The sequence below is a fragment of the Natronococcus sp. A-GB7 genome (assembly GCF_029688865.1).
Classification (GTDB): Archaea; Halobacteriota; Halobacteria; order Halobacteriales; family Natrialbaceae; genus Natronococcus.
The window spans coordinates 1-111,267 of sequence record NZ_JARUKV010000011.1 but is presented as its reverse complement, the minus strand read 5'-3'; the positions used below and the strand labels follow the sequence as shown (position 1 = coordinate 111,267).

Sequence of the window (111,267 nt, the reverse complement as noted above, 5' to 3'; positions counted from 1 at the left end):
ACGTCCTCGAGCTCCCCCCGAAGCACGGCGCTCACCGGCGTTCCCGACCAGACCGCGGTGCCGGTGGCCTCGTACCCCCACTGGACGCTGCCGGTCTCCGGGCGGTGCTGACCGCGACCGTTGCCCGCACACTCCATCGTGTGGGCAACCGCGACCGTCGGGAACTCCTCGCGGATCTCGGCGACCGAGTACGCGTCCTCGAGATACCCCGTCAGCGAGACCGCCCACTCGCCATCCCTGTCGGCCTCCGGCATGTCGTTGCGGTGACAGACGAAGTGCTCCTCGATCGGCGTCAGCCAGTTCGCGTACGTCCTCCTGTCGGCTGCCCCGACCACGGTGTACTTGTCGGCGTCGTCTCTGGCTTCTTCGGTACCGCCCTTTCGCTCGAGGATCGCCTCGATCTCGTCGTGACGGCTCGCTCGGCGCTCTTCGGTGCCCATGGGAACCGTGCAACACGGACCGAAAAAACGCTTCTCCATGACTCGATCCCGATTCTCGGCGGAATCCCCCGATCTCCTGTTCCACACGTACTGATCCGTCCTCCCGATCCGTACGTGCCGACCGCCTGCCCGCACCGTGTGCGCACTGATCCGTCTGCCGGATTCCGGGCCGATTGCTGGCTCCCAGCCGCCTTTCTGTGGGACGTCCCTCGACGGAGGTGATGACGACAAATCCACTCGACGACCAGGTCGCACTCGTGACCGGCGCATCGTCCGGAATCGGCGCGGCAACGGCCCGCGAACTCGCCGATTCGGGCGCGTCGGTCGCGCTCGCCGCCCGCCGCGAGGACCGCCTCGAGTCTCTCGCCGACGAGATCGAAACGAAGGGCGGCGAGGCGCTCGTCGTCCCGACCGACGTCACCGAGGAGACCCAGGTCCGGGAGATGATCGAGACCACCGTCTCGGAGCTGGGCGGACTCGACGTGCTCGTCAACAACGCCGGGGTCATGCTGCTCGAGCCGGTCGCGACGGCGGATCCCGACGACTGGCAGCGGATGCTCGATCTGAACGTCCAGGCGGTGATGGTCGCCTCTCAGGCCGCCCTCGACGTTATGCGGGAGTCGGGGGAGGGCGACATCGTCAACCTCTCGTCGGTCGCGGGCCGGAAGGCCTACGCCGGCTCGAGCGGGTACAACGCCTCGAAGTTCGGCGTGACGGCCTTCTCGGAGTCGCTTCGCGAGGAGGTCGCCGATTCGGATATCCGAGTGACGAGCATCGAGCCCGGCTTCGTCGACACCGAACTCCCCGAACACATCCCCGACGACGACCAGCGAGAGATGGTCGACGAGATGCTCGAGGGGATAACGCCGCTCGAGCCCGCGGACGTCGCCCGGTCGATCCGTTTCGCGGTGAGCCAGCCGACACACGTCGACATCAACGAGCTGTTGATCCGGCCGACCCGCCAGGAGCTGTAGCCCGGTCCGGCGACGGGACTATGTGTCCGCCCGCCTAACCGAACGACGATGTCGGACCGTCGTCGGCTCGAGCGGTTCCTCCGGACGAAACTCCGGGAGGCGGGCGAGCAGTACGAGGAGCTACGGGAGTCGACGGACGGCCAGCTCGGGGAGGCCCGAGAGGCCTACCAGTCGGCCAGAAACGCCCGCGGGCTACCGACCGACGAGCGGGACCGTGCGAAGATCGTCTGTCGACGCTACGCCGAGCGACGGGCCGCGTTGCTCGACGAGGAGTACCGTCCGGCCTGCTACGAGGCCGGCCACCCCGACTGCGAGGGCTGCGTCGAGGACGTTCGCGAGGGGCGGATCGAGACCTGGCAGTAGGAACGTCAGTTCTCGCTCGAGGCGTCCCCCTCGGCCGTTTTCCCGTTCCCGTTCTCGGGGAGAAACGCCCAGACGAGGACCGCGACGACGAGGATGGCGCCGACGACCGCGGTCTCGAGGACGGTCAGCTCGACGTTTATCCAGGACAGTACCGTCCGTAGCTCGACGAGCAGCGGTGCGAGCAGCGCCAGGACGACTAGCAGTCCGGCCTTCGAGATCCGCACTACCGGTTCACCCCCAGCCAGGCGACCGACTCGAGTGCGCCCGTAACGTGGGACTCGAGGGCGAACGCGAGGAGGTGAACGGTCTCGAGGCTAACCGGGAACGGGTTGATATCGGGACCGAACAGTCCGCCGCGGTCGATGATCGAGAGCAGCGGGAAGGTGTAAGCGAAGACCACGAGCACGACCGCGATCGCGGTCCACAGCTTGAGGTTGTCGAGCACGAGGGGGGCGTCCTCGGGACCCGAGAGCGTTCCGGCGTACTCGTTTGCCGGCAGGTCGTCGCTGCGGCCGTTGAGGGCCGTGCCCACGACGTTCGCGAAGAACAGGACGAGCGAGAGCGTCAGCAGGATTCCGCCCAGCGCGATCTGGGCCTGGAGCTCGCCCATGGTTCCGACCGCGGCCTCGAACTCGAACCCATCGTACTGGGGTTCGGCCGTTCGGCGAGGGACGCCCAGCAGGCCGGCGCGGTGCATCGCGTTGGACATGAACGTCATGCCGACGAACCAGAGCACGACCTGACCGAGCGCGACGGAGCGACTCCACAGCGCTTTCCCGGTTATCTGGGGAAGGAACCAGTAGGTGACCGCCATGAACGTCAGCGCGACGGCCGTACCCACGGTGAGGTGGAAGTGACCGACGACCCAGAACGTGTTGTGGACGAGGTAGTTGATGTTCATCCCGGCGTTGATCATGCCCGAGAAACCGGCGGCGGCGAACATCAGGCCGGCAAGCGCCATCCCGGTGAAGACGGGGTCGCGCCACGGTAGCGCCTTCAGCCAGCCGAAGTAGCCCTCACCGCCGCGCTGGCGAGCACCGTGTTCCATACTGGCAACGACCGTAAAGGCGGTCAGCAGGCTCGGCAACAGCAGGAACATCGTGTTCGTCATCGCGATGAACTTGAAGCCCTCCGCGATACCGGGATCGAGGTACTGGTGGTGGATCCCCGTCGGCACCGAGAGGATTAGGAAGAGAACGAACACGACGCGGGCCAGCGGATCGCTGAACAGCTTCCCGCCGGAGACCTTCGGTAGCATAATGTACCACATCATGTACGCCGGCATCAGCCAGAAGTAGACGACCGGGTGGCCGAAGAACCAGAACAGCGTTCTGGTCAGCAGCGGGTTGACGCTCTCGACCAGTCCGAGCGACCACGGCAGCAGGAACACCAGGATCGCCGCGGCGACGCCCAGCGTCGCGATGTACCACATCAACATCGTCGTCAGCACCATGAACGTCGGCAGCGGGATCCGCTCGTCGGGGTTTTCGGCCTTCCAGGCCCACCACGAGCGGAACCAGTCGACGCCGGCGAGCCAGGTCCCGACGACGAACAGAACGAGTCCGAGGTAGAACATCGGGTGTGCCTGCAGCGGTGCGTAGAACGTGAACAGCACCGACGCGCTGATGTCGGTTGCGTCAGTGAAGCCAGCCAGGATCGCAACGCCGCTCAGCGTGATGCCGATCGCCATCAGTCCGTACCAACCCCAGGTAAACCGGAGGTCCTCGACGCCCCGGTCGAGACTGGTCGTTATCGCCCACGTGAACACGCCGACGAGGAAGAAGATCGTAAACGAGATCACGAGGAAGACGCCGTGAGCGGTGAGGACGGTGTAGTAGTCCGCCGAATCGATAAACCGGTAGTAGCCGGTCCGGTGGAGCGTCTGGATGACCCCGAACACGCCCCCCAGTGCGAGCGCGAGGAACGAGCTGTAAAACGCCGTGCGGACCACCTTCGCCTCCGCCGGGAAGTCGTCGATGTACGCGTTACTCATCGTCGTCGTCCTCCTCGAGTTCGTCGACCACGGTTAGCGTCCCGCTGTCCTCGTAGTCGTCGACGGTGACCGTCCAGTCGTGATCGCCCTCGCCGAGATCCGCAGTGTCGACGGTGAACGTCGTCGTCTCGGTCTCGCCGCCGTCGATCGTGACGTTCTCCGCGAGCGCCTCGTCGCCGATCTCGAGCGTGACGGTCGTCTCGAGTGCCTCGAGCATCCCGTTCTCGACGTCGACCTCGATCGTCGCCTCGTCGCCGGTTTCGACCTCGTCGTCGGCCTCGACGGAGAGTTCGGTCATGTCGAACTCCTCGTCAGGGACGACGTGGAGTTCTCCCTCCATGGTGTGGTGGCCGGAGCCGCAGTACTCGTTACAGACGACGCCGTACTCGCCGGCCTCGTCGAACTCGACGGTCATCACCGCCACCTCGCCGGGAATGACCATCGTGTTGATGTTCGTTCCGGCGACGCTGTAGCTGTGGATCACGTCCCGGCTCGTCACGTAGAACGTCACTTCGCTTCCGGCCGGCACCTCGACCGGATCGGGCTGGAACATGAACGTCTGAGCGACGACGTAGGCCTCGTACTCGTTCTCGCCGACCTGCTCGACGCGCGGGTCGGCGAACCGCTCGTCCTCGTCGAGTTCGCTCGGTTCGATGGTCTCCTCGCTGTCGTCGACCATCGCGATACCGAGGCCGACGGAGCCGTAGGTGATCGTCACGATAAACCCGACGATCAGGACCAGCGCCCCGATCAGCCACACCTTCTCGTAGGTGTGGACGTTCACGCGATCCCCACCACCGTCAGAAAGCTGCCGACGACGGTCGGCTCGTTCCCGAGAAACTCGACGAAGTACATGAACACCCATAGCAACGCGATGATGAGAAAGTACACCGTGATCAGCGCCAGCGTTCCGACGGGATCGTACTCGTCGTGGCCGATCTCCCGCCGTTGTTCTGACTCATCCGTCATCGCACACATACGCCCGGATAAGAAGGGGGCTTTCATAATAAACTGACCCGATTCTCACCCCGTAGGAACGGGGGTTATTATTAAGGGTAGCTCGCCCCGAGTTCGTGTATGGATCTCGAGGCGCTCTCCCCGCGGGCTGCGCTCGTCGTCGGCTTGCTCGCGCTCCTGCCGGTCACCTGGTACGGCCTCGGCAGTTCGCTCTCGGCTGGCGTCGTCTCCGCGATCAACGTCGTAATCATCATCGCCTGTCTCTACGTCGCGTTCACGCCGGTTCCGGGCGGCCACGGTCACGACTCGAGCGAGACGTCGTAGTCCGCACCCGGCTTCAGTCGATCGCCGCGTCGGACCCGTGTTTCCGCGACTCGAGCGGTGTCACTCCCCGTCCGTACCCCACGCGATACTGCCTCCCGCGCCTATGACCTCCTCACACGCCCGCTCCGATGCGGTCGGAGCCGATTCCGTTCGCGATCCCGTCGCCAGTTCCACCGGGAGCGACGCGTGTACGCTCTGTGAGCTACCGACGCCGGCCGATCCCGTTACCGACGCCGACGTCGAGGGTGCCTTCTGCTGTCGAGGCTGTCTCGACGTCCACCGAACGCTCGAGACGGTCGACGACGTCGACGAGACGGCCGTCCGCGACCGCCTCGAGAGCGAGTCGCCGTCGCTCGACGATCTCGAGGGCGAGGACGCCTTCCTCGCGGTCGACGGGATGCACTGTGGGACCTGCGAGGCGTTTCTCGAGGCGCGGGCGACCGACACCGAGGGAGTCCACGGGGCGGAGGCGAGCTACGCCACGGACACGCTGCGACTCGTCTACGATCCCGATTCGCTCGAGGCCGAGCGCCTGCCCGACGTCGTCTCGGGCTACGGCTACGAGGCCCGGGAACGAGGCGATGGACGGGACGAGGAGCCTCGCGACGCCGCGCTCGTGAAGTTCCTGATCGGCGGCGGGATGTTCGGGATGATGGTGATGATCTGGTACGCCGTCTTCCTCTACCCCACCTATTTCGGCTACGAGGCCCTCGCCGACTTCGGGAGCTACGACGGCTACTACGTCGCCGTCAACATCTGGCTCATGACGACGTTCGTCCTCTTCTACACGGGTCTGCCGATCCTTCGGGGAGCGTACGTCAGCCTCAGGGCGGGAATGCCGAACATGGATCTGCTCGTCTCGCTCGCCGCCCTCGGCGCCTACGCCTACAGCACCCTCGCGATGGGACTCGGTCGGACCGACCTCTACTTCGACGTCTCGGTCGCGGTCGTCCTCGCGGTCACCGCCGGCAGCTACTACGAGGGGCGCATCAAGCGCCGCGCGGCCGGCCTGCTCTCGGAGCTCACCGAAGCCCAGGTCGACGAAGCCCGCCGCGCCGACACCGGCGACACCGTGCCGATCTCCGCCGTCGATCCGGGCGATCGCTTGCTCGTTCGACCGGGCGAGCGCGTCCCGCTCGACGGCACCGTCCGCGAGGGCCGGGCCGCCGTCGACGAGTCGCTGGTCACGGGCGAGTCCCTCCCCGTCGAGAAGGCCGTTGGCGACCCCGTCCGCGGGGGAACCGTCGTCACCGACGCGCCGCTGGTCTTCGCGGTCGGCGACGAGGCCGAGAGCACCCACGACCGCCTCGTCTCGATGCTGTGGTCGATCCAGAGCTCGAGGCCCGGGGTGCAACGCCTCGCCGACAAGCTCGCGACGATCTTCGTCCCGCTGGTCCTCGCGCTCGCGGCCGTCGCGACCGTCGCGTCGCTCGCGACCGGCTCCGCCCTCTCGACGGCGTTTCTCGTCGGTCTGACGGTCGTGATCGTTTCCTGTCCCTGCGCACTCGGGCTCGCGACGCCGCTGGCGATCGCCTCCGGCGTCCAGCGCGCGGCCCGGCGCGGGATCGTCGTCGCCGCGGAGACGATCTTCGAGGCGGCGCCCGAGATCGACGTCGTCGTCCTCGACAAGACGGGAACGCTGACCGAGGGCTCGATGTCGGTCGACGCCGTTCACACGGTCGACGGGATCGACGCCGACGACCTCGTTCGGCGAGCCGCGGCCGTCGAAGCGCTGTCGGAGCACCCGATCGGTGCCGCCGTCGTCGACGCCGTCGAGAACGACGAGAGAATCGGGGTCGAGGCCGCCGACGCCGACGGCTTCGAGCGCCACCCTCGAGGCGTGAGCGCTCGCGTCGACGGCGACTGCGTCGTCGCCGGCCACCTCGACTGCTGTCGAGAGCTCGGACAGTCGATCCCGTCGGAACTCGAGTCCCGGATCGACTCGATCCGCGAGAGCGGCGCCGTCCCGGTCGTCGTCGCCTGGAACGGCCGAGCCCGCGGCGTGATCGCCGTCGGCGACACCCCGCGAGCGGAGTGGCAGGAGGCGGTGGCGACCCTCGCTGACGGGCGGGAGGTCGTCGTTCTCACGGGCGACGAGGGAGCCGCGGCGGACCGGTTCCGGGACGTCGATGGCGTCGACGAGGTCTTCGCGGGCGTCCCGCCCGAGGCGAAAGCCGAGACCGTTCGACGGCTGCGCTCGAGGGGATCGGTCGCGATGGTCGGTGATGGCAGCAACGACGCGCCGGCGCTCGCCGCCGCCGACGTCGGCATCGCGCTGGGCAGCGGCACCGAACTCGCGACGGACGCTGCCGACGCCGTCGTCGTCGACGACGACCTCGGACTGGTCGCGGAGACGTTCGACGTCGCGGCCGCCACCAACCGGCGTATCCGGCAGAACCTCGGCTGGGCGTTCGTCTACAACGCCGTCGCGATCCCCCTGGCGATCGCCGGCCTACTCAATCCGCTGTTCGCGGCCGTCGCGATGGCGACGAGCAGCCTGCTCGTCGTGCTGAACTCGGCTCGCTCGCTCTGAGGACTCACTCCTCGCCGTTCCCGGTTCCGCCCTCGCGAGTCACGACCCGATCGACGGTCGACCGTTCGCCGTCGTCGTCGTAGACGTACGTCGCTCCCTCCTCCTCGTCGGCCGTCTGTCGGTGGCTGCCGTCGCAGAACGGAAACTCCGCCGAGAGCCCGCACTGACAGACCGCGACGTCGCCCTTCTCGTCGTCGATGTCGGATGGATCGAGCTTTCGGGGCCCGTTCGCCTCGAGTTCGACAAGTCGTGTCATCGGTGTCGATGCGGCCTCGAGCGACGAAAGCGTTCGGTCCTCTTCTGCGAAACCGTTAGCCGGGGAGACGTTCATCGCTTCCCTGCAGTCTCCTGCGGTGGCTATACCAGCGCAGACGCCATCGTACGTGACGTATGTGTGCAACGTTCACCGCGGAGGACGAAGGTAAGGACGTCGTCAACGCCAACGGCGACCAGATCGGAATCGTCAGCGAGGTCGATGTGGGAACCGCTTACGTGAACCCGGATCCAGGCATGACGGACACGCTCAAGTCCCAGCTGGGCTGGGGTGACGCAGACGAGGACACGTATCCGATCGACGACAACAACGTGAAGGCGATCACCGATCGAGAGATCCGCCTGAAACGAACCTAGGTCCGAACGGTCACCGGAACCGATCGATCGACGAACGAACCGTTTCGGATGTCAGCCGCGCTCCCCGTCGGTAGGGACCCCGCTGCTTGCGCGTGCCACCTCCGCTCACTTCTTCCAGACGGCCTACTGTTCGAGTATGCCACTGCGGGTACCGACGGAAGACGATTTTGCGGAGCTAGGGGAGGACCTGTTTCTCGATCTCACCGACGAGGAACTCGAGTTCTTCGTCGAGATGGCCGAGCGGAAGATGGGATCCTACGAGACGGTGATGTCGTACGATCCGAAGCCGCGGCTGGGCGGCGACGAGAACCGAACGCGCAATGCGGGCCGACGCGTAACCAGCGAGGAGGACCCGCACAACGCCTGGGTGACCCAGTGTTTCGTCGGCGGCGACGACGGCGGCGACCTCGAGGGCTGGGAGATCGGTATCAAGGACAACGTCTCCGTCGCGGGCGTCGAGATGACCTGTGGCTCCTCTGTCGTCGAGGGGTACGTTCCCAACCGGGACGCGACCGTTACGACGCGCCTGCTCGAGGCGGGCGCTGATATCGTCGGGAAGACGAACATGGACGATATGGCGATGACCTCGACGGGTCACAGCGCCTTTGGTCCCGTTCTGAACCCTCACGACGACGACTACCTCGCGGGGGGCTCGAGCGGCGGCAGCGCGGTCGCCGTCGCGAGAAACCAGGTCGACGTCGCGATCGGCTCCGATCAGGGCGGCAGCGTTCGTGTCCCCGCGGCCTTCTGTGGTATCGTCGGCCACAAGCCCACGTACGGGCTCGTCCCCTACACCGGCTGTATCGGGATCGAGCACGCGATCGACCATCCGGGACCGATGGGTCCCGACGTCGAGAGCGTCGCGCGAACCCTCACGACGATCGCGGGGAGCAACGAACGCGATCTCCGGAACCACAGCACCGTCCCCGTCGAGCAGTACGCGGAGAAACTGGACGGCGACGTCTCCGACCTCTCGATCGGCGTGCTCGAGGAGGGGTTCGATCGCGAGGGGGCCAACGAGAAGATCCTCGACGCCACGAGGGACGCGATCGACCAGCTCGAGGCGGAGGGCGCGACCGTCGAGGAGGTCTCGATACCGATGCATCTCGACGCCAAAGACATCCACGACGTCTGTACTTCGGAGGGGCTGCTCGACGCCATCTCCGGGGAGGGACTGGGCCACGGCTGGAAGGCGTGGTACAACCGTTCCTGGATCGAATCCTTCGGCAAGTATCGTCGAGCCCAGAGCGACGACTTCCCGCCACGGCTCAAGCTGCTGTTGCTGATGGGATCGTACACCAACACCGAGTACCACTCACGGTACTACGCCCGCGCGATGAACCTCGTCGTCGACCTCACCGAACGGTACGACGCGGCCCTCGAGGAGTACGACCTCCTGGCGATGCCGACGGCGGTAACGAAACCCCCCGAACACCAACCCGAGCGAGACCAGCACCAGCGCCTGCGGGAGGACGACATCGTCCACAACGCGACGCCGTTCAACCGCACCGGCCACCCCGGTGTCAGCGTCCCCGCCGGCGAGGTCGACGGGCTTCCGGTCGGCCTGATGCTCGTCTCCTCTCGGTTCGACGACGCCACGGCGCTGAACGCGGCTTACGCCCTCGAGCAGGCGTAACCCTTCTATCGAAGTTGTAACAGTTATCCGACTGTACGTTCAAGCCTTCGTCACGATGAGACCCACGATGGAGGAACTCGATCTGGAGCACGAACTGGTTCAGCTACTCGCCCGTGAAGCGGTCCGCGCCGCGATGGAGACGCCGCTGCAGGAGCCGATCCTCGAGGCCGTCGAGGGCTCGATCGACGAGTCGTCGGCGACGACAGACGGAGCGACCGAGGGCAGCGAGAACGAGTTCGCGGTCGATGAGGGCGGTGAGGACGAGCGTACAGTTGACGAGGGCAGCGAGGCCGAAGCGGGGATCGAAGCCGAGACCGAGGCCGACAGCAAGAGCGCGTTCGCGAAGGCTGCGCAGGGATTGCTCACGTTTCTCGTGATGTTCGCCGTGCTCTACGTCGTCTTCAGACGGCTGGCCGGCGACGACTGAAATCGACCCGTCTCGGGATCGTCTCAGTAGTTCCTGCCTTTTGGCTCGACCGGTCCTCGCGGAGGACTTGCCGAAACGGTCCCGCATCCGATTCTCTCCAGTGCCAGGACCTGACGCTTCTCTCCGCTGTTCGGTCACACTATCGAAAAAAGAGTCGCCCCGTCGTTTCCGAGAGCAACGGTTCGCTACACGGCGAACGTCAGGACGAAGGCGCCGACGATCACGAGTCCGATCCACAGCCCGAAGACGATCGCCGCGTGCTTTCCGGTGAGTGCCTCGCCGTCGAGGAGTTCGTTCGTCTCCATCGGTCGAGGATGAGGGGACCGTCGGTAGTGAACTGCTTTCCGATTCTCGATTCTCGGGAACCGCCGATACCGATACGAACGACGATCGGCGCGTCGTTCATACCGATGGTCGACGCCTTCTCGAGAGAGCGGATCGTTCGGCCGCGTGACTACCGGACGACCGTCACCGGAACCTGTGCGCGTCTCACGACCTGTTCGGCAACGCTTCCGAGCAGGACACGCGAGACGCCCGATCGGCCGTGGCTACCGAGTACGATCCCATCGACGTCGTTCTCCTCGGCGAACTCGACGATCCCTCGAGGCGGCGATCCGACGACGGTTTCGGTCTCGACCGACCGGCCCCGTTCGTCGGCGAGTTCTTGAGCCATCTCGAACAGCGCCTCGGCTTTCTCCTCCTCGAGTTCGACGGCCCGCGGAAAGTTGTAGGGAGCATCGCTTCGGTACGCGGAGACGGACGGGTTGACCACGTGCAATGCCGTGACGTCGGCCTCCGGAAACGTCTCGAAGGTGTGCTCGAGTGCTGCCCGTGCCGGATCGGAGTCGTCGAGTGGAACGAGAATCCTCATACGACATGCTTCGACTGGACAGCGGATATAGGGAGCCGTCGGTTCCCGAACGCTGGGAGGAAGAACAACGGATCAGCGAAGAGAGGGCCCGCGACCACCGCGCCGCCCGCTGCGTGTTCGGCGACGAGTGACCGACGGCCCCGGGCTGGCGAATAGCCTCGCGTGGGTCTGCCTCGACGTACGGTACCAGCTGCGATCGCACGCCGGACCCCGTGACACGTGGCGTCCCCAACACTCGTCGTACGAACTGTTCGACACCGCTGGCAGCCGGGTGAACGAGAGCGACGACGAGCTCGTCGAGCCAAGTCGTTCCATCCCGAACTATCCACGCCGGACGGGCAGTCCCAACCGTTTTTGTGGCACCTTGCGTACTAGTACCATGGGTCCAGATATTAGGGAGGATCGGACGACGGACTCGCCGATCGACGACATCGCGTATCTCGCGCGGTCGGAACACCGCACTCCGGCACTCGTTGCGCTGACGGACCGCCCCCGAACTCGCTCCGAACTCTGCGAGGAGGCCGGCGTTTCCTCCTCTACGATGCGGCGAACGTTGAACGAGTTCGAAGCTCGGCGCTGGATCCGCAAAGACGGCCACCAGTACGTGGCAACCCCGCCGGGAGAGGCGATCGCATCCGTAATGGAAGACGCGATCGACCGAGTCGAAACCGAACGGGAGTTGCGCGACGTCTGGCACTGGCTTCCGGACGTAGTCGGCGAACTCCCGACCGAGACGTGGTCAGAACTGACCGTAACGGTTGCCGACCCCGAACTCCCGTACCGTCCGGTAAATCGCTTCGAGTCGCTCCTCGAGAGGACGACCACGCTGCGTTTCGTTCGCCCCGAGGTCGCGCTGATGGACCCCTGCCTCGACCTCCTCTCCGAACGGGTCGATAGCGGTGTGGACGTAACGCTGATCGATCGCCCGAACTGTCATCTGTACTTCCTTACGACGTACCCGGAGCGCAGCTCCGAACTGATGCAACGAACCAACTTCACGGTACTACAGCACGACGAACTACCGCCGTACGGAACCGGTCTGCTCGACGATCGCGTCGTCATCAGTTGTTACGAGCAGGATAGCGGGATGGCTCAGGCGGTGATCGATACCGACGTTCCGGCAGTCCGCAGCTGGGCGCAGTCGGTGTACGAACGCTATCGCTCCGACGCCCGGCCGATCGAGCCTCGCCAGCTCGTCGACTGATTCTCTTCGGCGCGATACGTATTCTGCGCTTGCCGTCGAGCGTGGACCGAGACCCGGTCAGTGGGAGCCTCGATCGGATTGCAGTCGGTGCATCGATTGCAGTGGGTGAACAAACGGTAGGGACTGCAGAACTGTCACAAAATAGCTACACCGTCCTCGGCTTCGTACTGTCTCTGGCCGGGAGACCAACACCATGACCGACGACCAGCAAATCACGTACAGCATAGCCCTCGAGACGATCATCAACACACCCGCGGAGGCGACGGGCGACGACCGACGGTGAGCAACGATGAGCAACTCACTCGACACGAAGAAACTCGAACGCGAGGTTAAATCGATGTACCAGGAGGTTGCGGTGTCCGCTGACGCCGAGTTCCACTTCGAGACGGGACGGGACCTCGCCGAGCGCCTCGGCTACGATCCGGACACCCTCACCTACGTCCCCGACGAGGCGATCGACTCGTTTGCGGGTGTCGGCTACTACTTCGATCTGGCGGCTCTCGAACCGCGCGAGAGGGTCCTCGATCTCGGTAGCGGTTCGGGAATGGACTCTTTCTACGCCGCGATGAACGTCACCGAAACGGGGGCCGTCACGGGCGTCGACATGACCCCCCAACAGGTCGAGAAGGCGACCAGTCTCGCCGCGGACAACGGCTTCCACAACGTCACCTTCCGCGAGGGATACATCGAGGAGCTCCCGTTCGAGGACGGGTCGTTCGACGCGGTGATCTCGAACGGCGTGATCAACCTCTCCGCGGAGAAAGATCGGGTCTTCGAGGAAGCGAACCGCGTACTCAAACCGGACGGACGGTTGGCCCTGTCCGACATCATCAGCGAACGGCAGCTACCCGAGAGCATCAAGACCGATGCGGATCTCTGGGCGGCGTGTATCGGCGGCGCCGAACAGACCGACGATTACACGGGAACGATCGAAGCTGCCGGCTTCGAGCTACTGGAACTCCGAGAGAACACGCAGTACGAGTTCATCTCGGAGCAGGCGGCGAACGCTTGTGGGAAGTACGGCGTCAAGAGCATCTCGCTCAGCGCCCGCAAACAGTGAGGAGGGGGGCAGTACCGAGCGACCACCTCCCCTCGTAGGTCGACGATCCGATCGTCGGCTGCTCGGAACACGGAGCCACTGGCTGGGGAGTTCTTCGACGAGGGTTCCAAAGGAAACGAGGGACGGCAACCACGGCGATAAGCACGATTGAGTCCGGCCCCGATTCCGAACGTGAACCGTTCCTCGAGAGTGCTGACAGAGTGATTCAATCTGCGGTCCTCTCGGACCCGCTCGAGCCGTTTCCGTCCGTATCGGATCCGAATATCTAATGGGGTGGCAAGTTCCCTAGAACGGGACCGGACGAGAACTCCAGAGCAGACACTCGGTCGGACAGCTATCGACAAAACAGTGAAAAATTCGTCACGACCGATACCGGCGAGAACGGTGGCACGACCTACCGACGCTCACCGGAGTCACTCGTTGTCGAGCAGGCGGCAGACATCCGAGAGCACGTCTCGACGGAGAAGTTGATCGCCCGCGTCTCGGAAATGCAAGAGCGCATTAGCGACTTCCAGGCCCAATACGGCGTCGAATCACCAGAGGAGTTGCTCGTCGAACGAACAAACCAAACCCTGTCCGAGGCGGCCACAACCCACGACGATCTCAACCCTGATACGATCCGAGAGTGGCAGACGACGCGTCGGAACCTCGCGTTCGCCAACGCTGCGCTCTCGATCGCCGACGCTGAACGGTTCGTTGGCGAGGAGTCACGACCGAATGGAAGCGCACTCGCCCAGTAACAGATGAGAAGGCACGATGCGACGGAGGAAGGACACTCTCTTAGAGGTCCGATTGACCGGTCAGCTCTTCTCGCTATTCGAGAGATGTTCAACGCAGATGAGCCGCTAGCCACCGCGGAGTTAGACGACTATCTGGATCCGAAGAGGCTTGAAGTCACGTACACTGATGCTCCTTGCGGAGCCGACACGGCGCGCATCGACGTCTAGTGGACGATACAAGACGACTACAAGTTCCATTATACAGATTCGCGCGGTGTGAATCTACGGTGGCGCAAACACCTACACAATAACGATTACCTCACCGTCCGTGGGCTCGAACATTACCACCCGCCGCCAAATGCGTCCCCCAATCCGAGCGAGGTCGAGGATTCCTGTATTACCCAATCACCGGAGAAACTGGTCACGCGGGCAGTCCTCAAGCTATGGCGAGTCGCCTACCACGTCGAATCGGTCTCTCCTTTGAACGCAGGGAGCAATCCGCCCTAACAATCCCCGGTACTCTCGGCGGCTCATAACTACTGTTCCAACTCAGATGTGAAGTTGCGAATTTTAACCAGATTCCCGAGGACTGTTACAGTAGTTGGTAATTTTATCTCTTCGTTCAGAACAATATGAAACTGGATCACTCGGCTAGGAAGCTACGTATGCACACATAACACCGAAGCTCATCTCAGATCGAGATAACGTTGACGAAACTGTGCTAAATACAAAGCGCATCTCTTGCACTGAATCAGTCAAAATCCGAGTGTCAGGATTGGTTACTACAGAGTGTTCACGTCTCTGTTCTGGAGCGTAAACGAGAACGTTTTCATCACGGCTGTGAAGCCGCTATAACCCTGGAAGATACTATCGATAGACTTCCATAACGTACGATTCGAAAGGAAAGATGATCCCATCATCGTCGGTATATCCTTTGAGTTCGTCCTTGACGTCTTGGATGAGTTCGTCCCGAACCGCCTGCGATGCGTTCCCGATTGGCTCGGCAAGCGGCGAGGTTGCCGCCTGTCGGCTAATGAATGTCTCGACCGAAGGAAAGCGTACCGAGCCGATGTCGATCGTGACGGACACGTCATCGAATCCCGCATCTTGTGCGATCCGCTGTAGGTCGTCTCCATCCCATAAGGGGAATGGTCCGTGCATCATTGCCCCCCACTCGCCACCGATGTGGCGCGATAACGCTTCAGCCAGAGCTTCCCAACCGGGCTGATATTTCAGCGGTCGTCCGACATTCAGCAATACATGACCGTCCGACGCAACGACGCGACGCATCTCCCTAAGTGCAGGTATGGGATCATCGAAGAACGGGAGACCCTGTTGGCAGAGGACGATGTCGAATCGCTCCTCGGCGAACGGAAGATCAGTCGCGTCCGCCTCCTGCCACTCGATTGTAAGTCCCTCTTCCGCTGCGGCCTTCGTCGCCACTGCTAACATGCCCTCATCATTATCGACCCCTACCACGGACCCTGTCTTGCCGACGAGAGGCGACGAGAGCCGCGCGACGATACCGGTCCCAGACGCAATATCGAGTACGTGGTCACCTTCTTCGATAGTGGCTCGGTCAATGAGTCGCTCTGCCCACGGTGTGAAAATCACCGGGACGAAGTACTGCTCGTACGCTTCGGGAGAACCTTGTTCGAACTCCCAGTCAATTGATTGATTTGTTCGTTCACTCATGGTCGGTTGATCTCCATATAGTCGCAAGAACGATCGCTGTCTTGCATCGTTCCCAGCCAGTCAACAGTAGGGATGCTTTTTCTGTCTGTGTGATATGCTACTACGCACGTGACATCCTCACAGTGGTGATCTGTCATCGTGACGCGTGGTCCACGAGATTCCTGACGGAACCCTTCAAGTGTCCCTTCGGCTGCTCCCGCAGCGAGCCACTCGGAAACGTACGGTTCGACGGTGTCGGTCCGCTCGGCCAACTCCTCGGGCGAGAGTGGTCCGCCGTCGGTTGACGCCTCGTAGAGGCCGAGCCTGTCGCCGATGACGACCAGTGGCGCATAAAAGGCCGCCCCGAGCTCGTTGACGGCCTTGCCGATGAGTTCGTCTAATTGCTCTTCGTCAATTGGTTCGTCCGCCGGTGTTGCTTTAGACATTCATCAGCTACCCCTTATCTATCTGTGTGAACCAGTCACATGGAGTTATCCGATGAACAATCTTCAGGGTGTGAAAGCGACCCAACGGTTGATGCACCAGTCGGTGAGAAATACGCCTGATCTACCATCCGTCACATTCACCGTGAATCTGGTGGAACAGACAACGATATGTTGCTGAATGCATCCTCTGTATAGCGGTCGGCCAGAATTCTGCTGTATAGTACCCTTTCACCACCACGAAGAGCAGGTCAGTGAGTACGTCGTTGTCAGGAGATGTTTGCCCGTTCAAACTGGCGTACGCCGACAAGAACCGGCAGGAGGAGCCAGAGACCTAATATCACGACTGCAATCTCGGGTTGGACGTACCACGAGAGTGTATCCGGTGCCGGGAGGTCCATCGTTTCGAGGAGTCCGTCCGGAAACACGCCGACCGTCGCCACGAGATACGCACGCGTCGGGTTCGTGAGCATTCCGACGAACTGGATCGGGTCCTCGCCGATTCCGAGCCCGAGTACGGTGTTGAGGACGTACTCGATACCGGCCAGCCCCGAGATGTCGTCGTTCAGCGTGACGAGATTCGTCATGAGATAGAATCCGAGCGCACCGGCCATCGCCCGCGACCGAGACGCTGTCACCGCGGAAATCCCGACCGCAACCGCCACGTAGGCGAGCGCGTACATCGTCGTGAGAGCGGCAATCTGTACGAACACCGCTGTGTGCAGCGAGTCGAACCACGCTACCGCGAGCACCGCGGCGACCGCGAACCCCAGGACGAGCGACGCAGCGACGATTCCCGCCCGCGAAACGTACTTTCCGAGTACCACGTCACGCCGACTCACCGGTGTCGACAGGAGATGCTTGATACTCCCGGACTCGCGCTCACCCGCGATCGAAAGATAGGCGGCGACGAGGGCGATCGCCGGAACGAACACGGCCCCGACGAACACCATGTTCCACAGCGCCACGAGGAGGTCTGGTGGGCCGTCGGCACTGCCGAGTCGTACGTACAGGAAAAACAGCGCGATTAACAGCGTGTAGTGGATTCCGACGAGCCAGACGATCTTCGCTCGTCGGGCATCGAGGAAATCCTTGGCGACGACCGCTCGAACGCTCATCGTCCCACCCCGATCCGTGCCGCGGTGAGTTCGTCGTCGGTCGCCGGTAGCTCTTCCCGTTCGGACGACGTGTACGTCTCGAACAACCGCTCGAGCGATGTCCCCGTCGACGTGATGTCCAGAACCCGGGTGCGCTCGTCCAGCTCGGACACGACGTCGATTTTCCTTGTCGAATCCGTGAGAGATGCCGTGATCGTCGTCTCGTCGACCGTGACCTCCTCGACACCCCCGATGGCGTCCAGCGCGAGATCGTCGGGTACGCGGGCGACGTCGACGCTAATCGTGCCGCCGAGATCCAGGTTCGATCGGAGCTCGTCGGGGGTTCCGGTGGCAACGAGGTGCCCGTCGTTCAAAATGCCGATCCGATCGCACACGGCTTCGACCTCGCCGAGGATGTGGCTCGAAAAGAACACCGTCCGTCCGTCGTCCGCCTCCGCGCGAACGATCTCCCGAAACTCCCGCATTCCGGTCGGATCCAGTCCCGCCGACGGTTCGTCGAGAATCAACAGCTCGGGGTCACCGATCAGCGCCATGGCGAGCGCGAGCCGCCGTCGCATCCCCTTCGAGTAGCCACCGACCGCTCGATCCGCCTCGTCGCGCGTGAGACCGACGCGGCCGAGCAGCGCGTCGGCGTCCACGGTAGCGCCGTTCGCTCGTCCGATCCACTCCACGTGTTCGCGACCCGTCAGGCGCGCGTAGAGGCTCGCTCCCTCGGGAAGTACGCCGGTCTGTCGGCGAATCCGCTCGGCGTCGATCGCGGGATCGTTTCCGAGAACGGTCACATCCCCTTCGGTCGGCCGAACGAAGTCGAGCAACATATCGATCACCGTCGATTTCCCGGCCCCGTTGGGTCCGAGGAAACCGAACACTTCGCCCGCTTCGACTCGCAAGTCGAGCCCATCGACGGCGATGACGTCCTCGTCGAAGCGTTTGGTGAGATTTCTCGTCCGGATTGCAGTCATCAGTGATCTCACCTCGAGACGAGCGCTCCCGATCGTTCTCCGACCGTCTCGGGTCGGTTCCACTCGGGGAACGATCCATTGACCGTTCTCAGTCGGTCGAATATCCACCGGACACTCCACACTGTAGCGACGACGAGTCCGATTCCGACCGCCATCGCAATCGGATACGATGTCGCCAGTACTCCCGCAGCGAGTAATCCAACGAAGATCACCGCGCCGACGGGGGTTCGCTGTTCCGGATGTGCCGGATGGGAACTGCGCGTGTCTCGGATTCGGTCGGGGTCTATCGGTCCTCCGTGCATGGTATCGAACCTCCGTTGTGGGATCAGTGGGGTCGATCCTCGATCGAACACACGGGACACGGTCCGAGGTCGATTGTTCCGGATATACTGGGCGGGTTTATGTTCGTCCATTGGACGCCCGTTCAGCCGGAGCGTGAGTCCGTACGTTGCGCAATCTCACACTGCATCACGATCCTGCTTCGGTTCGAAGCCGCCCGTACCGATAGCGAAGCGACGAACAGCGTGAGCCGAATCTCTCCTCCCAGAATACTGGGCACAACGCTTTATTGGGCGCTCGGTGGACTATCGACTAGGGCCATGCGAGAAGCTAACATAGCCATCAGCGATGGGGAGTTCGGCGCGATGGGGCTCGAGGAACTCATCGCCCTCGGTCGCGAGGCGGGGGTCCGAGACTTCGAGGAACTGGCCTGTCACGGGACCGGAGCGATCGTCCAGGTAACGGTCGAATCGCGGTACGACGAAGAGCGACTGTCGGCACTCGAGTGTGTCGATCAGTGGGAACGCGTCGCGGAAATCGACGACGGGTACCTGTACGTGATCGCGTTTACCGCGCCGGAGCTTCCGGGGAGTCTCGCCGAAGAGGCCGAGGACCTGATCGGCACGTGCGACCCCGAACTGGATGACAGGGGTGCAACGATGTCGCTCGTCGGCTCCCAGGAGACGATCTCCGAAACGATCGGCGAATACGAAGCAGTCGGGATCTCGCCCGATCTCCGGAAACTCGGTTCCTACGACGGTCGAGACAAACCGATAGATTCCCTGACCGACCGACAGCAGGAGGTGATGCAAACCGCGTTCGACATGGGCTACTACGAAGTGCCGCGGGAGGTGTCGACCGAGGACGTCGCTGCCGAACTGGATCTCGATCCATCGACCGTCGCCGAACACCTCCAGCGCGCCGAGCGAAACGCACTGGCTCAGCTCCTCGAGTGATCGAGCGTCTGAACCCGGTCGATGGAACCGGTAGGAGCCACGCTCACAGGGTTGTCTCGTCACCGGACGAGTTCGGCAGCCAGATCCGTCGCGCCTTCGAGGGGCATCGCGACGGTTGCAGCCGTAACGTTGCTCGCCCACTCCTCGTAGACAGCACGGGTCGGAAACGCGTTGACGTACGGACAAATCGCAGCGTAGCCGCGTTCGAGTGACGGATCCTCGCCGTCGGCCGGCGACGCGACGGCGTCGTCGATCCCGAACGAGAACACCGCCTCGCTGGGCCGTACCGTCAGCTCCTCCGTTCCGACGGCACGCGCCTCGATGACTGTCCCCTCCGGACTTTTCGTCCGAATGTCGACCGGCCGATCCGCCAGGGCGGCCAGTATCACCGCGTCGTAGAAACACGCGAACTGATACCGCTCGTCGCCGACCGTCCCCCGGTGGACGGTCTCCTCGTCGGTCAGACAGAGGTCGTCGACGGTAATCGAACCGCCACCCGTTCGATTTCGAACCTCGCTCGCCCACTCGCCCAGCGTCTCGACCGATTCCACGCCGAGAAACCGACCCAGCGCCGACCGTAACTCCGGGGGGAGTTCCGCCTCGAGCACGGACGGGCCCGCAATCCATTGGTTCGAGGATCGTCCGGATTCGACGCTCGAGTTCTCGATACCGCCGCAGCAGGGACACGGATCGTCCGTCATGGAGACGAGTACGATCGTGTCGTCGATCGGTTTGACTCCCAACGCACGGGGTCCGTTCAAGTCGAGTTTAGCGGAACGGATCACCCCGAACGCATCATTCCGATTCCGGAATCGACGCCGTCGTGAGTCGATACTCCAGCTCAACTGCGTTGCGCTCCTCGTCGAAGTACGGTTCGATCGTCTCGATCAACTGCTCCCGAAGTCCGGGGAACTCGTCGTCACCCACCGCATCGAGTACCTCGGTGAACATACCGGAGTTCGTGGCCGTCCGGTGCCAGAAGTGTTCCGGCGACAGCGCCGGATACCGTACGGTGTCGGTTTCGAATTCGAGCTCTCGAACGGCCGAACCGAGTCGCTCTCGGACGGTCCCAGGATCCCCCCACAGGAACGGTGGTTCCGAAAAGTTCGGGAGGTCTTCCGGCGACAGCGCTGTCACGATCACACCAGCCATCGACGGATACAGGCTGGTGGGCGTCCACGACGTGAACCCGATTCGACCGCCGGGACGCGTCACCCGGAGCAGTTCCCGGGCTGCGGCGTCAGGTGGATCGCCGTACATGTGGCCGAGATTGGACAGCGTGACGTCGAACGCGTTCTCCGCGAACGGGAGATCGGTCGCGGTTCCCTCCCGCCAGGAAACTCCCTCCACGGCAGCCGTCTCCGCGTTCGCTCGAGCGCGTTCTAACAGTTCGGGCGTGATATCCAGCCCCGTTACGCGCCCGCTGCGTCGAGCCGCGGTGATGGCGACGTTCCCCGTTCCGCAGCCGACGTCGAGGACGTCGTCGCCGGCGGAAACGGCAGTGTGTTCGACGAGGCGGCTCCCCATCGAGAGGTAGTTGGGGGCGATAGTCGCGTACGACCCGGTTTCCCACACCCGTTTCGTCCACCGTTCGGACGGCGTCTCGCGTTCGATACGTTGTCGATCGATCGTTTCGCCGACGCTCGTCTCCCCGCTCGAGTCGCTGTTCGGCTCGTCGGTATCGGATTCGGTCATCCTGTGTGCCTCCGATTAGCGGTAACGGGCTCCGCTCTCGAGGTGCTTGCTCCCATCTGATCGGGGAGGTTTAACTCGATGCTGTTGTCCGGCTTCCCGGAGGCGAGAGAACCGTGAGATCGCTTCCAACGAGAACAGTTCTTTTGCCTAGCTGGTAGAGTTCACACTCGACACCGCAACCAGAGTCTGTAGCGTTGTCACTCAGCGAGCCCGTAGCAGAAACCTACGAGTCGAGAGTACCAACGAAGTGAGAAGAGCCTAGGCCGGGATTTGAACCCGGGCTCTCGTCCTTACCAAGGACGCGCTTTACCGCTAAGCTACCCAGGCGCGTAATTCGTGGTTCGCCCGTGGCGGATTTATCCCTTTCGAAACCCGTCCTGCGAGAGCCGACCGCGAACTGCTCTCCCACTCGAGCGCGAGCCCACGACTCTATGTCACGGACAGCAGCCGCTCGCCGACGCTGTCGCTCGAGACCATCACGACGACGCGAGAATCGGCGAGAGCCTAGGCCGGAATTTGAATCCGGGGTCTCGTCCTTACCAAGGACGCGCTTTACCGCTAAGCTACCCAGGCGCACTCGTTGGTTGCGTCGAGTCCACTTTAGGGGTTTCGATTCGCCACCGGGCGTGGGTGGCCGTGTCGCGGTCAGGTGTCGGTCACGGAGGTCGCCCGGTCGGTCGTCGACTCCTCGAGAGAGTGCTCGGAGACGTGGCTCTCGGAGCCGACCGTCGACCGTTCGGCGGGGGGAAACGACGTCCCCGCGGCTGCGGCGATCTCGTCGGCGCGCTCGAGCAGCGACGGCGACGGGCTCTCGTCGACGGCTGCGGCGCCGGCCAGAACGGCCAGCTCGAGGACGTCCCGCTCGAGGGTTGCGTCGCGGGCCGTCGCAGCCTCGGTGTCGTCGCGCTCGTCGAGCCGGTGGGTCTGTTCGCGACCGAACGCCTGGACGGTACGAACCGCCTTGTCCGCGGCGTCGGTCCGGGCCAGCAGGTAGAAGCCGCGGGCGACGAGGATGTCGGCCGCGAGGATCTCCATGTCGCCGTTGACGTCGGTGGCGCCGTCGGTGTCGGCCCAGGGCTCCTCGTGGGCCAGCGATCGCGTGAGCCGGAGCCCCTCGTAAATGAGCTGTACGCCGGCGGCGTGGGTGACGATCCCGTCGTCCGGATCGTCCCCGTCCACGGTCGTTTCGGTCGGTGCGACGGCTCCGGCGCTTTCGAGCGTGAGCGCGCCGGGAAGCATCGACGCGCTCTCGAGCGTGGATTCGATAAGCTCGTAGAGCGCCGGTGGTTCGACGTCCGTGACGGCCTCGACGGCCACACGCCGACAGCTGTCCGCCTGTTCCATCATAGGGCCGTTACGAGGGAGGAGGCAAAGACCTTTGGAAACGCCGAGTCGACGTCTCTCATGATCGACGTCGACAGCGAGGGAGCGATCCGGACCGTCACGATCGACAGGCCGGAGCGACGGAACGCGCTGACCGAAGCGGGACTCGAGGCTCTCGAGGGTGCGATCGTCGATGCCGACGAACCCGTGGTCGCCCTCCGTGGCGCCGGTCCTGCGTTCTGTGCCGGTGCCGATCTCTCGGTCGTCGCCGAACTCGAGCGGGACGATGCCGAGGCGTTCGCCCGGCTGGGCCAGCAGGTCGCCCGGAGTATCGAAGACAGCGACGCGATCGTCGTCGCCGAAATCGACGGCCCTGCTCGCGGCGGCGGGCTCGAGCTCGCGCTCGCCTGCGACGTGCGGGTCGGGACGCCCGATTCGACCTACGGCGAGCCCGGCGCCACCTTCGGCCTGTTCGGCGCTTGGGGCGGGACGGTCCGGCTCCCGCGGATCGTCGGCGAGGGTGACGCCCTCGAGTTCGCCTGCACGGGTCGGGTCGTCGGTGCCGAGGAGGCACTGCGGATGGGGCTGCTCTCTCGAGTGGAGGCCGAGCCGCGGACGGTCGCCGAGGAACTCGCCGCGAACGAGACGGACGCGCTCGCCGTTTTGAAGCGACGGATCCGTGACGACGAGGACCGAGACAGCCAGGAGCGACGGGAGGCTGAAGCGTTCGGCGAACTCGTAGACGCACACGCCGGCTCGCTCGAGGGACTGCTCGAGTGAGGCGGACGGCGGCTCGTCCGAGTTCCGTCGGCCGAATCGCTTTTTCCGTCCGGCGTGGAGGCTACCGGTAGATGCCCGGACCCGCCTTCCTGACCGGCGAGCGCGTCGCGCTGCGGACGATCGAGGAGGAGGACCTCGAGTTCCTCCAGACGCAGATCAACGATCCCGCGATCTGGCGACCGATCGGCAACTCGATGCCGCTCAACGCCGAACAGGAACGGGAGTTCTTCGAGGAGGCCGTCTGTTCGGACGACGCGATCCACCTCCTGATCACCGTCGACTCGACCCCGGTGGGAACGATCGGGCTCGACGCGATCGACTGGCGAGCCGGCAGCGGCGAGGTCGGTTACTGGATCGCCCCCGACTACCACAGGCGCGGGTACGGAACCGAAGCCACAGAGCTGGTACTCGAGCACGGGTTCGACCAGCTCGGCCTCCACCGGTTGTCGGCCCGCGCGTTCTCGTTCAACGACGGCTCGAAGCGGCTCCTCGAGTCCGTCGGCTTCACCGAGGAGGGGGTCCACCGCGACGCGGCGTTCGTCGACGGCGAATACTGCGACGTCCACTGGTACGGACTCGTAGAGGAGGAGTGGCGCTCGTCCTGACTACTCGAGGGGGTCGGGCGACGGCGGCACCCGACGCTTGTGCATGCTCTGTTCGTACATCCGCCGAACCTTCTCGACGGTTTCGACCTCGACGCCGAGCTCTCGAGCGGCCACGTCGGCCGACAGCGGGCCGTCGATGTGGGTAACCAGGATCGAGTCGAGCGTCTCGTAGTCCATCCCCATCTCGTCTTCGTCGGTCTGGTCCTCCCAGAGCTCGGCGGTGGCGGGCTTGGCCGCGAGGTCCTCCGGCACGCCGACGTGGCGGGCGAGCTGGCGGACCTGTGCCTTGTAGAGGTTCCCGATCGGGTGACAGTCGACGGCGCCGTCGCCGTACTTGGTGAAGTAGCCGACGGCACCCTCGCTTCGGTTCCCCGTCCCGAGCACGAGCCGGCTCTCGTGGTTCGCGACGAGATAGTTGAGAACCCCCCGGACCCGCGCTCGAGCGTTGCCGACCGCCATCCGGTCGCCCTCGGCTTCGGGATAGGCCTCGAGCAGCGAGTCGACGATCGGTTCGATCTCGATCACGTCGTAGCTAATTTCGAGATCACGGGCGACGCGCTCGGCGTCGCTCATGTTGTCGTCGCCGCTGACCCGTGCGGGAAGCACGAGCCCGTGGACGTTCTCCGGGCCGAGCGCGTCGACCGCGAGGTGCGCGACGAGCGTGCTGTCGATGCCGCCCGAAAGGCCGAGAACCGCCCCCTCGGCGCCCGCCGCGTCGACCTGTTCGCGAACGAAGTTCGTGATGTGGTCGCGTCGTCGATCTAGCTCCGCGTCCGAAAAGTGAAGCTCGAGCATCGACGGACGGTACGGGGTGACTACCCTAATACTCTACCCCAAACCGGATGACGTGGACGATCGGTCAGTTTCGGTCGCGGACTCGTAGCAGAACGCTATGTTGAAGTGCGACCGACGATTACGGGCAACCGCTGCGAGCGACCGAGCGTCGGTGGTCTAGTGGTAGGACATGAGCTTCCCAAGCTCATAGCCCGGGTTCAATTCCCGGCCGACGCACTTCTCGAGTCAGTCACCGGCGAGTTCCCGACTCACCGTCGCGAACAGCACCGCATCACACGAGTAACACGTGAACACATCGGGCTCGATCGTTCGACTCGAGTCGCCCTCGTGGACCGTCACCGTATCCGGCTCGACCTCGAGTTCCAGCTCTTCGCCGCAGTGTGGACAGATCGCCATACGACGAGTACGGTAGCGAGTCCCGTATGCGGACTGCACGCAGGTGCGCTCTCGAGTTCCCGACGGCCCATCGGCTCTGAAAGCGTCCGGCGGCTCGTCCCCTTAGAGGTAGCCGAGCAGCGTGCCGACCAGCACCAGCACCCACATCGCGACGCCGGCGATCAGCAGATCGTTGAGCCGGCTCTCTCGAGTCGCGCGTTTGGCCGCGCCGGCGGCGATCAACCCAAGCGCGACGACGACGAGCGCCCGCTGGAACACGACGTCCAGTGGGATGACGTCGACGCCGAGCAGCCCGTAGTCGAGCCAGATCGCGAGCGACAGCGAGCCGGCGGCGGCGATTGCGGCGTCGAGCCGGCTGGTGAGCCCGCGGGCGATCAGGTACGTCGCAACGGGGATCCCGACCGCGATCACCGGGTACAGCAGCGCGGCGATCATGTGCGGCGTGAGGAAGCTCGCCCGTCGCTCGAGCAGGAGCCCGCCCATCCGAACCCCGAGGAACAGCGCGAGGATGGCGAAGACGAGCACGAGGTGGCCCGCCTCGAGGCGGTCGTAGGCGGCCGCGAGTCGCTGTCGATCGACGTCGGTGAGCCCGCGCTCGAGGGACTCCTCCTCGGACGGACGCGTCCGTTCCTTGCCGATGCTCTCGGCGACCGAGCGCCGGGAGCCACGGCCCGCGGCGAGGCCGACGCCGGCGGGGAGGACGACCATCGACGTCAGGTCGACGACGGTCGCCCAGCCGTCGGCGTCGGAGGGGCCGGCGTTGTCGATGTGGATCCGACGGACGTCCGTCTCGTTGTCGACGCTGGGCAGGTTCATGAAGTCCTGTTCGACCTTCGACTGAGCGGCTTCGACGCCGTCGACGCGATGTCGGAGGGTAAACCAGTCGAAGTGTTCGGTGTGGGCCTGCATGGCGATCCACTCGTCGTCGGGGTTCGGACTCTCGTAGAGCCGGATGTGGTAGCGCTGGCCGTAGTAGTCACCCTCCTCGAGCTGGAGCGACTCGGTAGCCCAGTAGCCGTCCTCGCCCTCGCCCTCGCCCGGATTCAGCCAGGCGTAGCGGGTCGTTCCGGCGGCCTCGCCCCAGGCGATTCCCGTGGCGTGACGGTGTTCCTCCTCGAGGACGGTCGCGTTCTCGATTTCCTCGGGAGCCTCCTCCTCGACTTCCTCTTCTACCTCTTCGATCTCCTCCCAGTCACCGTCGCCCCGATCGCTCATCGCCTGGAGTACGTCCTCGCTTTCACCGCGGACGATGACGTTGATCGGACTCCGCTCGCGGAACTCCTCTGTGGGACTCAGGAACCGCCAGAACTCGCTCTCGGAGTCCTCGAGGGAGACGAGCTCCGGCGTCTCCTGGGTTTCTTCGGTTACCTGCTCGTCGACCGAGTCGGCAAACAGCAGCGACGGTCCCCCGATAAACAGCACCGCGACGACGACGAGGGCGACTGCAACCACGTGCGAACGACGCATTTCCACTCAGTTGTGAGAGCTGACCTATCAATCTACTCGTTGCCGTATCGAGCACCCACGTCGACGCGCTGACACCTCTGGCGGAGCGTTCGACTGGAACGGCTACGCGGTCGTCCCGGGATCGCTACGAGTCGGGCTTCCAGCTCATCGTCACCGTCACGGTTTCGCGGTTCCCGCGAAGCCTGGAGGAGCGCTCGACGACGTCGACCGAAACCGAAACGTCGTCGGAGCGACCGAGGGAGACGGTCTTGTTACCGACCGGGACGTCGACACCGTCTCCCCCGTCGTCGAATCGCTGGGAGAGCTCCGAGAGGTAGGTCGCGAGTTCGCTCCGGCTCATCACCTCGTCGTTGGTCGTTCGTTCGGCCATACCCGTAGCTAGCGAACGATCCTCAAAGAAACTGTGGGCTGCCACAGCTTTCCACTCGCGGGCTCACGAGCCGGTGCGAGACGGGTGGCCTTTTTTGTTGGCGGGCGGCTATGCGCTGACGATGAACGTCGCCGTCGGAATCGTCGGCCAGCGGGACAACGATCGGGCACAGACTCTCGCCGCGACGCTCCTCGAAACCCTCGACGACGGTGTTTCTACCGTCGTCGACGACGCGACGAGCGCTGCGGTCGGCGAGGACGGCGTTCCGGTCGGTTCGATGGACGACCGAGACCTCGTCGTGAGTATCGGCGGCGACGGAACGCTGCTGTTCGTCGCCCGTGAGGTTGGGGGGACGCCGATCCTCGGGGTCAACCTCGGTGAGGTCGGGTTTCTCAACGCCGTCTCTCCCGACGATGCCGTCGCCGCCGTCGCCGCCGCCGTCGAGACACTCCGGCGGACGGGTGCGATCGACGGTCGAGAGCTCGATCGCCTCCGGGCCGAGGGCGAGGGGTGGACCCTCGAGCCGGCGCTCAACGAGATCGTCGTCCACGGTCCGCGGCGGGGTCACGGGGGCGGCGCGACGATCGAGATCCGCGTCGACGGGGACCGATACGCGACGAGCCACGCCGACGGCGTCCTCGTCGCGACGCCGACGGGATCGACTGCGTACAACCTCGGAGAGGGGGGACCACTCGTCCGCCCGGGAACCGACACGCTGGTCGTAAACCAGATGGCCGCGGCCGACGCGATGCCACCGCTGGTCGTCGATCGCGACGCGGAGATCACGCTCGCCGTCTCGGGGGCCGAAACAGCCTACGCGATCAGCGACGGTCGGAACCGACGCGAACTCGAGCCGCCGGCGACCGTCGACGTCTCGGTCGCCGACGAGCCCGTCACGCTCGCCGGACCGCAGTCCAACTTCTTCGAGGCGCTCAAGAAACTCGAGTGATCACTCGCCTTCGAGCAGACGCTCGAGCTGTGCCGGCGGGACTGCGCCGCGGGCGGCGTATCCGTCGTGGACGAACGTCGGGACGCCGGTGACCCCCCGCTGGTGAGCGTCGGTGAACAGCTCCTCGAGCTCCGCCCGGAGCCCGTCGTCGTCGATCGCGTCGCGGATCTCGTCTCCGGGGAGGCCGATGTCCGCCGCGAGCGAGACCAGCACGTCGGGATCGCCGATGTCTCTTTCCGCCTGCCAGAGCGCCTCGTAGATCGCCGCGTCGAACGCGGGCCACTCGTCGGGGTGGTGCTGACGGACGTACCACGAGGCCTGCTGTGCCGGCAGCGAGTCGACCTCGATCGCGAGCGCCTGGCTCATCTCGACGTCGTACTCCTCCTGCAGTCGACGGACGTTCTCCCGGGCCTGCTCGAAGTAGTCGTCGTCCTTCCCGTCGTCGACAGAGTGATCGATCGAGCCGTCCTCCCGGCGTTTGTCCCGCCGCAGGTCGAAGGGATGCCACTCGACCTCGAGTGGCGCTTCTCGTCGCTCGCGGTACTGCTCGAGGGACCGCTTGCCGAGGTAACAGAACGGACAGACGTAGTCGGCGTAGATCGTGAGCTGATCGGTGGGTTCCGTGTCGGACATGGTCGCGGTAGGGATCCGGGACGGAAAAGACGACGGCTCCGGGCGGGGAATGCGGGCTGATCCTACTCGGGGGTATCCGGATCGTCGGTCGCTCCCTTCGCGGTCGCGTCGACCGACTCCTCGTCGGCTCGGTCCTCGAGGCTCGGCAGGTTCGGGTCCCGGTAGGGGTTACGCCCGTAGGCGGGCAGCTCGTCCTCGAGCTGGGCCTTCAGCACGCGTCGGAGGCGGTTCAGGCTCGTCGTGTCGAGCCCGTGATCGGCGGCGAGGCGCTTGAACGTCTCCTCGTCGGTGATATCGTGGGCGCGGTACTGACCGAACAGCTCGTCCATCCGATCGGGGGAGAGCTCGGAGACGTCGACCTCGTCGAGGCCGAAGTACGTCCGCCGATCGACGTCGACGACGTGGCGGATGACGACCAGCGCGACCTTCGGGATCGCGCGCTGGCTGCCGAACTCGGTGAGGTCGATTTCGTCCATCACGCCGAGCGCGAGATCCCGCTGCCACGGCGTCAGATCGAGGGCGTTACACAGCGCCTGGGTCGTTCGCAGTCGGTCGAGTCTGTGGGCGCGCTCGCTGTACCCAGGCGTCGCGCCGTGCTGTTCGTCGTGGAGCCGTCGAACGCTTTCGGGGAGATCCGCTTCGGGCGAATCCGCACGCCCGATGACGGTCGCGCTCGGGGTGACGACGCCCCACTGGCGGACGGTCGAGTCGCGCTGGACGTCCGCCCGGGAGAGCGCCCCGGAGCCGGGACGCGTCTCGAGGCGACGGTCCTCCTCGAGGCCGTCGGGGGCGGACTCCCGCTGGAGGGCTGGCCCGGAGTCAACACCGTCGTACATCGTGTGTCGCTCAGACCGGGAGACGGAAAAAGACTTGCTCGTTTCACCCGCCTCGAGACCAGTAAACCGGCTGATGAGTCTCTCCGGAGTACGATCGATCCGAGAGCAACGGCCCGCAAAAGCCCTTCGTAGCTTCACCTTGTGACCAGAGCCACTTAAAGAGACGCGCGGCTCGTCGCGTCGATCTCATGTGAGTAGGGGACCGGTGATACCGTTGACGACAGCGCTGCCGTGTTCGATAGCGGTCGACAGAACAGCGCCCCGTCGAAATCCCATCTCTTACTGCCAGACTCGTTTCCCGGGGCTATCGATCGGAGTAGCGGCCGCTGGAGGAGTATCGAGCGCGGTAGAACGGCCGACTTCCCGTCATAGCTCCACCTTGTGACCAGAGCTACTTAAAGAACGGATGGTCGCTCGAGTGAGTCGTCGCGAGCGTTCGAATCGTTCACCCACCGGTAGACTTCGAAGCCCGGAGAGGCAAGCCCGCCCGTCGCAGCTTGATCTCGTGATCGGAACTACTTGACATCCTCCCCGCCCTAAAGGGCGAGGATTCCACGAAGTAGAGTGTAACCTGCGGTCTCGAGGAGGACGGTCGCTTCGCTGGAGGGGATCAAAACTCGTAGAACGGCCGACTTCCCGTCATAGCTCTACCTTGTGACCAGAGACACTTAAAGACGGATCGGAACGCCGCATCAGCGCCCCGCCGCGAGCATCTCGTCGACGAACCCGTTCAGTCGCTCTCGATCGGGGCCGTCTCGAGCGTGCACCGCCGGATCGATACGCTTCGGTGGGTGGGCGAACGCACGACCGACCGCGTCGCCGATCCGGACGCCGCCCTCGCCGGCGCGCTTTCGCTCGAGGAGATTCCGAGCGCGGTCGAGCCGTTCGGCGTCGAACACCGCGGGTGCCTGCTCGTCCAGGAAGCGCTCGAACTCGAGTGCGGGCAGTTCGTGGTCGCCTCGTTCGCCCGTTGCCTGCAGGTAGCGCGCGGCCATCGCGGCGCGAGTCACGGTCAGGTTCCGTTTGACCGTCGGCCGCGTCGCCGTCTCGCTGAACCGTTCGTCGTCCGCGGCGACGGTCGCCGTCCCGTCCTCGGTTTCGACGACGTACTCGCCGTCGCGATGCTCGAGGATCGGGAACGTCTCGTCGTCGGTCCGAACCAGGTGCTCCGAGAGGTACTTCCGGTAGTTGTTCGTCGCGATTCCGCGCCAGGCGTGGTAGAGGTCGATCGGGTTGTACGTCCGCTCGACGTAGTCGGCAAGCGGATCGGGATCGTAGCGCGTTCGGTACCGGACCGGGCTCCTGAGAATATCGATCGCGCCGTCGTTCGAGTCGGCAAGCAGCGCGGCGAACTTGCGGACGTCCCAGCCCTGGTACTCGAACTCCTCGCGCTCCTCGAGGCACACCCCCTCGAGGCCGCCGAGGTGGGCGTACCGCCGGAGGTCGGTTGGTGCGTAGACGAAGCCGACGTCGTAGTCGCTGTCGGGTCCCGCTCCACCCCAGGCGTGGCTTCCGCGGGCGACCGCCAGGACGATCGACACTGCCCGGACGCGTTCGATCTCGTCCAGGTGTGAATCGATCGTCTCGCGTACGTGGCTGGGGATCGATGCCATCGCTACTGTGTGTCGCTTTCCGTATCCGCTGATCTCGAGCCCGTTCGAGACGCGTAGCTACGGACAATCTGAGAACCGAAGAACGACCGACTTCCCGTCATAGCTCCACCTTGTGACCAGAGGCACTTAAAGAACGATCGCTCGCGGATCCCTCTCGAAACGACTGGACAGCGGACGCGAGGCTCCACGAGTTTAGAGTCCTCCGAGAACGACGACTTCCCGTCGTATCTCTACCTTGTTGCCAGAGATACTTAAACGACGATCGGCGTAGCCGTCCGGCGACACGACGAGTCCCGACGAACGGCAACGCTCGCTATTGCCGTGCCGTGTGATCGGATAACATCCCCGCTTCCGAAAGGTTGAATCGCCCGCTACCCTGAGTGTCGGCAATGAGTCAGCAGCTCCCGGACGTCCAGGCGTCCTCGCCCGACGTCACCGTCGGCCTGAGCCAGGTCGGCGTCACCGGCGTCGAGAAACTCGTCAAGATCGCCCGCGAAGACAAACGCCCGATCGTCCTCACCGCCGAGTTCGAGGTCTTCGTCGACCTCCCGTCGTGGCGCAAGGGCGCGGACATGAGCCGTAACATGGAGGTTATCGACGAGATCCTCGAGGACGCGACCCGCGACGAGGCCTACCGCGTCGAGGAGGTCTGTGGCGAGGTCGCCGAGCGCCTGCTCGGAAAACACGACTACACCTCCCGTGCGGAGGTCACGATGGAGGCGGAGTTCATGCGCCGCGAGCAGACCCCCGCCAGCGACCGCGAGACCCAACACACCGTCGACATCATCGCGTCGGCGACGGCGACCGAGGACGGCACCCGCGAGGAGATCGGCGCGAAGGTCGTCGGCATGACCGTCTGTCCCTGCTCGCAGGGGATGTCCGCCGCGCGCGCGAAACAGACCCTCGAGGATCTGGGCGTCGAGAAGGAGACGATCACGGAGTTCTTAGAACAGGTCCCCCAGCCCGGTCACTCCCAGCGCGGCCACGCGACGCTGACGGTCGAAGCCGGCGGCGACCCGGAGGTCGATCTGAACGACGTCATCGACATCGCCCGGGACTCGATGAGCGCCCGGATCTACAACCTTGCGAAGCGACCCGACGAGGACCACATGACCTACGCGGCCCACGCGGACGCGAAGTTCGTCGAGGACTGCGTGCGCTCGATGGCCGAGGGCGTCGTCGACGAGTTCGACCAGCTCCCGGACGACGCCGTGGTGACGATGAAGCAGTCCAACGACGAGTCGATCCACCAGCACAACGCCCACGCCGAGCGGGTCGTCGAGATGGATCAGCTCCGGAAAGAAGTCGACGACTAGAAGACCAGCGGTTCCGCTTCCTCCCACCGCGGCGCGAACTCCGCGTGGACGTTCGCGGCGAACTCCGGATCCTTCAGGTCGATCATGCCGAACGCGTCGCCCGACGACAGCGGGTTCGGCACCTGGATGCAGATCTCGACGCCGTCGATGATGTTGAACGATCCCGTCACGTCATCGTTCGTCCGAACGTGGAAGTCGTCGCGACTCTGTAACGCCGTCCGGTAGCGCTCGCCGACGTTCGCCGAGAGCGACTCGACCATTTTCCGGGTCATCAGGATGTCGACCGACACCCCTCGATCCAGGGCGTCCTCGAGCTGGGCCAGGACGTCCTCGCTGACGGCCTGCATATCCCGTTCGGGGACGGGATCGGCGGCGACCATCACGATGTGGTCGTCGGCGGCCGCCAGCCGCTCGAGCAGCAAATCGATCGTCTCCTCGGGACCGACGGCGGCGGTCCAGAACTGCTCCTCGACGGGGTCTGCCGCGTCGAGCTCGTCGGCGAGGTCGTCGACGATCGACTCGTACTGGTCGGCTTTCTCGTCGAGTTCGCGTTTCTTGTCCTCGAGCAGGCGATCCAGCGCGGTCGAGGGCTCGACCGCGACGTACTTCTTCGGTCGACTCGCGGTCTGACTGCGGACGAGGTTGTACTGCTCGATACTGTTGAGAACGTCGTAGATCCGCCCCATCGGCACGTCGCTCGCTCGCGACAACTCCTTGGCCGTTGTGGGGCCGGTGTTCAGCAGTGCTCGGTACGCACGAGCTTCGTACTCGGAGAGCCCGAGATCCCTGAGACTGGCCATACCGTAGACGCTCACCCGAGAAACAAAAACGCTGTGGTGGTTTGCCCTCGATCCGATCTCCGGGGGTTCACTACGTGTGCTGGTCGAGAACCTCCTGCACTCTCTCGCTCAACTGCTCCGGAGTTTCGGCGACCGCTGAAACGCGCTCGCCGTGCTCGACGCGTCCGGTTCCGGCCTCGAGGTCGGCGGCGGGCACGACGACCTTCTCGTGGTCCGCGAGCCGTAGCGCCGCGCGGTGGAGATCGGAACCGGGCCCGTCGCCGACTCGGATCACCAGCGGCCCCTCGAGGAGCCGCGAAGCAACTGTCGCGTACCGAGCGATCTGGACGCCGAATCGGTCGCTGGCGCCGGCAAACTCCTCGAGGGTCTTCCTGGCGACCCTCCGGTACCGATCCTCGTCGGTGAGCACCGCGAGTTCGACTAACCCGTCGGCGAGGGCGACGTTCGTGTCCAGCGGTCGCAGCGGTCGATCGCAGAGGCCGACACCGTCGCCCTCGCTATCGAGGAACGAGTCGCCGTCGCGGAGTCGCTCGATCGTCGCGTCCGCCACCGCCTCGGCCTCGGCGACCGCGTCGGCGTCGAGGGTGCTCGCCGCCGTCGTCAGCGCGGCGAGCGTTCGGGCCTGGTTCGAGAGCAGACACGTCGCTTCCCCGCCGGATCCGTCCTCGACGACGGAGTCGAGTCGGTGGCTGGCGATCCCGTCCTCGAGCAGTTCGCTCCGGAGGGTCGAGAGCGCACGCTCGGCGTACCGCCGCGCCCGTTCGTCGTCGGTGTAGGCGTAGTAGGTGAGCAGTCCCTCGATCGCTAACGCGTTCGGCCCGGCGAAGACCCGTTCGTCGACCGGCGGGTCGTCCGCCGCCTCGCGCTCGGTTGGCTCGAGCCCGTGGCTCTCGGGGTCGCCGGGCGCTTGGCTGTTCGCGAACGCCTCGGCGTCGCCGTTCCACAGCGTCGTCGTCAGGAACTCGACGGTGCGTTCGGCGGGCTCGCGGTACTCGCTCTTGCCGGTGATGAGGTAGGCGTTCGCGAACGCGCGCACGAGCGCGCCGTTGGAGTCGAGTAGCTTCTCGTGTTGCAGTCCCGCCCAGTCGCGCTCGGCCGCGAACCGGTAGAACCCTCCCTCGTACTCGTCTAACAGGTTCGCGCCGACGGCGTCGAACGAGCGCAGCGCCATCTCGCGGTCGCGCTTGAGCGCGAACTCGAGGGCGTCTGGCAGGGGGAACTTCGGCTCGGTCCCCCAGCCGCCGGCGACCTCGTCGTAGGATTCGGTGAGCTGGCCGAGCATCGACGCCTCGATATCACTCGAGAGTTCGCCGGCCGGCGGCTCGTCCTCCCGGAGCGGGCGGGGAACGCGGCCGGCACCGCTGCCCTTCGTCTCCCACATCGTCCGAACGCTGTCGAGGACCTGGCGCATTCCGTCCGGCCCGAGGTAGCCGGCACCGGTCAACACGGTGCCGTCGGGAGCCAGAAAGACCGTCGACGGAAACCCGCCCATGTTGTACCGATCGCGCACGCGTGGGTGGGCGTCGACGTCGACTCGAACCGGAACGAACCCGTCGTTGATGTGCGCCGCGATGCGGGGTTCCGCGTAGGTCTCGGCGTCCATCTCGTGACAGTGATCGCACCACGTCGCGGTGAGGGCACACAGGATCGGGACGTCGGCGGCCTCGGCCTCGTCGAAGGCGTCCTGACCCCACTCGCGCCACTCGACGCGCGTCGAATCGTTCATACCGGTCGTCGGGCCGTCGACAGGGTAAGCGCTTCGTTCGGTTTCCTCCCGAGCGCCGGGAGGGAGTGTAAAGGGTTTTCACCCGTCGCCGGCTACGTTGGGGCATGCTCCGGTGGATCCTCGCACTACTGCTGATCCCGTTTCTCGATGCGATACTCCTCGGGTTCGTCGCGACCGCCTACATCGGCTGGGTGCCGATGGTACTGTTGGTCGTTCTGACCGGTCTCGTCGGCATGTTACTCGTCCGGGCCGAGGGGCGACGGACGATCCGAAAGATGCAACGCTCGCTCGCCGAGGGGAAGCCGCCGACGAACGAGCTGCTCGACGGCGGTTTCCTGATCGCCTCCGGCGCGTTCCTGCTCACGCCAGGGCTGGTCACCGACCTGATCGGCTTTCTGCTGGTCGTCCCGCTTACTCGAATTCCGATCCGAACCGCGCTCAAACGTTACGTGATCGTCCCGTACGCCGACAAGAAAACCGGCGGCTTCGCGAGCGGAAACGTCTGGACGTTCGGCTTCCCCGAGGGCAGCGCCGACGGAAGCGAGACTCGTGCCCAGTGGTCCGACGGCGGCGACACCTACGACCTCGGTGAGGACGACTACAGCGTCGACAGCGAGGACTCCTACACCGTCGAGTTCGGCGACGACCGAGCCGACTCGAGCGACAACGACTCCGACGACCCCTACGCCCGGTAGCGATTCTCACGCCTCTTCCAGAAAGAAACACTTAACCATCCCAGCGCACAACTGACTGATGCGGACGCGGGCCAATAGCTCAATTAGGTTGAGCGCCACTCTGATAAGGTGGAGGCTCTCGGTTCAAATCCGAGTTGGCCCATTTCTCACGGCGAGCAAACCCTCGAGCCGTGCGAATATGCTGCTGCGAGGATTCGAATTACGGAAGACACACGCTCACGAGCGACGCGAGTGAGACCGTCTTCAGGTGGTACAAATTCGGGTTGGCCCACCTTTCGCTGTGAATTCGTTCGTGAGTGACGAGCACGTGCTGCCGAGGGTTCGAACAACGGAGCCGCACGCCCGCCGGCCAAGCGTCGTAAGGCGACGCAGGACGTGTTCGCGTCGTCGCACAACCGCTTTGCTCACCGATCGCACTCGAGTGGCCACCACGACCAGTGCTGACCGCCGATTCGCGAGCCGAAGTGAACTGATTTCGATGACGACTGTAACCCAGGCGTGTCCGTCGTCCCGGAGCGAGCGGATTCGTGAGTACCCCTACCGAACCGTCGTGAGACCGGACCCGAGTCTCGGCCGGTATGAGACTCGAGCACGTGGACCGAGCGGGAAGTCGTCGAGTCGCGTTCGATCGATGGCTCGCGTCACTCCGATCTGTGGGCAGGGTCTCGAGGCGAAAACTGTCGGTCGTCGAACCGGCACGGTATAATCTCTGCTTCAACCCGTTTCGTCCTCGTTGCAGCGCCTCGAGCCAACTCACTGTGACACGTTTACTCTCCAGTCAGGACGGTTAACACTCAGTTAAGCGGTTTTCGAGGATCGGTTTGAGACCGCATCGGCCCGCGACCGTAGACGTCGCCGATCTGCGATCGTCCCGGTTCCCACCGAGTGATCCTTACCGACGCTATAATAAACAGCCAGAATAGATTTTTCCTGACTGTGATGTTGCCAGTCTGTAAGCACCGACTGCTACCGCTCGGCCGACCCGGTATCGCCGATCCGGAGCTGAGGTGACATTTCGTGAGGTGTACGAACGGTGTGGTCTGTGCTGATGGGTCGCTGTCCGGTGGTGCGTTCGACGAGTGGCTCCCGTCCGAGCCGTCAATTCAGTACACGACCGACCACGTCGCGATCGCGACCGACCCCAACGAGTGTCACTCGTCGGGTCAGTCGGCGGGCGCCGAGAACGAATCCGTTCACTGTTGGCTGCTCGGTGACGTCTACGGCTACGAAGCCGGCGGCGTGGGTCGATCCGGTGGCTACGAGCCCCGGCCCGCCGACATCGACCCCGCGCAGTACTGTCTCTCTCTGTACGAACGAAAGGGGTTCGAGTTCCTCGAGGGACTCAACGGGAACTACACCCTGTTGCTCTACGACCGAGAGAAGCGCCAGTTCACTCTCTGCACGGACCGATTCGGAACCGTTCCGGTCTACTGGACGCGGACCGACGACGACAGGATCGTCTTCTCGACGAACGTCCAACTGATCCCGTTCCATCCGAACGTCGACACCGCGTACCACCCGGCGTATCTCCACGAGTATCTCGCGTTTCGGCGCACGTTCGGCGTCAAGACACCGCTCGAGGGCGTCGAAAAGCTCGAGCCCGGAGCGATCACGTCGGTCGGACTCGAGAACGCATCGGTTCAGGTCGACCAGCACTGGCGACCCCGGTATCGACCGCGCGACGAGTCCTTCGAGTGGTTCGTCGAGGAGTTCACCGACCGGTTCCGGACCGTCGTCGACGAGTGGACACACGACGACTGCGAGTACGGCGTGTTGCTGTCGGGGGGGAGTGACTCCCGGCTCGTCCTCGCCGCTCTCGACGACGCCACCGGGTTCCACATGAACGACTGGATGAATCGCGAGGCACGCATCGCCGAGCGAGTGGCCCTCGAGGCCGGCGCGGCGTTCAAGCTGCTCGAGCGCGGGGCCGACTACCGCATCGGCGCCCTCGAACGAAACCGCTGGGCCGACTCGTTCAACGGCTGGTTCAGCCAGCCGTACACGAGCGGGTTCGAAGCCGAGATCACCGAACGGGTCGACGGACTGCTGTCGGGACTGTACAGCGACTCGCTGTTCGGCGAGTACGGCGTGCCGTCGCCGAACGTCTCGCTCGGACCGCTGGGCTCGATGACGGTCCCGATCGAACGTCCCGTCGACTCCGTCGACGAGTACATCGATCTGCTGCTCGAGACCGCGTCCGACGACCTCGAGATGCCGACCGATCTTCGCACGATCCTCGAGTCGAACATCTACCGGGATGGCGATCGGATCGTCCACCACGGCGTCACCTACGAGTCCCTCGACGACGTGGTCTACTACGGCGACTGCTATCCGCTTTCGAACGACGACGACATGCGGTTCCACAGCGACCTTCGCCGGATGCTGCCCTACCGCTCCCCGTTTCTCGACAACCGACTGCTCGATCTCTCGCTGTCGATGCCGCCCCGGTACAAGCTCCGTCGGGATCTGATCGGCCAGGCCGTCACCCGACTCGACCCCGATCTCGCGGCGATTCCACACGCCAGCACCGGCGTCTCGCTCTCGCGGTCGTTTCCGGTGGAGTACGCCGGCGAACACTTCCTGGAGTTCTGGCGCAAACACGTGACCAACCGGACGCCGCCGAAACCGTACCTGACCGACGGTCCCTGGCTGGACGACGCCGAACTCCTCCGATCGTTCGACTTCACGGGCGAGGTCCTCGAGCGGCGCGGCCACCTGGCCGACGCGTTCCCCGGTCCGAACGCGGACGCGATTCGGAGACTGTACCACACCCACTGCCACGATGAGGACCGTGTCGGTGAGCTGTACACGCTGTTGACCGTCCTGACCATGCCAGTAACCGCCCACCTCACCGATTCCGAGACGACCGACCCGAACCGAACGAAACCGAACGTCTCGCGGTACCGTCAATCGAGGGTGATCGACGTTGAGTGACGAACGCGACGCGGTCGTCATCCCTGCATCCAGATATCCACACGGGTACACCTCAGTCCGATCGCTGGGTTCGAAGGGCGTGTACACGATCGCCGCGGTCGACGACACGAATCTCAGCGTCACCGCCTCGCGGTACTGCGACGAGTCCGTGCTCGTCCCGCCGCCGAGCGACCTCCCGGCCTACCGGGACGCGCTGCTCGGCCTGGCCGCACGCCCCGACGTTCGGACGATCATCCCGCACCGCCCGCACGACACGTACATCCTCTCGCGGGACTACGAGGCGTTCGACCGCCACGTCGACCTCGTCGTCCCGCCGATGGAGATGCTTCGCAACGTCCACGATCGAAAACGGCTCGCGGAGATCGCGACCGATGCTGGCGTGGCGATTCCCGAGACGCAGCTCCTGACCGAGGTCGAAGACTGGAGCGACAACCGGATCGTCAAGTCCCGCTACAACCTGCTCACCGACACCTACCTCGAGGAGTTCGAACTCGAGGACTCGAAGATCGCCAAATCCGTCGAACACATCGCACCCGGCGAGACGCCCGATACGGACGCCCTGATCGAGAAGATGGGCCACGAGCCGATCGTTCAGGAGTACGTCGAGGGCGCCGGCGAGTACGTCTTCGGCGCCCTGTACGAACACGGCGAGGCGCTTGGCACCTTCCAGCACCGCCAGCTCCGGGGCGACTCCTACACCGGCAGCGGCGGAGTCTACCGCGAGTCGGTCCACATCCCCGAACTCGAGGAAGCGGGCCGGGCGATCCTCGACGAACTCGAGTGGCACGGACTGGCCTGCATCGAGTACATCGAGGACGCCGAGACGGGCGAGTTCTCGATCGTCGAAATCAACCCGCGGATGTGGCAGTCGCTGGCGTGTGCGGTCAAGGCAGGGGCCGACTTCCCGGCCTGGTACTGGCTCGCCGCGACGGGCCGCAGCGAACTGATCGATCCCAGCTACGAGACCGGCGTCAGCACGCACTACCTCTACGGCGAACTCGAGCACCTCGTCAGCGTCGCTCGCGAGGAGTCGCCGTTCGTCGAACGCCCATCGCTCGCGGGCCGGACCGGCGAGATCGCGAAATCGTGCGTCGAGGATCGGTCGTTCGACTACCTCCACCGCGACGATCCGATGCCGATCGTCCGCCAGGTCCGCAACGAGATCGGGGACGCCGTCGGCCGACGACTCGGCTGACGGTCGTCCGCAGGCCGGCTTTGGGTCGGCCGATCAGACGTAGTTGCTCTCGCTTTCGTACACCGACGGATCGTCCCTGAACCGCTCGGCGATCGTCTCGAGGGTGACGAACTGCGCGTTCTCGTGGCTCTTGACGTACTGGATGAACTCCTCGAACAACGGGATCATGTGAGGAAGTCCGTGGAGGTCGGGGTGGATCGTGAAGGTGTAGACGCCGGATCCCCGCCGGTTGTAGAGGTAGTCGAACTGGCGCTTGTAGTACTGCTCGTACATCATCTCGGGGTCCTTGTAGCCGGCGTGGTAGACCGGCTGCTTGATAAACAGCATCGGCGGGATATCGTCGCGGTACCAGCTGATCGGGATCTCGACGACGTCCGTCTCCTCGCCGTACCGGTACGGCTCCATCCACGTCGTCGGATCCTTGTCGTAGTCGATCTTCTCCCAGCTGTCGCCCTCTCGCATCCAGCCCGGCTCGAACTGCCGTTCCATCAAGCTGCTATCGTAGTCGAAGCCGTGCTTCTGGACGAGTTCCGGCGTGTTCTCGCTGAACTCCCACCAGCTGGCGCGGTGGCCGACGGGTTCGGAGCCGGTGACGTCCTCGATGAGCTCGATCGAGACCTCGAGGATCTCGTCTTCCTGCTCCCGCGAGAGGTCCGTCGGATTCTCGTGGGAGTAACCGTGGACGCCCAGTTCGTGGCCGTCGGCCGCGACGGCTTCGATCTCGTCGCGGAAGGTTTCGATCGTGTGTCCCGGGACGTACCAGGAGGTCTCGACGTCCTGTTCGTCGAACAGCGCGAGCATTCGGGGGATCCCCTCGCTTCCGGCGGATAGTCCTCGAGAGAGGTCAGCGGGGGAGTCCTCGCCACCGTACGAGCCGAGCCAGCCGGCGACGCAGTCCGCGTCGACGCCGATCGCTACGTCAACTGTTCCCATAACGTTCGGAGAGCCACCGACGGGGAGCAAGGAACTAGGGGCTGCACGTGCCGACGGCACGGGAGCCGTCCGGCCGACGGCGACAGCCCCATCAGGCTCGGCCCGAAGAGCCGGTATGGAACCGACGGAGTCTACGGCCGACGAGCCGGCACTGCTCGAGGACGGTCCCATCGACCTCCCGAACGGGACCGAGAGGGCGACGTTCGGGATGGGCTGTTTCTGGGGGCCCGACGCCCGCTTCAGCGCGCTCGAGGGGGTCGCCCGAACCCGGGTCGGCTACGCGGGCGGGACCGAGCCCGATCCGACCTACTTCGCGCTGGGCGATCACACCGAGGTCGTCCGGGTCGTCTACGACCCCGAGTTGCTGTCCTACGAGGAGCTTCTCGAGACGTTCTGGGCGAACCACGACTGGCACTCGAGCGCCCCGAAGCGACAGTACCGCAGCGTCGTCCTCGCTCACGACGACGACCAGTACGAAACCGCGAGTCGGGAGCGGGCTGCGATCGCGGACCGAACCGGACGGTCGCCGGCGACCGATATCGAACGGCTCTCGGAGTTTTACTCGGCCGAACCGTCCCACCAGAAGTACGAGCTCCGCTCGAGACCGACCGTCGGGGACGAACTCGAGACGCTGTACGGCGACTCGTTCGTCGACTCGACGATCGTCGCGCGACTGAACGGGTTCGTGGCCGGACACGGCGATCGGAGCCAGCGCGAGACGCTGCTGGCGGGGCTGGATCTGCCGGCACCCCTTCTGGCGGAACTCCGGCGGACGCTTTGATCCCGGTCGATCGCGATCTAAACCTATTCATAGGGCGAGGCGGTTACCCGTGAGTGTGGAACGAACCGACCTGAGCACATGGAAGCGGGACTTCGGGCGCGGACTTATCGTCATCGTTCCGATCACTATCACGGCGTTTCTCGTCTACGTGCTCTACTCGTTCGTCTCGACGTTCGTTCCGACGATGCTGCTCGACGGCGCCGCTCTCGAGGCGGTCCTCCCCGGTGTCGGCGACCGAGGACGCGAGATCGTCGCGGGGCTGTTGCGCGTCGTTGCCGTCCTCTCGATCGTCGCTGCGTTGATGTACCTGCTCGGCCATCTCGCGCGGACGACGGCCGGAGAGCTGTTCGAGGCCTGGCTCGACCGCGCCGCGAACCGCGTGCCGGGATTGCGACTCGTCTACAACGCCTCGAAGACGACGACCGAGGTGACGGTCGGCTCCGAGTCGGTCCAGGGACCGGTCAAACTCGAGATCTGGCGCGGAATCCGGATGACCGCGTTCAAAACCGGCCACCAGACCGAGGACGACCGGGTAATGCTGTTCCTGCCGACGGCGCCGAACATCTCGACGGGGTTCGTCCTCGAGGCCGACCCCGACGATATCACGGAGCTCGACGAGAGCACCGAGTCCGCGCTGACGCGGATCATCAGCGCCGGCTTCGGCGGTGACGACGAAACGGGCCGCGAACGTTCCGGTGAGCAGTCCCGTTCGAACCGTCGTCCGAAGCCGTGACGTTCGGACGGCCGACTGACGCGTGAGCGCGAACTGCTGTCTCGCTGGTCGTCGCTGGTCGACTCCGTTTCGATCGCGAATCACATCGTCGTCGACCAGGCCCGTCGCGAACCGACGACGACGTTCCCGAGAGCGTCAGGGCCGGCCGGTGCTCTCGGGTTTTTCCGGAAGATGCTGGTAGCTACGGAGCGCTCTGTCCTCGACGACGACGAGCAAAACGTCTCGTTCGTCGATCTCGTCGAACTCGTCGACGTCGACGACGAGCTGGTCGACCACCCGGTTGTCCTCCTCGAGCAGGATCACGACGTGTCGTCCGTCCACGATCCGATCGACGACGCCGATGTACTGGTCGATGCCCTCGCTCGAGGCCGATCCCGCTCGCGCACCGACCGCGCCCGATCCGGCGACCGAAGCGATCCCGAGCGCGCCGGCAGTTCGAAGGACGGTTCGTCGTGACAGTTTCGTTCGATCTGTCATACCCCGGTTGGCCTCGGATTGGTATATAAATTCGCGGAGCCGAAAATGATAGTTCGATCGCCACGGCCCCGACAGGTTGTACCGAATATGAATTGCGAATATACTACGAATACTGATAAATAGTCGAAGGCGGATTCGAATCATACGCTCCGACTACAGTACTTAGAAATAACTCGGCTGGTTCTGATAAGAACGCCCAGTGCGACTCTAAATGTCGGAGAAAATCTAATATTTAGTGCTGAGTGAACGAATCATGCTTCGTGTAGGGGATCAGCTCTCGAGCAAACGCTCCATATTTTCTCGATAGCCCAGCCCTATTAGTATTATATTCATATGGTACTTTCTACTGGACGTCTAGTCCGTATTACGGACATACCTGTGTAAACAGCTTGCGCTCTCGGAACGCTTTTTGCTTGGTACGCCGTTCGCCGTACCAATGGCTGACCGTGACGCGACGTGTTGTAAGCTCGGCCGAGTCGCCGATGCGTACTCGCTCTCGGGACTCGACGAGGATCTGGTCTCGTACTGGACCGGTACGGGCGACGAGCAGTACAGCACGCGAGAGCTGGCGACGATCGTCAACCAACGAATCCTCGAGGCGGCGTTCGAGACGGCCGGCGTCTCGTACAAGCAAGGGGAGATCGAGAACACTTATCGGCTGCTCAGCGCCGACGACGTTACGAGCGGGACGCGAGTCCAGACGCGTAACGAACTCGAGCGCGACGGCGTCCCCGTCGACGATGTCGAGTCGGATTTCGTTTCCCACCAGACCGTCTACAACCACCTCACCAAGTGTCTCGAGGCGGAACTCGCGACGCCGAGCGACGAGGAGCGCCTCGAGCGAGCCGAGGAGAAGCTGGGTGCGCTCCAGAACCGGACCGAGGCGGTCACGGGAGATACGATCGCCCAACTGCGACGCAACGACGTCGTCGACATCGGCGAGTTCGACGTGCTCGTCTCCGTGACGGTGACCTGCGAGGAGTGTCAACAGCAGTATACGGTTCGCGAACTCCTCGAGGAACGTACCTGCGCCTGTTCTGGTTGACGAGGGGGAAACCGGCAGTTGGGAGGTGAATGGACAATACCTATTTGTCCGGCCACGTTACCCGGCTGTATGAAGACGAGCCAGAACGTATCGAATCGAGAGACTCCCGACCAGACGACGCTCTCGGTAAGCAACATCGGCGGCATCGAGGAGACGACCGTCCCGTTCCAGCAGGGGATCACCGTGCTCTCCGGCCGAAACGCAACCAATAGAACGTCGCTGCTCCAGGGGATCATGGCCGCGCTTGGCAGCGACCGCGCGAGCCTCAAGGCCGACGCGAAGGAAGGCGAGGCCGTCCTCGAGTTCGGCGACGAGACGTACCGCCAGACCCTCCACCGGCGCAACGGGACCGTCGTCAGGGAGGGCGACCCCTACCTCGACGATCCGGAGCTGGCGGATCTGTTCGCGTTCTTGCTCGAGTCCAACGAAGCGCGCCGAGCCGTCGCTCGGGGCGACGAGCTCCGAGACCTGATCATGCGCCCGGTCGACACCGACGCGATCAAAGCCGAGATCCAGCAACTCGAGCAGCGAAAGCAGCGTATCGACGCCGAACTCGACGAACTCGACGATCTCGAGGATCGACTTCCCGACCTCGAGGCGAAGCGGACGCGGGTGAGCGACGAGATCGAGTCGCTCCGCGAGGAGCTCGAGGAGGCCGAAGCACAGCTCGAGGCGACGAACGTCGACGTCGAGACCCGCCGCGAGGAGCGCTCCGAACTCGAGACGAAGCTGGACGAACTCCGCGGGACTCGATCCGACCTCGAGCGCACCCGGGACCGGATCGATACCGAACGCGAGAGCATCGAGGCCCTCGAGGACGAACGCGAAGAGGTCGAAGCGCAACTCGAGGAGCTCTCGACGGGCGAGGAAGCCGACGTCGGCCGCCTAGAGGCCGAGATCGACTCCCTGCAGTCCCAGAAGGACGGTCTCAACGAGGAGATCTCGCAGCTCCAGCGGACGGTTCAGTTCAACGAACGGCTACTCGAGGAGGCCGGGGAGTTCCTCGGCGACGACGATCACGAACACAACGGTGGCGCCGTTACGGACCAGCTACTGGCCGACAGCGACTCCGAGACAGTCACCTGCTGGACCTGTGGCTCGTCGGTCGCCACCGAACAGATCGAGAGCACGCTCGAGCAGCTTCGTGGGGTCCACCAGGACCGACTCGAGGAGCGTTCGGCGATCGACGACGAACTCGACGAGAAGCGGGCGACGCTGACCGAGATCAACGAGAATCGAACGGAGTACGACCGAGCGGATCGCCGGCTCGACTCGATCGACGACGAGATCGAGCGCCGTCGCGACCGGATCGACGACCTCACCGACGAACGGGAATCGCTCACCGAGGAGATCGACGATCTCGAAAGCGAGATCGACGACCTCGAGAGCGACGGCTCCGAGGACATCCTCGAACAGCACCGCGAGGTCAACCAGCTCGAGTTCGAACTCGAGCGCAAGGAGCGCGAGCGCGACGAGATCGAAGACGAGATCGTCGACGTCGAAGACCGCCTCGGCGAGCGTGAGGGCCTCGAGAGCCGCCGCGAGCAGGCGACCGAGGAGCTGACCGATCTGCGGACTCGTATCGACCGCATCGAGGAGGACGCCGTCGAGGCGTTCAACGAACACATGGAGAACCTCCTCGAGACGCTGGGGTACAGCAACCTCGATCGGATCTGGATCGACCGCACCACGCGAGAGGTCCGCGAGGGCCGCCGGAAGGTCACTCGATCGTCGTTCGACCTCAAGATCGTCCGCAGTACCGAAGAGGGCGCGGCCTACGAGGACGCGATCGAACACCTAAGCGAGAGCGAACGCGAGGTGACGGGACTGGTCTTCGCGCTGGCGGGATACCTCGTCCACGACGTCTACGAGACGGTGCCGTTCATGCTGCTCGACTCCCTCGAGGCGATCGACGCAGAGCGGATCACGGCGCTGGTCGAGTACTTCGAGTCGTACGCACCCTACCTCGTCGTGGCGCTGCTCGACGAGGACGCCGAACAGCTCGCACAGAGCCACGACGTCGTCTCCGAGATCTAGCGGTTCGGCTCGATCGGACGCCACTTCGGCGACGGGCGGATCAGTCGCCGCGAATCGCTACCGCTACGTGAACGCCTGAAAGCCCGTCAGCTCCTCACCGAGGACGAGCGTGTGGATGTCGTGGGTCCCTTCGTAGGTGTAGACCGTCTCCATGTTCGCCATGTGTCTCATCGGCGAGTAGTCGGTCGTGATCCCGTTTCCGCCGAGCATCTCGCGGGCGACCCGCGACTGGTCGCGGGCCGTTCGGACGTTGTTGCGCTTCGCCATCGAAACGTGTTTCGGGTGCATCTCTCCCCGTTCCTTGAGGTCGGCGAGCCGGTAGGCCAGCAGCTGAGCGAGCGTGATCTGGGTCGCCATCTCGGCGAGTTTCTCCTGTTGAAGCTGGAAGCGACCGATCGGTCCGCCGAACTGCTCGCGCTCGGTGGCGTAGGCGCGGGCCTCCTCGAAGCAGTCCCGCGCGGCCCCGACCGCACCCCAGGCGATGCCGTAGCGGGCCTGCGTGAGACACGACAGCGGCCCCTTCATCCCAGAGACGCCGGGCAGAACGTTCTCCTCGGGAACCCGAACGTCGTTGAGTCCGATCTCGCCCGTGATCGATGCTCGCAGGGAGAGTTTCTCCGTAATCTTGTTCGTCGAGACGCCGTCCCGATCGGTCTCGACTAAGAACCCGCGAACGGGGTCGTCCTCGCTCGAGCGGTCCCGCGCCCAGACGACGGCGACGTCGGCGATCGGCGAGTTCGTGATCCAGGTCTTCGAGCCGTTCAGAACGTAGCCGTCCGCGTCGGCTTCCGCGTACGTCGCCATCGCCGAGGGGTTCGAGCCGTGTTCGGGTTCGGTGAGACCGAAACAGCCGATCGCCTCGCCCTGGCCCATCGCCGGGAGCCACTCCTCCTTCTGGGCCTCGCTGCCGTAGGCGTGGATCGGATACATCACGAGTGCGCCCTGAACCGAGGCCATCGAGCGCAGCCCCGAGTCGCCGGCCTCGAGCTCCTGCATCAGTAACCCGTAGGCCGTCTCCGAGACGTTCGGCGAGCCGTACCCCTCGAGGTTCGGCGCGTAGAAGCCGAGCTCTCCCATCTTCGGGATGAGCTCTTCGGGGAAGGTCCCGGCCTCGAAGTGGTCGCCGATGTCGGGTTTGACGTGTTCCTCGACGAACTCCCGGGCCGTGTCCCGGATCATGCGCTCCTCCTGGTCGAGTTCGGCCTCGAGTTGGACGAAATCCAGCATACCGGATAGTACGCCAACGAGCCAATAGGCATTGTGGTACGCATTCTGTCACACGTCGGGCACGGGGCCTGCCCTCTCGGTCCCCGAATGTGCTCGAGCGACGCCTCCGGCCCTCTACCTTACACTATTTCCGCATGTCCCGAATTATCTGTACGATGTTTGGTGCTGGCGAAGGTATTTTGTACGTAGCTTCCGATTCCCGGGTATGGCATTCGCCCTGTCCGACGAGCACCGTGCGATCCGCGAGGCCGTTCGCGAGTTCGGCGAAAACGAGATCGAGCCGGTCGCCGAGGAGTACGACCGGAACTGCACGTACCCCGAGGAGATCCGCAAGGAGGCGGCAACGTACGACTTCGTCGCCCCGGGAATCCCACTCGAGTACGATGGTGCGGGGATGGACAAGCTCTCCTCGACGATCGTCACCGAGGAGCTGTGGCGGGCCGATCCCGGGATCGGCTCCGCAGTCGGGAGCGCCGGCTTCGGGACGAACATGATCCTCGAGTTCGGCGACGAGTGGATGAAAGACGAGTGGCTGCCGAAGATCGCGAACGGAGAGACGGCCTCCTGTTCGATGATCTCCGAACCCGCCCACGGCTCGAACGTCGCGGGGATCGAGACCCGCGCAGAACAAGACGGCGACGGCTACGTTCTTAACGGGAACAAGATGTGGATCACCAACGGTACCGTCGCCGACGTCGGCGTCCTGATGGCCAAGACCAGTCCCGAAGAGGGTCACCGCGGTATCACCGCCTTCCTCGTCGAGATGGACGCCGACGGCATCCGAACCGAGAAGATCGACAACAAGCTCGGCATCCGCGCCTCGGACCTCGCGGAGGTCGTCGTCGACGACGTTCGCGTTTCCGAGGAGAACGTCATCGGCGAGGTCGACGAGGGCTTCTACCAGCTGATGGAGTTCTTTGCCTCCGGGCGCACCAGCGTCGCCGCCCAGGCCGTCGGCGCGGCCCAGGGCGCGCTGGACGCCGCCCTCGAGTACGCCCAGGAACGCGAACAGTTCGATCAGCCGATCGCGGAGTTCCAGGCGATCGAGCACAAGCTCGCCGAGATGGCCACGAACACCGAGGCCGCCCGCTCGCTGACCTACCGCGCCGCAACACAGGTCGAGCAGGGTAACCAGGAGATCGCCGCGCGCTTCTCGAGCATGGCGAAGCTGTTCGCCTCCGAGCACGCGGTCGACGTCGCCGACGAGGCGATCCAGGTCCACGGCGGCTCTGGCTACGTCACCGACTATCCAGCCGAGCGGTACTACCGCGACGCCCGGATCACGAAGATCTACGAGGGAACCAGCGAGATCCAGAAGAATATCATCGCCGACCGACTGCTGTAGTCGCTCCCGGGACGGGGGACGTTCGGTCGACGACCCCGGTCGCTTCGCGCGGCTGGAGATTCGGTTTCTACTGTTCGGATAGAAATACTGACACCGAGCCGAGGAGAAGTCGTACAGTATCAGGAAACGAATAGGCGAGGTGGTCGGAGAACCCCCGTTCGAGAACGGTCTCGGACACGCCGGAACGCTATCGCTCGAGAAGTGAGATTTTGCCGACCGAGAGCGCTTTTCGGCGTGAAAATCGACATCTGGCTTCGGGATTTGATCCCCGAGAAACGGCTCGGCGGGCTACACTCTCACGACGGCGACTGAGCAAACCTATTTCTCCTAATGGATTATACCAAACCTGATTAATCGAGACTAAACGCCGCCTGGATCGATCGCTTCGACCGGATGGCTCGCCTCGCGCTCGAGCAGGTCGTCGAGCTGGTCCTCACAGGAGGTGCCGCTAGCGAGGACCAGTCGGTCCTCGGCGGTCGGGCTCTCGAACTGGTCGCGCAGTCGGTCACCGACGTCCATGCTGAGCTCGTAGTACTCCTGCTTGTAGCCGAAGCTGCCGGCCATCCCGCAACACTCGACGTCGCTCTCGAAGACGTCGGCGCCGAGCTTCTCGAGGACGGCGGTCGTGTACGCCTCCAGTCCCAGCGTTCGCTGCTGGCAGTGGCTATGGTAGGCGATCGACTGCTCCGGCGTGCGAAGGGCGGTGGGGTCGGCGCCGTTCTCGAGACAGCCGTAGACGTACTCGAGGACCTCGTAGCTCCCGTCCCGGAGCCGTTCGAACGAGCGCTCGGGCAGCAGCTTCTCGTACTCCCGGTGGAACATCGCCAGATCCGAGGGCTCGATGACGACGACGTCCCGGCCCGCGTCGAGATGCTCGGCAAGTCCCGCGTACACCGCGCTGGCCTGCTCGTCGGCGGTCGCGATCATCCCCTGGGAGAGCGGTGCTCGTCCGCTCTCGCCGACGTCCGGAACGCGGACGTGAACGTCCAGCGCCTCGAGGACCCTGACCGCTGCCTTCCCGCGGTCGACGTCGACGTAGTTCGTGTACGTGTCCGGGTAGAGGACGACCTCGCGGTCGGCCTCGCTCGCCGCGACTCGGGGCCCCCGCTCGCCGTACCACTCGCGGAGCGTCTCGCGCTCGAACGCCGGCAACGGTCGTCGACTGTCGACGCCGACGGCTCGCTCGAGCAGCGACCGAACCGGCCCGAACTCGGCCATCCGGTTCGACAGCGGCGCGGTCGCGCTGCCGAGCTTCGCGAGCGTCTCGTAGTTGCCGAACAGGCGTTTCTGGAGGTCGAGCCCGCTCGGCTCCTCGTCGGGGACGAGCTCGTCGTAGAGGAACTCGAACCGGTCCGGATCGCCACCGCGGTTGAGCCGATCGCGGACGACGGTGTTGATCCAGGGGATGTCGATCTCGACGGGACAGGCGTTGACGCAGCGCGAACAGCCCGTACAGAGGTCGTTGAACTCGGCGACGCTGTCGGCGCCGTGGACGCCGGCCTCCCAGCCCGTCGCGATCCCGCCCGAGTAGGTCTCCCCGCCGAAGGCATGGCCGCCGACCGACTGGAAGTTCGCACAGGAGTTCGCACACGCCGAACACCGGATGCAGTACAGCGTCTCCCGGAGCTGGTCGTCCTCGCGCATCGCCGTGCGGCCGTTGTCGATCAACACGAGGTGAAAGTCGCGGTCGTCCTCGCGGTCGGCGAAGCCGACGTCCGGCTCGTCGACGTCGACGGTCGGCGACTCGACCGGCGGCGTCAGCAGGGAGATGTAGGAGGTGATGTCCTGGCCGGTGCCCGACCGCCCGATCAGCTCGATGAACGGCGAGAGGTCCTCGACCGAGGGGACGATCTTCTCGATGCCCGCGACGGCGACGTGGGTGTCGGGTACGACGGCCGTCTTGCGGGCGTTGCCCTCGCTGGTGACGAGCATGATCGTCCCCGAGTCGGCCGTGATGAAGTTCGCGCCCGTCATGCCGACGTCGGCTCCACGGATCTGTTCGCCGAGTCGCTCCCGGGCGAACATCGTCAGCTCCTCTGCGGTTTCGAGCGGTTCCTCGAGGTCGAATCGCTCGTTGAACAGCCGGGCGATCTCGGCACGGGAGCGGTGGATCGCCGGCGCGACGATGTGGGAGGGAGTCTCGTCGGCGACCTGCAACACCCACTCGCCGAGGTCGGTTTCGACGACGTCGACGCCGTCGCCCTCGAGCGCGTCGTTGACCTCGAGCTCCTCGCTGGTCATCGATTTCGACTTGACGACGCGCTCGGCCTCCTTCTCGGCAGCGACCTCCTGGATGTAGCGGTTCGCGTCCGCGGCGTCGTCAGCGAGATAGACCGTTCCGCCGTTTTCCTCGACGGTCTCGGTCACCTGCTCGAGCAGCTCCGGCAGCCGTTCGATCGCGTCTTCTTTGATCGTGCGAGCCTCCGACTTCAGCTCCTCGTAGGCCTCGAGCTCGGCGACGGCGTCGTACCGCCCCCGGTTGAAGCCGGCGGTGTTGGCCTCGACGGCGTCGCCCTCGGTCTCGAGGAGGTGACGGATCCGGGCCGCCTTCGCCCGCCGGTCGTCGGACTTACTCATCGGTCCCCTCCTCGAGCAGGACGACGTGGACCGCCTTCGGGCCATGGGCGCCCTTCACGAGCGACCCCATGTCGGCGGTCGCGCTCGGCCCTGTCGCGAGGATCGCGCTCCCTCCGTCGCGAAGCGTCGGGCCGAGGCGGTCGATCGCCGTCGGCATGTCGGGGACCAGATCCGCCTCCCGGAGGACGGCGACGTGGAGATCCGGAAAGAGGCTCACCTGTTCGGCGCCGTCCTCGGTCGACGGCAGGACGACGCTGCCGTAGTCGGCGATCCCGAACGAGGCGGCGGTGACACCCGTCGTCGCCGCCTCGAGCGTCCGCGGTGAGGGATCCTCGTCGACCCACGTCGGCAGCGAAACGCCGTCGAACGGGAGGGGCGTTCCCACGACGGGGTCGTCGACGACGTCCTCGAGCGTCGCCTCGAACGAGGCGGGCTCGGTCCGGCTCACTCCGACCTCGAGATCGGCGAGCGAGTCCTGGAACCGCCGTCGAAGCGACCCTGATTCGGTACTCATACCTCGACCCTGCGACCCGATCCACATTACTGTTGTGCAACCCGTTCCCTCGAGTGGCTGTCTCACCCACCACCGGCGACCTCCTGGCGCCGTCGGGGATCGCAGTCGAGTCGACCGCGAGACGCGGACGAAACACCGTCCTCTAGCCCAGCAACTATATGCGGAGTCCACTCATGGTCGGACGATGGCCGTTCGATCTCCCCTCGAGCGCGGCGGTGACCGTTCCCCTGCGGTTCCCGGCAGCGGTTCGAGTATCGCGACAGCAACTTCCATCGCGGACGCCCACCGATCGCTCCCATGACTACGACACCCCCTTCCCGATTCGACCCTGCTGGCGACCGACGGGCGGACTACGACTACCGGAGCGACGACGTCGACCGACCGGCGCTCATCGAGGATATCGGCCGCCTGATCGACGGCGACGTCCGCGCGGACTCGTACTCGCGGGAGCTGTACGCGACCGACGCGAGCATCTACGAGGTGACGCCCGTCGCCGTCGTCTTCCCGCGCTCGACCGACGACGTCGCCGCCGTCGTCGACTACTGCGCCGAGCGGGGGATCCCGGTGCTCCCCCGAGGCGGCGGGACGAGCCTCGCCGGACAGACGGTCAACGAGGCCGTCGTCCTGGATTTCACGCTGTACATGGACGGCGTCGTCGACGTCGACCCCGACGCCCGCCGGGCGACCGCCCAGCCCGGGATCTACCTCGAGACGCTCAACGAGGACCTCGAGCCCCACGGGCTGAAGTTCGCGCCCGACCCCGCCTGGGGCGACAAGAGCGCCCTCGGCGGGGCGATCGGGAACAACTCGACGGGCGCCCACTCCCTGCAGTACGGGAAAACAGACGCCTATGTCGAGGAGGTGGAGGTCGTCCTCGCGGACGGCACCCGCACGCGGTTCGGCGAGGTCGCCGTAGAGGAGCTGCCCGAGCTCGCCGACGGTAACGACCTCGAGTCGGCGATCTACGCCGAGGTCGCCCGGATCCTCGAGGAGCGGGGGGACCTGATCGAAGAAACGTACCCCGACCTCAAACGAAACGTCTCGGGGTACAATCTGGACTGGCTCGTCGAGGACGCTCGAGGTGCGACCCGGGGCGTCGGCGAGCCCGATGCCGAGGGCGGGACGGTCAACCTCGCGAAGCTGCTCTGCGGGAGCGAAGGGTCCCTCGCGATCGTCACCGAGGCGACCGTCTCGCTCGAGCCGATCCCCGCCGAGAAGAGTATGGCGCTGCTCGCCTACGACACCGTCCTCGACGCGATGGACGACGTGGCGGCGATCGTCGATCACGACGCGGCCGCGGTCGAGGTCATCGACGACGTGCTGATCGACCTCGCGCGGGGGACCGCCGAGTTCGCTCCCGTCACCGAGATGCTGCCCGAGGGGACCGGCGCCGTCCTCATCGTCGAGTTCTACGCCGAGAACGACGCCGACGGGAAGCGACGGGTCGCGAACCTGCTCGCAGACCGCTGTCCGTCGGTCGATCCCGTCGGCGAGGTCGACCCTCCCGAGAAGCGGGTCGTCGCCGACGAGGACGTCCACGCGTTCGACGCGATCGAGGCCCACGACGCCGAGAGCCGGAGCCAGATCTGGAAGCTGCGCAAGTCCGGGCTCCCAATTTTGCTCTCGCGGACGACCGACGAGAAACACATCGCCTTCCTCGAGGACACCGCAATCCCGCCGGAGAACCTCCCGGCGTTCGTCGCGGACTTCCAGGAGGTCCTCGAGGATCACGACACCTACGCCAGCTTCTACGCCCACGCCGGGCCCGGCGTCCTCCACATCCGCCCGCTGATCGACACGAAGACCGAGGCGGGCCTCGAGGAGATGTCGTCGATCGCCGACGCCGTCACGGATCTCGTCGTCGAGTACGACGGCTCGGTGTCGGGCGAGCACGGCGACGGGCGCGCGCGCACCCAGTGGAACCGCAAGCTGTACGGCGAGGAGCTGTGGGAGACCTTCCAGGAGCTGAAGACGGCGTTCGACCCCGACTGGCTCCTGAACCCTGGTCAGGTCGTTTTCCGCGACGACGACCCCACCGACATGACCGAGAACCACCGGTTCGGTCCCGACTACGAGTTCGAACCCGACTTCGAGCCCACCCTCGAGTGGGACAACGACAACGGGTTCCAGGGGATGGTCGAACTCTGTCACGGCTGTGGCGGCTGTCGGGGCGAGCAGTCCACGACCGGGGGCGTGATGTGTCCGACGTTCCGGGCGAGCGAGGAGGAGATCACGAGCACCCGCGGCCGGGCGAACGCGCTTCGCCAGGCGATGAGCGGCGATCTCGAGCCCGGGGAAGCGTTCTCCGACGAGTTCGTCGAGGAGGTAATGGACCTCTGTATCGGCTGCAAGGGGTGTGCGATCGACTGTCCCAGCGAGGTCGACATGGCGAAGCTCAAAGCCGAGGTCACCCACGAGTACCACGAACGCAACGGCTCGTCGCTTCGGGATCGGCTCTTCGCAAACGTCGCCACCCTCTCACGGTGGGGGTCGAAGTTCCCGCTACTCTCGAGCGTTGTCCCGAAGCTTCCCGGCGCCCGCAAACTCCTCGAGGCGACGATCGGGATCGACTCGAGCCGACCGTTGCCGTCGTTCCGCCCGATGACGTTTCGGGACTGGTTCGAGGAGCGAGGTGGCTCGCGCGTTCCCGAGCGCGGCGCCGACCGGAAGGCGATCGTCTACCCCGACACCTACACCAACTACAGCCACCCCGAGGCGGGGAAGGCTGCGGTGCGCGTTCTCGAGGCCGCGGGCGTCCCCGTCAGGGTGCCCGACGATCTGGACGACACGGGCCGACCCGCGTTCTCGAAGGGCCTCCTCGAGCAGGCCGGCGAGACCGCCCGCGAGAACGTTCGAGCGCTCGCCCCGCTGGTCGAGGAGGGGTGGGACGTGGTCGTGATCGAACCCTCCGACGCGGTGATGCTCCAGTCGGACTATCTCGACCTGCTCTCCGACGAGGGCGCCCGAACCCTGGCGGACTCGAGCTACGGGATCTGCGAGTACATCGATGCGTTCCGGCTCGACGAGCGGCTCGCGTTCGACGCGCCCGGGGAATCGCTGACCTACCACGGCCACTGCCACCAGAAGGCGACGGCGAAGGACCACCACGCCGTCGGCGTGCTCCGGCGGGCGGGGTACGCCGTCGATCCCCTCGACTCGGGCTGTTGCGGGATGGCCGGCAGCTTCGGGTACGAGGCCGAACACGGCTCGATGAGCGACGCAATCGCTTCGATCCTCTACGACCAGGTCGACTCGAGTTCCGGGGAGCGAGTGGTCGCACCCGGCGCTTCCTGTCGCACCCAGCTGCAGAACCGCGACGGAGACACGGAGGAGCCGCCGACGCCGATCGAACTCGTCGACGCCGCGCTTCGGTAGCTCCCGCTCGAGCCGTCCTCGCTAAAAAAATCACCGACCGGTAGCGAATCGCGCTACCCGACCGTGGGTTAGCAGTCGTCTTCCTCGCGCTCTGATTCGCCCGTCTCTTTCTCGGAGTCGTCTTCTTTCTTTTCGGATCGCTCCGTCTCTTCCTCGTCGGGGCAGTCGTCGTCCTCGGGCTCAGGTTCCTTCTTTTCTTCCTCCGGACAGTCGTCGTCTTCGGGTTCCGGCTCTTTCTTCTCCTGTTCTTCTTCGGGACAGTCGTCTTCCTCCCGTCCAGCTGCCTCTTCGTCCTCGGGCTCCGACTCGTCCGGTTTTTCCTCAGTTTCCTCCCTCTCGTCTTCGTGTTCTTCGCCTTCGGACTCCGGCTCGTCGGGTTCCTCTTCGGGCTCTTCCTCCTCGTCTTCGGGCTCTTCCTCGCCCTCGGGCTCTTCCTCGCCCTCGGGCTCCTCAGTCCCCGGCTCCTCGTCTTCGGGCGCTTCGTCCTCCGGGTCGTCGACGGGATCGCCGGGCTCGGTTTCACCCGTCGACGTGTCGTAAACCGAGACCGCGTTGGACCGACTCGGCGTGTACAGGGCGATCACGTTCGTGCCCTCGTTGTCGATCCGTCCCCCCTCGTAGTCGTAGGTGACGTCGGCGTCGGTATCGTAGTACCCCGACGTGATCCGGAGCTCTCCCCCTGCCTCGATCTCGGTTCCGTTCGGCAGCGAGTCGGACTGGTCGTAGTCCGGATTGTTGTACAGCCAGTCGACGATGTAGCCCGAGAGGTCGACCGTCGACTCCCCCTCGTTTCGCAGCACGATGAGGTCCTGATCCGGTGTCACCGACTCGATGACGACCGGTACGTCGTGTCCGTCGGCGGCCGCCTGGGAGCCGATCCCTACGAGTCCGGCGACCGCAGCGCCCGTCCCGGCCAGTACTGCTCGGCGCGATCTGTTTCGTGTCATACGTCGCGAGATACGTTACCAAGACAGTGTAAAATAATCTATGGATACAACCAATCGATATATTCTGTGAACCATATACGTTTAATCCGAATATTACTCGTCAGAAACACCAAAAGAGCTCCTCATCGACGGACGAAGTGTGATTCGGCACGACGGCTCGAGCGAGCCGGACCGACCAGCGCTCGAGGAGTCGGTTTATGACGTTGCCTGTCGTAGGAACCGCCATGGTCTCCACCGTACTCGTCCCGATCGACGATTCGGAGCGCTCGAGCGAGGCCCTCGAGTACGCTTTCGAAGTTCACCCCGACGCGACAGTCACGGCGTTGCACGTCGTCGATCCGCGGAAGTTCTACGCGGCGACCGGGATCGAGGGTAGCATCGCGACCGACTACGAGCGGATCCGGGAGAACTACGAGCAGCAGGCCCAGCAGTTGCTCGAGGAAGCCAGGGAGACGGCCGCCGAGCGCGGCGTCGAGCTCGAGACGGAGTGGGTCACCGGTGCGGTCGCCCGATCGATCGTCAACTACGCGACCGACCACGACGTCGACGGGATCGTCATGGGAAGCCACGGCCGCTCGGGCGCGAGTCGCATCTTGCTGGGCAGCGTCGCCGAGGCCGTCACTCGCCGTTCGCCGGTGCCCGTTACGATCGTCCGCTGAGACGGTTTTCGGAGCGGGTCCTCGGTACGACCACCGACCGTAGCGACGCCTCGAGAGCGAGGTCCGTTTCGGGTCCAACCGCGTCGCCCGGCGTCGGAGACGGGCCCGGAAAAGCGCCGGAAACGGGAGTCTTTTGCGCCCGCTTCGCCAACGACGGCCTATGACTCAGTCATCCGGCACGTTCGGCGAGTGGCCGCTCAAGCGGTTGCTGACGGAGGTCGTCGGCTCCGGTCCCAAATCGGCTGACGACATGACCCGCGAGCAGGCCCACGAGGCGTTCCGGCGAATTCTGGCCGGCGAGCCCAGAGAGACGACACTTGGCGCGTTCTGGCTGGCGAACCGCTGGAAGCGAAACACCCCCGAGGAGCTGGCGGCGTACACCGACGTCATGCGCGAGGAATCGGTCGTCACCGCCGCGCCCGACGCCGACCCGGTCGACTGCGGCGCGAACTACGACGGCAAGCACACCTCCGCGCTGCTCGGTGTCGGCGCCGGCGTCGTCGCCGCCGCCGCGGGAACGCCCGTCGTCGTCCACTCCGGCGACGGCGTCCCGACCCAGAAGGAGACCGCCTACAAACACGTACTGGACGAGCTCGACGTTCGAACCGAACTCGAGCCGGCCGAGAGCGCCGACATGGTCGACGAGACCGGCTTCGGTTTCTACTACCAGCCCGCGTTCAATTCGGGAATCGACGACCTCTTCGAGCGACGCGACGAGATGGGCGTTCGGACGTTCGTCAACACCATCGAGACGGTCGCCAACCCCGCCGAGGCCGACGTCCACCTCGGCTCCTTCTACCACCTCGCGTTCGCCAAGAAGCTGACCGACCTCATCAAGGGGAGCGAGGAACTCGACTACTCGCGGGCGATCTTCTTCCAGGGGATGGAGGGGTACGACGACATTCGACCGGGGTACACGAAGGTCGCCGAGTGGGATGCCGACGGCGGCGACGGGGCGGAATCCTTCGAGGACTACGAGATCGAGACCGCCGAGTACGGCATGGAGATGGAGAACGAGGATCTCGCAGTTGACGACGTCGCCGCCGACTCGGCGACGATCACCGAGGCGGTGCTCGCTGGCGAGCGCGAGGACCAGTTCGCGGACGCTATCGCGCTCAACGGCGCGTTCCGGATGTACGCCCGCCAGGACGTCGATTCGCTCGAGGACGGGCTCGAGCGGGCCCGCGACGTGATCGCCGACGGCAGCGCGCAGGGGGTCCTCGAGGAACTGCGCGAGTTCTGAAACGCAGATTCACGGATCACGTTCCGTCTCGACCGTCGTCGACGGCATCGATCGCCTGCTGATACAACTCGTCGTCGATCCAGAATCCGGCGTCGCGAAGCGCATTGAGGGCCGGCTCAATCGCGAGTTCGCCGCGTTCGGCGGCTTTCAACAGAACACCGATAACGCCGGTTACCGGGAGATCGTGACGACGTGCGACCTGTCGCCCGTCCCGCTCGTCGATCAACACCAGTTCGGCTCCGTGTTCGATCGCCAGCGCGATCGCGGCGGCCTCGCCTTCGTCAAGTTCAGTTTGAAACTCTCGAACGAGATCGGTTCGCTGTGGCCGGGTTACGGTTACGAACTCGCTTTCGAGAAGCGACTCGAGGCGATCGACCTCGCCCTCACCGGCGAGCAGTTCCGAGCGAACCGCCTCGGGAACAGTGATCGACGAGAACTGCGAACGGAGCAACTCGAGTCGATCGATCAGCGCGAGGTTGAGCAGGGGTGACGTGTCGGCGACGACGCCCTCATCGGTCGGCATAGTCGATATCTTCGGCCAATTCCTCGTCGGTGTAGTGGCGTTCGATACCGCGTTTCCCGAGCAACTCGCCGAACTCCCGTTTCGACAGCTCCGCGAGTTCCCGTGCCTTTCCGAACGAAAGCGCCCCCCGATCGTACAGCGAACACGCGAGTTCCTCGCGCATGACCCCCTCTCGCTCGTCTTCCGGAAGCCGAAGCGCGTCGTAGACTTCCTCCGGAATTTCGATTGCGGTCATAGCCGACGATAGGATGGAGTATCGGATAAGCGTTCGTTCCGAACTGTCCACGTTCTCGAGGCGCTACGCGAGTTCTGAGCCGAGGGGCTCCCCCTCGGACTCGCGCGAAGAGCCGTCACGGTCGGTCCCGCCGGCGGTCGAAACGTGACGTTCGAGTCCTCGCCGGTGATCGTCTCGTCCACTACGGCGACCTGACAGCCAGATATATCAACTATCGTGTACTGGCTGACGTATGGCTCCGAACGATCCGCCGCCGTCGCTCGAGAACTCGACGCCGCCCCCGGTCGACGAACAGGATCCCGGACGTGGCACGAGTACCGCGCTCAACGCCGTCCTCGGCGGCGTCGTCGGGATCGTCCTCTCGTTCGTTCCGCTGTCGCCGGTGCTCGGGGGCGCCGTCGCGGGCTACCTCGAGGGTGGCGACACCGACGACGGACTGAGGGTCGGCGCGCTCGCCGGACTGGTCGCGCTGCTCCCGCTGAGCGTCGTCGGGTTCTTCCTGCTGTTTCTCCTCGGGTTCGGCGCAAACTCGGCGGTACTGGGCCTGCTGGGACTGGTCGCGCTTCTCTTCATGACGGTGTACACCGTCGGTCTGAGCGCCCTCGGCGGCGTTATCGGCGTCTACGCCGAGAGCGAGTTCTGACGATCGGCTCGAGATCGATTACCAGCGTTTTGCATCTAGGCCGATACTCCGAACGAAGTTCGAGAATAAGTCGAAACCACGAACGAATTTATATAGTAGCCGTCCGACCATCGTGGTATGCGACTCGAGAACGAGACGGCGCTCATCACGGGCGCGGCGTCGGGGATCGGACGCGCGACGGCCGAACGCTTCGCCGACGAGGGCGCACGCGTCATCGTCACCGACATCGACAGCGACGGCGGGGAAGCGGTCGCGGACGAACTCGCCAGTGAGGGCGCCGACGCGGAGTTTCACGATCTGGACGTCACCGATAGCGAGGCGTTCCACGCGGTCGTCGACGCCGTCGCCGAGGAGTACGGCCTCGATATCGTCGTCAACAACGCCGGGACGGGCCACCCCTCCTCGCGGCTCGAGGAGACCGACGACTCGATCCGGGACTTCGTCATCGACGTCAACGTCAAGGGCGTCTGGAACGGCTGTCACGCCGCCCTGCCGCACATGAAAGAGCAGGGGGACGGATCGATCGTCAACGTCGGCTCGCTGGCGAGCATTCTCGGGCTACCCAAGCAGGCGGCCTACTCGCTGAGCAAGGGCGCCGTCCTCAACCTCACGCGTGCGATCGCCGCCGAGGCGGGCCCCTACGGTGTGCGGGCCAACACTGTCTGTCCGGGCTTTACCGATACGACACTGCTCGAGCAGTATCTGGCGATGGAGGACGATCCCGAGGCGGCCCGAGAGGCGATGGCCGAGGAGTACCCGCTCAAGCGCCTCGGCGAACCCGAGGAGGTCGCCGACGCCATCCTGTTTCTCGCGAGTGACGAGGCCTCGTTCGTCAGCGGCCACGGGCTGGTCGTCGACGGCGGCTTTTCGACCTGCTGAGATCCGCTGGGCGGCGAACCGAAATCGATTTTTCGTCGGCTCACGTCGTCAGCGACGTCGTTACACCGAGTCACCTATATGCCGATCTCGATCGCACTCGTCGACGTCGGGACCGCACTCGAGGAGACGAGCGGGCTCCTCCGGTACGCGCTCGTCTTTCTGCTCGCGATGGTGCCGGCCGTCGAACCGTTCGCCGTGATTCCGATCGCCATCGGGTTCGGGCTCGACCCCGTCGCGACGGGCGCTGCCGCGTTCGCCGGTAGCGTCACCGTGTCTACCTGCCCGTCGCCTTCCAGGACCGCCTCATCGCCCTCTAGCGGCGACGTTCCGGCGATGACGGGTCGTCCTCGAGCGGCCGAGCCGGACGCGCGCGACGCGCCTGGGAGCGATACGGACTCGTCGGATTCGCGTTCGTCGGACCGATACTGGCCGGAATCCACCTCGCGGCGCTGATCGCAGTCACGGTCGACGGCCGTCCGCGCCGCGTCGCCGTCTGGCTGACGATCGGACTCGGTGCCTGGACGGTCGCGCTCGTCGTCGGCTCGGTGGCCGGCCTCTCCGCCCTCGGACTGTCGTAGCCGCTCCTGTGGCCTGCCGTCGCTCACAGCACCGGTCGCTTCCTGGCCCGCGGCTGCACTGGAAACGGCATACGGCGGCCCGGCTCACTCCTCGCGGATCAGCGCGACACTGGCGAGTTTCGCTCCTGCCGCGACGGTCGCCTCCTGTGTGAGCGTGTACAACAGCCCCTCGCGACCGACGACGGCCTCCTCGAGCGCCTCGTAGGTTGCCGGATCGTACACCGTGCCGAGCACGTCTCCCTCCGAGACGGGCTGGCCGATCTCGAGGGCCGGGTCCGGTCGGAACAGCCCCGAGTGGTCGGTAACGACCTGCCCGAGGTGGTTCCTGGCGAGGGTCTGCTCGCGTGCGGGAACCTCGCCGGGAAGCAGTCCGAGCTGGCGACAGACGTCGAGCAGCCCGTCGACGCCGATCTCGACGGCGTCCTCGAGGATCTGCTTGTTGTGGGCCAGTTCGGGCGTGATCGAGGGGATCCCCTCGTTGGCGGCCGCGACCCGTAGTTTGCCAGCGAACCCGCGGCGGTGCCACTCCTCGCTCGCCTCGTCGTCGGCCTCCTCCGAGAGCAGGAGGTCGGTGCCGAACGCCTCGGCCAGCGCGCGGGACTCCTCGTCGCCCTCGAGGAAGACGACGTGGGGGAGCATGTCCGGACTCCCGGTGTGGAGGTCGACGACGGCGTCGGCGTCGCCGACGTACTCCCAGAGCCGGGCGGCCATGCGTTCGTGGAGGCTCCCCTCGGCGTTGCCGGGCCACACCCGATTCATGTTCGGGTTGACGCTGTCGATGATCTCCGGGGTCGTGTAGGAGACGCGATCGAACGTCAGTGGGTTCGCGACCGGGACGGCGACGATCCGTCCCGACAGCGACTCGAGCGGAAGTCGGTCGTGGAACCGACGCAGCACTTCGGTGCCGTTGATCTCGCGGCCGTGCTGGGCGGCCTGGACGTACAGCGTCGGTCCGTCGTCGGCGCCGTCGTAGCTGTGTACCGTCGTCGTGATCTCGACGCCCGACGGCAGTCGTGCGAGCGTTATCTTTTCGGCCGTGTGGGTACCGGCGGTCATGATCGTCCGTTCTTCGTCGGGTAGTATGTACTTGTGGCAGGCGATTACACCGTCGGGTTCGGTTCCGAGACCACTACCGTTTTCACCCGTCCGACCGTCGGCCGACGTATGGGCAACGTTACTGCAACCCTGCACACGAGCGAGGGCGACATCGACGTCGAACTCTACGACGAGCGCGCGCCGCGAACCGTCGACAACTTCGTCGGACTCGCGACGGGCGGCCAGGAGTGGACCGACCCCGAGACGGGCGAGGAGGTCGAGGGCGAGCCGCTGTACGACGACGTGGTCTTCCACCGGATCATCGAGGACTTCATGATTCAGGGCGGCGACCCGACCGGAACCGGTCGTGGCGGCCCCGGCTACCAGTTCGACGACGAGTTCCACGAGGAGCTGCGCCACGACGACGCCGGCATCCTCTCGATGGCTAACTCCGGACCCGACACCAACGGCTCGCAGTTCTTCATCACGCTGGACGCCCAGCCCCACCTCGACGACCGTCACGCCGTCTTCGGCAAGGTCACCGACGGGATGGACGTCGTCGAAGAGATCGGCGACGTCGAGACCGACGCCAACGACCGACCGCGCGAGGACGTCGTCCTCGAGTCGGTCTCCGTCGACTACGAGTAGCGACTCGCGTTCTTCGGTCGTCGCTCCGCGTTTCGTCGCTTCTTCCGTCTCGAGCGTCGCCTTCCGCTCGGTTTAGTGCGGTACTCGAGCGAGTTGCTTCACCCGTCGTGTCAGATTAGATTAGGAACAGGCCGTGTATGAGAACTACTTTCACGGATGATTTTCAATCATCGACCGATGTCTTCCGACAAGTCGGACTGCGGGCGGCGCACGGCCGTCCGATCGAAGCGGGGCGAACCGGCGAGCGAACGGAGCCAGGTGTACGCCGTCGAGGACGACGGCGAACTCCGGCCCAAGGAGCCCTCGGAGGTAGCGGAGGAGTGTGGCTGCGGGCGAACCCACACGCGACGAACGTTTATGGGGGCGACCGCGGCCGCCACCGGTGCGCTGACGCTCGGCTCGCAGGTCTCGGGCGTCGCGGCCGAGGAGCCCGAGGGCGACACCGTCACGATCGTCCACGATCTGCACACCCACAGCGAGATCGGCGAGCCCGGCGAGCCGAACATCGCACGGTACTGGAACGTGGTCCAGGACCAGCTCGCGGATCGGGACGACGCCGTCTTCCTCGCGAACGGGGACGAACTCGGCTCCTCGACGATCTCGTTTTTCACCGAGGGCGAGCACAAGATCGACTTCATGAACGATATGGACCTTACCGCCGCCGGGGTCGGCAACCACGACTTCGACTACGGCGTCGAAACCGCCGAGCAACGGTTCGCTGACAGCGAGTTCCCGTGGCTGAACTCGGCGCTGTACACGCCCGACGGCGAGCTGTTCCCCGAAACCGAGGAGTACACGACCCTCGAGATCGGCGATCTCACGGTCGGCCTCTTCAACGTCGTCCTGCGGGGCTTTCACGGGATCACGGATTATCCGGACGACTACGAGCAGCGCGACCCCGTCGAGACGGCCCAGGAGATGACGCAGTTGCTCCGGGAGGAGGAGGACGCCGACGTCGTCGTCTGTTCCTCGCACACCCCCCACGAGACCCACTTCGAGCTCGCCGAGGAGGTCGACGGGCTCGACGCCATCTTCGGCTCGCACTCCCACTACACGATGGACACCGCGGAGGAACACGCGGGAACCGTCATCAGCGAGGTCGGCTACGCCTACTTCCATCTGGGCGTGATGACGCTAGACTCGGAAGGGAACCTCGTGAGCTGGGAGCGCCTCGACTTGGACGAGGACACCGAGCCGGACCCGGAGTTCAAGGAGCGCATCGAGGCCCAGTACGACGAGCTCGACGAGGAGCTCTCGGAGGTGATCGGCGAGACGGCCGTCGAACTCGACACCTCCGGTTCGATCACCTACGGCCGCGAGGCCCTGATCGGCAACCTCATCACGGACACGATGCTCGACCTGCACCCCGACGCGCAGGTCGCCTTCCAGAACGGCGGCGGGATCCGAACCAACACGACGTACGGCCCGGGCGAGCTCACCGCGGGCGACGTGCTGGGGATCCTCCCGTTCGGCAACGAGGCCGTCGTCTTCGAGGCGACCGGCGAGGAGATCCTGCAGGTACTCGAGAACCGTATCGACACGCTCCCGGACAATGCCTTCGGCGCCCAGCAGGGCCAGCAGGTCGGCGGCCTCCAGTACGAGTGGACCGGCCACGAGGTGCCCGAGGTCGGCGACGTCTACGTCGAGGGCGAACCCCTCGAGCCCGACGAGACGTACGTCGTCTCGACGACCGACTACCTCAAGAACACCGCTGAGGACTACGCACCCTTCAGCGACGCGGAGCTGCTCTGGGAAGGCGGAATCGTTCTCGGGCCCGCCGTAATGGAGTACGTCGAGGAGCACAGCCCCGTCGAACCCGAACTCGAGAACCGCATCCTGCGGGTCGACGAGGACGTCGGAAGCCACCGGGGCGTCCGTCGGGAGGACGGTCGAACGCTGCTCTGTTTCGACGCCCCCGAGGGGGCAGCCGAGATCGGCGACGTGGAAACGTTCTTCGGCGTAACGGCCGACGCCGACGAGTCGGTTCCGGACCCCGTCTCCGTCGAGGCCGAGGACGGTCTTCTCTGGGTCGGGTACGAGACTGACGACCTCCAGCAGTTCCTCGCTACCACCGACGCCGAGGAGCTGCGGGTCTTCGGCGAGTTCGACCCCGACGAGGAGTACTACGGCTACACCGATACCGACGGCGAACTCCTCGAGTTACCCGTCGCCGCCGCCTACGATCGGTTCAAGCTGAAGGCGACGATCGACGCGACGTCACCGTCGCTCGGGTCGGACTGAGGTCGACGGCGCCGGATCGATCCCCGGCTCGCCCAAACGATGCAACGGCTACGCTTAGGGGTACGGCTCCCCTGGCTGCCGTATGAACTGGACGGCTGCAGACGTCCCCGACCAGAGCGACCGGACGATCGTCGTCACGGGCGCTAACAGCGGGATCGGCCTCGAGGCAACCCGCGAACTCGCTCGCAACGGCGCTCAAGTGATCATGGCCTGTCGAAGCACCGACCGGGGCGAGCAGGCGGCGCGCGACGTCCGCCGGGACGCGCCCGACGCCGACCTCCGCGTCGAGGACTGTGACCTGGCCGATCTCGAGTCGGTTCGGGCCTTCGCCGATCGGCTCGAGGACGACGAGATCGACGTCCTGATCAACAACGCCGGCGTCATGGCGATCCCCCGTTCGGAGACCGCGGACGGGTTCGAGACCCAGTTCGGCGTCAACCACCTCGGCCACTTCGCGCTGACCGGCTTGCTCCTCGGGAACCTGGCGACCGACGGCGAGGAGCCCGCGCGGGTGGTCACGGTCTCGAGCGCCGTCCACGAGCGAGGCGAGATCCGATTCGAGGATCTCCACGGCGAGCGCTCCTACGACGAGTGGGAGGCCTACGCTCAGTCGAAGCTGGCGAACGTGCTGTTCGCGTACGAACTCGAGCGACGCTTCCTCACTGCCGGCCTGAACGCCGACAGTATGGCGGTCCATCCGGGCTACGCGAACACGAACCTGCAGTACCGAGGCCCCGAGCAGCGGGGCAGTCGGCTCCGGATGGCGGCGATGAAACTCACGAACGAGATAATCGCCCAGCCGTCCGCGACGGGCGCGCTACCGACGCTGTACGCCGCGACCGCGCCCGAAGCCGAGGGCGGTGCCTACTACGGACCCAGTGGGCTCGCGAGCATACGCGGAACGCCCGAACGCCAGGCTTCCTCGGAGCGATCCTACGACGAGGAGACGGCCCGCTGGCTGTGGGCGGTCTCGAGGGATCTGACCGGCGTGACGTACGACCTCCCGAAGCCGAAAGCCGGCGTGCCGGCGCGGAGCTGACCGGTCGTCCCTCGAGCCGACCGTAACGCGAAAGGCGGTTCGGCCGAACCCCTACGCAATGAGCAACGAGGAGATCACACGCGCGAGCGACGTCGGCTCCGCGGACGCGCCGCCGGTCTCGGAGAAGCCGTACAAGATCGTCTTCGAGGCCAACAAGTGCTTCGGCGCGGGCAAGTGCGCCGAGGTCAGCGACAACTGGGAGCTGTCCATCGAGTCGGGGATCGCTCAGCCGAAGACCTACTTCTTCGACGAGGAGGACCTCGAGCACAACGTCCGAGCCGCGGAGGTCTGCCCTGCGAAGAAGGGCGACGGCTGCATCCACGTGATCGACCGCCGCACGGACGAGGAGATCGCGCCGGACCCCCACGGCGACGGCACGTTGAGCGTCGACTGGTAGCGTCGGCGCGGCCGACGCACCCGGCGTTCCGCTCGATCAGTTCGTCTCGTCGCCGTTCGTCCCGTTCCGGAACGTCCACTCGGTCTCGAGGGCCGACGGTTCCGCGAGGGTCTGGTAGACGACGCAGTACCGCTCGGTGTACTTCTGCAGCGCGGCCTTCGTATCGGCGTCGACGTCGCCGTCGACGGTCACCTCGAGACGGATATCCTGGAAGCCAACGGGCGCGTCCTCGTCGACGCCCATCGTCCCGCGGAGATCGAGGTCGCCGCTGGCCTCGACGCCGATATCGACCTCGAGGCCGAAGTTCTCCGCGACGGCCTGGGCGGTGAGCTGCGAGCACGCCGCCAGCGCGCCCAGCAACAGGTCGCCCGAGCAGGCCCCGGTTCCGGGACCGCCGGCGCCCTCGTGGAGTTCGGCCTCGTAGATCGCCCGGCCGATGTCTACGTTACAGCTCCGGCCGTCGTCCTGCTCCTCGCCGGTCGCGGTCAGTGTAATCTGGGCCGCTTCGGGGTTTTCCTCGTACTCGGCCTTCAGCGGTTCCTGCTCCTCTTGCAAGTTACTCTCACTCATACGTCCTCGATATTCGGTCGCTCCTCAAATAACTACGCTCCGGACGTCGGTCGACCGACGCGGAGGTCCGGGCGAACACCGAAACACACATTCCAGCACAGCGACTACCCTCGAGCGCGCTTCTGTGCGAGGGTAGCCAAGCAGGCCAACGGCGGTGGGCTTAAGACCCGCTCCCGTAGGGGTCCGAGGGTTCAAATCCCTTCCCTCGCATGCTACCGCGAACATCCGTGAGCGGTAGCTGCGAGACGAGGGGATTTGAATCAGACCGAGGTTCTGCGAGCGGAGCGAGCAGGCTCTCGGGCGTGGTTCAAATCCCTTCCCTCGCACACCGATTCCAACGACGCTCGAGCGGCAGCGATCGAACTGAAGGATTCGAATCCTCCTCCCTCGCAGTTCAGAAGAGCCGACGAACCCCACCTCGAGCGAACCGGCTACTCCGTCGTCGCCGAGCGAGACACGCGAGACGCCGGAGTGGCGCTTCCCGTGACTCGACTCGAGAACGTCCGTCGATGCGATTCCCCTTGGGGATCGACCGACCGCTACGACCCGTCGACCGCCGGTAGCGTAACGAAGACCGTCGTCCCCTCACCGGGATCGGAGTCGATCCAGATCTCGCCGTCGTGGCGCTCGACGATCCGCTGACAGAGCGCCAGCCCGATCCCCATTCCTCCGTGCTCGCCGCGGCCGTGGAGGCGCTGGAAGACCTCGAACACGCGCTCCTGATCGTTGGGATCGATCCCGATCCCCTCGTCGCGGACCGCGATCTTCCACGTCCCGTCCAGCCGTTCGGCGTCGACGTGGATCGTCGGCGGTTCGTCGCCGCTGTACTCGATCGCGTTCTCGAGCAGGTTCTGGAACACCTGCCGGAGTTGATCGGCGTCGCCGTTCACCCGGGGTAGGGGTTCGACCGTCACGTCGGCACCGCTCTCCTCGAGCCGGAGCTGAACGTCGTCGAGAACGTCGTCGAGGAGCCGCTCGAGATCGGTCGGTTCGAAGGAGCTCCCGCCCGTTTCGACGCGAGAGTACGCGAGCAGGCGGTCGATCATGCTTCGCATCCGCTCCGCGCCGTCGATAGCGAACTGCAGGAACTCCTCGCCGTCGTCGTCGAACAGGTCGCCGTAGCGGCTCTCGATCAGCTGTAGATAGCTCGAGACCATCCGCAGGGGCTCTTGCAGGTCGTGGGAGGCCGCGTAGGCGAACTGCTCGAGCCGTTCGTTCGAGGTCTCGAGCTGTTCGATCGTCTCCTCGAGTCGTCGCTGGTACTCGCGGCGTTCGGTGATATCCGTGACCGTAACGACCGCACGACGCACGTCGCCGCGTTCGTCTCTGACCGGCATCCCGTGTTCCATAACGATCCGCCGTTCGCCGTCGAACGTCCGAATCTCGTAAATGTTCGGTTCGGTCACCTCCTCCCCGCGAAGCACCTGGGACATCGTCCGCTCCTCGAGTTCGACCGGCTCACCGGAGTCGGCCCAGACGGCGGTGTACTTCTCGTACTCGGCGACGGAGTCGGCATCGAAGACGTCGCCGCCCCAGGTCTCCTTGGCCGTGGCGTTCGCTCTGATCAGCGACCCCTCCTTGTCCGCGACCACGGCACCGACGGGCAACACTCGGAACAGCGTCTCGAGCTGCCTGCGTTGCTTCCGGGCCTCGAGTTCGGCCCGTTTGCGTTCCGTGATGTCGGTGAGTGCACCGGGGAACGCCTCGGCGTTGCCTGCCTCGTCGCACTCGACGTGGCCGCGGGCGAAGACCCAGCGGATCTCGCCGTCGGCGTTTCGGACCCGGTACTCCGCTTCGTACTCGCCCCCGGTCTCGAGGGCATCATCGATCCGCGCGGCGACGCGCTCGCGGTCGTCCTCGTGGATCGACGACAGCACCCGCTCGAGGGGGACCCCCTCTCGTGCCTGCTCCGGGTCGAGCCCGAACGTTTGCGCGAAGGTGGCGCCGGTAACGAACGCGTCCTCGGCGACGTTCCACTCCCAGGTTCCGACCGCACCGGCCTCGGTCGCGGCCTCGAGCTGTTCCTTGGCGTCCTCCAGGTACTGCTCGCGTTCCTTGCGGTCGGTGATATCCCGGAAGTAGACCGAGATCCCGGTTTCCGAGGGATAGAGGTTCGCCTCGACCCAGAACCCGAGCGTGTCGTAGTAGAGCTCGTAACTGGTCGCCTCCTGGGTCTCCCGCGCCGTGTGGAACGCGTCCCAGACCTCGTCGATCTCGGCGGCGGACGGAAAGACGTCCCAGAGGCGTTCGCCGAGCAGTTCGTCCTCGGGATGTTGGAGGAGTTCCTCGGCGCGATCGTTGACGTGGGTAAACCGGAACTCCTCGTCGACCGCGTAGAACGCGTCGGAGATCCGTCCGAAGAGCTCCTCGAGTTCGCTCTCGAGTCGTTGCTCGCGCTGGCGTCGCTCGGTCACGTCTCGGGTCACTTTCAGGTAGCCCCGGTGGGTGCCGTCGGCGTCCCGGACCGCCGTGATGGTGACGTTCGCCCAGAACCGTGATCCGTCCGCGCGGACGCGCCACCCCTCGTCCTCGACCGAGCCGTGCTCGGTCGCTCGCTCGAGGTTCCGCTCCGGAACGCCCGCGGCGCGGTCCTCGGGCGTGTAGAAGGCCGAGAACTCCTCGCCGAGGATCTCCTCGCGGTCGTACCCTTTGATTCGCTCGGCGCCCGTGTTCCAGCTGGTGACACGACCCGACGGATCCAGTCGGAAGATGGCGTACTCCTCGATCGCGTCGACCAGGGACCGAAACTCCTCCCTGCTCTCCCGGAGGGCACTCTCCGAGCGTTTCCGGTCGGTGATATCGTAGTAGAACTCGATCCGCCCGCCGGCGTAGCGGCCCGACTCGATCGGCTTGCTGTAGTGCTCGAGCCACCGACCGTCGCGACCGTCACCCGCCGTGACGCGACACTCGAAGCGCTCGATGTAGCTGTTGTCGTCGTAGGTGGCCAGTACGGTTTCGGCGAACCGCTCCGGATCCTCGAGTTCGTGTTTTACCGTTTCCTCCACCAGCGCTCGTTTGTCGCGGCCGACGATCGCGTCCCGCTCAAGTCCGAAGTACTGTTCGACGGTCTCGTCGGCCCATGCGACCTCGAACGCGTCGTCGAGGACGAACACCCCGATGTCGGCCTCGTCGAGGACGTCGGTGACGGATCCCGACGGCGCGTCCGGGGACTCGAACGTGTCCAGCCGTCGGTTCGGCTCGGTGCGGTCCCGCACCACGCCGATCGTGGCCCGAAGCTCGCCGTCGTCCGCGAGCGGATTGACCCGGAGTCCGCACGGGACGACCTCGTCGGTGGCGGTTCGAACACCCAGTTCGAACGTTTCGTTCCCCTCGCTCGTTCCCTCGAGACGGGCCGACACCCCCTCCTCGATGGCTGAAACGTCGTCGTCGTCCAGAATTAGCGAGACGTGTTCCCCCAGGAGATCGGTCCGTTCGTAGCCCGTTATCTCGACGAGACCGTCGTTGACGGCGACGAAGGTCCCGTCCGCATCGAGTTGATAGACGCCGTCGTCGATCGCACCGACGAGCGTCCGATACCGCTCGAGTGCCGCGTCGTCGTCGGCGGCGCTCCCCCAGAGCCGTCCGTCCCCCTTCTCGGGACTCGCTCCCGTCCTCATGTCCGCGCAATGGCTATCGAAACGGATAAACTCCCTGTCGATTCACGGTAACAGTCCGCAATCAGTAAACCGTCGAGCGGGCGAGCCGCGAATCGAGGATCGACTCCCCGTTGTACCGCTTCGGTCCCGACTGGTTCACGCCGCCGAGGGGGACGTGACGTTCGTCGCTGATCGGCTCACGGGCGGCCCCGATCCGCGACGGAAAACGAGCGCCGACCCGTATCTGCACCGTCGCGCCCGCTCTAGCGACGGGAATCGTCGCTCGAGGCGGATTCCTCGAGATATCTCGTGGGAACTCGATCCGCCGTATACGTCTCGCGGCCGCGTTTCGTGATCCGGTGGCCGTCGGCGACCATCCCCGCGGCGTCGACGACGAGGACGACGGGATCGCTCGCGTGGCGGTTCCCGACGCGGCGGGCGGCCTCGGAGCTCTCCGAGAGTTGGACGTACTGGCGAGACATCGGTTGTAGCCCCGACTCGCGGATCGACGCGAGGTTCTCCGGGGCGGTGCCGTGGTAGAGCTCGTCGGGTACCGGGGCGTCGGTCGGCTCGAGGTCGACGTCGACGGAGTGACCGTAGGCCGCGCGGACCCGGTCGCCGCTCCCGTCGTCGACCCCGCCGGTTCGCTCGAACCGCCCCTTTGGATCGGTCGCGATCACGGCCGTGATATGGTCGGGTTCTGCCCAGTCGTACTTCCGCTCGACGGCGTCGACAAGTCCCTCGAGGGTCGTCCACCCTCGCTCGTCGAGGTCGAGGCCGACGTCATCGGCGAAGTGTCGTAGGGCACCGCTCGCGAACTTCGAGAGGCGACGCCGTCGCTCCCCCGAAAGTAGCTCCGTCCCTCGGGCGCCACAGCGCGGACAGGTCCCATCGTCGGTCGCGAACGGACCGTGCTCCGCACAGGTTCGAACTGGCTCCGCCACGAGAGAGCGATGGACGCTCGAGGACAAAAAGGTCGTGCGCGGAGCTGCGCGCCCTACGCGTCCTGATCGCCGGTTCGGAAGGACAGATCCAGCGCGGGCGCCGAGTGGGTCAGCGATCCCATCGAGATCACGTCGACGCCCGTCGCGGCGTACTCGGGGACGTCCTCGAGCCCGATCCCGCCGCTCGCCTCCGTCAGTGTGTCAGTCTCGGCGAGCAGCTCGACCCCCGTTCGGGTCTCTGCCGGAGACATGTTGTCGAGCAGGACGACGTCCGCACCGGCCTCCACGGCCCGTGGGGAGTCCCCCGGCGACTCGACCTCGACCTCGATCTGCGTCGCAAACGACGCCCGCTCCCGGAACCGCGAGACAGCGTCCTCGAGACCCAGCTCGGCGACGTGGTTGTCCTTGACCATCACCATATGGGAGCAGTCGAGGCGGTGGGTGTCGCCCCCGCCGGCGACGACGGCCCGTTTCTCGAGGCCCCGTAGCCCGGGCGTCGTCTTCCGGGTCGCGGCGATCCGGACGTCGTCGGCCTCCGTTCGCGCCTCGTCGACCGCCCTGCGGGTCCGTGTCGCGATGCCTGAGGCGTGCCCGACCAGATTCACCGCAAGGCGCTCGCCCCGAAGGACCTCGCGCGTGGCCCCCGCGACGCGGAGGACCTCGTCGCCGGACTCGATTCTGGCTCCGTCCTCGAGTGACTCGCGAACGTCGACACCGAGATACTCGAAGACGGCGCGGGCGGCCTCGAGCCCCGCGACGGTTCCCTGCTCTTTCGCGACGAGTCGGCCCGTCGTCTCGCCGGGAACCTGGTTCGTGACGTCGTGGTGACCGACGTCCTCGCGGAGCCAGCGCTCGACCTGCGCGTCGGTGATCATCGGGGTGCCTCCGGCTCGGCGGTCGGCGAGTCCTCGCGGACGAGGTGGTGACAGCCTCGCGATTCCGTGTTCTCGCCCGCGGCCCGCGCGATCAGCAGGGCGGTGACGCAGGCGTTCCGGAGCTCGTAGAGCTCGCGGGAGGTCCTGGTGCGGGTGTAGGCGTCGACCTCGCCCTTGAGCCGCCGGAGGACGGCGCTCGCGCGGGCGATCCCGTCGGGGTCGCGCTCGAGCCCCAGGGAGTCGTCCATCGTCCGCTGCAGTCGGGTAAACTTCTCGGCAGAGAAGCGCTCGGGAAGGGCGGGATCGCCGTCGCGGAGTTCGGGCGCGTCGACGATCCGGAGTTTCGCTTCGCGGTCGACCGCAGCCTCGCCCGCCCGCAATCCCCAGACTAATCCCTCGAGCAGGCTCGTACTCGCCAGGCGGTTCGCGCCGTGGACGCCCGTTCGGGTACACTCGCCGACGGCGTACAGTCCCTCGAGGCTCGCTCGCCCGCGATCGTCGACGTCGATCCCGCCACAGAGGAAGTGCTCACAGGGAGCGACCGGGATCTCCTCGCCCTCGAGCCCGCGGTCGCGGCAGTTCTCGGCGATGCCGGGGAACTCGTCCTCGAACTCGCCCTCGATCGTCCGTACGTCCAGGACGACCTCGCCGGTCTCCTCGCGTTCGGTTTCGACCGCACGGGCGACGACGTCCCGGGGTGCGAGTTCGGCGTCGGGGTGGTAGTCGTCCATGAAGCGGTCTCCGTCCGCGTTCCGAAGGACGGCGCCCTCACCGCGAAGCGCCTCCGAGAGGAGGAACGGGTCGTCGCCGGCGTACGCGGTCGGATGGAACTGCACGTACTCCAGGTCCGCGACGTCGGCACCCGCGAGCGCGGCCATCGCGATCCCGTCGCCGGTGGCGCCGTCCGGGTTCGTCGAGCGCGGGTAGAGCGCGCCGATCCCGCCGGTCGCCAGCACCGTCGCCCCGGCGTAGACGGGGTGGCCGGTCGGATCCTCGTCGGTGAGGACGCCATGGACGCCGCCCTCGTGGGTAATCAGCTCGAGCGCGGCGGTGTCCTGCCGGACCTCGATGCGCTCGTGGTCGTCGACGTAGTTCAGGAACGGGCGCAGGATGTGCGTCCCCGTCGCGGCGTCGACGTGAAGGATGCGTCGCTCGGAGTGGGCCGCCTCGCGGGCGTAGTCGAACGCGCCGTCCTCGCGCTCGTCGAAGCCGATCCCGAGGGTCTCGAGGAGCACGTCCTCGACGGCCGCGTCGGCCTCGCGGACGAGGACGTCGACGGCGTCGGGATCGGCGGTCCCGTCGCTGGCCGCGAGGACGTCGCGTTTCAGCGCCTCGGGGTCGCCGCGAGCGGTCGTGATGCCGCCCTGGGCCCAGTCGGTGCTCGCGTCGGCGGGTCGCTCGGCCTTCGTTACCAGCAGTACCTCCGCGTCCTCGCGTGCGGCCTGCAGGGCGGCCGCACAGCCCGCGATGCCGCTGCCGACGACGAGGACGTCCGCGGTGTCGTGGGGTGGTGTCTCGGGCATCGTGGATCAGAGCTCCAGCATGCGCTCGAGGGCCAGTTCGGCGAGTTCCTTCTCCTCGGGGGCGACCTCGATCACGTTGCGCTCCCGGCCCGCGACGAGCTCCTCGAGGACCCACGCGAGGTAGTTAGGGTCGATCTGGCGCATGGCGTTGCAGTCCATGCAGGCGTCGCCACACAGCGGGACGACGTCGACCTCGGGGTGCCAGCGCTGCAGGTGCTCGGCGAGGTGGATCTCCGTGCCGATCGCCCACGTCTCGCCGGGCGCGGCGGTCGCGACCGTCTCGCGGATCGTCGCCGTCGAGCCGACGACGTCGGCGGCCTCGACGACCTCGCGGCGACACTCGGGGTGGACGACCACGTTTGCCTCCGGGTGCTCCTCGCGAACCTGCTCGACGTGAGCCTCGCTGAACCGCTCGTGGACCTGGCAGTAGCCGTTCCAGAGAATGAGGTCCCGCTCGGCGACCTCCTGGGCGTCCTTTCCTTCGGGGTCCCACGGATCCCACGTGACGGTCTCGTCGGCCATCCCCAGGCGGTGGGCCGTGTTCTCCCCGAGGTGTTTGTCGGGGAGAAAGAGGACCTTGTCGCCGCGCTCGAGGGCCCACTCGAAGGCCTCGTGGGCGTTCGAGGACGTACAGACCAGCCCACCCTGGCTCGCACAGAACGCCTTCAGGTCCGCATAGGAGTTCATGTACGTGATCGGGACGATTTCGGCGTCGGGCGCGGCCGCCGTGATCTCCGCCCAGGCGTCGTCGACCTGCAGTGCCTCGGCCATCCCGGCCATCGGGCAGGAGGCCTCCATCGACGGGAGGATCACCGTCTGGTCGTCGTCGGTGATGATGTCGGCGCTCTCGGCCATGAACGTCACGCCGCCGAAGATCACGTACTCGGCGTCGGCCGCAGCCGCCTCCCTCGAGAGCCCGTAGGAATCCCCGACGAAGTCGGCGTGCTCGACGATCTCCCGGCGCTGGTAGTTGTGCCCGAGGACGACGACGTCGTCGCCGAGGATCTCGAGCGTGTCCTCGATTCGCTCCGTTCGTTCGTCCTCTTCGAGCTCCCGATACTCCGATGGAAGTTGTTCGAGATGATCGTATTTGAACAGGCTCAGGTCGGTTTCGAACTCCGTTGTTTCCATTCGTGCCATTCGGATCTCCTGTGGCTAGTAGCACACACCAACCACTATTGAATAACTTTTCCATTCGGTAGTGGGCCATGTACAGGTACCACCTGGTAGTCACGAGCTGGTAGGAAAAAACCACTCAGCAAGGCTCGACGACCGGTTTTACGAACTCGACTCCGAGAGCGGCGTATCGGGAGCGTCCAGGTTCGATGGCTCCGTCGCGGCTACTGTGCTTCCCAGGGCTGGGTCTCGGCGTCGACCAGCTCGAACAGCTCCTCGAACTCCTCGTGGAGCTGGCTCTCGACGTTCGCGATCTCGCCACCGGGGACGACCTCACTCAGCAGCGCGAGGACGGCCTTCGTCCGGTAGGTGGCGTCGGCTCGATCGACGCCCGACGGACGAGAGTAGTCGGTCTCGAGTTCGAGGTCCTCGTCGTTGAGCCGCTCGTGGACCCGTTCGACGAATTCGTCGAGGTCGGACGTCTGGCCGTGTTCGACCTGCAGGAGGTAGCGGTCGATCTCCAGGGGGAGCGGGCTCGCGATATCCGTCGCTCCGCCTTCGCCGACACGCTCGCCGAGGGTCTCGAGGACGGCGCGAGTTGTCCTGACAGCCTCGGCCTGGGTCCCAGCATCGATACGGTGCTGTACCTCGCCAATGAAGTCTGCATATTTCCTTGGCGTGCCCGATCGCTCCGTTCGAAACAGGTTTGACGCGGGTCAAAGCCTTCGGTCCGGACGCTGCAATCCGCTTTTATTCCGGTGCGAGCGACTCGATCGTCAGCTCGGCGATCTCGTCCGAGGCGGGATCGGGAACCACCACGATCGGGTGGTCGATCCCGGTGTCGGCGACCAGGGATTCGAGCCGATCGCGGGCGTCCTCGGGCGTTCCCGCCACGCCGAGGTCGTCGACCAGCTCGTCGGTGACGGCGTCCGCAGCCGCTCCCCGCTCCCCCTCCCGCCACGCCTCGGCGATCCGGTCGGCCTCGTCGGGGTACGCCGCGCCGACGGCCCGTCGGTACCCCTCACCGCTGCCGACGTAGTAGGCGACGTGGCCGCGGATCGCGTCCCGGGCCGCCTCGAGGTCCTCGCTGACGGCCGCCGGGACGTACGGCGCGACGGCGATCTCCTCGGGATCCCGGTCCCGCTCCCGGGCCGCCGCCGCGACCTCCTCGAAGGCGTCCTCGAGTCTCGAGAAGGGGATGTTGTGCGGAATCCAGCCGTCGGCGAGCCGGCCGACGACCCGGCGGTTCGCGGGGCCCAGTCCGGCGTGGTAGATCGGCGTTGGGACCTCGAGCGACGGGAAGTCTTTCGCCTCGAGCAACTCGCCGTCGTAGTCGACCCGGCCCTCTCCCGCGGTGAACGCGCGGACGAGCTCGATCGTCTCGTGGGCGCGCCGCACGGGACGGTCGAAGCGTTCGCCGTGGAGGTCCTCGATCGACTTCTTCGTGCTCGTGCCGACTCCGAGGACGAACCGACCGTCCGAGACCCGCTGCAACGAGGCCGCGGTCATCGCGAGGACGGCCGGCGAGCGCGAGTAGACGTTCAGGATCGCCGACCCGATCCCGAGCTCGTCGGTCCGGGTCGCGATCTCGGTCGCTCGGACGACCCCGCTCTCGCCCCACAGCTCGGGCAGCCAGACGTCGTCGTATCCCAGCTCCTCGGCGCGAACGGCGACCCCGGCTTCCGAGAGCTCGTCGGTGCTTGTCGTCAACAGTCCCGTGTCCATGGATGTGCCGACGACAGGCGGGGACAAAAGCGTCGGTGCCGTCGCTCGAGGAATCGACGGCGTCTTCTCGGGCTCAGAACAGCGCCGACGAGGGCAACAGCCAGACCCCGACGCCGATCGCGAGCAGACCGCCGACCAGCCAGGGCAGCTGTCGCGTCGCGAGGAGTCGGGCGGTCCCGTCCTGGCTGGCGTCCGAGACGACGAACGCCGGCGTTCCGTCACCGTCGCTCACGACCGCGCTAACGTCCCGCATCGTCTCGCGGGCGTCGACGTCGTAGCTCGACTGACCGAACACGTACGCCTCGCCGCCGGGCTCGAGCCGGCGCTCGTGGTACCGGCGGTCGTTCCCGGTCGCGAGCTCGACCACCTTCAGGTCGAGCGAGGTGTTCTCGGACTCGAGGTCGGACTCGTGGGCGAGAAACTCCCGGATCGGTTCGGGCTCGGGCTCGCCGCCGTCGACCTCGATCGTCGTGTCGGTCGACAGCGCCAACTCGGCGCCCGCGGGCTCGACCCGGACGCTCGCGGTCGCGTCCTCGAGCCGGAACGCCGTCGCCGCCCGTCCCTCGTCGACGGTCTTCCAGGAGGAGTTCTTCCCGCTCGAGCGGTACTCCTCGACCTCGTACTCGTAGGCGAGGGTGTCCGTCCCCGTGATCGGCGCCTGGAGCGGATCGTCGATCGGACTCGCGGTCCCCTCGAGTTCGACCGGCCCCTCGGCGCGCTCGACCGCGACGACGTCGTCCGTTTCGCCGCGGTAGACGTAGTAAGCCGGCCGCAGTTTCAGGCAGCCGATCGCGAGGGCGACGAGCCCACCGAGGATGAGCAGTGGACCGAACATACGTCCGTATCGTCGCGAGATGACAATAACGATACTGGTGCGAAATCCGATACGTCGGTGTCGGGATGTCTCCGGACGTCGCTACTCGTGGCGCAACGCCTCGATCGGATCCACGCGAGCGCCCCGCCAGGCGGGGTAGAGTCCGGAGACGACTCCGACGCCGATTCCGACGGCGACCGCGACGGCGACCCACTCGAGGGGGTACACCATCGGCCAGCCGAGCAGCCACACGCCGAGGTAGCCGAAGCCGAGTCCGGCGGCGACGCCGACGACCGCGCCGATCACGCCCAGCACGACCGACTCGACGAGAAACAGCTGCATGATATCGCGTTTCGTGGCGCCGACGGCCTTCATGATCCCGATCTCCCGGGTTCGCTCGGTGACGCTGACGATCATGATGTTGGCGATTCCGATCGAGCCGACGACGAGGGCAATCCCGGCGACGGCACCGATGAAGACCGTGAGCTGTCCGACGAGGTCGTCGAACTGCTCGATAGCGTCCTCGACGGTCTGGACGGCGATCTCGTCGTCGTCCTCTTTCAGCTCGGCCGCGTGGGACTCGTCCTCGAGGTAGTCGACGGCGGTCTCCTGAACCGGGTCGACGTCGTCGAGCCCCTCGGCACCGATCTGCAGGGTCGGGTATGCCCGTTCCTCGTCGCCGTCGGGCGTCTCGACGGTCGTCGTGTAGTGTTCGTCGGCGGGAACGAACACCTGTGGCGGCGTCTGGTCGCCGAGTTCGCTCTCGACGACGCCGGCAACCGTCACGGTCGTCGTCTCGCCGTCCTCGAAGGTGAGTTCGAGCTCGTCGCCCGCCGAGAGGTTCGCCTCGAAGGCCTGGCCGGCCTGCTCGTTGACGACCGCCTCGTCCGCGCCGTCGAACGGTTCGCCGTCGACGAACGTCGCGTGCTCGAACCGGTCGGCCGTGGTCGCCTGGGCGTCGACGGCGCCGGTCAGTTGCTCGTCGTCGGCCGTCGTCTGGACCACGTCGAGCGATCCCTGTGGCGCGACGTACTCGACTCCCTCCCGCTGCTCGAGCGCGTCGACGTCGCTCTCGGTGTAGATCGGCGTCTCGACCAGCATGACGCCGAACCCGTCCTCCGGCGTGGTCTGGGTCTGGACCGTCATCGAGGGCTCCTGCTCGGCCTCGATGTCGCCGACGATATCCTCGGAGAACCCACCGCCGAGCACCATGAACGTGATGACGGCGGCGATACCGATGATGACGCCCAGCGTCGTCAGCGCCGAACGCAGCTTGTGGGCCCTGATCGAGCGCCAGCTGATCCGCAGGCTCTCTCGGAGGTTCACGCCTCACCCTCCCCCGTCGGTCGTCGGTTCCCCGCCCCTTCCGTCGCTTGCTCGCGAGCCGTCACGTCGCGGGCGTCGCTCAGGTGCTCGAGGTCCTCGATCTTCCCGTCGAGCAGGTGAACGACGTGGTCGGCGTACTCGGCGACCGCCCGCTCGTGGGTGACCAGCAGGATCGTCGCGCCCGCCTCGTTGAGTTCGACCAGCAGCTCCATGATCTCGGCTTCGGTCTCCGTGTCGAGGTTCCCCGTCGGCTCGTCGGCCAGCACCAGCGTCGGCTCGTTCGCCAGTGCCCGCGCGAGGGCGACGCGTTGGCGCTGGCCGCCCGAGAGCTCGCTTGGCTCGTGCTCGAGGCGGTCGCCGAGACCGACTCGCTCGAGCAGAGTTTGTGCCCGCTCCTGTCGATCGGCGTCGACGCCGTCGTGAAACACCATCGGCAGCCGTACGTTCTCGACGGCGGTCAGCCGCGGCATCAGGTTGAACGTCTGGAAGACGAACCCGATTTCGGTGCCCCGCAGCCGCGCCCGTTCGGTATCGGACAGTTCCCCGACCGAGCGTCCGTCGACCTCGATCCGCCCCTCGTCGGGCGTATCGAGACAGCCGACGAGGTTCATCAGCGTCGACTTCCCGGAGCCGCTCGGCCCCATAACGGCCGTGAACGAACCCTCACCCAGCGACAGCGAGACGCCGTCGACGGCGTGAATCGGCTCGGCGAGGTGGTACGTTCGGCGGACGCTCTCGGCCGTTACCGCGGCCGCCCCCGGACCAGTGTCGTATGCCACCATCTGTCATTGGGTGTACACGACTTGTCGTCTTAATCCTTACAACACAACAACGTTTCTATGTGTTCGATGGTTCCCGACGAAATCGATCGGCGACGCGTCGTCGACTCCTAACGGCTCCCGTAGCGGTGGCGTCGGATCGGTCTCCGCTAGCGCTCGAAGACGACCTCGCCGTCGACCATCGTCGTCGCCACGTCGATTCCGTCGATCCGCTCCGGCTGGGCCCACGGCGAGTCCTCGAGGACGACGATGTCGGCTCGTTTGCCGACCTCGAGCGTTCCCAGCCGATCCTCGTCGAAGCCGGCGTAGGCCGCTCCAGAGGTGTACGCCCGGATCGCCTCGGTGACCGAGAGCCGCTGGGGCTCGGTCGGCGCGTTCACCGCGTGGTGGATTCCTAACAGTGGGTCCAGCGGCATGCAGTCCGAGCCGAACGCGAGCGGAATCCCGTGCTCGAGCACCTCCCGAAGACGATTCGTCCGCTCGCGTCGCTCGACGCCGAGTCGCTGGTCGTAGAGCCCGCCGTCGCCGGCCCACTGGTGGAAGTTCGGCTGCATCGAGGCGACGATCCCCGCCTCGGCGAGTCGCTCGAGTTGGTCGTCGGTCGCCAGCTCGAGGTGTTCGATCCGGTGGCGCCTGCTGGCTGGGTCGCCGGTAGTCTCGAGGGCCGCCAGCGCCTCCTCGATCGCCTCGTCGCCGATCGCGTGGGCGGTCACCTGAAAGCCCGCGCCGTCGGCTCGCTCGACGATTTCCTCGAGCTCGTCGGGAGTGATGACCCACTCCCCGTCGTCCCCGGAATCGGGTTCGGCCTCGCTCTCGTCGGGCTCGTAGGGTTCGAACAGCTTCGCCGTCCGCGCGCCGATGCTGCCGTCGGTGTAGGTCTTGATCGCGCCCGTCCGCACCCGGTCGCTGCCCGCGTTCGTCGCGAGCCCGAGCTCGATCGCGCTCTCGAGGTGGTCGGCCCAGTAGTTGATCCGCACCCGGATCGGCAGCTCGCCGGTGGCCTCGAGGTCGCGGTAGACCTGGGGCGACCGGGAGTTACGAACCATGTCGTGGACGGCCGTCACGCCTTTTGAGGCCGCTCGCTCGAGGCCCGCGGTGACCAGCTCCCGGGTCTCGTCGTAGCCGGGGGCGATGTGCTCGCGGACCCGCTCGGCGGCGTCCTCGACGACGACCCCGGTCGGCTCCCCGCCCGCGCGGCGGACGTCGCTCTCGGGCAGCTTCCCCTCGAGGGCCTCGAGGGCGGCCGAGTTCAGCGACGCGGCGTGCATGTCGATCCGCAGGGCGACGACCGGTCGGTCCTCGCTTACCCGATCGAGCTGGTCTCGGGTGAGGTAGCCGTGGTCGCCGTCCCACTCGCTCTCGTCGTAGCCAAAGCCCTGGATCCATCCCGACTCCGTCTCCGCGGCTCGTTCGGCGAGGCGATCCAGACAGTCCGCGGCGTCGTCGGCGTCCGAGAGGTCGGCGTGGACCAGGTAGCGGCCCGCGTTTTCGATGTGCGTGTGAGCGTCGACGAAGCCCGGGAGCACGACCCGTCCCTCGCAGTCGATCCGCTCGGTCTCGACGCCCTCGAGGAACTCGATCTCGTACGTATCCCCGACGCGGACGACCTCGCCGTCCCGGACGGCCAGCGCCTCCTCGGGGTCGGGTTCGGCCTCGTCGTCGCCGTCGCCCGCGAGCGTGTAGATCCGCGCGTTCGTCACCACCAGATCGGCAGCCTCGGTCATAGGTAAGATCCCACACGCGAGGAGCAAAACGGTAGTGGTCGCCGTCTCGAGGGCGTCCAGTTTCGAGCCAGTCGTCTCAGGCCATAAAATAGTAGGTTCCCCGAAACGAAGGGGCCTGCATGCCGAGCCGCGAGAACCGTGCGATCCTGGCCTCCTTCGGCGTGTTCGTGCTCGCCCTCGCCGGACTCGCGGTTCTCGAGGGGAGATGGGGACGCGCCGCGACGGAGTCGCCCGTCGTGGGGTTTGTCGTGCTGGTCGGGATCCCGATCGTCCTCCCACAGCTGTACCTCGCACGGACCGACGACGAGATCCCGTCCCGGATCCGACTCTGGCTCGTCGCGGGTGTCTCTGGGCTGTACGCGCTCCAGGCCGGGAGCGTCGCGGGTCGCTCTCAGGATCTGCTCGTACTGGGAATAGCCGGAGCCACGCTCGCCCTGGCGTTCTGGTACGAGGCCCGCGCGGCCTACCGGGCGTCGGTCAGCGACGAGGACGCGGTCGACGCTTCGAGAGTGGAGGCGCCGTGACGATCAGCAATCCTTAGGGCGGGCCCGCGTGTTGGCCCCACCATGACAGATCCCGCGTCCCTCGCCGACAGGGTCCAAGAGGGGGAGCTTCGCATCCACGAACTCGAGGCCGAGGCCGACTTCGACACCGCAGCCGAGGCCCGCCGCCTGCTCGTCGAGCGCGAGACCGACGCCGATCTCGAGACGATCGGCGACTACGCGTTCCCGGCCGAGCGGGCGGAGCCGAACATCGAGAACATGATCGGCGCGGCCCAGGTCCCCCTGGGAGTCGTCGGCCCCGTCGCCGTCTCCGGCGGCGCCGCCGACGGCGAGCACTACCTGCCGCTGGCGACGACCGAGGGCGCGCTTTTGGCGTCGGTCAACCGCGGGCTCTCGGTGATTCGCTCGGCGGACGGCGCCGACGCCCGGGTCACAAAGAACGGAATGACCCGCGCCCCCGTGTTTCGGGTCGACGGCGTCGCCGAAGCCGCCGAGACCGTCGAGTGGGTCGAGGACAACCTCGAGGCGCTTCGCGAGGCGGCCGAATCGACGACGAGCCACGGTGAGTTGCTCGGGGTCGAACCGTACGTCGTCGGCGACTCGGTCTACCTGCGCTTCGCCTACGACACGAAGGACGCGATGGGGATGAACATGGCCACGATCGCGACCGAGGCAGCCTGCGAGGTCGTCGAGGGCGAGACGCCGGCCTCGCTGGTCGCCCTGTCGGGGAACCTCTGCTCCGATAAGAAGCCCGCGGCGATCAACGCCGTCGAAGGGCGGGGCCGATCGGTTACCGCCGACGTCGTGATCCCCGGCGACCTCGTCGAGGATCGCCTGCACACCACCGCCGAAGCGATCGTCGAGGCAAACACCCGGAAGAACCTCGTCGGGAGCGCGAAGGCCGGCAGCCTGGGCTTCAACGCCCACGCCGCCAACGTCGTCGGCGCCGCGTTCCTCGCGACCGGACAGGACGAGGCCCAGGTCGTCGAGGGCGCGAACGCGATCACGACGATGGACACTCGGAACGCAGAAGACGGCGCCACGGACCTCTACGCGTCGGTTTCGATGGCCTCGCTCGAGGTCGGCACCGTCGGCGGCGGCACCAAACTCCCCACGCAGTCGGAGGCCCTCGACGTGCTCGGGCTCCGGGGCGGGGGCGATCCCGCGGGCTCGAACGCCGACGCCCTGGCCGAAATCATCGCCGTCGGCGCGCTGGCGGGCGAACTTTCGCTTCTCGCGGCGCTGGCGTCGAACCACCTCGCGAGCGCTCACGAGGATCTCGGGCGATAGCGTCGACGGAAGCTACGCTCGATCCACCTGCGAGTCGTGAGACATCTCTCTCGACTCCGGTCTCCCGGCGGAGAGCGTATCGGCTACGTTATGTGTTGGCATACCACTAAGAAAACCGAACGCGAAGGGAAGACACGATCGATCGCATGTCTACAGATTCGCTACGCGTAATCATCGTCGGCGGCGGACGCGTCGGCTACCGCGCGGGCCGACTGCTCGACGGCTACGGTCACGAGGTCGTCGTCATCGAGCGGGATCCCCTCCGCTGCGAGGAGATCGACGAGCACTTCCCAACCGTGATCGAGGCCGACGCGACGCTGCCACCCGTGCTTCGGGAGGCTAACCCGGCGGCGAGCGAGACGATCGCCGCGCTCACGGAGGACGGCGCGACGAACCTGGCCGTTTGCCTGGCGGCCCAGCGAATGAACGAGTCGATCTACACGATCCTGCGAACCGACACCGAGTCCAGACACGAGTACGGCGAACTGGTCGACAGCGTCGTCTACCCTGAAGCGGCCGGGGCGAGGCTCATCGCGAACGAGATCGTCGGCAACGCGCCCCGCGTGTTCAACGCGTTGACCGGGGACATCGAGATCGTTCGCGTGAAGGTGGGCGAGGACGCCCCGCTCGTCGGCGAGACCCTCGCCGACGCCCCTCTCCCCGACGGCTGTCTCGTCATCACGGACGCAGACGCGAGCCACGTCGCCAGGGCCAATACGATCCTCGAGGCGAACCACCAGTACATCGTCGCGGTCGATCCCGACGACCTAGACGAAGTAGCAACGCTCCTCTCGGGAACCGTCAGGACGGTCGGAACCGGACCCTGATCGGTAGCCGTCGTCGAGACTCGTCCCGATCGTGCTACTGCGGCAGCGTCCGGGCGTCGTCTCGAGCGCGGACCGTCGCGACCGCGACGTACCCTCCGCCGACGGCGAGCAGGAGGTAGCCGCCGAGCACCCCGAGGCCGCTCGAGGCGACGGCGACGACTCCCAATCCGATCCCGGCGACGCCGTAGGCGACGGCGAAGTCTCGTCGTCCGTACGCGCCGTGGAGAACCGCGAGGGCGCCGAACGTCAGGGCGAACGCGCCGATCGAAAGCGTCGTGGTGTCGACGCCGAGCAGCGAGTCGCCGACGGCGGCGCCGTAGACCAGCGCCGCGATCGCGACTACTGTCCCGACGCCGATCGTCACCGCCTGCACGTCGACCGTCTCGTCCATTGTCGTTTCGTACCGTACGGGGGTGCAAAGAACTGCCGCTCGAGGGCCTTCGATTCGACCTCGGAAGCGGCGCCGCGCTCAGAGCCGTCGATACCGTCCCCGACTCTCGCTGACCTCGCCGCGTCTGGTCAGCTTCTCGAGGGCGTCCTCGACGTAGCCGGCCGACACGCCGCGCTCGCCCGCGTAGTCGGCGACCTCCGCCTCGGTCGGTCGCTCGAGTTCCTCGAGGGCCCGCTCGACGATCTCCTTCTTGCTGCCGCTGTCGGTCGAGCCGCGTGGATCGCGCTCGCCCGCCGCTGCGAGTTCGTCGGTGTCCAGCCCCGATGCCTCGAGGTACTCCTCGTCGCTGACGACGCCGTCGGCGACGTCTTCCTCGAGATCCGAGAAGGAATCCAGCTTCGCGAAGCTCTCGCCCTCGCCCTGGCGGTTCGCAAGCATCGACGCGCGGACGTCGCGGGCGTGGTCCGGGTCCTCGGTCTCGACGAACTTCTTTCGCTTCTCGTAGGCCTTTCTGGAACCACAGCGAGGACACTGCGTGGTCTCCGAGCGACCCTCGATCATCCAGAGGTGCGAGCACTCGCTGCAGCCGACGACGGCGTACATGCTACGTCGAGGTGGGACGCCACCGCAGTTCAAGGTTGGGCACGCGCGGTGAAAGTGGTCACCGAGGCGTACTACTATTAGCACCGGCCCCGCGTCTCGGAACGTATGGAACGCGTTTCCCTCTCCGATACCGACTCTTCGGAGGCAGCCGACGGCGTCCACCTCGCGATCATGGCTGGCGCGGAGGAGATGAACGTCCAGCACTTCGAGATCGAACCCGGCGCGACCGTCGAGGAGCACAGCCACCCCCACGAGCAGACGGGATTCATTTACGAGGGCGAGTTGACCTTCCGCAGCGACGGCGAGGAACTCGTCTGCGGTCCCGGTGACTCGTACGCGATTCCCGGGGAACAGGCCCACGCCGCCGAGAACCGCGGCGACGAGACGGTTCGGGGCGTCGACATCTTCAGCCCGCCCCGCGAGAACCCGACCTGGCAGGACTGACGGACGAAGCCGTTTTCTCGAGCGGATCTGCGAGCGGAGTGGTCGCTGTTCCGTCTACCAGCGACGGCACCCGATCGCCGAATATAATAACCAAATCGATTAAGTTATTAATAAGTACTAAAATTAGACAAGTAGATGTTAAACAGTACGAACGACGTGGCCGAACCGCTCGTCGACGACCATGCGGGACCCTGGATCGCGTTCGCGCGGATCTTCGCCGGACTCCTGGTGTTGTACGAACTGACGCTCGGCGGCTGGTGGAAACTCGGCTGGATCACCACCGGGCCGAACCCCGAGTGGGTCGGCGCCGACGCCGGCGCGGAGGTGTACGGGGTCTCCGAGCAGGCGATCGAGGAGGGGACGTTCGGCTGGTTCGCGGCGCTACTCGAGGCCGTCGTCCTTCCGGCTCCCGAACTCTGGACGGCCCTGGCGCTTGCCGCACAGATCGCGACCGCACTCGGGCTGATACTCGGTCTCTGGACGCGCCCGGCGGCCCTACTCGGGATCGTCTACTTCCTCCCGGTGTTTCAACTCGGGATGATCCGGACGTCGCCGCTGTTTACCGTCCCGATCGCGTTCGCCTTCGTCGCGAACGCCGGCCGCTACTACGGCTTCGATGGGCTCCTCTGGAACCGTCCTGACGCGATCGGTCGACTCACCCGGGCCGTCAACGCGCCGCTGCCGATCCGACGGGCCTGGTATCCGCCGCTGGCCGCGGCGATCGCCGTCGTCGGCGCGTACTACCTGCTCTCGATTCCCGAAACCGTCGGGACCCGCGTCCACCTCACGAGCCTCGAGCTGACCGTCTTCGCCGGGCTCGCCGCCGGCGGCCTCTCGTACGTCTACCGCGGAGCGAACCCGACGTCGGTCGCCGCCGACGCGCTCCGGGTCTTCGTCGGCTACCGGTTCCTCCAGGAGATCGTCGTCCGATCGGAACCGGGTGCGAACGCCCTGCCGGGCTGGGCGAGCGCCGAGGCCCAGGCCGAGGTGTTCGAGGCGATCGCCGCGTCGCACGTCGCCCCGGTGAGCGCGTTCATCGAACTGGCCGTGCTGCCGGCGATGAGCGCGTGGGTTCTCGCGTTCGCCGCCGTCCAGACCGCCGTCGGAATCGCCCTGCTCGTGGGCTATCGGACGCGAGTCGCGGGAGCCGCTGCCGTCGGCTACCTGACACTGCTGACGGCGCTCGGCCTCGTTCGCCTCGCCCCACTCGTCTTCGCGAGCGCCATCGTCGCCGCCACCCTCGCCGGCCGTCACGCGAGCCTGGACGCCGTCGCCGGACGCGTCCCTCGCCCGCCCGCGATTCCGGCTCGAGCCTCCCTTCCAGCCGCGGCCGTCGCCGTCGCGTTTCTGAGTGGCGCCGCTGCGATCGGCATCGATCCAGAAGCCGGCTACGGCGAGGTCGCCGGCCCGGTCGCGCTGGTGCTGCTCGCCTTCGGCCTCCTCGCGCTCGCGTTCGTCTCGCGGCCGTCCGCGGCGTTCGCGTCGGATGCGTCCGCGACGGACCGCGTTCCGAGCGACGACTGACGGGCGTCTCCGTCGCCTCTTCACAGGAGAATACCACGGAGTTATATCGGTCTCGCCGAAAGGGACACCGATGGGAACGGAGACGCGATCGTCGGATCGCTGGGGAATCGGGCGCGTGACGGGCTATCTCGAGCGACTGGGGCCGACCTGGCTCGCGGGCGCGATCGCCGCGGGGCCGGCGACGATGGTCAGTTTGCTCGTCGCGGGCGCGAGCTTCGGCTACACCCTGCTGTGGGTCGTCGTTCTCTCGGCGATCCTGGGAACCGTCGGCCAGTACCTGGCGATGCGGCTCGGTCTGCTCACTGAGGCGGGAATCGTCGCCGTCGTCGAGGACCACCTCGGCTCCGTCTGGGCCTGGGTGCTCGTGATCGACGTCGTGCTCGCGGCGGGACTCGCACAGCTGGTGATCATGAAGACGCTGGCCGACGTCAGCGCGACGATCGTCGGCACGGCGGGCGTCGCCGCACTGGCCGATCCTCGACTCTGGGGCGTGACCTGGGCGGTGATTCTCGCACTTGGACTCGCGGGTGGGGGTTACAGGGTCGCGGAACTCGGCGCGAAGCTGCTCGTCTCACTCGTGGTGCTCGCGTTCGTCGTCTCGGCGTTCGTCGTGCCGATCGATCCGACCGAGGCCGCGACCGGGCTCGTCCCCTCGATGCCGGCCGGCGTCGGCGGGGCGGTCGTCGCCGCGGGCGTCCTCGGCGGCGCGGTCCACATCACGCTGCTGACGATGCAAAGCTACACGATGCGCGCCCGCGGCTGGACCGAGCGCGACCGCGGGATCGCCCGCTTCGACGTCGTCAGCTCGATGCTCGTCGCCTTCGGGATCTTCAGTCTCGCGGTCTTTCTGGTCGCGGCGAGCGTGTTACCGGGGGTCGTCGATCCCGCGACTCTCGACGAGATCCAGGCCGCCCAGGCGCTCGGCCCGGTCGCCGGCGAATACGCGACCTGGCTGTTCCTGCTGGGATTGTGGGGTGCCGCGGTCTCGACGCTCGGGGGTAACACGATCGTGCCACCGTACCTGCTGGCCGATAAGCTCGGCTGGGACCAGTCCGTCGAGGACCCGCGCTACCGGACCGCGCTCGTCGTCGTCGCGCTCGCCTCGGCGATCGGCGCCTTCCTCGAGGGCGCTTTCTTCGAGCTGCTCGTGCTCGTGCTCGCCTTCGGCCTCGTCGGGACCCCCTTCGCGCTCGCGGTGATCCTTGTCCTGTTGAACGACGCCGACGTCGTCGGCGAGACGAACTCCCGCCTCGAGAACGTCGGCGGCCTCGTCCTATTCGCGGTGGCGGCCGTGCTGGCGGGCGAGTTCGTCCTCGAGGAGCTGCCGGCGGCGTCGGCGGGCGACCCGACCGCGGTGTTCGTTGTCGCCTTCGCCGCGGCGATGGCGCTCGCGATCGTCGGGATCCTCTGGACTGCGAGTCGGGATCGGCTTCGCGCCCGTTCGGGGTAGCGACGGCTCCGCTCGCAGCTACAGCTCCGTTCGCATCTTCACGTGGGGAATGCCGGCCTCCTCGAACGGCTCGCCGTATCGGTCGTACTCCAGCTCCGCGTAGAAGTCGGCCGCGTGCGTCTGGGAGTGGAGCTTCAGCTCGTCGAACCCGTCCGCTCGAGCCCGCCCCTCGAGGACGGCCATCAGCTCCCGACCGATCCCCTCACCTCGTCGCGGTTCGAGGACGGCCACCCGCTCGACCTTGCCGACGCCGTCCTCGAGCTCCCGGAGCCGTGCGGCGCCGACGGGCTCGTCTCCGTCGTAGGCGACGAAGTGGACGGCCTCGGAATCGTGTTCGTCGTACTCGAGGTCCTCGTCGACGCCCTGTTCCTCGACGAACACCGCGTGGCGAACGGCGAGGGCGTCCTCGCGCTCGGTGTCCGAGTCGACGACCCGGGTTTCGATCATGGCAGGCGGCTACGGCGAGGCGACTCGAGAGCGTTACGGTCCGATCGGGCGACGAGGTTACAGGTACCCCAGCTCCGCGAGCGCCTCGTCGAGCGTGACGATCGCCAGATCGTTCTCGAGGGCGGCTTCGATGGTGTACTCGAGGCGTTCCTCGGTGAACGTTTCGAACTGGGAGTGGGCGCCGACGATCGAGAGAACCCGCTCGTCCGCAGCGGTTTGCACGAACTCGTCGATCTCGTCCTCGCTCGTCTTGTCGGTCTCGATGTACATCCGTTGCATCGTCGTCGGGTCGAGGCCGTCGATCTCGTTGTGGCCGCCGCCGTACCGATGGTTCGCGACGGCGTCGTACTGATCGCGGACGATCTCCTCGACGACGCCGTGGTAGCGGTCGTACGTATAGACGAACCCGGTGACGTCGATCCCCCACTCGGCGAGTCGGTCGTCGGTCCGATCGAGGATATCCTGTACGAACTCCTCCGGATGTCTGAGATAGCCGTCGGCGCTGACCGTTTCGCTCAGGGGCTCCTCGAGATCGACGTACGCATCGGTCGAATCAGTGCCGCCGCCGCCGGCGACCGACGTCGTGTTGTAGGCGCCGTCGTCGTCGAACACGACGAGTGGATCCGATTCGAACTCGCCGTGTCGACCCCACTCGACGGAGACCCGGTCGTCGCCCTCGTCTGCAGCTTCGGTTAGAGGCGTGTGTCCCAGCGCCCGGTGTTCGTAGGTGTGGGACATGACGGTCCACCCAGCCTCGTAGATCTCGACCAGCTGATCGGGTTCGAGATACGCGTCAGAATCCTGTTCCATCAGACCGGGGCAGACGGCGAGACAGCCCGGAACCTCGTACTCCTGGTGAACCTGGTAAGTGAACGTGTAGTCCTCGATCGGGCTGTCGTCGTAGGTGAAGACGAGCATCCCCTCGCTGCCCTCGAGCCGTTCCTCGAGGTCGTCGGCCCGTTCGTCGTCGGCTTCCTCGTCCGCCGACTCGCCGTCCCCGTCTCCGTCCGACTCGTTCCGACCGTCGTCGCTGTCACCGTCTTCGCCCGTATCCCGCTGTGAGACTCCGTACGCGGTAGCGGCGCCGCCGGCTGCGGTGACCCCGGCGACCGCCAGCAGATTCCGGCGGCGCATCTACGGTTCACCTCGAGTCGGCCACCGATTCGAGGCGGCTTCGGTCCTGGTACCCGTTGATCGCCCGTTCGCGCCGTCTTCGGTTCGTTCGAGCCGGTCGGTTCTGGTCGAACGGTATCGCTCCCCCTTCGAGATCCGACTGCACACCCCCTGGAATGTCATATCCTTGTTCAGACAGTTCACCTGCGCGACGTTATAATGCTCTCCATCTCTCTCGTGGCGTTCGTCGAGCCCGAGAGGACTGACGTTGATCCGTCGACACGGCCGAGCCAAAGTGATCGTCGAAATCGGTGTTAACGGAGTTCGAGTTCGCCGAGCGCCTCCTCCATCGTGACGATCGCGAGGTCGTGTTCGAGAGCGGTCTCGATCGTGTACCGGAGTCGCTCCTCGGTGATCGTCTCGAAGTGTGAGTGGCCGCCGACGATCGAGAGCACGTCGTCCTCGGCGGCGGTCTGCATGAACTCCTCGATCTCCTCCTCAGTCGCGCGATCGGTTTCGACGTACATCCGTTGCATCGCCGTCGGATCGAGGCCGTCGATCTCGTTGTGGCCGCCGCCGAAGCGGTGGTTCGCGACGGCCTCGTAGTGGTCCCGAACGAGATCCTCGATGAGCCCGTGGTATCGCGTGTACGTGTAGACGAACCCGAGCACCGGGAGTCCCCACTCCTCGAGCTGCGCGTCCGTCTCGTCGAGGATGTCCTGCATGAACTCCTCCGGATACCTGACGTGGCCCGAGGCGTCGATCGTCTCCTCGAGCGGTTCGGCGAGTTCGACGTACTCCCCGGTGGAGTCGCTCCCACCGCCGGCGACGGTCGCGGTCGTTCTGTTCTCGTCGTCGAAGATCACCAGCGGATCATCCTCGATATCCGCGTGGCGGTTGGCCTCGACGTAGATGCGGTCGTCGCCCTCCTGAGCCGTCTCGGTTAGCTGGATCTTCCCGAGCGCGCGGTGGTAGTACGTGTGGGACATGACCCCCCAGCCGTCGTCGTGCATCTCGCGAAGCTGGTCCGGAGAAAGGTACTCGCCGCCGCCGTCATCTTGCATCCAGCCAGGACAGGCCGCGACGCAGCCGGGAACGTCGTACTCCTGGTGGACCTGGTAGGTGAGCGTGTAGTCCTCGATCGGGCTGTCGTCGTACGTGAACACGAGCATCCCCTCGCTGCCCTCGAGCCGTTCCTCGAGGTCGTCGGCCTGTTCGTCGTCGGCTTCCTCGTCTGCCGACTCGTCGCTCGACTCCTCGCTTTCCGACTCGTCGTCCCCGTCTCCGTCCGACTCGTTCCGGCTGTCGTCGCTGTCGCCGCCGTCACCCGAATCGCGTTGTGAGACTCCGTACGCGGTAGCGGCGCCGCCGGCTGCGGTGACCCCGGCGACCGCCAGCAGGTTCCGTCGGCGCATCTACGGCTTACCTCGAGTCGACGATCGCCTCGGAGATCCCCCGATCCCCGCGCCCGTTCGTCGCCCGTACGCGCTGTCCTCGATTCGCTCGGTTTCGTCGACACCGACCGAGCGGTAGCGTCCCCCCGTCGAGATTCGATTGTGTACTCCCTCGAGTATCATGTCTTCGTTCCGACGTCTCTTCGATGGTACTTCATAATCTTCTCTATATCTCTCGTAACACTCGACGAAACTGATAGATACGAGAGCGATCTTCGGAGTTGTCGAACGTATCTACCCGGGTAATACGGTTTCTATAAGGAAGAATTCGTCCTGATTTTTAAAGCCCGTCACTATGTCGTCTCTAAAACGGAACCGCGTACTCCGGCGGTCCGGCCGAAACGAGGCTATTCTCCACCTAAACTGCTCCTCGAGCACCGGCAGATCAAAAAAGACAGATCAGAGCGCTCTCTACGAGAGCGTCTCGATATCATCAGGTGCCGAAGGCACCTGATCGTTCGAAACTGTCTACGACAGCTTTTCGATATTGCTGACGACTTCGTCGGCGTACTCGCTGGTGGCGAGCTTCTCGGCGTCCTCGAGCTGGCGCTCTAGGTCGTAGGTGACCTTGCCCGAGGAGATGGTCTCCTCGACGGCGTCGCGGACGAGGTCGGCGGCGTCGTGCCAGCCGAGGTACTCGAGCATCATGCGGCCCGAGAGGATCATCGCGGTCGGGTTGACCTTGTCCTGGCCCTCGTACTTGGGGGCGGAGCCGTGGACGGGCTCGGCCAGCAGGCGGCCGTCGCCGAAGTTCGACCCGGGCGCGATGCCGAGACCGCCGATCTGGGCGCCGGCGGCGTCGGACATGTAGTCACCGTTCAGGTTCATCGTCGCGATGACGTCGTACTCGTCGGTGCGGGTGAGGATCTGCTGGAGCATGTTGTCGGCGATGCGGTCGTTGACGACGAGCGTGTCGTCGTCGACCTCGCCGTCTTTCTCCTCCCAGAGGGTGTCCTCGGTGATGACCTCGTCGCCGTACTCCTCTTCTGCGACCTCGTAGCCCCAGTCGCGGAACTGGCCCTCGGTGAACTTCATGATGTTGCCCTTGTGGACCAGCGTGACCGAGTCGCGGTCGTGCTCTAAGGCGTAGTCGATCGCGCGGCGGACGAGTCGCTTCGTCCCGAACTCGGTGATCGGCTTGACGCCGATGCCGACGGGGCCGTCGTGGATGATGTCCGTCTGGCCCATCTCCTCTTCGACGAACTCCTTTACCTGTTCGACCTCGTCGGAGCCGGCCTCCCACTCGATACCGGCGTAGACGTCTTCCGTGTTCTCACGGAAGGTGACCATATCCATCTGCTCGGGCGATTTGACGGGCGACGGGACGCCGTCGAGGTGGTAGGTCGGCCGGACGTTCGCGTAGAGATCGAGCAGCTTGCGCAGACCGACGTTCAGCGAACGGAAGCCGGCGCCGACGGGCGTCGTCAGCGGGCCCTTGATCGCGACGCGGTGTTCCTTGATCGCCTCGACGGTCTCGTCGGGCAGGTTCTCGTCGTACTTCTCGCGGGCGGACTCGCCGGCGTAGACTCGCATCCAGTTGATATCGCGACCGGTCGCCTCGGCGGCGGCCTCCAGGACCTTCTGGGCGGCGGGGCCGACGTCGCTGCCGACACCGTCGCCATAGATGATCGGAATGATCGGGTTGTCGGGGACCTCCAGCTCGTCTTCGGTTCCCTCCTTCAGCGTGATCTTCTCCCCCTCCTCGGGGACCTCGATCTTGTCGTAGCTCATCTCGTCTGTATCGTGCTCCGATGGGGCTAAAAGGGCTCCCATTTCCGTCGATGTTGCGCCGGATTTTCCCCGTCAGCCGGCCGACCGCAGCCGATCGTCGAAAAATCCGCCCGAGGACCCCTCATACCGGTAAAACACAGTTTCGATCGTGACACTCCGATTCGTCGGTTGTCGAACCTACCTGCGACGAACGGCGATTACGGTGTCGGGTCGTCCGCTCCGTCGGTCGCCGTCTCCCAGTGTCGGACGAGGAGGGCGGCGCCGACGACTGCGATACCGCCGCCGCCCGCTCCGAGTAGCAGCCGTCCCGTCGCCGTCGACCACCCCAGTCTGCTCGCGCTCCAGAACCCGGCTAGCAGCGTGATCCCGAACACGAGGAGTGCGATTCCGCCCTGATACGGGGTGGGCTCGTCGCTGACGAGCAGCCGACTGACGGCGAGGACGGTCATCGCGGCACAGAATCCGGCGAGCAGGAGGGCCGACGTCATCCTCCACGGTGTTACTCAGCCCCGGCTAGTAAGTGTGTAGGGTTTCGGGGCGTCGCGAAACCGTTACCGTGCTCGCCTCACCAGAAGTCGGTATGCAGCTACTCGTCCACGGCGGCGCCGGGAGCACGCCGGAAGAGCCGGAACAGAGACGGCAGGTACTCGAGCGGGCGGCCGAAACCGGCGCCGAGCGAGCGACCACGGTCGGCGCCGTCGAGGCCGCGGTCGGCGTCCTCGAGTCCTCGCCCCGATTCAACGCGGGCGTCGGCAGCGCGGTCCAGAGCGACGGTCAGATTCGTACCGACGCGGGAATCATGACCGACGACCGCTCGGTCGGCGCGGCCTGCTCGATGCCCGACGTCGAACACGCCGTCGAGGTCGCTCGACTCGTCATGGAGGAGACGCCCCACGGGTTCGTCTCGGGCGACCACGCCGTCTCGCTGGCCGACGCCTTCGGCGTCGAGACGGACGTCGATCTCTGGTCCGAGCGTACGCGTGAGAAGTGGGCCGCCCTCGAACCGCCGAGCGGCGGTACCGAGAGCGAACTCGAGTGGATCCGCGAACGGTACGGCCGAACGGATCCCGATGGCCGCGACGAGGACCGGTCCGAGACCGATGCGGACGCCACGGACCTCGATCACGACACCGTCGGCGCGGTCGCGTTCGACGGCGAGGCCCTCGCCGCGGCGACGTCCACGGGTGGGCGCTGGCTCGCGCTCGCCGGCCGCGTCGGCGACGTCCCGCAGGTCGGCTCGGGCTTTTACTGCTGTCCTTCAGCGGCGGTCAGCGCGACCGGCGCCGGCGAGGACATCGCGCGGGCAACGCTCTCGAGGCGGGTCGCCGGCCACGTCGAGCGCGGCCTCGACGCCGACGCCGCCGCGGAGCTCGCGATCGAGGAGTTCGCCGAGCTCACCGGTGCGACCGCCGGCGTCATCGCCATCGACGCTCGAGGGCGATTGGGTTCGGCCTACAACAGCGACGGGATGCAAACCGCTCGAGCGACCGACCGCTAGCGACCCCCGAGGGGGCGTTCCGCCGGGTACGGACCGGTGGCCTCGAGGATCGGTCGGCGCGTGCGGCACCCGAACTGGCGTCTCTCACGCCGCGAGCGAAGACGCCCTCGAGCGATAAAACCGCGGCGACCGTTTCGCGTGATTGTGCGTCGTTTGTCCGAGTAACGGCTCGTTCACCGGCAGCATCGGTCCCGATCCGCCCGCCCCGAGTTCGACGATTGACGTGAGTACTTTTATTTATTGTCGTACCGAGTTCCGAATCGATGCTCAAGCCACCCCACCACGGCGCTCGGCAGTGCCCGGACTGTGAGACCACCCTCTCGAACGTCCAGGGTCTCGAGACCTGTCCGGCGTGTCGCTGGATCGCGCCGTCGGCGTCCGATCGGTAGCTCCTCGAGCGTCGGGAGACGGAACCTCTTTTTGCCGACCGGTGTAACTCCGGTACATGGCCGAATCCGAGGTGGACTTCGACTCCGAGAAGTACGAGAAACTCCGCGAAGCGGGGGAGATCCTCTCGCAGGTGCGTGCAGAGACCGTCGAGCGCGTCGAGGTCGGCGCGAGCCACCTCGAGGTCGCCGAGTACGCCGAGGACCGCATCCGGGAACTGGGCGGACAGCCGGCGTTTCCGGTGAACATCTCGATCGACGAGGAGGCGGCCCACGCGACCCCCTCGATCGACGACGAGTCGACGTTCGGCGAGGAGATGATCAACCTCGACATCGGCGTCTGCATCGACGGCTGGCTCGCCGACACCGCGATCACCGTCGACCACTCGGGCAACCCCGAACTGGCCGAGGCGCCCGAGCAGGCCCTCGAGGCGGCGATCGACATGATCGAGCCGGGCGTCGAGACCGGCGAGATCGGCGCCGAGATCGAGGACGTCATCACCAGCTACGGCTACAACCCCGTCGTCAACCTCACGGGCCACGGGCTGGGTCACTGGGAACAACACACCAGCCCGACGATCCCGAACCGCGCGGTTTCCCAGGGGACGACCCTGGAGATCGGCGACGTGGTCGCGATCGAGCCGTTCGCGACCGACGGCGGCGGGAAGGTCACCGAGGGCGCCAGCGAGGAGATCTTCGCCCTCGAGCGCGAGGGATCGGTTCGGAACCGGGACGCCCGCAAGGCCCTGGAGCAGATCACCGAGGAGTTCCGCACGCTCCCGTTCGCGACGCGCTGGCTCGAGACGAACCGGCCAGAGATGGCGCTGCGCCGACTCAAGCGAAACGACATCGTCCATGGCTATCCGGTACTGAAAGAGGACGAGGGCTGTCTCGTCAGTCAGAAAGAACATACGGTCATCGTCACCGAGGACGGCTGCGAAGTGACGACGGCCTGATTGCCACCGACTGCTAGGCGTTGTTCATCCGCTGGCTGGTCCGGGTCCCGCAGCGCTTGCACTCGGCGACGCGGTAGGGCTCCCGGGAGAACTGCGCGTTTTCCTCCTTGCGGCTCTCGGTACGAAGTTGCACCGACACCTCGTGTGGAGTGTCGAGGCCGCAGTCCTCGCAGTGCTCGGTCAGCCCGTTGAAGGAGTCGTCTGTAGTTGCCATTATCTATGCTTTCTCGCAGTACCATCTTAAACCTCTGTATCGTTTCGAGAAGTATACTGACTGGTTCGACGATCGGTCCGAGAGGCGTACGACTGTCCGAGAGCGTCCGATTGAGTTTATCGAGCACGCTGTGGCTACCACTTTGTCGGTCGAATCGATTCGTCATACAACGGCCGGACCGTGGTTCAGCTCTCGAATCGTTCCGTCGTCGTCGGTCGGTTCTACTATACGCGTCCCTCGAGTGGCGAACGTATGGAGCAGGTGTTCGCACCCTGGCGGATCGAGTGGATCAGACGCGAGAAGAAGAACCCGGACGTCGACTCCTGTGTCTTCTGTGAGTTTCCCGACCGAGAGGACGACCGAGAGAACCGCCTCGTCGCGCGCAGCGAGCACGCGTTCGTCCTGCTGAACAACTACCCGTACAACCCCGGTCACGTGATGGTCATTCCGTACGCCCATACGGGCGAGTACGGCGATCTCAGCGACGAGCAGCTGCTCGACCACGCGCGCCTGAAACAGCGCACCTTCGACGCCCTCGAGACGGGACTCGGGCCCGACGGGTTCAACGCGGGTCTGAACCTGGGCGACGGCGCCGGCGGTTCGATCGACGACCACCTCCATACTCACGTCGTCCCCCGCTGGGAGGGCGACACCAACTTCATGCCCGTCATCGGCGACACGTCGGTGATCGTCGAGGCCCTCGAGGACACCTACGACCACCTCCACGAGGCCTTCGCCGATCAGGAGGGCGCGAGCGTCCCCGACGAGGGCGGGGCCGTCGTCTTCGAGTGAGTCGTGACGTCCCCGACCGCCACATCGCCGCGGATGCTGGCCGAACCCTTGTATGGTTCGGCACCAAACCCGGAAGCCGTGCCGGAGCTGAGTTCGATCGAGGAGTTACTCGGCGCGTACCTCTCGCTGCTCGATAACTTCGCGACGTTTCTGGTGACGTTCGCGCTGATCTACGCCGTCGGACGGTTCGGCGTGCTCCCGGTTCTCCGGCTCGGACTGGAGTACCGGGAGACCGAGCGCACCCTCCGAGAGGGGATCGAGCGGGTCGCCGCGTTCGGCGTGGTCGTCGCCGCGCTCGTCGCCGGCCTCTCACTGGCCGGCCTCGATTTCATCCTCGAGCGGGCCGCGATCCTCGTCGCCGCCTTCACCGTCGCGCTCGGGTTCGCGGCCCAGAACGTGGTCGGCAACCTCGTCAGCGGCGTCTTCATCGTCACCGATCCGACGTTCAACATCGGCGACTGGATCCGCTGGAACGACAAGGAGGGCGTAATCAAGGACATCAGGTTCCGGTCGACGCGAGTTCGAACCTTCGACAACGAGGTGATCGCGGTCCCGAACTCCGAACTGACCGCGAACGCGGTCACCAACACCGTGCTCAACGGTCGGCTCCGACTGACGGTTCCCGTGCGAGTCGACTACGGCGACGACCTCGACGCCGTCGTCCGGATCCTCTCGGAGGCGGCAGCCGACAATCCGGACGTTCTCGAGCACCCGGAGCCGGTCGTGCGGGTTACGGATCTCGGCGAGACCGTCGAGGTCGTCGCCTCGATGTGGATCGCCGAGCCCGACCGTGTCACGTACGGTCGCATCCGGTCCGAGTACGCCCGCGAGATCGTCGATCGGCTCGAGGAGGCCGGCGTCGATCTCGGACGGACCGGTCCCCAGGAGATCGCGGGCGAGATCGGTGTCGTATCGAAGTCGGCGACGACCGACGAGAGTGCGCTCGATCGCTAACGTCTCCTGCGAACGGCCGAGCCGGCAATCTCGACCGCTCGACCGGACGCTTTTTGCCCCTCGTCTCCTCGACGTAGTACACATGGAGTACGAGGTGGTACACACCGACGACGTCCCGCTGACCGACCTCTCGGAGATCGACGAGGTTCCGTCGGACCTCCAGATGCGGGCGATCGACGACTTCCTTCCGAGCGAGCACGTCCAGCTCAAGCTCTGGTACTTCGAGCCCGGCGAGGAGATCCGGTACCACGCCCACGCCGAACAGGAGGAGCTGTACTTCGCCCTCGAGGGGGAGTTCGAGCTGACCCTCGGCCGCGACGGCGACACCGAGCGCCGCGAGGTCGAGGCCGGCGCGTTCTGGCTGGCCAGACCCGAGGTCGGCCACGGCCACCGCAACGTCGGCGACGAGGAGGGAATCGTCCTCGCGGTCGGCGCGCCGAACGTCGAGGACCCGGGACGGGATCCCCGCGAACTCGACGACGGGAGCGAGTAGCGGTCGTCCCGACGGAGCGTTAGGCGTAGTTGGCCTCGAGAAACTCCAGGATCCGCTCGGACTCGGCCATCGTCACGCCGTAGGAGTCGTCGACGACCACAGGGACCCCGCGCTGACCCGAGACTCGTTTTACCTCGTTGCGTTCGGAGTGAAGCGCCTCGACCCAGACGCTCTCGTAGTCGACCCCGAGGTCCTCGAGACGGTCAGCGACGGTCTCGCAGTACGGACAGCCCTCGAGCTGGTAGAGTTCGATCATCGCTCGCGAGTACGGACGGGAACAGGAAAAGTGTCGGTGTCGGTGACCCGCTCGGACTACACGGGCTCGCCGAACGCGTACATCGTCTCGTGGGCGGTAATCTCGAGATCGACGAAGTCACCGGGCTCGAGGCCGTGGTCGCCGGCGTTTTGTACGATGACCTGGCGGTACGCCGAGTCGCGACACTTCACCGAGTCGGCGGTTCCGTCCTCGACGACTAGGCAGTCCTCGCGGACCTCGCCGACCATCGCCTCGTAGGCCTCGCCGACGAGTTCGCGTTTGACGGCGCTCATCTCCTTCGAGCGCTCCTTCTTGATCGTCCCGCCCAGTCCCTTCATGTCGGCGGCGTCGGTTCCCGGCCGCTTCGAGAAGCGGGTGACGTTGATCTTCTCCGGGCGGGTCTCGCGGAGCAGCGCCATCGACTGGGCGTGATCGTGGTCAGTCTCGGTCGGGAAGCCGACGATGAAGTCCGTCGACAGCGTCCAGTAGTCGAGGCGGTCGTCGAACGTCTCGATCACCTCGAGGTACTCCTCGACCTGGTGCTGGCGGCGCATGTCGCCGAGTACGTCGTCCGAGCCGGACTGGACTGGGGCGTGCAGGAAGTCGTACAGCTCGTCGTTCGCGGCGAACACGTCGGCAAGTTCCTCGCGGATGCCGTGAACGCCCTTCGGGTTGGCCATCCCCACGCGGACTCGAAAGTCGCCCTCGAACTCGCAGATCTCCTCGAGCAGGCGGTGGAGCTTGCGCTCGCCCTCGTCCCAGCCGTAGACGCCGGTGTCCTGGCCCGTGATCCGCAGTTCCTTCGCGCCGGCGTGGATCAGCGCGCGGGCCTTCTCGACGTTCTCCTCGATCGACGGCGAGTCGATCTTGCCCGTTGCGCGCTTGGTGATGCAGTACGAGCAGTCGGACATGCAACCCCGCGCGATCGGGAGGATGCCGACGACGCCGTCCAGAATCGGCTCGGCGTCGGGGGTCGTCGTCGGACACTCGCCGTTCGTCACCGCCTCGGGAACCTCGTCCCAGTGGAGCACCCGCCCGTCGACGTCGGCCGCGGCGAACTCCTCGCCCTGGGCCAGCGCCATACAGCCCGTGATGTAGAGGTCGGCGGTCTCGTCGGCCAGTTCCTCGGCCCGGCGGAGCATGTTGCGCTCGGTCTTCTCGACGACGGTGCAGGTGTTGAGGATGGCCACGTCGGCTTCGTCGGGGCCGTCGACCCGGTGGTGGCCCGCGTCGCGGAGCCGTCGCTCGATCTCGCGACTCTCCCCGCGATTGGACGTGCAGCCGTACGTCTCGATGTGATACCGGGCCATCGTCGTTGTCACCCTTCGGGCCCCGCGAGCCAAAAGCCCGACGGATCGGGGGCGGTCTCGTCCGCCCGCACTACGGTACTCACGCCAGGCGATGCACGCGCATACAGGCCCCGAGCGCAAACCCATCGTTCCCGTTGGAACGATAGCGATGCTCCAGCGACTCACCGGCGAACGGAACGTCGAGGCGGAGCCGAAACCGCTCGCGGAACAGGTCGTCGTGATCACCGGCGCGTCCTCGGGGATCGGGCTGACGACCGCGCGGATGGCCGCGGACCGCGGCGCGCGGGTCGTCCTGGCAGCCCGCAGCGAGGACGCGCTCCGGGAGGCCGTCGAGGGGATCGAGGACGAGGGCGGCGACGCCACCTTCGTCGTCGCCGACGTCGGAGATCGCGAGGACGTCCGCGAGATCGCTCGCGTCGCCGAGGAGACCTACGGCGGGGTCGACACCTGGATCAACGGCGCCGCGGTCTCGATCTACGGTCGCCTCGAGGAGGTCCCCGTCGAGCAGCTGCGCGAGAGTTCGACACCAACGTCTGGGGGGTGCTGTACGGCTCGCTCGAGGCCCTCGAGGTCCTCGAGGACGGCGGGACGATCATCAACATCGGCAGTATCCTCTCGGATCGGTCCATCATGCTCCAGGGGAGCTACTCGGCGTCGAAACACGCCGTCAAGGCCTTCACCGACGCTCTGCGGATGGAACTCGAGGACGAGGGACGGCCGATCAACGTGACGCTCGTCAAGCCGGCCGCGATCGACACGCCCTATCCCCGGAACGCGGAGAACCACATGGACGAGGCGGCGACGATACCCGCGCCGGTGTACGCCCCCGATACGGTCGCGCGGGCGATGCTCCACGCGGCGGAACACCCCCAGCGGGAGGTCATCGTCGGGGGTGGGGGCAAGCAGTTCACGATACTCGGCAAGTCCGCCCCGAAGCTGATGGACACGCTGATGAAGACCGTCTTCGGTCCCCAGCAGCGCAAGGACGAGCCGCCGCGGCCGGACGGCGAGAGCGGGCTCTCCGAGCCCGCCGGTGAACTCGAGGAGCGCGGGGGCTACGAGGGACACGTCGCCGAGTCGAGCCTCTACACCAGGCTGCGACAGCGCGGACGGACGCCGAGCAGAGCGGCGTTCGGCCTCGGTTTCGCCGGGCTCGCGTACGCGGGGTACAGAGCTCTTACGGATCGGTGACTGGAGTCGATGAGCTCCGCGCTCGGGAGGAGGTCACCCCCGCCGATACAGGAACGGATCTACTCCCGGGTTCGCTATCCTCGCTTTACGAGCCAGCCGAGCGCTACCACTCCAAAAACGATGAAACTCGACCCGATCGCGACCCATTTTCCGAACGTAAATATCGGCACCAGATGGGGTAACACGGGTAGCTGATCGGGGTAGAGAACCATCACGACCGACGCTGAGACGTTCTCCAGGAAATCCAGCGCTACTGCCAGTATCGGGAGCAACACGGCGTATCTGATTCTCGAATTCTCCGTTGCTTGCCCGAAATAGGCGATGCCTGCCCAGAGAAACCAGCCGTAGGCAAGTGGCCAGGCGACGTCGAACGTGAACCGCGAGCGAACGTAGTGCCGTCTCCCGTCTTCTCCGTAGGCGCTCGCCATCTCGTAGAGATCCGACGCGGAGTAAACGAACGAGCCATCCGGCGTGGGGGTATCACCGAAATATGCCGCGTTTCTGCTGGCTTCCTCCGGGAGGATAACCGTGAGAAACACGACGAACGTGGCCGTCGCGAGGCCGACCATTCGACCACTGGCAAGCGAATCCGAAGTCTCGACGATTCGATGGCTCAGCGCGGCGAGCCGCTGCATACGATCAGCTTTCGTGGGCTGGTTGAAATAGTCTGCCAGTCCGGTTGAATCGGCCCACCGTTCCGAGCACGATACGCGCGGTTTCGAGCGTCCGGGCGTGGTTCCCCGATTCTGGATACGGTTACGACTCTCTGAGCACTGTCGAAACCTCCGCTAAGGAGGCGATCACGTGATCTGCAGGTCCCTCGGCGAGCAGCGGATCCGATCCGTCGACCAGCCCGGTGAGGACGAGGACCGTCGTCAGCCCGGCACGCCGTCCCATTTCGATATCCGTCTCCGGATTATCGCCGATCACCAGACAGTCGGCTGGATCCGTCTCGAGCGTGTCGAGGCTCACCTCGATAATCGGATCGTTCGGCTTGCCACAGACGACGTCGGGGTCACGGTCCGAAGCGTAGCTGACCGCTGCGAGCAACGCTCCGGCCCCGGGAACGAGTCCGGAGTCGGTCGGCACCTTTCGGTCGTCGTTGGTGCCGATAAACGCCGCTCCCGATTCGATTGCTCGCAGGCAGCGTGTGAGGGTATCGAAATCGAACGCCGTGTCCTTCCCGACCACGAGGACGTCCGCCTCGGCCGGATCGTCCGTCAGTGTCGCACCGGCCCGCGTGAGCTCATCAGTTACCGCTGGCTCCCCGACAGCCAGCACCGTTGCTGTCGGATACTCCCTCGTAACGTACGTCGCGGTCACTGACGCGCTCGTCAAGATGTCAGAAACGGCAGTTTCGATTCCGAGCGACGCGAGCCGGTCCCGGCACTCCTCTCGCGTCTTCGTCGAGGAGTTCGTGACAAAGACGATGTCGACGCCAGCATCACGGAGCAGTTCGATCCCTTCAGTTGCCCCGGGAACGGCGGTGTGAGATCTGTATACGGTTCCGTCGAGGTCGACGATCGCACCATCCATGATGGGCCTATATAGGGTAGGTTTCCAGCTCCGAAATCAGTTGCCTTCATCATTCACGGGTATTTCCGCCAGTTCACACAGAGGATGCGTTCACCAGACCGGGCAGTGTTCGTTCGAGAGCGGTACGATGACACAATACTAGCGGAAGCCCGCGCGTTCACTCGTGGGAGGACGTCACGGCGCGCCGTACGGTCGGCGAAACAGGACGTCGCCTACGTCGTTCCCGTCTCCTCCTCGAGCCGATCGTAGTTCTCGTCGAGGACGTTGACGGCGGCGATGAACGCGCCGACGACGACGGGACCGAAGAACACGCCCATGATGCCGAAGGCGTAGATCCCCCCGAGCACGCCGAGGATGATCACGGCGGGGCTGATCTCGGCGTAGCGATCGACGACGACGGGACGGAGGTAGTCGTCGGCGATTCCGACGACGATCGCGCTGTAGATCGCGAGCGCCGCGGCGAGGACGGGCTCGCCGGTCGCAAAGAGGTACAGTGAGGCAGGAACCCAGACGAACGGCGCGCCGATCAGCGGCACCAGCGAGAGGATCACCATGATGAACGTCCAGAACGCGGCGTTGGGGATGCCGACCGCGAACAGCCCCAGGCCGGCGATGACACCCTCGATGATCGCGATCAGAACGTGGCCCGCGAGGACGGCCCACGTGACCTCGTTGAGATCGCCGTAGAGGTCGTCCTGGACGTCGTCGGGAAGGGGCGTCCGCGCGCGGATCCAGTCCATGAGGTCGTCCCCGCTCTTGAGCAGGTAAAACAGCAGGAACAGCGCCAGTCCGAACCCGATCAGCGCGCTGGTGAGCGCGCTGAACCAGTCCGTCGCCTGCTCGAGAGCGATCGAGCCGATCTGCTGGGCGGAGTCGGCGACCGTCCCGACGATGTCGACCTCGAAGCCGGTCTCCTCCTCGATCAGCGCCTCGATCTCGGCGATCTGGAGATCGTCCGGATCGGTCTCCTGAATCAGCTCCGCCGCGTCCTCGGCGACGACCGCGGCGACGAGCACGAACGGAACGATGAAGCCGACGATCGCCAGTAAGACGAGCGAGAGCGCGGCGAGCGCCGGCGGGACGTACTCCTCGAGTCGCTGCTGGAGCGGAAAGAGCACGAACCCGAGCAGCAACGCGAGCAACACGTACTGGAAGAACGGCACGACGAGCTGCCAGGAGAGGTAGGCGAATATCGTGACGAGAACGAGTAGATACCCTTTGCTGCGGTTCACGACTAGGCATCCGTCGGCGCAACGATAAAAGCGGACCCGACATGTTCCACGACCGGAGTGTCGTAGCCAGTCGCAACACGCCTTCAAGAAGCTGGTTCGCCTAGCTTAGTTCGGATGTCGACCCAGCTCGATCCCCTCTCGCTGTCGGCCGATCTTCTCTACACGGTCAAGACCGAGGGCGACCACGACGGGTTGCGAACGCACCTGGCGACGCTCGAGCGCCCCCGCCTCGAGCGAGCGCTCTCGAGCCGCGAGCGACGGCTGGCGTTCTGGCTCAACTGTTACAACGCCTACGCCCAGCTGTTGCTCGAGGAGTCGCCCGAACTCCTCGAGGGCGGGCTCGTCGACCGCTGGACGTTCTTCGGCCGCGATCGGATCCCCGTCGGCGGCGTCTGGCTGAGTCTCAACGATATCCAACACGGGATGCTCCGCCAGTCGAAACACCCCTGGGGCTTCGGCTACGTTCCACGGCCGTTCCCCTCCCGGTTCGAGCGCCGCTTCCGCCTCGAGGAGTGCGATCCGCGGATCCACTTCGCGCTGAGTCGCGGCGGCGATCACTGTCCGCCGATCGCCGTCTACTCGGGGGCCGACGTCGACGAGGACCTGGATATCGCGATCCGCTGGTACCTGGAGGAGACCGTCGGCTACGACTCCGACGACGGCGTCGCGACCGTGCCGCGGCTCTTCTGGCGGTACCGAGGCGACTTCGGCGGCAAGCGCGGCATCCTCGGCTTCCTGCGGGAGTACGAAGCGATTCCGGAGACCGCGTCGCCGACCCTCGAGTACGAGCGTGTCACCCGTCGGGAAACCCTCGAGCTCGAGGCGACCCTCGAGCGCTGAGCCGTCACCGAACTACTCGTCGCGGCGCTCGATCCGTGCGCTCGGCGCGTTCCGCATGACGCCTCGCGCGGCCCGCTCGGCGTTCGACCGGGAGGCGTACCCCTCGCCGCTGTCGGCGATCACGTTGCCGTTCCAGTGGACGAGTCGCCAACGCCACTCCTCGGCGCGGTCCTCGTACACCTCGAAGCGGCTTCGCCGGCCTGGCGACTCGCTCGTCTCGACGCGATCGCTCGCCTCGTCGGCGTCCGTACTCGCGCTCTCGTCGCCGGCGGTCGTCTCGGCGTCTTCGACACCCTCCCCTGGCCCGGCGTCCGTGACGCGGATGCCGGTTCCGTCGGAATCGTCCCACTCCAGCTCGAACTCGAGTTCGGTCCGCCCGTCCTCGTGTTCGCCCTCGAGTTCGGCGACGACGTCCGCGGGGACGTCGATCGTGAGCCGGCGCTCGCCGCTGTGCAGTTCGACGGGGGTTTCGGCCTCGAGGGCGACGGCGAACTCCCGAAAGATAGCTGCCAGTTCGTCGCGATCGTAGGCGTGCTCGAGTTCGAACAGTGGTTCTCCCATATGTCCGGTACAACCCATGACGGGTTAGGGTTTCACCAGGAACGGCTTAGAGCTGGGTCGTCGCCTCGAGCGCGATGTCGATCGCCCGGCCGACGTTGTTCTTCGCCTTCTCCGGGAGTTCGTCGTCCTCGGTGTCGGTCCCCTTCTGGGTGCCCTCGACGAGGTTGCCGTCGACGGTACAGATCGCGCCCGCGCTGAGTCCGCGTCGACGAGCCAGCGTAAAGACCGCAGCAGCCTCCATCTCGACCGACAGCAGGCCCGCGTCCTCCCAGTCGGTGACGTGTTCGTCCGTCTCGGCGTAGTAGGCGTCGTCGGAGGCGATCGGGCCGACATGGACCTCCTCGTCGTTCGCTTCGGCGGAGTCGACCAGCGAGGACAGCACCTCGTAGTCGGGAACGGCGGGGTACTCGACGTCCTCGTAGCGCTTCGAGGTCCCCTCGTTTTTCGCGGCGCCGGTCGCGACGATCATGTCGCCGATCTCGATGTCGGACTGGAGCGCGCCCGTCGTCCCGACGCGGATGAACGTCTCGACGCCGACGTTGGCTAACTCCTCGAGCGCGATCGCCGCCGAGGGACAGCCGATCCCCGTCGAACAGATCGTCAGCTCGCGGTCGCCGTAGGTGGCGTTGACGACCTTGTACTCGCGGTTCTGGGCGACGGTCTCGGACTCGTCGCAGTGATCGGCGATCCGATCGACGCGACCCGGATCGCCCGGGATCAGCGCGATATCCGTCAGGTCTCCCTCCTCGACCAGCAGGTGTGGCTGCGTTGCCATAGCCTCGCGTTCCGCGGGCGACGAGAAAAAAGGTTCGAGGCCGTGCCGGCCTCGAGAGCACCCCCGGAGCCGTCGTCGACGCTCGAGCGCGCAGTCGGCCTACCCGGTTACCTCTACTTGCTCCGGGCTGACGGTGACGGTTACGTCGTCGACGTCGAAGACGACCGTTCCGGTCGACCGATCGCCGCCGCCGTAGGTGCGGACGAACAGCGAGTCGAGCGCCTCGGGGTCGATGTAGTCGTACAGCCGGATGCTGGAGTCGGTAACGTCTTCACCGTGGTACGTCGCGAGCGCCGTCGCGACGGCGATACTCGGCGGTTCGTTGTCGTCTCGGTCGTACTGGACGCGCTGACCGAACCCACATCCAGGGGTGTTAGGTGTCGTTCGTTCGTTCATGTCTCTCAGTCACGTCGCCGTGACTCCCTAACGGACTGGCCAACGGCACTCGACAAATAGGTACCGCCGGGAAACATCCGATGAGAACCGCCGGACGCGGACGCTCTCATCCGTTCGTCATGCACTCGTCGTTCGTGTGTCAGACACCTATCCGCGTTCTATCATAGCTGATCATATAAAATAATCCGTCAGTGGCGATCACTGAGAAACGCCTCGACCTCGGCAGCCGACGGAACGCTCCGTGCCCCCTTCCGTCCGGCAGTCAGCGCGCCGCAGGCGTTGGCGTACTCGAGCGCTCGGTCGGGATCGAACTCGTCGTCGGCGACCATCGTCGCGAGGAAGCCGGCGGCGAAGGCGTCGCCGGCGCCCGCGGTGTCGACCGTCTCGACTTCGAACCCGGGGTGGACGTGGTCGCCGTCGGGCGTGTGGAGCAACGCCCCGTCGGCGCCGTGTTTGACGACGACGAACCGATCGTCGAACGCCGAGTCGTTGTACTCGGCCTCGAGCATCGCCTCGGCCTCGCGATCGTTGACGAAGATCACGTCCGCGAGTGCGAGGGCGTCGCCGAAGTCCCGCTCGCCCAGACGACGGCCGGGATCGAAGCTGACGGTGACACCGGCCTCGCTGGCGATCGACGCGATCTCGGCGGCGGTGTCGGGGCGCTGGCTCGTCAGGTGGACGTGACTCGCCGCCCGGATCCGCTCGGGCTCGAGGTCGGCCGGCTCGACGGCCTCGTTGACGCCGTCGTTGCCGAGGACGGCGACCTCGCCGCTGTCTTCGACCAGCAGGTACTTGACGGCCGTCTCGGCGTCCTCGACGATTCGAACGCCGTCGATCGAGACTCCGGTCTCCTCGAGTTCGTGACGGGCGAGCAGTCCGTTGTCGTCGTCGCCGACGCTGCCGACGAGTCCGACGTCGACCTCGAGGCCGGCCAGCGTCGCGGCGACGTTCGCCGCGCTGCCGCCGCCGGACTGCTGCTGAGAGCGGATCGAGGCCTCGCCGTCGGCGACCGGGAGTCGATCGATACGAAGCGTCACGTCCCAGTTGACGTGACCCGCAGTGAGGACGGTAACCATAGCAGATTATCAACAGAGGGCGCGGGGGGCAAAAAGTCTAGGTGACGAGAAACAGGAGTACGTTGTGCGCGCCCGGTCCGAGCCCGACCGCAGCGAGGAGGGCGAGCAGCGCCCGACCCTGTCGCGGAGCGTCCTCGACGTACTCTCGGAACAGGCCGACGATGACCAGCGCCAGCGCGATCTTGACGACCACGAACAGCCAGCCGCCCCCGACGTACTCTGCCGTCGGGAGAGCGTGGCCCGCCTCGAGGATCACAAGCGAGAGCGGAACCTCCTCGCTGGCTCCGAGGACGTCGAAGCCGATCGCCGTCGAGATCCCGTCCAAGGTGTGGCCGAAGACGACCAGCGCTCCCGTCGTACCCGTGACGGCGACGACGTCCCCGTAGCGTCGCCCGAAGACGACCCAGACGCCGGCCGTGACCAGCACCGTCAGGACGACCGAGAGGACGGGCCAGAAGACGTCGCCGAACCCGCCCTGGACGCCGACGGCGGTCGCTGCGGCGCCGCCGAACCCGAGCGTGCCGACGGCGGCGACCGGGGGCTCGCTCGAGACGGTTCCGGCTCGCTCGAGGGCGATCCCGGCGAGCCAGACGGCGCCGGCGACGATCCCCGTTATGACGTAGACGCTCGGCGTGCCAAAGAGCACGGCGAGGTCGTCGGGGTAGGCCCCGAGCCGGTGGAGGACGTGCAGGCTCGAGCCGAACACCATCCAGGGGACGAAAGCGAGCACCGTCCGATCGGTCACGGGTGGGTCGGCCGACCACAGCGCCGCGGCGACGGCGACGGCTGCCACCGCGAGCGGGACGAGAAACTGCGCGGGCGGGAGCGCGAACCCCTCGGGAAGCACCATACTCGAGTTGGAACACAGCAGCGACTAACCGTTTCCGATCCGAACCGCCTCGAGTCGCCACCCCGCAGCTACATCTCCCAGGGTTCGCCGGTCGTCTCGCCGAACAGCTCCCGCATGAGCGTGACGATGCTCTCGGGCGGGAACTGGCCCCGTTCGGTGACGATCGCGTCGACGTGTCTTGGGGGGGTGACGTCGAACGCGGGGTTCTCTACCGAGAGGCCGTCGTCCGCGCGGTCGCCGCCGGTGATGTCGGCGTACTCCGTCTCCGAGAGCACCTCCGACTCGTCGCGCATCTCGATCTCGACGGTGTGACCCGTCATCGTGTCGGGGTGGAGCTTGATCGTCTGGGCGGCGACCATCACCGGGACGCCACGCTCGCGGGCGTTGACCGCCAGTCCGCTGGTCCCGATCTTGTTGATGACGCTGCCGTCGGCGGCGATGCTGTCGGCCCCGACCAGGACGTGGTCCGCGTCGTCGAGGTAGCGGCGAGCCGCGTTGTCGACGACCAGCGTCACGGGAACGTCCCACTCGCGGAGCTGTTCGGCCGTGATGTGGCCCTGCTTTCGCGGTCGGGTCTCCTTGACGATCGCCTCGACGTGTTTGCCCGCATCCAGCGCCGCCTCGACGCAGGACAGTGCGTCGGTCGAGTGACAGTGAGTCATCACCACGTCGCCGTCACGTAAGCGATTCGCCCCGACCTCGCCGAGCCGTTCCTGGGCCTGCTCGAGGTCCGCCTGGAACTCCCGTGCTTGGGCGATCGTCGACTCCCGAAGCTCCGAGACGGTCCCGCCCTCGATTCCCCTGAGCACGTACCGGAGCGCGTTCGGGAGGCTCACGGCGGTCGGACGGGTCTCGTACAGTTCCCTGGCGGCGGCGCGTAGCTGATCGCGGAACGCGTCGGGTGTCGCAGCGTCGGAGTGTTCGGCCTGTGTGGCGAGCGCCTCCGCTGCAGCGTCCCCGATCGCCGCTGCGCCGCGGATCTCCATCGTCGCGATATCGTCGGCCGTCGCCTCGACGACGGGGGCGACACTGGGTTGCTCCTCGTCCATGGCGCCCAGTACCCACCGAACCCAAATAAGGGATCGGACGGATTTTTGACCGTTCGGCGAGTCGACCCGGTATGGATCGCGACGAACTCGCTCCCCTGATCGACCACACCGTCCTCGGCCCCGAGACCGCTATCGCCGACGTCGAGGACGTCCTCGACGCCGCCGCCGACCACGGGATGAACGCCTGCATCCCGCCCTACGCCGTCGAACACGCTGCCGACTACGCGCCCGAGGTCACCGTCGCGACCGTGATCGGCTTCCCCCACGGCCAGAACGGCCCCGACGTGAAACGCCGCGAGGGGGTCCTCGCCTGGAAGGCCGGCGCCGACGAGCTCGACGTCGTGCTCAACGTCGCCAACGTCAAAACGGGCCGGCTCGAGGCCGTCGAGGCCGAGCTCGCGGAACTCGTCGCGGCCGTCCCGATCCCGGTGAAGGTGATCCTCGAGACGGCCCTGCTGACCGACGACGAGAAACGCGACGCCTGCGAGGCCGCCCGCGAGGCCGACGCCGCGATGGTCAAGACCTCGACGGGCTTCGCCGACGGCGGCGCGACGGTCGCGGACGTCGAACTCATGAGCGAGTTCCTTCCAGTCAAAGCGAGCGGCGGCGTCGGCAGCTACGACGAGGCAATGGCGATGCTCGAGGCCGGCGCCGAGCGCATCGGCGCCTCGAGCGGGGTCGAGATCCTCGAGGGCGCGCCGGAGTAGCACGGCAACGTCTCGATTTCTACCGATCGAATCGTCGAAAGAGCGTCGTTGACGGTGCCGCGACGGACCGCTAGTTCGCGGGTTCGTCCGCGGATTCTGCCTTTTCGTTCACCGACTCCGTCGACGTGTCGGCTGCGGCCCGTCGGCGCAGCCACTCGAGTCCTAACGCACCGCCGGCGATACCTGCACCGGTGGTGAACCCGGGAACGGCGTCGTCGTCAGCGGTTTCGGCGTCCGTTCCGTCTCCCTCGTCCGTATCGTCGTCTTCGTCGTCGGCGTCCGGCTCGTCCTCACTTTCGGTCCCGTCGTCTCCGTTCGGATCGTCGTCTCCGTTCGGATCGTCGTCTCCGTTCGGATCGTCGTCTCCGTTCGGATCGTCGTCCTCGCCGATACCGTCGTTCTCGTCGTCGCCCTCGGCTTCGTCGTCGTCTTCCTCTTCCACGCCGTACTGCTCGTCACCGTCGTCTTCCTCGTCTTCACCGTCACTGCTCTCTTCGTCGTCGTCCTCCGGGTCGTCGCCGTCCGGCTCTTCCTCGTCGTCCGCTTCACCCTCGTCCTCGTCATCGTCTTCCGGCTCTCCTTGGTCGTCATCATCCGGATCCCCGCCGTCTTCATCCTGTTCGTCCCCGCTGTCGTCTTGCTCGTCTTCGTCACCGTCGCCGGGTTCCTCGTCGTCTTCGCCTTCATCGCTATCGTCTCCGTCATCGGGCTCTGCCCGGAGCGCCACGAGGTCCCCCTCGTGATTGGCGTAGAGCGTATCGCCACTGACGGCCAGTACCTCGCCGACCGGGAGGTCGTCGACCGAAATCGCCCACCGCTCACTTCCGTCGTACTTGTCGAGCGCGACGAGTTCGCCGTTGTACTCCCCGGACGTGTCCGGCGTCTCGTGGAAGTAGGCGTAGACGGTGTCGCCGGCGATCACGGCGCTTCTGACGTTTCGACCCGCGTCTACCTCCCAACTGTACTCGTCGCCGTCGATCGAGTGTCCGACCAGCGCGTCGGCGTTGTAGCCGGCGACGTAGATCTCCTCGCCGAGCGTGACGTTGATTCCCTCGGCTGACACCTTCCGGAGATCGTCGCCCGTTTGCGCATCGAGGAGGACTCGTGCGTAGTAGTCGACCCTGCCGACGGTGACCGCGGCAGTCGTCGCTCGAGCCTGCGGTTCTCTGTCGTAGTTCGAACGACCCCGCCACACCTCGTCACCGGTTTCGGGATCGAGCGCCAGCGTCGCTCCTTCTTGGAACTCTTCTCCTGCGCCGGCGTAGACAACCCCGTTCGCCGCTGCGGTCGTAGGGAGGAAGTCGTGTTCCTCCTCGTCCCCCTCGCCAAGTGGTTCGACGGCGATCGACTCGATCTCCCACCGAACCGACCCGTCTGCCGTCTCGAGGGCGTACAGCGTCCCGTCGACGACGACGAAGACGGTATCGTAGGCGACGGTCTGGCTCTGGATCGAGTCCTCCGGTTCGAACTCGGTCTGCCAGCGAATCGAGCCGTCGGCGACGTCGAGTGCGAACAGTTCGTCGCCGGTGACGTAGACGGTGTCGTCGACGACCGACGGCGCGTTCGCGTCGATCTCGGCGTTCTCCCAGATCGTCGAGCCGTCGGTGGTGTCGAGCGCGAGAAC

112 protein-coding genes, 5 tRNA genes and 2 pseudogenes (1 of these 119 only partly in view) are annotated in these 111,267 nt (G+C 65.8%); 52 read left to right on the top strand and 67 right to left on the bottom strand.

The features are described 5' to 3' along the window. Window positions 1–440, bottom strand: the 5' portion of a protein-coding gene (locus tag QA609_RS11935) for a sulfite oxidase (protein ID WP_278302834.1). Its footprint begins 808 nt before the window's first position; the window shows 440 of its 1,248 coding nt (coding positions 1–440); it begins with the start codon at window positions 438–440; its stop codon lies off the left edge, out of view. 221 nt (window positions 441–661) lie between these two features. On the opposite strand from QA609_RS11935, the gene QA609_RS11930 reads away from it, so the two are divergent. Both QA609_RS11930 and QA609_RS11925 read left to right on the top strand, forming a co-directional pair. Next, entirely contained in the window at window positions 662–1,414 is a 753-nt protein-coding gene (locus QA609_RS11930) for an SDR family oxidoreductase (protein WP_278302833.1), read from the top strand. Window positions 1,415–1,462: 48 nt separating this feature from the next. Continuing rightward, entirely contained in the window at window positions 1,463–1,777 is a 315-nt protein-coding gene (locus QA609_RS11925; protein WP_278302832.1) for a hypothetical protein, read from the top strand. Between the two features lie 5 nt (window positions 1,778–1,782). Here QA609_RS11925 and QA609_RS11920 read toward each other — a convergent pair whose 3' ends face one another. The 4 genes from QA609_RS11920 to QA609_RS11905 are packed head-to-tail and all read right to left on the bottom strand — an operon-like array spanning window position 1,783 to window position 4,748. Beyond that, window positions 1,783–2,001, bottom strand: a complete 219-nt coding sequence (locus QA609_RS11920; RefSeq protein WP_278302831.1) for a CbaC protein — start codon at window positions 1,999–2,001, stop codon at window positions 1,783–1,785. Then, window positions 2,001–3,770, bottom strand: coding sequence for a b(o/a)3-type cytochrome-c oxidase subunit 1 (locus tag QA609_RS11915; protein ID WP_278302830.1), 1,770 nt, complete (start codon window positions 3,768–3,770; stop codon window positions 2,001–2,003). The genes QA609_RS11920 and QA609_RS11915 overlap by 1 nt, the downstream gene beginning before the upstream one ends. Continuing rightward, a complete protein-coding gene (locus tag QA609_RS11910) occupies window positions 3,763–4,554 on the bottom strand; it encodes a cytochrome c oxidase subunit II (RefSeq protein WP_278302829.1) in 792 nt (263 codons plus the stop codon). Before QA609_RS11910 ends, QA609_RS11915 begins: the two co-directional genes overlap by 8 nt. Continuing rightward, window positions 4,551–4,748, bottom strand: coding sequence for a hypothetical protein (locus QA609_RS11905; protein WP_278302828.1), 198 nt, complete (start codon window positions 4,746–4,748; stop codon window positions 4,551–4,553). Before QA609_RS11905 ends, QA609_RS11910 begins: the two co-directional genes overlap by 4 nt. A gap of 99 nt (window positions 4,749–4,847) precedes the next feature. Here QA609_RS11905 and QA609_RS11900 point away from each other — a divergent pair, with 99 nt between their 5' ends. Both QA609_RS11900 and QA609_RS11895 read left to right on the top strand, forming a co-directional pair. After that, entirely contained in the window at window positions 4,848–5,051 is a 204-nt protein-coding gene (locus tag QA609_RS11900) for a cytochrome-ba3 oxidase subunit (protein ID WP_278290152.1), read from the top strand. Between the two features lie 103 nt (window positions 5,052–5,154). Beyond that, window positions 5,155–7,584: a cation-translocating P-type ATPase gene (locus QA609_RS11895; RefSeq protein WP_278302827.1), complete on the top strand. Its 2,430-nt coding sequence runs from the start codon at window positions 5,155–5,157 to the stop codon at window positions 7,582–7,584. 4 nt (window positions 7,585–7,588) lie between these two features. Here QA609_RS11895 and QA609_RS11890 read toward each other — a convergent pair whose 3' ends face one another. Then, on the bottom strand, window positions 7,589–7,840 hold the full coding sequence (locus QA609_RS11890) for a CDGSH iron-sulfur domain-containing protein (RefSeq protein WP_278302826.1): 252 nt from the start codon (window positions 7,838–7,840) through the stop codon (window positions 7,589–7,591). Between the two features lie 134 nt (window positions 7,841–7,974). On the opposite strand from QA609_RS11890, the gene QA609_RS11885 reads away from it, so the two are divergent. From QA609_RS11885 to QA609_RS11875, 3 genes are all read left to right on the top strand, one after another. Next, window positions 7,975–8,214 (top strand): PRC-barrel domain-containing protein, encoded by a 240-nt coding sequence (locus tag QA609_RS11885; protein WP_278302825.1) that lies wholly within the window; start codon window positions 7,975–7,977, stop codon window positions 8,212–8,214. Window positions 8,215–8,350: 136 nt separating this feature from the next. Beyond that, window positions 8,351–9,850 (top strand): amidase, encoded by a 1,500-nt coding sequence (locus tag QA609_RS11880; protein WP_278302824.1) that lies wholly within the window; start codon window positions 8,351–8,353, stop codon window positions 9,848–9,850. Between the two features lie 55 nt (window positions 9,851–9,905). Further along, window positions 9,906–10,277, top strand: coding sequence for a hypothetical protein (locus QA609_RS11875; protein ID WP_278302823.1), 372 nt, complete (start codon window positions 9,906–9,908; stop codon window positions 10,275–10,277). Between the two features lie 454 nt (window positions 10,278–10,731). Here QA609_RS11875 and QA609_RS11870 read toward each other — a convergent pair whose 3' ends face one another. After that, entirely contained in the window at window positions 10,732–11,148 is a 417-nt protein-coding gene (locus QA609_RS11870) for a universal stress protein (RefSeq protein ID WP_278302822.1), read from the bottom strand. Between the two features lie 5 nt (window positions 11,149–11,153). Here QA609_RS11870 and QA609_RS11865 point away from each other — a divergent pair, with 5 nt between their 5' ends. The 4 genes from QA609_RS11865 (at window position 11,154) to QA609_RS11850 (ending at window position 14,152) form a co-directional block, all read left to right on the top strand. Continuing rightward, a complete protein-coding gene (locus tag QA609_RS11865; protein WP_278302821.1) occupies window positions 11,154–11,279 on the top strand; it encodes a hypothetical protein in 126 nt (41 codons plus the stop codon). Window positions 11,280–11,527: 248 nt separating this feature from the next. Continuing rightward, window positions 11,528–12,352, top strand: coding sequence for a MarR family transcriptional regulator (locus QA609_RS11860; protein WP_278302820.1), 825 nt, complete (start codon window positions 11,528–11,530; stop codon window positions 12,350–12,352). Between the two features lie 289 nt (window positions 12,353–12,641). Next, window positions 12,642–13,412 carry a methyltransferase domain-containing protein gene (locus QA609_RS11855; RefSeq protein WP_278302819.1) on the top strand — a complete coding sequence of 257 codons (771 nt, stop codon included), beginning with the start codon at window positions 12,642–12,644 and terminating at the stop codon, window positions 13,410–13,412. Window positions 13,413–13,900: 488 nt separating this feature from the next. Continuing rightward, window positions 13,901–14,152 (top strand): hypothetical protein, encoded by a 252-nt coding sequence (locus QA609_RS11850; protein ID WP_278302818.1) that lies wholly within the window; start codon window positions 13,901–13,903, stop codon window positions 14,150–14,152. 846 nt (window positions 14,153–14,998) lie between these two features. On the opposite strand, the gene QA609_RS11845 is transcribed toward QA609_RS11850, so the two are convergent. From QA609_RS11845 to QA609_RS11830, 4 genes are all read right to left on the bottom strand, one after another. Continuing rightward, complete coding sequence (locus tag QA609_RS11845) at window positions 14,999–15,826, bottom strand: methyltransferase domain-containing protein (RefSeq protein ID WP_278302817.1); 828 nt, start codon at window positions 15,824–15,826, stop codon at window positions 14,999–15,001. Next, complete coding sequence (locus tag QA609_RS11840) at window positions 15,823–16,251, bottom strand: hypothetical protein (RefSeq protein WP_278302815.1); 429 nt, start codon at window positions 16,249–16,251, stop codon at window positions 15,823–15,825. The genes QA609_RS11845 and QA609_RS11840 overlap by 4 nt, the downstream gene beginning before the upstream one ends. Window positions 16,252–16,517: 266 nt before the next feature. Then, window positions 16,518–17,366: an ABC transporter permease subunit gene (locus QA609_RS11835; protein ID WP_278302814.1), complete on the bottom strand. Its 849-nt coding sequence runs from the start codon at window positions 17,364–17,366 to the stop codon at window positions 16,518–16,520. After that, window positions 17,363–18,328 carry an ABC transporter ATP-binding protein gene (locus QA609_RS11830; protein ID WP_278302813.1) on the bottom strand — a complete coding sequence of 322 codons (966 nt, stop codon included), beginning with the start codon at window positions 18,326–18,328 and terminating at the stop codon, window positions 17,363–17,365. The genes QA609_RS11835 and QA609_RS11830 overlap by 4 nt, the downstream gene beginning before the upstream one ends. 599 nt (window positions 18,329–18,927) lie before the next feature. Here QA609_RS11830 and QA609_RS11825 point away from each other — a divergent pair. Continuing rightward, the gene (locus tag QA609_RS11825; RefSeq protein WP_278302812.1) at window positions 18,928–19,563 is read left to right on the top strand and encodes a helix-turn-helix domain-containing protein; all 636 of its coding nucleotides are present in this window, start codon (window positions 18,928–18,930) and stop codon (window positions 19,561–19,563) included. Between the two features lie 59 nt (window positions 19,564–19,622). Here the strand turns inward: QA609_RS11825 and merB are convergent, their stop codons facing one another. The 5 genes from merB to QA609_RS11800 form a co-directional block, all read right to left on the bottom strand. Beyond that, a complete protein-coding gene (gene merB / locus QA609_RS11820; RefSeq protein WP_278302811.1) occupies window positions 19,623–20,264 on the bottom strand; it encodes an organomercurial lyase in 642 nt (213 codons plus the stop codon). A gap of 94 nt (window positions 20,265–20,358) precedes the next feature. Then, the gene (locus QA609_RS11815; protein ID WP_278302810.1) at window positions 20,359–21,258 is read right to left on the bottom strand and encodes a class I SAM-dependent methyltransferase; all 900 of its coding nucleotides are present in this window, start codon (window positions 21,256–21,258) and stop codon (window positions 20,359–20,361) included. A 255-nt stretch (window positions 21,259–21,513) separates the two neighbouring features. Next, a tRNA-Thr gene (locus QA609_RS11810) sits at window positions 21,514–21,585 on the bottom strand. A 174-nt stretch (window positions 21,586–21,759) separates the two neighbouring features. Continuing rightward, window positions 21,760–21,831, bottom strand: a tRNA-Thr gene (locus QA609_RS11805). 72 nt (window positions 21,832–21,903) lie between these two features. Then, window positions 21,904–22,602: a hypothetical protein gene (locus QA609_RS11800; protein WP_278302809.1), complete on the bottom strand. Its 699-nt coding sequence runs from the start codon at window positions 22,600–22,602 to the stop codon at window positions 21,904–21,906. A gap of 60 nt (window positions 22,603–22,662) precedes the next feature. Here QA609_RS11800 and QA609_RS11795 point away from each other — a divergent pair, with 60 nt between their 5' ends. Next, entirely contained in the window at window positions 22,663–23,361 is a 699-nt protein-coding gene (locus tag QA609_RS11795; protein ID WP_278302808.1) for an enoyl-CoA hydratase/isomerase family protein, read from the top strand. Between the two features lie 71 nt (window positions 23,362–23,432). Beyond that, window positions 23,433–23,966: a GNAT family protein gene (locus QA609_RS11790; protein ID WP_278302807.1), complete on the top strand. Its 534-nt coding sequence runs from the start codon at window positions 23,433–23,435 to the stop codon at window positions 23,964–23,966. Here QA609_RS11790 and QA609_RS11785 read toward each other — a convergent pair whose 3' ends face one another. Beyond that, entirely contained in the window at window positions 23,967–24,761 is a 795-nt protein-coding gene (locus QA609_RS11785; protein ID WP_278302806.1) for an NAD+ synthase, read from the bottom strand. A 145-nt stretch (window positions 24,762–24,906) separates the two neighbouring features. On the opposite strand from QA609_RS11785, the gene QA609_RS11780 reads away from it, so the two are divergent. Next, window positions 24,907–24,977: transfer RNA gene (locus tag QA609_RS11780), tRNA-Gly, on the top strand. Between the two features lie 9 nt (window positions 24,978–24,986). Here QA609_RS11780 and QA609_RS11775 read toward each other — a convergent pair. The 3 genes from QA609_RS11775 to QA609_RS11765 all read right to left on the bottom strand — a co-directional run bounded on the left by QA609_RS11775 (window position 24,987) and on the right by QA609_RS11765 (window position 26,994). Beyond that, window positions 24,987–25,157 carry a hypothetical protein gene (locus QA609_RS11775; RefSeq protein ID WP_278302805.1) on the bottom strand — a complete coding sequence of 57 codons (171 nt, stop codon included), beginning with the start codon at window positions 25,155–25,157 and terminating at the stop codon, window positions 24,987–24,989. A gap of 102 nt (window positions 25,158–25,259) precedes the next feature. Then, on the bottom strand, window positions 25,260–26,624 hold the full coding sequence (locus tag QA609_RS11770; protein WP_278302804.1) for a hypothetical protein: 1,365 nt from the start codon (window positions 26,622–26,624) through the stop codon (window positions 25,260–25,262). Window positions 26,625–26,748: 124 nt separating this feature from the next. Beyond that, on the bottom strand, window positions 26,749–26,994 hold the full coding sequence (locus QA609_RS11765) for an amphi-Trp domain-containing protein (protein ID WP_278302802.1): 246 nt from the start codon (window positions 26,992–26,994) through the stop codon (window positions 26,749–26,751). A 121-nt stretch (window positions 26,995–27,115) separates the two neighbouring features. On the opposite strand from QA609_RS11765, the gene QA609_RS11760 reads away from it, so the two are divergent. Then, window positions 27,116–27,943, top strand: coding sequence for an NAD(+)/NADH kinase (locus QA609_RS11760; protein WP_278302801.1), 828 nt, complete (start codon window positions 27,116–27,118; stop codon window positions 27,941–27,943). Here the strand turns inward: QA609_RS11760 and QA609_RS11755 are convergent, their stop codons facing one another. The 3 genes from QA609_RS11755 to QA609_RS11745 form a co-directional block, all read right to left on the bottom strand. Beyond that, the gene (locus tag QA609_RS11755; protein ID WP_278302800.1) at window positions 27,944–28,576 is read right to left on the bottom strand and encodes a DsbA family oxidoreductase; all 633 of its coding nucleotides are present in this window, start codon (window positions 28,574–28,576) and stop codon (window positions 27,944–27,946) included. A gap of 62 nt (window positions 28,577–28,638) precedes the next feature. Next, the gene (locus QA609_RS11750; RefSeq protein WP_278302799.1) at window positions 28,639–29,412 is read right to left on the bottom strand and encodes a DNA-directed RNA polymerase subunit epsilon; all 774 of its coding nucleotides are present in this window, start codon (window positions 29,410–29,412) and stop codon (window positions 28,639–28,641) included. 692 nt (window positions 29,413–30,104) lie between these two features. Then, the gene (locus tag QA609_RS11745; RefSeq protein WP_278302798.1) at window positions 30,105–31,025 is read right to left on the bottom strand and encodes a nucleotidyltransferase domain-containing protein; all 921 of its coding nucleotides are present in this window, start codon (window positions 31,023–31,025) and stop codon (window positions 30,105–30,107) included. 389 nt (window positions 31,026–31,414) lie between these two features. Here QA609_RS11745 and mptA point away from each other — a divergent pair, with 389 nt between their 5' ends. Beyond that, a complete protein-coding gene (mptA, locus tag QA609_RS11740) occupies window positions 31,415–32,341 on the top strand; it encodes a GTP cyclohydrolase MptA (RefSeq protein WP_278302797.1) in 927 nt (308 codons plus the stop codon). Here the strand turns inward: mptA and QA609_RS11735 are convergent. Beyond that, window positions 32,338–33,141, bottom strand: a complete 804-nt coding sequence (locus QA609_RS11735) for a helix-turn-helix domain-containing protein (RefSeq protein ID WP_278302796.1) — start codon at window positions 33,139–33,141, stop codon at window positions 32,338–32,340. The two genes, mptA and QA609_RS11735, sit on opposite strands and share 4 nt — an antisense overlap. 70 nt (window positions 33,142–33,211) lie before the next feature. Continuing rightward, window positions 33,212–34,867, bottom strand: a complete 1,656-nt coding sequence (locus QA609_RS11730) for a DUF255 domain-containing protein (protein WP_278302795.1) — start codon at window positions 34,865–34,867, stop codon at window positions 33,212–33,214. A gap of 104 nt (window positions 34,868–34,971) precedes the next feature. On the opposite strand from QA609_RS11730, the gene QA609_RS11725 reads away from it, so the two are divergent. The 4 genes from QA609_RS11725 to QA609_RS11710 all read left to right on the top strand — a co-directional run bounded on the left by QA609_RS11725 (window position 34,972) and on the right by QA609_RS11710 (window position 39,691). Beyond that, the gene (locus tag QA609_RS11725) at window positions 34,972–35,562 is read left to right on the top strand and encodes an FxsA family protein (protein ID WP_278302794.1); all 591 of its coding nucleotides are present in this window, start codon (window positions 34,972–34,974) and stop codon (window positions 35,560–35,562) included. Between the two features lie 68 nt (window positions 35,563–35,630). Beyond that, a tRNA-Ile gene (locus QA609_RS11720) sits at window positions 35,631–35,704 on the top strand. A gap of 893 nt (window positions 35,705–36,597) precedes the next feature. Further along, window positions 36,598–38,496 (top strand): asparagine synthase-related protein, encoded by a 1,899-nt coding sequence (locus tag QA609_RS11715; RefSeq protein WP_278302793.1) that lies wholly within the window; start codon window positions 36,598–36,600, stop codon window positions 38,494–38,496. Next, window positions 38,489–39,691, top strand: a complete 1,203-nt coding sequence (locus QA609_RS11710) for a carboxylate--amine ligase (RefSeq protein ID WP_278302792.1) — start codon at window positions 38,489–38,491, stop codon at window positions 39,689–39,691. The genes QA609_RS11715 and QA609_RS11710 overlap by 8 nt, the downstream gene beginning before the upstream one ends. 33 nt (window positions 39,692–39,724) lie before the next feature. On the opposite strand, the gene QA609_RS11705 is transcribed toward QA609_RS11710, so the two are convergent. Then, window positions 39,725–40,624 (bottom strand): polysaccharide deacetylase, encoded by a 900-nt coding sequence (locus QA609_RS11705; RefSeq protein WP_278302791.1) that lies wholly within the window; start codon window positions 40,622–40,624, stop codon window positions 39,725–39,727. A 115-nt stretch (window positions 40,625–40,739) separates the two neighbouring features. On the opposite strand from QA609_RS11705, the gene QA609_RS11700 reads away from it, so the two are divergent. After that, window positions 40,740–41,405, top strand: coding sequence for a peptide-methionine (S)-S-oxide reductase (locus QA609_RS11700; RefSeq protein WP_278302790.1), 666 nt, complete (start codon window positions 40,740–40,742; stop codon window positions 41,403–41,405). A gap of 55 nt (window positions 41,406–41,460) precedes the next feature. Then, on the top strand, window positions 41,461–42,138 hold the full coding sequence (locus QA609_RS11695) for a DUF502 domain-containing protein (protein WP_278302789.1): 678 nt from the start codon (window positions 41,461–41,463) through the stop codon (window positions 42,136–42,138). Window positions 42,139–42,273: 135 nt separating this feature from the next. Here QA609_RS11695 and QA609_RS11690 read toward each other — a convergent pair whose 3' ends face one another. Then, complete coding sequence (locus QA609_RS11690) at window positions 42,274–42,615, bottom strand: hypothetical protein (protein ID WP_278302788.1); 342 nt, start codon at window positions 42,613–42,615, stop codon at window positions 42,274–42,276. A gap of 436 nt (window positions 42,616–43,051) precedes the next feature. Here QA609_RS11690 and rdfA point away from each other — a divergent pair, with 436 nt between their 5' ends. Together rdfA and QA609_RS11680 are read left to right on the top strand one after the other, a co-directional pair. After that, on the top strand, window positions 43,052–43,660 hold the full coding sequence (rdfA, locus tag QA609_RS11685) for a rod-determining factor RdfA (RefSeq protein WP_278302787.1): 609 nt from the start codon (window positions 43,052–43,054) through the stop codon (window positions 43,658–43,660). Window positions 43,661–43,729: 69 nt separating this feature from the next. Then, on the top strand, window positions 43,730–45,697 hold the full coding sequence (locus QA609_RS11680) for an archaea-specific SMC-related protein (protein WP_278302786.1): 1,968 nt from the start codon (window positions 43,730–43,732) through the stop codon (window positions 45,695–45,697). Window positions 45,698–45,760: 63 nt separating this feature from the next. Here the strand turns inward: QA609_RS11680 and QA609_RS11675 are convergent, their stop codons facing one another. After that, complete coding sequence (locus QA609_RS11675) at window positions 45,761–46,924, bottom strand: acyl-CoA dehydrogenase family protein (RefSeq protein ID WP_278302785.1); 1,164 nt, start codon at window positions 46,922–46,924, stop codon at window positions 45,761–45,763. Between the two features lie 205 nt (window positions 46,925–47,129). Between QA609_RS11675 and QA609_RS11670 the strand changes: the two genes are divergently transcribed. After that, complete coding sequence (locus QA609_RS11670; RefSeq protein WP_278302784.1) at window positions 47,130–48,269, top strand: acyl-CoA dehydrogenase family protein; 1,140 nt, start codon at window positions 47,130–47,132, stop codon at window positions 48,267–48,269. Between the two features lie 360 nt (window positions 48,270–48,629). On the opposite strand, the gene QA609_RS11665 is transcribed toward QA609_RS11670, so the two are convergent. Then, entirely contained in the window at window positions 48,630–50,846 is a 2,217-nt protein-coding gene (locus tag QA609_RS11665; protein WP_278302783.1) for an LUD domain-containing protein, read from the bottom strand. Continuing rightward, window positions 50,839–51,360, bottom strand: a complete 522-nt coding sequence (locus QA609_RS11660) for an LUD domain-containing protein (RefSeq protein WP_278302782.1) — start codon at window positions 51,358–51,360, stop codon at window positions 50,839–50,841. The genes QA609_RS11665 and QA609_RS11660 overlap by 8 nt, the downstream gene beginning before the upstream one ends. Before the next feature lie 297 nt (window positions 51,361–51,657). Between QA609_RS11660 and QA609_RS11655 the strand changes: the two genes are divergently transcribed. After that, entirely contained in the window at window positions 51,658–54,735 is a 3,078-nt protein-coding gene (locus tag QA609_RS11655) for an FAD-binding and (Fe-S)-binding domain-containing protein (RefSeq protein WP_278302781.1), read from the top strand. A gap of 68 nt (window positions 54,736–54,803) precedes the next feature. Here QA609_RS11655 and QA609_RS11650 read toward each other — a convergent pair whose 3' ends face one another. Next, window positions 54,804–55,682 carry a hypothetical protein gene (locus tag QA609_RS11650; protein ID WP_278302780.1) on the bottom strand — a complete coding sequence of 293 codons (879 nt, stop codon included), beginning with the start codon at window positions 55,680–55,682 and terminating at the stop codon, window positions 54,804–54,806. A 224-nt stretch (window positions 55,683–55,906) separates the two neighbouring features. Here QA609_RS11650 and QA609_RS11645 point away from each other — a divergent pair, with 224 nt between their 5' ends. Both QA609_RS11645 and QA609_RS11640 read left to right on the top strand, forming a co-directional pair. Continuing rightward, window positions 55,907–56,341 carry a universal stress protein gene (locus QA609_RS11645; protein WP_278302779.1) on the top strand — a complete coding sequence of 145 codons (435 nt, stop codon included), beginning with the start codon at window positions 55,907–55,909 and terminating at the stop codon, window positions 56,339–56,341. Between the two features lie 160 nt (window positions 56,342–56,501). Then, window positions 56,502–57,584, top strand: a complete 1,083-nt coding sequence (locus tag QA609_RS11640; RefSeq protein WP_278302778.1) for an anthranilate phosphoribosyltransferase — start codon at window positions 56,502–56,504, stop codon at window positions 57,582–57,584. Between the two features lie 16 nt (window positions 57,585–57,600). Here QA609_RS11640 and QA609_RS11635 read toward each other — a convergent pair whose 3' ends face one another. Beyond that, a complete protein-coding gene (locus tag QA609_RS11635) occupies window positions 57,601–58,107 on the bottom strand; it encodes a DUF3368 domain-containing protein (RefSeq protein WP_278302777.1) in 507 nt (168 codons plus the stop codon). Further along, window positions 58,094–58,342 carry a UPF0175 family protein gene (locus tag QA609_RS11630; RefSeq protein ID WP_278302776.1) on the bottom strand — a complete coding sequence of 83 codons (249 nt, stop codon included), beginning with the start codon at window positions 58,340–58,342 and terminating at the stop codon, window positions 58,094–58,096. Before QA609_RS11630 ends, QA609_RS11635 begins: the two co-directional genes overlap by 14 nt. 232 nt (window positions 58,343–58,574) lie before the next feature. Between QA609_RS11630 and QA609_RS11625 the strand changes: the two genes are divergently transcribed. The 3 genes and pseudogenes from QA609_RS11625 (at window position 58,575) to QA609_RS11615 (ending at window position 60,442) form a co-directional block, all read left to right on the top strand. Further along, on the top strand, window positions 58,575–58,985 hold the full coding sequence (locus QA609_RS11625; RefSeq protein ID WP_278302775.1) for a DUF5518 domain-containing protein: 411 nt from the start codon (window positions 58,575–58,577) through the stop codon (window positions 58,983–58,985). A gap of 117 nt (window positions 58,986–59,102) precedes the next feature. Further along, a complete protein-coding gene (locus QA609_RS11620) occupies window positions 59,103–59,864 on the top strand; it encodes an SDR family oxidoreductase (protein ID WP_278302774.1) in 762 nt (253 codons plus the stop codon). A 78-nt stretch (window positions 59,865–59,942) separates the two neighbouring features. Next, a pseudogene (locus tag QA609_RS11615) lies at window positions 59,943–60,442 on the top strand (small multi-drug export protein). Window positions 60,443–60,526: 84 nt separating this feature from the next. Here the strand turns inward: QA609_RS11615 and QA609_RS11610 are convergent. Then, window positions 60,527–61,498, bottom strand: a complete 972-nt coding sequence (locus QA609_RS11610; RefSeq protein WP_278302772.1) for a succinylglutamate desuccinylase/aspartoacylase family protein — start codon at window positions 61,496–61,498, stop codon at window positions 60,527–60,529. Between the two features lie 108 nt (window positions 61,499–61,606). On the opposite strand from QA609_RS11610, the gene QA609_RS11605 reads away from it, so the two are divergent. The 4 genes from QA609_RS11605 (at window position 61,607) to QA609_RS11590 (ending at window position 65,802) form a co-directional block, all read left to right on the top strand. Continuing rightward, window positions 61,607–62,125, top strand: a complete 519-nt coding sequence (locus tag QA609_RS11605) for a peptidylprolyl isomerase (RefSeq protein WP_278302770.1) — start codon at window positions 61,607–61,609, stop codon at window positions 62,123–62,125. A gap of 177 nt (window positions 62,126–62,302) precedes the next feature. Then, window positions 62,303–64,366, top strand: coding sequence for a bifunctional UDP-sugar hydrolase/5'-nucleotidase (locus QA609_RS11600; protein WP_278302768.1), 2,064 nt, complete (start codon window positions 62,303–62,305; stop codon window positions 64,364–64,366). A gap of 82 nt (window positions 64,367–64,448) precedes the next feature. Continuing rightward, a complete protein-coding gene (locus QA609_RS11595; RefSeq protein ID WP_278302767.1) occupies window positions 64,449–65,405 on the top strand; it encodes an oxidoreductase in 957 nt (318 codons plus the stop codon). A 58-nt stretch (window positions 65,406–65,463) separates the two neighbouring features. Further along, entirely contained in the window at window positions 65,464–65,802 is a 339-nt protein-coding gene (locus QA609_RS11590; protein ID WP_278302766.1) for a ferredoxin, read from the top strand. A 36-nt stretch (window positions 65,803–65,838) separates the two neighbouring features. Here the strand turns inward: QA609_RS11590 and QA609_RS11585 are convergent, their stop codons facing one another. Next, the gene (locus QA609_RS11585) at window positions 65,839–66,372 is read right to left on the bottom strand and encodes an OsmC family protein (RefSeq protein WP_278302765.1); all 534 of its coding nucleotides are present in this window, start codon (window positions 66,370–66,372) and stop codon (window positions 65,839–65,841) included. A 126-nt stretch (window positions 66,373–66,498) separates the two neighbouring features. Here QA609_RS11585 and QA609_RS11580 point away from each other — a divergent pair. Beyond that, a tRNA-Leu gene (locus QA609_RS11580) sits at window positions 66,499–66,582 on the top strand. 329 nt (window positions 66,583–66,911) lie between these two features. On the opposite strand, the gene QA609_RS11575 is transcribed toward QA609_RS11580, so the two are convergent. The 12 genes from QA609_RS11575 to QA609_RS11520 form a co-directional block, all read right to left on the bottom strand. Further along, window positions 66,912–69,989, bottom strand: coding sequence for a PAS domain S-box protein (locus QA609_RS11575; RefSeq protein ID WP_278302764.1), 3,078 nt, complete (start codon window positions 69,987–69,989; stop codon window positions 66,912–66,914). 61 nt (window positions 69,990–70,050) lie between these two features. Continuing rightward, entirely contained in the window at window positions 70,051–70,218 is a 168-nt protein-coding gene (locus QA609_RS11570; protein ID WP_278302763.1) for a hypothetical protein, read from the bottom strand. Between the two features lie 13 nt (window positions 70,219–70,231). Beyond that, window positions 70,232–70,912, bottom strand: coding sequence for an RNA 2'-phosphotransferase (locus QA609_RS11565; RefSeq protein WP_278302762.1), 681 nt, complete (start codon window positions 70,910–70,912; stop codon window positions 70,232–70,234). Window positions 70,913–70,965: 53 nt separating this feature from the next. Beyond that, window positions 70,966–71,787, bottom strand: coding sequence for a carboxylating nicotinate-nucleotide diphosphorylase (gene nadC / locus QA609_RS11560; protein ID WP_278302761.1), 822 nt, complete (start codon window positions 71,785–71,787; stop codon window positions 70,966–70,968). Next, the gene (locus QA609_RS11555; protein ID WP_278302760.1) at window positions 71,784–73,310 is read right to left on the bottom strand and encodes an FAD-dependent oxidoreductase; all 1,527 of its coding nucleotides are present in this window, start codon (window positions 73,308–73,310) and stop codon (window positions 71,784–71,786) included. The genes nadC and QA609_RS11555 overlap by 4 nt, the downstream gene beginning before the upstream one ends. Window positions 73,311–73,316: 6 nt before the next feature. Then, window positions 73,317–74,450, bottom strand: a complete 1,134-nt coding sequence (gene nadA, locus QA609_RS11550; RefSeq protein ID WP_278302758.1) for a quinolinate synthase NadA — start codon at window positions 74,448–74,450, stop codon at window positions 73,317–73,319. Between the two features lie 200 nt (window positions 74,451–74,650). Then, window positions 74,651–75,130 (bottom strand): DUF2267 domain-containing protein, encoded by a 480-nt coding sequence (locus QA609_RS11545; RefSeq protein ID WP_278302887.1) that lies wholly within the window; start codon window positions 75,128–75,130, stop codon window positions 74,651–74,653. Window positions 75,131–75,176: 46 nt separating this feature from the next. Beyond that, on the bottom strand, window positions 75,177–76,151 hold the full coding sequence (locus tag QA609_RS11540) for an LLM class flavin-dependent oxidoreductase (protein ID WP_278302757.1): 975 nt from the start codon (window positions 76,149–76,151) through the stop codon (window positions 75,177–75,179). Window positions 76,152–76,224: 73 nt separating this feature from the next. Beyond that, complete coding sequence (locus QA609_RS11535; RefSeq protein WP_278302756.1) at window positions 76,225–76,986, bottom strand: GIDE domain-containing protein; 762 nt, start codon at window positions 76,984–76,986, stop codon at window positions 76,225–76,227. 81 nt (window positions 76,987–77,067) lie between these two features. After that, window positions 77,068–78,291 carry an ABC transporter permease gene (locus QA609_RS11530; protein ID WP_278302755.1) on the bottom strand — a complete coding sequence of 408 codons (1,224 nt, stop codon included), beginning with the start codon at window positions 78,289–78,291 and terminating at the stop codon, window positions 77,068–77,070. Then, on the bottom strand, window positions 78,288–79,073 hold the full coding sequence (locus QA609_RS11525) for an ABC transporter ATP-binding protein (protein ID WP_278302754.1): 786 nt from the start codon (window positions 79,071–79,073) through the stop codon (window positions 78,288–78,290). The genes QA609_RS11530 and QA609_RS11525 overlap by 4 nt, the downstream gene beginning before the upstream one ends. Before the next feature lie 146 nt (window positions 79,074–79,219). Continuing rightward, window positions 79,220–80,794: an amidohydrolase gene (locus tag QA609_RS11520; RefSeq protein ID WP_278302753.1), complete on the bottom strand. Its 1,575-nt coding sequence runs from the start codon at window positions 80,792–80,794 to the stop codon at window positions 79,220–79,222. A 119-nt stretch (window positions 80,795–80,913) separates the two neighbouring features. On the opposite strand from QA609_RS11520, the gene QA609_RS11515 reads away from it, so the two are divergent. From QA609_RS11515 to QA609_RS11505, 3 genes are all read left to right on the top strand, one after another. Then, window positions 80,914–81,318: a hypothetical protein gene (locus tag QA609_RS11515; RefSeq protein WP_278302752.1), complete on the top strand. Its 405-nt coding sequence runs from the start codon at window positions 80,914–80,916 to the stop codon at window positions 81,316–81,318. A gap of 42 nt (window positions 81,319–81,360) precedes the next feature. Next, window positions 81,361–82,587 carry a hydroxymethylglutaryl-CoA reductase (NADPH) gene (gene hmgA / locus QA609_RS11510; protein ID WP_278302751.1) on the top strand — a complete coding sequence of 409 codons (1,227 nt, stop codon included), beginning with the start codon at window positions 81,361–81,363 and terminating at the stop codon, window positions 82,585–82,587. Window positions 82,588–82,733: 146 nt separating this feature from the next. Continuing rightward, window positions 82,734–83,414, top strand: a complete 681-nt coding sequence (locus QA609_RS11505; RefSeq protein ID WP_278302750.1) for a TrkA family potassium uptake protein — start codon at window positions 82,734–82,736, stop codon at window positions 83,412–83,414. A 34-nt stretch (window positions 83,415–83,448) separates the two neighbouring features. Here the strand turns inward: QA609_RS11505 and QA609_RS11500 are convergent, their stop codons facing one another. Together QA609_RS11500 and QA609_RS11495 are read right to left on the bottom strand one after the other, a co-directional pair. Next, window positions 83,449–83,805, bottom strand: coding sequence for a hypothetical protein (locus tag QA609_RS11500; protein WP_278302749.1), 357 nt, complete (start codon window positions 83,803–83,805; stop codon window positions 83,449–83,451). 78 nt (window positions 83,806–83,883) lie between these two features. Next, window positions 83,884–84,408 carry a DUF5817 domain-containing protein gene (locus QA609_RS11495; RefSeq protein ID WP_278302748.1) on the bottom strand — a complete coding sequence of 175 codons (525 nt, stop codon included), beginning with the start codon at window positions 84,406–84,408 and terminating at the stop codon, window positions 83,884–83,886. A 105-nt stretch (window positions 84,409–84,513) separates the two neighbouring features. Between QA609_RS11495 and QA609_RS11490 the strand changes: the two genes are divergently transcribed. From QA609_RS11490 to QA609_RS11480, 3 genes are all read left to right on the top strand, one after another. Next, entirely contained in the window at window positions 84,514–84,852 is a 339-nt protein-coding gene (locus QA609_RS11490) for a cupin domain-containing protein (protein ID WP_278302747.1), read from the top strand. Between the two features lie 135 nt (window positions 84,853–84,987). Further along, window positions 84,988–86,376: a DoxX family protein gene (locus QA609_RS11485; RefSeq protein WP_278302746.1), complete on the top strand. Its 1,389-nt coding sequence runs from the start codon at window positions 84,988–84,990 to the stop codon at window positions 86,374–86,376. A gap of 70 nt (window positions 86,377–86,446) precedes the next feature. Continuing rightward, on the top strand, window positions 86,447–87,826 hold the full coding sequence (locus QA609_RS11480) for a divalent metal cation transporter (protein ID WP_278302745.1): 1,380 nt from the start codon (window positions 86,447–86,449) through the stop codon (window positions 87,824–87,826). Between the two features lie 18 nt (window positions 87,827–87,844). Here the strand turns inward: QA609_RS11480 and QA609_RS11475 are convergent, their stop codons facing one another. From QA609_RS11475 to QA609_RS11455, 5 genes are all read right to left on the bottom strand, one after another. After that, on the bottom strand, window positions 87,845–88,273 hold the full coding sequence (locus QA609_RS11475; protein WP_278302744.1) for a GNAT family N-acetyltransferase: 429 nt from the start codon (window positions 88,271–88,273) through the stop codon (window positions 87,845–87,847). 57 nt (window positions 88,274–88,330) lie between these two features. Then, complete coding sequence (locus QA609_RS11470) at window positions 88,331–89,407, bottom strand: polysaccharide deacetylase family protein (RefSeq protein ID WP_278302743.1); 1,077 nt, start codon at window positions 89,405–89,407, stop codon at window positions 88,331–88,333. A gap of 293 nt (window positions 89,408–89,700) precedes the next feature. After that, window positions 89,701–90,801: a polysaccharide deacetylase family protein gene (locus QA609_RS11465; RefSeq protein WP_278302742.1), complete on the bottom strand. Its 1,101-nt coding sequence runs from the start codon at window positions 90,799–90,801 to the stop codon at window positions 89,701–89,703. Window positions 90,802–91,308: 507 nt separating this feature from the next. Next, window positions 91,309–92,571, bottom strand: a complete 1,263-nt coding sequence (gene icd / locus QA609_RS11460) for an isocitrate dehydrogenase (NADP(+)) (protein WP_278302741.1) — start codon at window positions 92,569–92,571, stop codon at window positions 91,309–91,311. A 197-nt stretch (window positions 92,572–92,768) separates the two neighbouring features. Further along, window positions 92,769–93,059: a hypothetical protein gene (locus QA609_RS11455; RefSeq protein ID WP_278302740.1), complete on the bottom strand. Its 291-nt coding sequence runs from the start codon at window positions 93,057–93,059 to the stop codon at window positions 92,769–92,771. A gap of 92 nt (window positions 93,060–93,151) precedes the next feature. On the opposite strand from QA609_RS11455, the gene QA609_RS11450 reads away from it, so the two are divergent. The 3 genes from QA609_RS11450 to map all read left to right on the top strand — a co-directional run bounded on the left by QA609_RS11450 (window position 93,152) and on the right by map (window position 95,411). Beyond that, window positions 93,152–94,069 carry an isoaspartyl peptidase/L-asparaginase gene (locus tag QA609_RS11450; protein ID WP_278302739.1) on the top strand — a complete coding sequence of 306 codons (918 nt, stop codon included), beginning with the start codon at window positions 93,152–93,154 and terminating at the stop codon, window positions 94,067–94,069. A gap of 263 nt (window positions 94,070–94,332) precedes the next feature. Next, the gene (locus QA609_RS11445; protein WP_278302738.1) at window positions 94,333–94,458 is read left to right on the top strand and encodes a hypothetical protein; all 126 of its coding nucleotides are present in this window, start codon (window positions 94,333–94,335) and stop codon (window positions 94,456–94,458) included. A 56-nt stretch (window positions 94,459–94,514) separates the two neighbouring features. Next, window positions 94,515–95,411, top strand: a complete 897-nt coding sequence (gene map / locus QA609_RS11440) for a type II methionyl aminopeptidase (protein WP_278302737.1) — start codon at window positions 94,515–94,517, stop codon at window positions 95,409–95,411. A 13-nt stretch (window positions 95,412–95,424) separates the two neighbouring features. Here map and QA609_RS11435 read toward each other — a convergent pair whose 3' ends face one another. Further along, window positions 95,425–95,625, bottom strand: a complete 201-nt coding sequence (locus QA609_RS11435) for a hypothetical protein (protein ID WP_278290227.1) — start codon at window positions 95,623–95,625, stop codon at window positions 95,425–95,427. Window positions 95,626–95,877: 252 nt separating this feature from the next. Between QA609_RS11435 and QA609_RS11430 the strand changes: the two genes are divergently transcribed. The 3 genes from QA609_RS11430 to QA609_RS11420 all read left to right on the top strand — a co-directional run bounded on the left by QA609_RS11430 (window position 95,878) and on the right by QA609_RS11420 (window position 97,864). Then, the gene (locus QA609_RS11430) at window positions 95,878–96,417 is read left to right on the top strand and encodes an HIT domain-containing protein (RefSeq protein ID WP_278302736.1); all 540 of its coding nucleotides are present in this window, start codon (window positions 95,878–95,880) and stop codon (window positions 96,415–96,417) included. A 78-nt stretch (window positions 96,418–96,495) separates the two neighbouring features. After that, window positions 96,496–97,371 (top strand): mechanosensitive ion channel domain-containing protein, encoded by an 876-nt coding sequence (locus tag QA609_RS11425; RefSeq protein WP_278302735.1) that lies wholly within the window; start codon window positions 96,496–96,498, stop codon window positions 97,369–97,371. A gap of 82 nt (window positions 97,372–97,453) precedes the next feature. Then, window positions 97,454–97,864, top strand: coding sequence for a cupin domain-containing protein (locus tag QA609_RS11420; RefSeq protein WP_278302734.1), 411 nt, complete (start codon window positions 97,454–97,456; stop codon window positions 97,862–97,864). Between the two features lie 19 nt (window positions 97,865–97,883). Here QA609_RS11420 and QA609_RS11415 read toward each other — a convergent pair whose 3' ends face one another. Beyond that, window positions 97,884–98,120 carry a glutaredoxin domain-containing protein gene (locus QA609_RS11415; RefSeq protein WP_278302733.1) on the bottom strand — a complete coding sequence of 79 codons (237 nt, stop codon included), beginning with the start codon at window positions 98,118–98,120 and terminating at the stop codon, window positions 97,884–97,886. Window positions 98,121–98,176: 56 nt separating this feature from the next. Continuing rightward, the gene (locus QA609_RS11410) at window positions 98,177–99,430 is read right to left on the bottom strand and encodes a tRNA (N(6)-L-threonylcarbamoyladenosine(37)-C(2))-methylthiotransferase (RefSeq protein ID WP_278302732.1); all 1,254 of its coding nucleotides are present in this window, start codon (window positions 99,428–99,430) and stop codon (window positions 98,177–98,179) included. 148 nt (window positions 99,431–99,578) lie between these two features. On the opposite strand from QA609_RS11410, the pseudogene QA609_RS11405 reads away from it, so the two are divergent. Beyond that, window positions 99,579–100,621: pseudogene (locus QA609_RS11405) on the top strand (SDR family oxidoreductase). 74 nt (window positions 100,622–100,695) lie between these two features. Here the strand turns inward: QA609_RS11405 and QA609_RS11400 are convergent. The 3 genes from QA609_RS11400 to QA609_RS11390 form a co-directional block, all read right to left on the bottom strand. Continuing rightward, window positions 100,696–101,256: a hypothetical protein gene (locus tag QA609_RS11400; RefSeq protein WP_278302731.1), complete on the bottom strand. Its 561-nt coding sequence runs from the start codon at window positions 101,254–101,256 to the stop codon at window positions 100,696–100,698. Window positions 101,257–101,377: 121 nt separating this feature from the next. Continuing rightward, on the bottom strand, window positions 101,378–102,157 hold the full coding sequence (locus QA609_RS11395; protein ID WP_278302730.1) for an HAD-IIA family hydrolase: 780 nt from the start codon (window positions 102,155–102,157) through the stop codon (window positions 101,378–101,380). Window positions 102,158–102,369: 212 nt separating this feature from the next. Further along, window positions 102,370–103,389 (bottom strand): AI-2E family transporter, encoded by a 1,020-nt coding sequence (locus QA609_RS11390; RefSeq protein ID WP_278302729.1) that lies wholly within the window; start codon window positions 103,387–103,389, stop codon window positions 102,370–102,372. Window positions 103,390–103,503: 114 nt separating this feature from the next. Between QA609_RS11390 and QA609_RS11385 the strand changes: the two genes are divergently transcribed. Next, window positions 103,504–104,229, top strand: a complete 726-nt coding sequence (locus tag QA609_RS11385; protein WP_278302728.1) for a DUF547 domain-containing protein — start codon at window positions 103,504–103,506, stop codon at window positions 104,227–104,229. 12 nt (window positions 104,230–104,241) lie between these two features. Here the strand turns inward: QA609_RS11385 and QA609_RS11380 are convergent, their stop codons facing one another. The 6 genes from QA609_RS11380 to QA609_RS11355 form a co-directional block, all read right to left on the bottom strand. Continuing rightward, entirely contained in the window at window positions 104,242–104,790 is a 549-nt protein-coding gene (locus QA609_RS11380; protein WP_278302727.1) for an amphi-Trp domain-containing protein, read from the bottom strand. Window positions 104,791–104,836: 46 nt separating this feature from the next. Then, window positions 104,837–105,565, bottom strand: coding sequence for a nucleoside phosphorylase (locus QA609_RS11375; RefSeq protein WP_278302725.1), 729 nt, complete (start codon window positions 105,563–105,565; stop codon window positions 104,837–104,839). Between the two features lie 99 nt (window positions 105,566–105,664). Beyond that, window positions 105,665–105,961, bottom strand: coding sequence for a HalOD1 output domain-containing protein (locus QA609_RS11370; protein ID WP_278302724.1), 297 nt, complete (start codon window positions 105,959–105,961; stop codon window positions 105,665–105,667). A gap of 188 nt (window positions 105,962–106,149) precedes the next feature. After that, entirely contained in the window at window positions 106,150–107,037 is an 888-nt protein-coding gene (locus QA609_RS11365) for a carbohydrate kinase family protein (RefSeq protein WP_278302723.1), read from the bottom strand. A 37-nt stretch (window positions 107,038–107,074) separates the two neighbouring features. Continuing rightward, the gene (locus tag QA609_RS11360) at window positions 107,075–107,887 is read right to left on the bottom strand and encodes a DUF63 family protein (RefSeq protein ID WP_278302722.1); all 813 of its coding nucleotides are present in this window, start codon (window positions 107,885–107,887) and stop codon (window positions 107,075–107,077) included. A 68-nt stretch (window positions 107,888–107,955) separates the two neighbouring features. Beyond that, window positions 107,956–108,936, bottom strand: coding sequence for a ribose 1,5-bisphosphate isomerase (locus QA609_RS11355; RefSeq protein WP_278302721.1), 981 nt, complete (start codon window positions 108,934–108,936; stop codon window positions 107,956–107,958). A gap of 71 nt (window positions 108,937–109,007) precedes the next feature. Here QA609_RS11355 and deoC point away from each other — a divergent pair, with 71 nt between their 5' ends. Then, window positions 109,008–109,643: a deoxyribose-phosphate aldolase gene (gene deoC / locus QA609_RS11350; RefSeq protein WP_278302720.1), complete on the top strand. Its 636-nt coding sequence runs from the start codon at window positions 109,008–109,010 to the stop codon at window positions 109,641–109,643. 70 nt (window positions 109,644–109,713) lie between these two features. Here deoC and QA609_RS11345 read toward each other — a convergent pair. Next, window positions 109,714–111,267, bottom strand: a 1,554-nt coding sequence (locus tag QA609_RS11345; RefSeq protein ID WP_278302719.1) for a PQQ-binding-like beta-propeller repeat protein, incomplete at its 5' end; no start/stop codon positions are given.

Bases quoted from the DNA above. Each gene is read 5' to 3' on its own strand.
- QA609_RS11930 (WP_278302833.1), top strand. From the start codon at position 662: ATGACGACAAATCCACTCGACGACCAGGTCGCACTCGTGACCGGCGCA.
- QA609_RS11925 (WP_278302832.1), top strand. From the start codon at position 1,463: ATGTCGGACCGTCGTCGGCTCGAGCGGTTCCTCCGGACGAAACTCCGG.
- QA609_RS11915 (WP_278302830.1), bottom strand. From the start codon at position 3,770: ATGAGTAACGCGTACATCGACGACTTCCCGGCGGAGGCGAAGGTGGTC.
- QA609_RS11905 (WP_278302828.1), bottom strand. From the start codon at position 4,748: ATGTGTGCGATGACGGATGAGTCAGAACAACGGCGGGAGATCGGCCAC.
- QA609_RS11900 (WP_278290152.1), top strand. From the start codon at position 4,848: ATGGATCTCGAGGCGCTCTCCCCGCGGGCTGCGCTCGTCGTCGGCTTG.
- QA609_RS11895 (WP_278302827.1), top strand. From the start codon at position 5,155: ATGACCTCCTCACACGCCCGCTCCGATGCGGTCGGAGCCGATTCCGTT.
- QA609_RS11890 (WP_278302826.1), bottom strand. From the start codon at position 7,840: ATGACACGACTTGTCGAACTCGAGGCGAACGGGCCCCGAAAGCTCGAT.
- QA609_RS11885 (WP_278302825.1), top strand. From the start codon at position 7,975: ATGTGTGCAACGTTCACCGCGGAGGACGAAGGTAAGGACGTCGTCAAC.
- QA609_RS11880 (WP_278302824.1), top strand. From the start codon at position 8,351: ATGCCACTGCGGGTACCGACGGAAGACGATTTTGCGGAGCTAGGGGAG.
- QA609_RS11875 (WP_278302823.1), top strand. From the start codon at position 9,906: ATGAGACCCACGATGGAGGAACTCGATCTGGAGCACGAACTGGTTCAG.
- QA609_RS11870 (WP_278302822.1), bottom strand. From the start codon at position 11,148: ATGAGGATTCTCGTTCCACTCGACGACTCCGATCCGGCACGGGCAGCA.
- QA609_RS11865 (WP_278302821.1), top strand. From the start codon at position 11,154: ATGCTTCGACTGGACAGCGGATATAGGGAGCCGTCGGTTCCCGAACGC.
- QA609_RS11860 (WP_278302820.1), top strand. From the start codon at position 11,528: ATGGGTCCAGATATTAGGGAGGATCGGACGACGGACTCGCCGATCGAC.
- QA609_RS11855 (WP_278302819.1), top strand. From the start codon at position 12,642: ATGAGCAACTCACTCGACACGAAGAAACTCGAACGCGAGGTTAAATCG.
- QA609_RS11850 (WP_278302818.1), top strand. From the start codon at position 13,901: ATGCAAGAGCGCATTAGCGACTTCCAGGCCCAATACGGCGTCGAATCA.
- QA609_RS11845 (WP_278302817.1), bottom strand. From the start codon at position 15,826: ATGAGTGAACGAACAAATCAATCAATTGACTGGGAGTTCGAACAAGGT.
- QA609_RS11840 (WP_278302815.1), bottom strand. From the start codon at position 16,251: ATGTCTAAAGCAACACCGGCGGACGAACCAATTGACGAAGAGCAATTA.
- QA609_RS11835 (WP_278302814.1), bottom strand. From the start codon at position 17,366: ATGAGCGTTCGAGCGGTCGTCGCCAAGGATTTCCTCGATGCCCGACGA.
- QA609_RS11830 (WP_278302813.1), bottom strand. From the start codon at position 18,328: ATGACTGCAATCCGGACGAGAAATCTCACCAAACGCTTCGACGAGGAC.
- QA609_RS11825 (WP_278302812.1), top strand. From the start codon at position 18,928: ATGCGAGAAGCTAACATAGCCATCAGCGATGGGGAGTTCGGCGCGATG.
- merB (WP_278302811.1), bottom strand. From the start codon at position 20,264: ATGACGGACGATCCGTGTCCCTGCTGCGGCGGTATCGAGAACTCGAGC.
- QA609_RS11815 (WP_278302810.1), bottom strand. From the start codon at position 21,258: ATGACCGAATCCGATACCGACGAGCCGAACAGCGACTCGAGCGGGGAG.
- QA609_RS11800 (WP_278302809.1), bottom strand. From the start codon at position 22,602: ATGGAACAGGCGGACAGCTGTCGGCGTGTGGCCGTCGAGGCCGTCACG.
- QA609_RS11795 (WP_278302808.1), top strand. From the start codon at position 22,663: ATGATCGACGTCGACAGCGAGGGAGCGATCCGGACCGTCACGATCGAC.
- QA609_RS11790 (WP_278302807.1), top strand. From the start codon at position 23,433: ATGCCCGGACCCGCCTTCCTGACCGGCGAGCGCGTCGCGCTGCGGACG.
- QA609_RS11785 (WP_278302806.1), bottom strand. From the start codon at position 24,761: ATGCTCGAGCTTCACTTTTCGGACGCGGAGCTAGATCGACGACGCGAC.
- QA609_RS11775 (WP_278302805.1), bottom strand. From the start codon at position 25,157: ATGGCGATCTGTCCACACTGCGGCGAAGAGCTGGAACTCGAGGTCGAG.
- QA609_RS11770 (WP_278302804.1), bottom strand. From the start codon at position 26,624: ATGCGTCGTTCGCACGTGGTTGCAGTCGCCCTCGTCGTCGTCGCGGTG.
- QA609_RS11765 (WP_278302802.1), bottom strand. From the start codon at position 26,994: ATGGCCGAACGAACGACCAACGACGAGGTGATGAGCCGGAGCGAACTC.
- QA609_RS11760 (WP_278302801.1), top strand. From the start codon at position 27,116: ATGAACGTCGCCGTCGGAATCGTCGGCCAGCGGGACAACGATCGGGCA.
- QA609_RS11755 (WP_278302800.1), bottom strand. From the start codon at position 28,576: ATGTCCGACACGGAACCCACCGATCAGCTCACGATCTACGCCGACTAC.
- QA609_RS11750 (WP_278302799.1), bottom strand. From the start codon at position 29,412: ATGTACGACGGTGTTGACTCCGGGCCAGCCCTCCAGCGGGAGTCCGCC.
- QA609_RS11745 (WP_278302798.1), bottom strand. From the start codon at position 31,025: ATGGCATCGATCCCCAGCCACGTACGCGAGACGATCGATTCACACCTG.
- mptA (WP_278302797.1), top strand. From the start codon at position 31,415: ATGAGTCAGCAGCTCCCGGACGTCCAGGCGTCCTCGCCCGACGTCACC.
- QA609_RS11735 (WP_278302796.1), bottom strand. From the start codon at position 33,141: ATGGCCAGTCTCAGGGATCTCGGGCTCTCCGAGTACGAAGCTCGTGCG.
- QA609_RS11730 (WP_278302795.1), bottom strand. From the start codon at position 34,867: ATGAACGATTCGACGCGCGTCGAGTGGCGCGAGTGGGGTCAGGACGCC.
- QA609_RS11725 (WP_278302794.1), top strand. From the start codon at position 34,972: ATGCTCCGGTGGATCCTCGCACTACTGCTGATCCCGTTTCTCGATGCG.
- QA609_RS11705 (WP_278302791.1), bottom strand. From the start codon at position 40,624: ATGGGAACAGTTGACGTAGCGATCGGCGTCGACGCGGACTGCGTCGCC.
- QA609_RS11700 (WP_278302790.1), top strand. From the start codon at position 40,740: ATGGAACCGACGGAGTCTACGGCCGACGAGCCGGCACTGCTCGAGGAC.
- QA609_RS11690 (WP_278302788.1), bottom strand. From the start codon at position 42,615: ATGACAGATCGAACGAAACTGTCACGACGAACCGTCCTTCGAACTGCC.
- rdfA (WP_278302787.1), top strand. From the start codon at position 43,052: ATGGCTGACCGTGACGCGACGTGTTGTAAGCTCGGCCGAGTCGCCGAT.
- QA609_RS11680 (WP_278302786.1), top strand. From the start codon at position 43,730: ATGAAGACGAGCCAGAACGTATCGAATCGAGAGACTCCCGACCAGACG.
- QA609_RS11675 (WP_278302785.1), bottom strand. From the start codon at position 46,924: ATGCTGGATTTCGTCCAACTCGAGGCCGAACTCGACCAGGAGGAGCGC.
- QA609_RS11670 (WP_278302784.1), top strand. From the start codon at position 47,130: ATGGCATTCGCCCTGTCCGACGAGCACCGTGCGATCCGCGAGGCCGTT.
- QA609_RS11665 (WP_278302783.1), bottom strand. From the start codon at position 50,846: ATGAGTAAGTCCGACGACCGGCGGGCGAAGGCGGCCCGGATCCGTCAC.
- QA609_RS11660 (WP_278302782.1), bottom strand. From the start codon at position 51,360: ATGAGTACCGAATCAGGGTCGCTTCGACGGCGGTTCCAGGACTCGCTC.
- QA609_RS11655 (WP_278302781.1), top strand. From the start codon at position 51,658: ATGACTACGACACCCCCTTCCCGATTCGACCCTGCTGGCGACCGACGG.
- QA609_RS11650 (WP_278302780.1), bottom strand. From the start codon at position 55,682: ATGACACGAAACAGATCGCGCCGAGCAGTACTGGCCGGGACGGGCGCT.
- QA609_RS11645 (WP_278302779.1), top strand. From the start codon at position 55,907: ATGGTCTCCACCGTACTCGTCCCGATCGACGATTCGGAGCGCTCGAGC.
- QA609_RS11640 (WP_278302778.1), top strand. From the start codon at position 56,502: ATGACTCAGTCATCCGGCACGTTCGGCGAGTGGCCGCTCAAGCGGTTG.
- QA609_RS11635 (WP_278302777.1), bottom strand. From the start codon at position 58,107: ATGCCGACCGATGAGGGCGTCGTCGCCGACACGTCACCCCTGCTCAAC.
- QA609_RS11630 (WP_278302776.1), bottom strand. From the start codon at position 58,342: ATGACCGCAATCGAAATTCCGGAGGAAGTCTACGACGCGCTTCGGCTT.
- QA609_RS11625 (WP_278302775.1), top strand. From the start codon at position 58,575: ATGGCTCCGAACGATCCGCCGCCGTCGCTCGAGAACTCGACGCCGCCC.
- QA609_RS11620 (WP_278302774.1), top strand. From the start codon at position 59,103: ATGCGACTCGAGAACGAGACGGCGCTCATCACGGGCGCGGCGTCGGGG.
- QA609_RS11610 (WP_278302772.1), bottom strand. From the start codon at position 61,498: ATGACCGCCGGTACCCACACGGCCGAAAAGATAACGCTCGCACGACTG.
- QA609_RS11605 (WP_278302770.1), top strand. From the start codon at position 61,607: ATGGGCAACGTTACTGCAACCCTGCACACGAGCGAGGGCGACATCGAC.
- QA609_RS11600 (WP_278302768.1), top strand. From the start codon at position 62,303: ATGTCTTCCGACAAGTCGGACTGCGGGCGGCGCACGGCCGTCCGATCG.
- QA609_RS11595 (WP_278302767.1), top strand. From the start codon at position 64,449: ATGAACTGGACGGCTGCAGACGTCCCCGACCAGAGCGACCGGACGATC.
- QA609_RS11590 (WP_278302766.1), top strand. From the start codon at position 65,464: ATGAGCAACGAGGAGATCACACGCGCGAGCGACGTCGGCTCCGCGGAC.
- QA609_RS11585 (WP_278302765.1), bottom strand. From the start codon at position 66,372: ATGAGTGAGAGTAACTTGCAAGAGGAGCAGGAACCGCTGAAGGCCGAG.
- QA609_RS11575 (WP_278302764.1), bottom strand. From the start codon at position 69,989: ATGAGGACGGGAGCGAGTCCCGAGAAGGGGGACGGACGGCTCTGGGGG.
- nadC (WP_278302761.1), bottom strand. From the start codon at position 71,787: ATGATCACCGACGCGCAGGTCGAGCGCTGGCTCCGCGAGGACGTCGGT.
- QA609_RS11555 (WP_278302760.1), bottom strand. From the start codon at position 73,310: ATGCCCGAGACACCACCCCACGACACCGCGGACGTCCTCGTCGTCGGC.
- nadA (WP_278302758.1), bottom strand. From the start codon at position 74,450: ATGGCACGAATGGAAACAACGGAGTTCGAAACCGACCTGAGCCTGTTC.
- QA609_RS11540 (WP_278302757.1), bottom strand. From the start codon at position 76,151: ATGGACACGGGACTGTTGACGACAAGCACCGACGAGCTCTCGGAAGCC.
- QA609_RS11535 (WP_278302756.1), bottom strand. From the start codon at position 76,986: ATGTTCGGTCCACTGCTCATCCTCGGTGGGCTCGTCGCCCTCGCGATC.
- QA609_RS11525 (WP_278302754.1), bottom strand. From the start codon at position 79,073: ATGGTGGCATACGACACTGGTCCGGGGGCGGCCGCGGTAACGGCCGAG.
- QA609_RS11520 (WP_278302753.1), bottom strand. From the start codon at position 80,794: ATGACCGAGGCTGCCGATCTGGTGGTGACGAACGCGCGGATCTACACG.
- QA609_RS11515 (WP_278302752.1), top strand. From the start codon at position 80,914: ATGCCGAGCCGCGAGAACCGTGCGATCCTGGCCTCCTTCGGCGTGTTC.
- hmgA (WP_278302751.1), top strand. From the start codon at position 81,361: ATGACAGATCCCGCGTCCCTCGCCGACAGGGTCCAAGAGGGGGAGCTT.
- QA609_RS11505 (WP_278302750.1), top strand. From the start codon at position 82,734: ATGTCTACAGATTCGCTACGCGTAATCATCGTCGGCGGCGGACGCGTC.
- QA609_RS11500 (WP_278302749.1), bottom strand. From the start codon at position 83,805: ATGGACGAGACGGTCGACGTGCAGGCGGTGACGATCGGCGTCGGGACA.
- QA609_RS11495 (WP_278302748.1), bottom strand. From the start codon at position 84,408: ATGTACGCCGTCGTCGGCTGCAGCGAGTGCTCGCACCTCTGGATGATC.
- QA609_RS11490 (WP_278302747.1), top strand. From the start codon at position 84,514: ATGGAACGCGTTTCCCTCTCCGATACCGACTCTTCGGAGGCAGCCGAC.
- QA609_RS11485 (WP_278302746.1), top strand. From the start codon at position 84,988: ATGTTAAACAGTACGAACGACGTGGCCGAACCGCTCGTCGACGACCAT.
- QA609_RS11480 (WP_278302745.1), top strand. From the start codon at position 86,447: ATGGGAACGGAGACGCGATCGTCGGATCGCTGGGGAATCGGGCGCGTG.
- QA609_RS11475 (WP_278302744.1), bottom strand. From the start codon at position 88,273: ATGATCGAAACCCGGGTCGTCGACTCGGACACCGAGCGCGAGGACGCC.
- QA609_RS11470 (WP_278302743.1), bottom strand. From the start codon at position 89,407: ATGCGCCGCCGGAATCTGCTGGCGGTCGCCGGGGTCACCGCAGCCGGC.
- QA609_RS11465 (WP_278302742.1), bottom strand. From the start codon at position 90,801: ATGCGCCGACGGAACCTGCTGGCGGTCGCCGGGGTCACCGCAGCCGGC.
- icd (WP_278302741.1), bottom strand. From the start codon at position 92,571: ATGAGCTACGACAAGATCGAGGTCCCCGAGGAGGGGGAGAAGATCACG.
- QA609_RS11455 (WP_278302740.1), bottom strand. From the start codon at position 93,059: ATGACGTCGGCCCTCCTGCTCGCCGGATTCTGTGCCGCGATGACCGTC.
- QA609_RS11450 (WP_278302739.1), top strand. From the start codon at position 93,152: ATGCAGCTACTCGTCCACGGCGGCGCCGGGAGCACGCCGGAAGAGCCG.
- QA609_RS11445 (WP_278302738.1), top strand. From the start codon at position 94,333: ATGCTCAAGCCACCCCACCACGGCGCTCGGCAGTGCCCGGACTGTGAG.
- map (WP_278302737.1), top strand. From the start codon at position 94,515: ATGGCCGAATCCGAGGTGGACTTCGACTCCGAGAAGTACGAGAAACTC.
- QA609_RS11435 (WP_278290227.1), bottom strand. From the start codon at position 95,625: ATGGCAACTACAGACGACTCCTTCAACGGGCTGACCGAGCACTGCGAG.
- QA609_RS11430 (WP_278302736.1), top strand. From the start codon at position 95,878: ATGGAGCAGGTGTTCGCACCCTGGCGGATCGAGTGGATCAGACGCGAG.
- QA609_RS11420 (WP_278302734.1), top strand. From the start codon at position 97,454: ATGGAGTACGAGGTGGTACACACCGACGACGTCCCGCTGACCGACCTC.
- QA609_RS11415 (WP_278302733.1), bottom strand. From the start codon at position 98,120: ATGATCGAACTCTACCAGCTCGAGGGCTGTCCGTACTGCGAGACCGTC.
- QA609_RS11410 (WP_278302732.1), bottom strand. From the start codon at position 99,430: ATGGCCCGGTATCACATCGAGACGTACGGCTGCACGTCCAATCGCGGG.
- QA609_RS11400 (WP_278302731.1), bottom strand. From the start codon at position 101,256: ATGCAGCGGCTCGCCGCGCTGAGCCATCGAATCGTCGAGACTTCGGAT.
- QA609_RS11395 (WP_278302730.1), bottom strand. From the start codon at position 102,157: ATGGATGGTGCGATCGTCGACCTCGACGGAACCGTATACAGATCTCAC.
- QA609_RS11385 (WP_278302728.1), top strand. From the start codon at position 103,504: ATGTCGACCCAGCTCGATCCCCTCTCGCTGTCGGCCGATCTTCTCTAC.
- QA609_RS11380 (WP_278302727.1), bottom strand. From the start codon at position 104,790: ATGGGAGAACCACTGTTCGAACTCGAGCACGCCTACGATCGCGACGAA.
- QA609_RS11375 (WP_278302725.1), bottom strand. From the start codon at position 105,565: ATGGCAACGCAGCCACACCTGCTGGTCGAGGAGGGAGACCTGACGGAT.
- QA609_RS11370 (WP_278302724.1), bottom strand. From the start codon at position 105,961: ATGAACGAACGAACGACACCTAACACCCCTGGATGTGGGTTCGGTCAG.
- QA609_RS11365 (WP_278302723.1), bottom strand. From the start codon at position 107,037: ATGGTTACCGTCCTCACTGCGGGTCACGTCAACTGGGACGTGACGCTT.
- QA609_RS11360 (WP_278302722.1), bottom strand. From the start codon at position 107,887: ATGGTGCTTCCCGAGGGGTTCGCGCTCCCGCCCGCGCAGTTTCTCGTC.
- QA609_RS11355 (WP_278302721.1), bottom strand. From the start codon at position 108,936: ATGGACGAGGAGCAACCCAGTGTCGCCCCCGTCGTCGAGGCGACGGCC.
- deoC (WP_278302720.1), top strand. From the start codon at position 109,008: ATGGATCGCGACGAACTCGCTCCCCTGATCGACCACACCGTCCTCGGC.